Annotated in this window: 109 protein-coding genes, 5 tRNA genes and 1 riboswitch (1 of these 115 only partly in view); of the genes, 51 read left to right on the top strand and 63 right to left on the bottom strand. The window is 70.7% G+C overall.

Annotation, left to right across the window (positions count from 1 at the left end; translation table 11 throughout):
- From ACTWOL_RS13765 to glmS, 3 genes are all read left to right on the top strand, one after another.
- Positions 1-214 carry the end of a DUF4429 domain-containing protein gene (locus tag ACTWOL_RS13765; RefSeq protein ID WP_474296967.1) on the top strand. Its footprint begins 647 nt before the window's first position, so 214 of the gene's 861 nt are visible here — the last part of the coding sequence; its start codon lies off the left edge, out of view; it ends in the stop codon at positions 212-214.
- 113 nt (positions 215-327) lie between these two features.
- Positions 328-606: a hypothetical protein gene (locus ACTWOL_RS13770; protein WP_474296968.1), complete on the top strand. Its 279-nt coding sequence runs from the start codon at positions 328-330 to the stop codon at positions 604-606.
- Positions 607-665: 59 nt separating this feature from the next.
- Positions 666-2,483: a glutamine--fructose-6-phosphate transaminase (isomerizing) gene (gene glmS, locus ACTWOL_RS13775; RefSeq protein WP_474296969.1), complete on the top strand. Its 1,818-nt coding sequence runs from the start codon at positions 666-668 to the stop codon at positions 2,481-2,483.
- A 126-nt stretch (positions 2,484-2,609) separates the two neighbouring features.
- Here the strand turns inward: glmS and ACTWOL_RS13780 are convergent, their stop codons facing one another.
- The 3 genes from ACTWOL_RS13780 to ACTWOL_RS13790 form a co-directional block, all read right to left on the bottom strand.
- Positions 2,610-3,179 carry an acetate uptake transporter gene (locus ACTWOL_RS13780; RefSeq protein WP_474296970.1) on the bottom strand — a complete coding sequence of 190 codons (570 nt, stop codon included), beginning with the start codon at positions 3,177-3,179 and terminating at the stop codon, positions 2,610-2,612.
- Positions 3,180-3,345: 166 nt separating this feature from the next.
- Positions 3,346-3,867, bottom strand: a complete 522-nt coding sequence (locus ACTWOL_RS13785) for a universal stress protein (RefSeq protein WP_474296971.1) — start codon at positions 3,865-3,867, stop codon at positions 3,346-3,348.
- Positions 3,868-4,292: 425 nt separating this feature from the next.
- Positions 4,293-4,427 (bottom strand): hypothetical protein, encoded by a 135-nt coding sequence (locus tag ACTWOL_RS13790; RefSeq protein WP_474296972.1) that lies wholly within the window; start codon positions 4,425-4,427, stop codon positions 4,293-4,295.
- A gap of 412 nt (positions 4,428-4,839) precedes the next feature.
- On the opposite strand from ACTWOL_RS13790, the gene ACTWOL_RS13795 reads away from it, so the two are divergent.
- The 4 genes from ACTWOL_RS13795 to ACTWOL_RS13810 all read left to right on the top strand — a co-directional run bounded on the left by ACTWOL_RS13795 (position 4,840) and on the right by ACTWOL_RS13810 (position 7,269).
- A complete protein-coding gene (locus ACTWOL_RS13795; RefSeq protein ID WP_474296973.1) occupies positions 4,840-6,024 on the top strand; it encodes a helix-turn-helix domain-containing protein in 1,185 nt (394 codons plus the stop codon).
- 103 nt (positions 6,025-6,127) lie between these two features.
- Entirely contained in the window at positions 6,128-6,730 is a 603-nt protein-coding gene (orn, locus tag ACTWOL_RS13800; protein WP_474296974.1) for an oligoribonuclease, read from the top strand.
- A 137-nt stretch (positions 6,731-6,867) separates the two neighbouring features.
- A tRNA-His gene (locus ACTWOL_RS13805) sits at positions 6,868-6,940 on the top strand.
- 176 nt (positions 6,941-7,116) lie between these two features.
- A complete protein-coding gene (locus ACTWOL_RS13810) occupies positions 7,117-7,269 on the top strand; it encodes a hypothetical protein (protein WP_474296975.1) in 153 nt (50 codons plus the stop codon).
- Between the two features lie 56 nt (positions 7,270-7,325).
- Here the strand turns inward: ACTWOL_RS13810 and ACTWOL_RS13815 are convergent, their stop codons facing one another.
- Together ACTWOL_RS13815 and ACTWOL_RS13820 are read right to left on the bottom strand one after the other, a co-directional pair.
- Complete coding sequence (locus ACTWOL_RS13815; RefSeq protein ID WP_474296976.1) at positions 7,326-7,910, bottom strand: HD domain-containing protein; 585 nt, start codon at positions 7,908-7,910, stop codon at positions 7,326-7,328.
- A gap of 13 nt (positions 7,911-7,923) precedes the next feature.
- A complete protein-coding gene (locus ACTWOL_RS13820) occupies positions 7,924-9,036 on the bottom strand; it encodes a helix-turn-helix domain-containing protein (RefSeq protein WP_474296977.1) in 1,113 nt (370 codons plus the stop codon).
- 132 nt (positions 9,037-9,168) lie between these two features.
- On the opposite strand from ACTWOL_RS13820, the gene ACTWOL_RS13825 reads away from it, so the two are divergent.
- The 3 genes from ACTWOL_RS13825 to ACTWOL_RS13835 all read left to right on the top strand — a co-directional run bounded on the left by ACTWOL_RS13825 (position 9,169) and on the right by ACTWOL_RS13835 (position 11,630).
- Positions 9,169-9,387, top strand: a complete 219-nt coding sequence (locus tag ACTWOL_RS13825) for a hypothetical protein (RefSeq protein WP_474296978.1) — start codon at positions 9,169-9,171, stop codon at positions 9,385-9,387.
- 341 nt (positions 9,388-9,728) lie between these two features.
- Positions 9,729-10,832 carry a methyltransferase domain-containing protein gene (locus ACTWOL_RS13830; protein WP_474296979.1) on the top strand — a complete coding sequence of 368 codons (1,104 nt, stop codon included), beginning with the start codon at positions 9,729-9,731 and terminating at the stop codon, positions 10,830-10,832.
- Positions 10,833-11,216: 384 nt separating this feature from the next.
- Positions 11,217-11,630 carry a cytidine/deoxycytidylate deaminase family protein gene (locus ACTWOL_RS13835; protein WP_474296980.1) on the top strand — a complete coding sequence of 138 codons (414 nt, stop codon included), beginning with the start codon at positions 11,217-11,219 and terminating at the stop codon, positions 11,628-11,630.
- A gap of 155 nt (positions 11,631-11,785) precedes the next feature.
- On the opposite strand, the gene ACTWOL_RS13840 is transcribed toward ACTWOL_RS13835, so the two are convergent.
- On the bottom strand, positions 11,786-12,862 hold the full coding sequence (locus ACTWOL_RS13840; RefSeq protein WP_474296981.1) for a LacI family DNA-binding transcriptional regulator: 1,077 nt from the start codon (positions 12,860-12,862) through the stop codon (positions 11,786-11,788).
- A gap of 225 nt (positions 12,863-13,087) precedes the next feature.
- Between ACTWOL_RS13840 and ACTWOL_RS13845 the strand changes: the two genes are divergently transcribed.
- The 4 genes from ACTWOL_RS13845 (at position 13,088) to ACTWOL_RS13860 (ending at position 17,866) form a co-directional block, all read left to right on the top strand.
- Positions 13,088-14,401, top strand: coding sequence for an ABC transporter substrate-binding protein (locus ACTWOL_RS13845; RefSeq protein ID WP_474296982.1), 1,314 nt, complete (start codon positions 13,088-13,090; stop codon positions 14,399-14,401).
- On the top strand, positions 14,398-15,417 hold the full coding sequence (locus tag ACTWOL_RS13850; RefSeq protein ID WP_474296983.1) for a carbohydrate ABC transporter permease: 1,020 nt from the start codon (positions 14,398-14,400) through the stop codon (positions 15,415-15,417). The genes ACTWOL_RS13845 and ACTWOL_RS13850 overlap by 4 nt, the downstream gene beginning before the upstream one ends.
- A gap of 84 nt (positions 15,418-15,501) precedes the next feature.
- Positions 15,502-16,362, top strand: coding sequence for a carbohydrate ABC transporter permease (locus ACTWOL_RS13855; protein ID WP_474296984.1), 861 nt, complete (start codon positions 15,502-15,504; stop codon positions 16,360-16,362).
- 94 nt (positions 16,363-16,456) lie between these two features.
- Entirely contained in the window at positions 16,457-17,866 is a 1,410-nt protein-coding gene (locus ACTWOL_RS13860; RefSeq protein ID WP_474296985.1) for a GH1 family beta-glucosidase, read from the top strand.
- A gap of 254 nt (positions 17,867-18,120) precedes the next feature.
- On the opposite strand, the gene ACTWOL_RS13865 is transcribed toward ACTWOL_RS13860, so the two are convergent.
- Complete coding sequence (locus ACTWOL_RS13865) at positions 18,121-19,506, bottom strand: sensor histidine kinase (RefSeq protein ID WP_474296986.1); 1,386 nt, start codon at positions 19,504-19,506, stop codon at positions 18,121-18,123.
- A gap of 118 nt (positions 19,507-19,624) precedes the next feature.
- On the bottom strand, positions 19,625-20,314 hold the full coding sequence (locus ACTWOL_RS13870; protein ID WP_474296987.1) for a response regulator transcription factor: 690 nt from the start codon (positions 20,312-20,314) through the stop codon (positions 19,625-19,627).
- A 78-nt stretch (positions 20,315-20,392) separates the two neighbouring features.
- Between ACTWOL_RS13870 and ACTWOL_RS13875 the strand changes: the two genes are divergently transcribed.
- Positions 20,393-20,938, top strand: a complete 546-nt coding sequence (locus tag ACTWOL_RS13875) for a hypothetical protein (protein WP_474296988.1) — start codon at positions 20,393-20,395, stop codon at positions 20,936-20,938.
- Positions 20,939-21,092: 154 nt separating this feature from the next.
- Here ACTWOL_RS13875 and ACTWOL_RS13880 read toward each other — a convergent pair whose 3' ends face one another.
- Both ACTWOL_RS13880 and ACTWOL_RS13885 read right to left on the bottom strand, forming a co-directional pair.
- Positions 21,093-21,932 (bottom strand): spermidine synthase, encoded by an 840-nt coding sequence (locus ACTWOL_RS13880; protein ID WP_474296989.1) that lies wholly within the window; start codon positions 21,930-21,932, stop codon positions 21,093-21,095.
- 145 nt (positions 21,933-22,077) lie between these two features.
- Complete coding sequence (locus ACTWOL_RS13885) at positions 22,078-22,587, bottom strand: hypothetical protein (RefSeq protein WP_474296991.1); 510 nt, start codon at positions 22,585-22,587, stop codon at positions 22,078-22,080.
- A 257-nt stretch (positions 22,588-22,844) separates the two neighbouring features.
- Here ACTWOL_RS13885 and ACTWOL_RS13890 point away from each other — a divergent pair, with 257 nt between their 5' ends.
- Positions 22,845-24,290, top strand: a complete 1,446-nt coding sequence (locus ACTWOL_RS13890; protein ID WP_474296992.1) for a hypothetical protein — start codon at positions 22,845-22,847, stop codon at positions 24,288-24,290.
- 44 nt (positions 24,291-24,334) lie between these two features.
- Here ACTWOL_RS13890 and ACTWOL_RS13895 read toward each other — a convergent pair whose 3' ends face one another.
- Positions 24,335-24,931, bottom strand: coding sequence for a histidine phosphatase family protein (locus ACTWOL_RS13895; RefSeq protein ID WP_474296993.1), 597 nt, complete (start codon positions 24,929-24,931; stop codon positions 24,335-24,337).
- 283 nt (positions 24,932-25,214) lie between these two features.
- On the opposite strand from ACTWOL_RS13895, the gene ACTWOL_RS13900 reads away from it, so the two are divergent.
- The 7 genes from ACTWOL_RS13900 (at position 25,215) to ACTWOL_RS13930 (ending at position 31,524) form a co-directional block, all read left to right on the top strand.
- Positions 25,215-26,129: a phosphatase PAP2 family protein gene (locus ACTWOL_RS13900; RefSeq protein WP_474296994.1), complete on the top strand. Its 915-nt coding sequence runs from the start codon at positions 25,215-25,217 to the stop codon at positions 26,127-26,129.
- Positions 26,059-27,183 (top strand): hypothetical protein, encoded by a 1,125-nt coding sequence (locus ACTWOL_RS13905; RefSeq protein WP_474296995.1) that lies wholly within the window; start codon positions 26,059-26,061, stop codon positions 27,181-27,183. Before ACTWOL_RS13900 ends, ACTWOL_RS13905 begins: the two co-directional genes overlap by 71 nt.
- A complete protein-coding gene (locus tag ACTWOL_RS13910) occupies positions 27,174-28,763 on the top strand; it encodes a hypothetical protein (RefSeq protein ID WP_474296996.1) in 1,590 nt (529 codons plus the stop codon). Before ACTWOL_RS13905 ends, ACTWOL_RS13910 begins: the two co-directional genes overlap by 10 nt.
- The gene (locus ACTWOL_RS13915; protein WP_474296997.1) at positions 28,760-30,106 is read left to right on the top strand and encodes an AAA family ATPase; all 1,347 of its coding nucleotides are present in this window, start codon (positions 28,760-28,762) and stop codon (positions 30,104-30,106) included. The genes ACTWOL_RS13910 and ACTWOL_RS13915 overlap by 4 nt, the downstream gene beginning before the upstream one ends.
- 144 nt (positions 30,107-30,250) lie before the next feature.
- Positions 30,251-30,601 carry a hypothetical protein gene (locus ACTWOL_RS13920; RefSeq protein ID WP_474296998.1) on the top strand — a complete coding sequence of 117 codons (351 nt, stop codon included), beginning with the start codon at positions 30,251-30,253 and terminating at the stop codon, positions 30,599-30,601.
- A 190-nt stretch (positions 30,602-30,791) separates the two neighbouring features.
- A complete protein-coding gene (locus ACTWOL_RS13925; protein ID WP_474296999.1) occupies positions 30,792-31,460 on the top strand; it encodes a bifunctional DNA primase/polymerase in 669 nt (222 codons plus the stop codon).
- A tRNA-Lys gene (locus tag ACTWOL_RS13930) sits at positions 31,451-31,524 on the top strand. The genes ACTWOL_RS13925 and ACTWOL_RS13930 overlap by 10 nt, the downstream gene beginning before the upstream one ends.
- Positions 31,525-31,578: 54 nt before the next feature.
- On the opposite strand, the gene ACTWOL_RS13935 is transcribed toward ACTWOL_RS13930, so the two are convergent.
- The gene (locus ACTWOL_RS13935) at positions 31,579-32,844 is read right to left on the bottom strand and encodes a M6 family metalloprotease domain-containing protein (RefSeq protein ID WP_474297000.1); all 1,266 of its coding nucleotides are present in this window, start codon (positions 32,842-32,844) and stop codon (positions 31,579-31,581) included.
- 312 nt (positions 32,845-33,156) lie between these two features.
- On the opposite strand from ACTWOL_RS13935, the gene ACTWOL_RS13940 reads away from it, so the two are divergent.
- On the top strand, positions 33,157-35,193 hold the full coding sequence (locus ACTWOL_RS13940; RefSeq protein ID WP_474297001.1) for a putative bifunctional diguanylate cyclase/phosphodiesterase: 2,037 nt from the start codon (positions 33,157-33,159) through the stop codon (positions 35,191-35,193).
- A 54-nt stretch (positions 35,194-35,247) separates the two neighbouring features.
- Here the strand turns inward: ACTWOL_RS13940 and ACTWOL_RS13945 are convergent, their stop codons facing one another.
- The 3 genes from ACTWOL_RS13945 to ACTWOL_RS13955 form a co-directional block, all read right to left on the bottom strand.
- Positions 35,248-36,354 carry an LLM class flavin-dependent oxidoreductase gene (locus ACTWOL_RS13945; RefSeq protein ID WP_474297002.1) on the bottom strand — a complete coding sequence of 369 codons (1,107 nt, stop codon included), beginning with the start codon at positions 36,352-36,354 and terminating at the stop codon, positions 35,248-35,250.
- 125 nt (positions 36,355-36,479) lie between these two features.
- A complete protein-coding gene (locus ACTWOL_RS13950) occupies positions 36,480-37,232 on the bottom strand; it encodes a maleate cis-trans isomerase family protein (RefSeq protein WP_474297003.1) in 753 nt (250 codons plus the stop codon).
- Positions 37,229-38,071, bottom strand: coding sequence for a maleate cis-trans isomerase family protein (locus tag ACTWOL_RS13955; protein WP_474297004.1), 843 nt, complete (start codon positions 38,069-38,071; stop codon positions 37,229-37,231). Before ACTWOL_RS13955 ends, ACTWOL_RS13950 begins: the two co-directional genes overlap by 4 nt.
- A 97-nt stretch (positions 38,072-38,168) precedes the next feature.
- On the opposite strand from ACTWOL_RS13955, the gene ACTWOL_RS13960 reads away from it, so the two are divergent.
- Positions 38,169-39,122 (top strand): D-2-hydroxyacid dehydrogenase, encoded by a 954-nt coding sequence (locus ACTWOL_RS13960; RefSeq protein ID WP_474297005.1) that lies wholly within the window; start codon positions 38,169-38,171, stop codon positions 39,120-39,122.
- The gene (locus ACTWOL_RS13965; protein WP_474297006.1) at positions 39,112-40,545 is read left to right on the top strand and encodes an amidase; all 1,434 of its coding nucleotides are present in this window, start codon (positions 39,112-39,114) and stop codon (positions 40,543-40,545) included. Before ACTWOL_RS13960 ends, ACTWOL_RS13965 begins: the two co-directional genes overlap by 11 nt.
- A gap of 69 nt (positions 40,546-40,614) precedes the next feature.
- On the opposite strand, the gene ACTWOL_RS13970 is transcribed toward ACTWOL_RS13965, so the two are convergent.
- On the bottom strand, positions 40,615-41,115 hold the full coding sequence (locus tag ACTWOL_RS13970; RefSeq protein ID WP_474297007.1) for a DUF3830 family protein: 501 nt from the start codon (positions 41,113-41,115) through the stop codon (positions 40,615-40,617).
- Positions 41,116-41,157: 42 nt separating this feature from the next.
- Here ACTWOL_RS13970 and ehuB point away from each other — a divergent pair, with 42 nt between their 5' ends.
- From ehuB to ACTWOL_RS14000, 6 genes are all read left to right on the top strand, one after another.
- The gene (gene ehuB, locus ACTWOL_RS13975) at positions 41,158-42,042 is read left to right on the top strand and encodes an ectoine/hydroxyectoine ABC transporter substrate-binding protein EhuB (RefSeq protein ID WP_474297008.1); all 885 of its coding nucleotides are present in this window, start codon (positions 41,158-41,160) and stop codon (positions 42,040-42,042) included.
- Positions 42,039-42,698, top strand: coding sequence for an ectoine/hydroxyectoine ABC transporter permease subunit EhuC (gene ehuC / locus ACTWOL_RS13980; protein WP_474297009.1), 660 nt, complete (start codon positions 42,039-42,041; stop codon positions 42,696-42,698). The genes ehuB and ehuC overlap by 4 nt, the downstream gene beginning before the upstream one ends.
- Positions 42,695-43,345 carry an ectoine/hydroxyectoine ABC transporter permease subunit EhuD gene (gene ehuD / locus ACTWOL_RS13985; RefSeq protein WP_474297010.1) on the top strand — a complete coding sequence of 217 codons (651 nt, stop codon included), beginning with the start codon at positions 42,695-42,697 and terminating at the stop codon, positions 43,343-43,345. The genes ehuC and ehuD overlap by 4 nt, the downstream gene beginning before the upstream one ends.
- On the top strand, positions 43,335-44,096 hold the full coding sequence (gene ehuA / locus ACTWOL_RS13990) for an ectoine/hydroxyectoine ABC transporter ATP-binding protein EhuA (RefSeq protein ID WP_474297011.1): 762 nt from the start codon (positions 43,335-43,337) through the stop codon (positions 44,094-44,096). The genes ehuD and ehuA overlap by 11 nt, the downstream gene beginning before the upstream one ends.
- A gap of 167 nt (positions 44,097-44,263) precedes the next feature.
- Positions 44,264-45,022, top strand: a complete 759-nt coding sequence (locus ACTWOL_RS13995) for an IclR family transcriptional regulator (RefSeq protein ID WP_474297013.1) — start codon at positions 44,264-44,266, stop codon at positions 45,020-45,022.
- A 112-nt stretch (positions 45,023-45,134) separates the two neighbouring features.
- Positions 45,135-45,208 (top strand) — tRNA-Lys (locus tag ACTWOL_RS14000).
- A gap of 97 nt (positions 45,209-45,305) precedes the next feature.
- On the opposite strand, the gene ACTWOL_RS14005 is transcribed toward ACTWOL_RS14000, so the two are convergent.
- The 4 genes from ACTWOL_RS14005 to ACTWOL_RS14020 all read right to left on the bottom strand — a co-directional run bounded on the left by ACTWOL_RS14005 (position 45,306) and on the right by ACTWOL_RS14020 (position 51,118).
- Entirely contained in the window at positions 45,306-46,985 is a 1,680-nt protein-coding gene (locus ACTWOL_RS14005) for an AMP-binding protein (RefSeq protein ID WP_474297015.1), read from the bottom strand.
- Positions 46,986-47,011: 26 nt separating this feature from the next.
- Positions 47,012-47,599 (bottom strand): lytic polysaccharide monooxygenase auxiliary activity family 9 protein, encoded by a 588-nt coding sequence (locus ACTWOL_RS14010; protein ID WP_474297016.1) that lies wholly within the window; start codon positions 47,597-47,599, stop codon positions 47,012-47,014.
- A gap of 169 nt (positions 47,600-47,768) precedes the next feature.
- Complete coding sequence (locus tag ACTWOL_RS14015) at positions 47,769-49,721, bottom strand: SPFH domain-containing protein (protein ID WP_474301156.1); 1,953 nt, start codon at positions 49,719-49,721, stop codon at positions 47,769-47,771.
- A 50-nt stretch (positions 49,722-49,771) separates the two neighbouring features.
- A complete protein-coding gene (locus ACTWOL_RS14020) occupies positions 49,772-51,118 on the bottom strand; it encodes a peptidoglycan-binding protein (protein ID WP_474297017.1) in 1,347 nt (448 codons plus the stop codon).
- Between the two features lie 272 nt (positions 51,119-51,390).
- On the opposite strand from ACTWOL_RS14020, the gene ACTWOL_RS14025 reads away from it, so the two are divergent.
- From ACTWOL_RS14025 to glxA, 3 genes are all read left to right on the top strand, one after another.
- A tRNA-Lys gene (locus tag ACTWOL_RS14025) sits at positions 51,391-51,464 on the top strand.
- Between the two features lie 414 nt (positions 51,465-51,878).
- Positions 51,879-53,813, top strand: a complete 1,935-nt coding sequence (locus tag ACTWOL_RS14030; protein ID WP_474297018.1) for a glycosyltransferase family 2 protein — start codon at positions 51,879-51,881, stop codon at positions 53,811-53,813.
- Positions 53,810-55,762, top strand: coding sequence for a radical copper oxidase GlxA (gene glxA / locus ACTWOL_RS14035; RefSeq protein WP_474297019.1), 1,953 nt, complete (start codon positions 53,810-53,812; stop codon positions 55,760-55,762). Before ACTWOL_RS14030 ends, glxA begins: the two co-directional genes overlap by 4 nt.
- A 145-nt stretch (positions 55,763-55,907) precedes the next feature.
- Here glxA and ACTWOL_RS14040 read toward each other — a convergent pair whose 3' ends face one another.
- The 15 genes from ACTWOL_RS14040 to ACTWOL_RS14110 form a co-directional block, all read right to left on the bottom strand.
- The gene (locus tag ACTWOL_RS14040; RefSeq protein ID WP_474297020.1) at positions 55,908-56,915 is read right to left on the bottom strand and encodes a glycoside hydrolase family 6 protein; all 1,008 of its coding nucleotides are present in this window, start codon (positions 56,913-56,915) and stop codon (positions 55,908-55,910) included.
- An 86-nt stretch (positions 56,916-57,001) separates the two neighbouring features.
- Complete coding sequence (locus ACTWOL_RS14045; protein WP_474297021.1) at positions 57,002-57,685, bottom strand: class F sortase; 684 nt, start codon at positions 57,683-57,685, stop codon at positions 57,002-57,004.
- 5 nt (positions 57,686-57,690) lie between these two features.
- Entirely contained in the window at positions 57,691-58,557 is an 867-nt protein-coding gene (locus ACTWOL_RS14050; RefSeq protein ID WP_474297022.1) for a hypothetical protein, read from the bottom strand.
- Positions 58,558-58,923: 366 nt separating this feature from the next.
- Entirely contained in the window at positions 58,924-59,703 is a 780-nt protein-coding gene (locus ACTWOL_RS14055) for an HAD-IIA family hydrolase (RefSeq protein WP_474297023.1), read from the bottom strand.
- Between the two features lie 139 nt (positions 59,704-59,842).
- Complete coding sequence (locus ACTWOL_RS14060; RefSeq protein WP_474301157.1) at positions 59,843-60,940, bottom strand: alkaline phosphatase family protein; 1,098 nt, start codon at positions 60,938-60,940, stop codon at positions 59,843-59,845.
- Positions 60,941-60,961: 21 nt separating this feature from the next.
- Entirely contained in the window at positions 60,962-61,396 is a 435-nt protein-coding gene (locus tag ACTWOL_RS14065; RefSeq protein WP_474297024.1) for an alkaline phosphatase family protein, read from the bottom strand.
- Positions 61,397-61,547: 151 nt separating this feature from the next.
- Positions 61,548-62,600: a 2-aminoethylphosphonate ABC transporter substrate-binding protein gene (locus ACTWOL_RS14070; protein WP_474297025.1), complete on the bottom strand. Its 1,053-nt coding sequence runs from the start codon at positions 62,598-62,600 to the stop codon at positions 61,548-61,550.
- A 175-nt stretch (positions 62,601-62,775) separates the two neighbouring features.
- Positions 62,776-63,573: an ABC transporter permease gene (locus ACTWOL_RS14075; RefSeq protein ID WP_474297026.1), complete on the bottom strand. Its 798-nt coding sequence runs from the start codon at positions 63,571-63,573 to the stop codon at positions 62,776-62,778.
- Positions 63,560-64,474 carry a 2-aminoethylphosphonate ABC transporter permease subunit gene (locus tag ACTWOL_RS14080; protein WP_474297027.1) on the bottom strand — a complete coding sequence of 305 codons (915 nt, stop codon included), beginning with the start codon at positions 64,472-64,474 and terminating at the stop codon, positions 63,560-63,562. The genes ACTWOL_RS14075 and ACTWOL_RS14080 overlap by 14 nt, the downstream gene beginning before the upstream one ends.
- The gene (locus ACTWOL_RS14085) at positions 64,467-65,639 is read right to left on the bottom strand and encodes an ABC transporter ATP-binding protein (protein ID WP_474297028.1); all 1,173 of its coding nucleotides are present in this window, start codon (positions 65,637-65,639) and stop codon (positions 64,467-64,469) included. Before ACTWOL_RS14085 ends, ACTWOL_RS14080 begins: the two co-directional genes overlap by 8 nt.
- Positions 65,636-66,376: a phosphonatase-like hydrolase gene (locus ACTWOL_RS14090; RefSeq protein ID WP_474297029.1), complete on the bottom strand. Its 741-nt coding sequence runs from the start codon at positions 66,374-66,376 to the stop codon at positions 65,636-65,638. Before ACTWOL_RS14090 ends, ACTWOL_RS14085 begins: the two co-directional genes overlap by 4 nt.
- Positions 66,377-66,381: 5 nt before the next feature.
- Positions 66,382-67,518: a TIGR03364 family FAD-dependent oxidoreductase gene (locus ACTWOL_RS14095; protein ID WP_474297030.1), complete on the bottom strand. Its 1,137-nt coding sequence runs from the start codon at positions 67,516-67,518 to the stop codon at positions 66,382-66,384.
- Positions 67,519-67,741: 223 nt separating this feature from the next.
- Complete coding sequence (locus tag ACTWOL_RS14100) at positions 67,742-68,518, bottom strand: GntR family transcriptional regulator (RefSeq protein WP_474297031.1); 777 nt, start codon at positions 68,516-68,518, stop codon at positions 67,742-67,744.
- Between the two features lie 35 nt (positions 68,519-68,553).
- Entirely contained in the window at positions 68,554-69,465 is a 912-nt protein-coding gene (locus ACTWOL_RS14105) for a hypothetical protein (protein WP_474297032.1), read from the bottom strand.
- Positions 69,466-69,738: 273 nt separating this feature from the next.
- The gene (locus tag ACTWOL_RS14110) at positions 69,739-71,055 is read right to left on the bottom strand and encodes an ROK family transcriptional regulator (protein WP_474297033.1); all 1,317 of its coding nucleotides are present in this window, start codon (positions 71,053-71,055) and stop codon (positions 69,739-69,741) included.
- A gap of 55 nt (positions 71,056-71,110) precedes the next feature.
- Here ACTWOL_RS14110 and ACTWOL_RS14115 point away from each other — a divergent pair, with 55 nt between their 5' ends.
- A complete protein-coding gene (locus tag ACTWOL_RS14115) occupies positions 71,111-72,202 on the top strand; it encodes a Gfo/Idh/MocA family protein (RefSeq protein WP_474297034.1) in 1,092 nt (363 codons plus the stop codon).
- Positions 72,199-72,981, top strand: a complete 783-nt coding sequence (locus ACTWOL_RS14120) for a heme-degrading domain-containing protein (RefSeq protein WP_474297035.1) — start codon at positions 72,199-72,201, stop codon at positions 72,979-72,981. Before ACTWOL_RS14115 ends, ACTWOL_RS14120 begins: the two co-directional genes overlap by 4 nt.
- A gap of 203 nt (positions 72,982-73,184) precedes the next feature.
- Here the strand turns inward: ACTWOL_RS14120 and ACTWOL_RS14125 are convergent, their stop codons facing one another.
- The 5 genes from ACTWOL_RS14125 to ACTWOL_RS14145 form a co-directional block, all read right to left on the bottom strand.
- Complete coding sequence (locus ACTWOL_RS14125) at positions 73,185-74,345, bottom strand: FAD-dependent oxidoreductase (RefSeq protein ID WP_474297036.1); 1,161 nt, start codon at positions 74,343-74,345, stop codon at positions 73,185-73,187.
- A 105-nt stretch (positions 74,346-74,450) separates the two neighbouring features.
- Positions 74,451-75,311: a fumarylacetoacetate hydrolase family protein gene (locus ACTWOL_RS14130; RefSeq protein ID WP_474297037.1), complete on the bottom strand. Its 861-nt coding sequence runs from the start codon at positions 75,309-75,311 to the stop codon at positions 74,451-74,453.
- 124 nt (positions 75,312-75,435) lie between these two features.
- Positions 75,436-76,173 carry a YidC/Oxa1 family membrane protein insertase gene (locus tag ACTWOL_RS14135; protein WP_474297038.1) on the bottom strand — a complete coding sequence of 246 codons (738 nt, stop codon included), beginning with the start codon at positions 76,171-76,173 and terminating at the stop codon, positions 75,436-75,438.
- A 96-nt stretch (positions 76,174-76,269) separates the two neighbouring features.
- Positions 76,270-76,581, bottom strand: coding sequence for a DUF6412 domain-containing protein (locus ACTWOL_RS14140; protein WP_474297039.1), 312 nt, complete (start codon positions 76,579-76,581; stop codon positions 76,270-76,272).
- Positions 76,582-76,833: 252 nt separating this feature from the next.
- The gene (locus tag ACTWOL_RS14145; RefSeq protein ID WP_474297040.1) at positions 76,834-77,658 is read right to left on the bottom strand and encodes a class E sortase; all 825 of its coding nucleotides are present in this window, start codon (positions 77,656-77,658) and stop codon (positions 76,834-76,836) included.
- Between the two features lie 73 nt (positions 77,659-77,731).
- On the opposite strand from ACTWOL_RS14145, the gene ACTWOL_RS14150 reads away from it, so the two are divergent.
- The 3 genes from ACTWOL_RS14150 to ACTWOL_RS14160 all read left to right on the top strand — a co-directional run bounded on the left by ACTWOL_RS14150 (position 77,732) and on the right by ACTWOL_RS14160 (position 80,578).
- On the top strand, positions 77,732-78,748 hold the full coding sequence (locus ACTWOL_RS14150) for a tetratricopeptide repeat protein (RefSeq protein ID WP_474297042.1): 1,017 nt from the start codon (positions 77,732-77,734) through the stop codon (positions 78,746-78,748).
- A gap of 47 nt (positions 78,749-78,795) precedes the next feature.
- On the top strand, positions 78,796-80,217 hold the full coding sequence (locus ACTWOL_RS14155) for a phosphorothioated DNA-binding restriction endonuclease family protein (protein ID WP_474301158.1): 1,422 nt from the start codon (positions 78,796-78,798) through the stop codon (positions 80,215-80,217).
- A 70-nt stretch (positions 80,218-80,287) separates the two neighbouring features.
- Positions 80,288-80,578: an acylphosphatase gene (locus ACTWOL_RS14160; RefSeq protein ID WP_474297043.1), complete on the top strand. Its 291-nt coding sequence runs from the start codon at positions 80,288-80,290 to the stop codon at positions 80,576-80,578.
- A 97-nt stretch (positions 80,579-80,675) separates the two neighbouring features.
- Here ACTWOL_RS14160 and ACTWOL_RS14165 read toward each other — a convergent pair whose 3' ends face one another.
- Both ACTWOL_RS14165 and ACTWOL_RS14170 read right to left on the bottom strand, forming a co-directional pair.
- The gene (locus tag ACTWOL_RS14165) at positions 80,676-80,939 is read right to left on the bottom strand and encodes a DUF1876 domain-containing protein (protein ID WP_474297044.1); all 264 of its coding nucleotides are present in this window, start codon (positions 80,937-80,939) and stop codon (positions 80,676-80,678) included.
- Between the two features lie 57 nt (positions 80,940-80,996).
- Positions 80,997-81,440 carry an SRPBCC family protein gene (locus ACTWOL_RS14170; protein WP_474297045.1) on the bottom strand — a complete coding sequence of 148 codons (444 nt, stop codon included), beginning with the start codon at positions 81,438-81,440 and terminating at the stop codon, positions 80,997-80,999.
- A 398-nt stretch (positions 81,441-81,838) separates the two neighbouring features.
- Between ACTWOL_RS14170 and ACTWOL_RS14175 the strand changes: the two genes are divergently transcribed.
- Positions 81,839-82,639, top strand: a complete 801-nt coding sequence (locus ACTWOL_RS14175; RefSeq protein WP_474297046.1) for a CHRD domain-containing protein — start codon at positions 81,839-81,841, stop codon at positions 82,637-82,639.
- A 235-nt stretch (positions 82,640-82,874) separates the two neighbouring features.
- Positions 82,875-83,177: a hypothetical protein gene (locus ACTWOL_RS14180; RefSeq protein ID WP_474297047.1), complete on the top strand. Its 303-nt coding sequence runs from the start codon at positions 82,875-82,877 to the stop codon at positions 83,175-83,177.
- A gap of 141 nt (positions 83,178-83,318) precedes the next feature.
- Here the strand turns inward: ACTWOL_RS14180 and ACTWOL_RS14185 are convergent, their stop codons facing one another.
- The 5 genes from ACTWOL_RS14185 to ACTWOL_RS14205 all read right to left on the bottom strand — a co-directional run bounded on the left by ACTWOL_RS14185 (position 83,319) and on the right by ACTWOL_RS14205 (position 88,496).
- Positions 83,319-84,776 (bottom strand): DUF445 domain-containing protein, encoded by a 1,458-nt coding sequence (locus ACTWOL_RS14185; protein WP_474297048.1) that lies wholly within the window; start codon positions 84,774-84,776, stop codon positions 83,319-83,321.
- A gap of 224 nt (positions 84,777-85,000) precedes the next feature.
- Entirely contained in the window at positions 85,001-85,699 is a 699-nt protein-coding gene (locus ACTWOL_RS14190) for a DUF1707 SHOCT-like domain-containing protein (RefSeq protein ID WP_474297049.1), read from the bottom strand.
- Positions 85,700-85,813: 114 nt separating this feature from the next.
- Positions 85,814-86,893 carry an ABC transporter ATP-binding protein gene (locus ACTWOL_RS14195; RefSeq protein ID WP_474297050.1) on the bottom strand — a complete coding sequence of 360 codons (1,080 nt, stop codon included), beginning with the start codon at positions 86,891-86,893 and terminating at the stop codon, positions 85,814-85,816.
- A gap of 6 nt (positions 86,894-86,899) precedes the next feature.
- Positions 86,900-87,703, bottom strand: a complete 804-nt coding sequence (locus tag ACTWOL_RS14200) for an ABC transporter permease (RefSeq protein ID WP_474297051.1) — start codon at positions 87,701-87,703, stop codon at positions 86,900-86,902.
- Entirely contained in the window at positions 87,696-88,496 is an 801-nt protein-coding gene (locus ACTWOL_RS14205) for an ABC transporter permease (RefSeq protein ID WP_474297052.1), read from the bottom strand. The genes ACTWOL_RS14200 and ACTWOL_RS14205 overlap by 8 nt, the downstream gene beginning before the upstream one ends.
- A 251-nt stretch (positions 88,497-88,747) precedes the next feature.
- Between ACTWOL_RS14205 and ACTWOL_RS14210 the strand changes: the two genes are divergently transcribed.
- A complete protein-coding gene (locus ACTWOL_RS14210) occupies positions 88,748-91,225 on the top strand; it encodes a transglycosylase domain-containing protein (protein WP_474297053.1) in 2,478 nt (825 codons plus the stop codon).
- Positions 91,226-91,281: 56 nt separating this feature from the next.
- On the opposite strand, the gene ACTWOL_RS14215 is transcribed toward ACTWOL_RS14210, so the two are convergent.
- The 3 genes from ACTWOL_RS14215 to ACTWOL_RS14225 all read right to left on the bottom strand — a co-directional run bounded on the left by ACTWOL_RS14215 (position 91,282) and on the right by ACTWOL_RS14225 (position 92,597).
- Positions 91,282-91,602, bottom strand: coding sequence for a DMT family transporter (locus tag ACTWOL_RS14215; RefSeq protein WP_474297054.1), 321 nt, complete (start codon positions 91,600-91,602; stop codon positions 91,282-91,284).
- Positions 91,603-91,635: 33 nt separating this feature from the next.
- A riboswitch (guanidine-III (ykkC-III) riboswitch) is annotated at positions 91,636-91,698 on the bottom strand.
- Between the two features lie 184 nt (positions 91,699-91,882).
- A complete protein-coding gene (locus ACTWOL_RS14220; protein WP_474301159.1) occupies positions 91,883-92,185 on the bottom strand; it encodes a GroES family chaperonin in 303 nt (100 codons plus the stop codon).
- Between the two features lie 91 nt (positions 92,186-92,276).
- Complete coding sequence (locus ACTWOL_RS14225; RefSeq protein ID WP_474297055.1) at positions 92,277-92,597, bottom strand: DUF3618 domain-containing protein; 321 nt, start codon at positions 92,595-92,597, stop codon at positions 92,277-92,279.
- A 141-nt stretch (positions 92,598-92,738) separates the two neighbouring features.
- Here ACTWOL_RS14225 and bcp point away from each other — a divergent pair, with 141 nt between their 5' ends.
- The 3 genes from bcp to ACTWOL_RS14240 all read left to right on the top strand — a co-directional run bounded on the left by bcp (position 92,739) and on the right by ACTWOL_RS14240 (position 94,687).
- Positions 92,739-93,206: a thioredoxin-dependent thiol peroxidase gene (bcp, locus tag ACTWOL_RS14230; protein ID WP_474297056.1), complete on the top strand. Its 468-nt coding sequence runs from the start codon at positions 92,739-92,741 to the stop codon at positions 93,204-93,206.
- Positions 93,207-93,319: 113 nt separating this feature from the next.
- Complete coding sequence (locus tag ACTWOL_RS14235) at positions 93,320-94,573, top strand: HNH endonuclease (protein ID WP_474297057.1); 1,254 nt, start codon at positions 93,320-93,322, stop codon at positions 94,571-94,573.
- A gap of 30 nt (positions 94,574-94,603) precedes the next feature.
- Positions 94,604-94,687, top strand: a tRNA-Leu gene (locus ACTWOL_RS14240).
- A 59-nt stretch (positions 94,688-94,746) separates the two neighbouring features.
- Here the strand turns inward: ACTWOL_RS14240 and rdgB are convergent.
- The 4 genes from rdgB to ACTWOL_RS14260 form a co-directional block, all read right to left on the bottom strand.
- Complete coding sequence (rdgB, locus tag ACTWOL_RS14245) at positions 94,747-95,349, bottom strand: RdgB/HAM1 family non-canonical purine NTP pyrophosphatase (protein ID WP_474297058.1); 603 nt, start codon at positions 95,347-95,349, stop codon at positions 94,747-94,749.
- Positions 95,350-95,428: 79 nt separating this feature from the next.
- A complete protein-coding gene (locus ACTWOL_RS14250; RefSeq protein WP_474297059.1) occupies positions 95,429-95,806 on the bottom strand; it encodes a hypothetical protein in 378 nt (125 codons plus the stop codon).
- 95 nt (positions 95,807-95,901) lie between these two features.
- Positions 95,902-96,639 (bottom strand): ribonuclease PH, encoded by a 738-nt coding sequence (rph, locus tag ACTWOL_RS14255; RefSeq protein WP_474297060.1) that lies wholly within the window; start codon positions 96,637-96,639, stop codon positions 95,902-95,904.
- A gap of 76 nt (positions 96,640-96,715) precedes the next feature.
- Positions 96,716-96,949, bottom strand: a complete 234-nt coding sequence (locus ACTWOL_RS14260) for a PTS sugar transporter subunit IIB (protein WP_474297061.1) — start codon at positions 96,947-96,949, stop codon at positions 96,716-96,718.
- A 267-nt stretch (positions 96,950-97,216) separates the two neighbouring features.
- On the opposite strand from ACTWOL_RS14260, the gene ACTWOL_RS14265 reads away from it, so the two are divergent.
- Entirely contained in the window at positions 97,217-98,512 is a 1,296-nt protein-coding gene (locus tag ACTWOL_RS14265) for a PTS transporter subunit EIIC (RefSeq protein WP_474297062.1), read from the top strand.
- Positions 98,513-98,884: 372 nt separating this feature from the next.
- Positions 98,885-100,159, top strand: a complete 1,275-nt coding sequence (locus ACTWOL_RS14270) for a PTS transporter subunit EIIC (RefSeq protein ID WP_474297063.1) — start codon at positions 98,885-98,887, stop codon at positions 100,157-100,159.
- 138 nt (positions 100,160-100,297) lie between these two features.
- Here ACTWOL_RS14270 and ACTWOL_RS14275 read toward each other — a convergent pair whose 3' ends face one another.
- The 3 genes from ACTWOL_RS14275 to ACTWOL_RS14285 all read right to left on the bottom strand — a co-directional run bounded on the left by ACTWOL_RS14275 (position 100,298) and on the right by ACTWOL_RS14285 (position 103,313).
- The gene (locus ACTWOL_RS14275; RefSeq protein WP_474297064.1) at positions 100,298-100,714 is read right to left on the bottom strand and encodes a universal stress protein; all 417 of its coding nucleotides are present in this window, start codon (positions 100,712-100,714) and stop codon (positions 100,298-100,300) included.
- A gap of 1 nt (position 100,715) precedes the next feature.
- Positions 100,716-102,272 carry an APC family permease gene (locus tag ACTWOL_RS14280; protein ID WP_474297065.1) on the bottom strand — a complete coding sequence of 519 codons (1,557 nt, stop codon included), beginning with the start codon at positions 102,270-102,272 and terminating at the stop codon, positions 100,716-100,718.
- A 288-nt stretch (positions 102,273-102,560) separates the two neighbouring features.
- Positions 102,561-103,313, bottom strand: coding sequence for an MBL fold metallo-hydrolase (locus ACTWOL_RS14285; RefSeq protein WP_474297066.1), 753 nt, complete (start codon positions 103,311-103,313; stop codon positions 102,561-102,563).
- A 247-nt stretch (positions 103,314-103,560) separates the two neighbouring features.
- Between ACTWOL_RS14285 and ACTWOL_RS14290 the strand changes: the two genes are divergently transcribed.
- Positions 103,561-104,010 carry a type II toxin-antitoxin system PemK/MazF family toxin gene (locus ACTWOL_RS14290; protein ID WP_474297067.1) on the top strand — a complete coding sequence of 150 codons (450 nt, stop codon included), beginning with the start codon at positions 103,561-103,563 and terminating at the stop codon, positions 104,008-104,010.
- 16 nt (positions 104,011-104,026) lie between these two features.
- Here the strand turns inward: ACTWOL_RS14290 and ACTWOL_RS14295 are convergent, their stop codons facing one another.
- The 5 genes from ACTWOL_RS14295 to ACTWOL_RS14315 all read right to left on the bottom strand — a co-directional run bounded on the left by ACTWOL_RS14295 (position 104,027) and on the right by ACTWOL_RS14315 (position 106,759).
- Entirely contained in the window at positions 104,027-104,977 is a 951-nt protein-coding gene (locus tag ACTWOL_RS14295; protein WP_474297068.1) for a PLP-dependent cysteine synthase family protein, read from the bottom strand.
- Between the two features lie 6 nt (positions 104,978-104,983).
- Positions 104,984-105,262 carry a MoaD/ThiS family protein gene (locus ACTWOL_RS14300; protein WP_474297069.1) on the bottom strand — a complete coding sequence of 93 codons (279 nt, stop codon included), beginning with the start codon at positions 105,260-105,262 and terminating at the stop codon, positions 104,984-104,986.
- A 107-nt stretch (positions 105,263-105,369) separates the two neighbouring features.
- On the bottom strand, positions 105,370-105,495 hold the full coding sequence (locus ACTWOL_RS14305) for a putative leader peptide (protein ID WP_474297070.1): 126 nt from the start codon (positions 105,493-105,495) through the stop codon (positions 105,370-105,372).
- Between the two features lie 88 nt (positions 105,496-105,583).
- Positions 105,584-106,006 carry a M67 family metallopeptidase gene (locus tag ACTWOL_RS14310; RefSeq protein ID WP_474297071.1) on the bottom strand — a complete coding sequence of 141 codons (423 nt, stop codon included), beginning with the start codon at positions 106,004-106,006 and terminating at the stop codon, positions 105,584-105,586.
- A gap of 78 nt (positions 106,007-106,084) precedes the next feature.
- The gene (locus ACTWOL_RS14315) at positions 106,085-106,759 is read right to left on the bottom strand and encodes a TetR/AcrR family transcriptional regulator (protein ID WP_474297072.1); all 675 of its coding nucleotides are present in this window, start codon (positions 106,757-106,759) and stop codon (positions 106,085-106,087) included.
- A gap of 154 nt (positions 106,760-106,913) precedes the next feature.
- Between ACTWOL_RS14315 and ACTWOL_RS14320 the strand changes: the two genes are divergently transcribed.
- Positions 106,914-109,148 carry an MMPL family transporter gene (locus ACTWOL_RS14320; protein ID WP_474297073.1) on the top strand — a complete coding sequence of 745 codons (2,235 nt, stop codon included), beginning with the start codon at positions 106,914-106,916 and terminating at the stop codon, positions 109,146-109,148.
- Positions 109,145-109,828: an LmeA family phospholipid-binding protein gene (locus ACTWOL_RS14325; RefSeq protein WP_474297074.1), complete on the top strand. Its 684-nt coding sequence runs from the start codon at positions 109,145-109,147 to the stop codon at positions 109,826-109,828. Before ACTWOL_RS14320 ends, ACTWOL_RS14325 begins: the two co-directional genes overlap by 4 nt.
- Before the next feature lie 116 nt (positions 109,829-109,944).
- Here the strand turns inward: ACTWOL_RS14325 and ACTWOL_RS14330 are convergent, their stop codons facing one another.
- The gene (locus ACTWOL_RS14330; RefSeq protein ID WP_474297075.1) at positions 109,945-111,387 is read right to left on the bottom strand and encodes an amino acid permease; all 1,443 of its coding nucleotides are present in this window, start codon (positions 111,385-111,387) and stop codon (positions 109,945-109,947) included.
- Between the last annotated feature and the right edge of the window lie 249 nt (positions 111,388-111,636).

Raw genomic sequence — 111,636 nt, forward strand, 5'->3', positions numbered from 1 at the left:
GCTGATGGCACTGGTCGGAGCGGCCGTGCTCACCCGGCTGCGGCAGGTGCGGGCCGTACTGGAGACCTTGCCGCCCCAGGAGCCCGCGGCCGCCGGGGACGATCATGACGCGCTGCTCCGCAGACTGCGCGAGCTGGGTGACTTGCATCACGCCGGGATACTGACGGACGAGGAGTTCACGGCCGCCAAAACCGCCGTCCTCAAGCGCATGTAGGACGGCGGGTAAGACCAGGAGAGCTCCGCCTTGTAACCTTGGTCACCCAGGTTCCTGCCCGAAACCGGGCAGGAATCTTGCGTTCACGGGCGGTCGCCCTTCAGTATCTACGGGTGCTCGATCGCCGCCCGCCGTCCCATGAGGACCTCATCGACCATCTGGTGCGCAGCACCGCGCTCCAGCGCGGTGAAGCAGCCCGGGTGGTACTCGACGTGCTGGCGTTCTTCGACGAGACCACCGAGGAATTCGTCCGCCGCCGGCACCGCGAGCTGCAGTCCGGCGGGGCGGTGAACACGGAGATCTTCGACCGGATCGCAGCCGAGCTGCGGCACCGGGCCGTGGCACCGCCGGAGCTCTCGCTCCGGCAGCTACGGCGGATCGTCTACGGCTGACCGCCGGGCCGTCGTACGGCCGAGCACACACCCATCGAACCTGGAGGGGCAAACACTCTATGTGCGGAATCGTCGGTTACATCGGGAAGCGCGACGTCGCGCCGCTGCTGCTGGAGGGCCTTGCGCGGCTGGAGTACCGGGGCTACGACTCCGCGGGCATGGTGATCACCAGCCCCAAGACGGCCGGGCTGAAGATGGTCAAGGCCAAGGGCCGCGTCCGGGACCTCGAGGCCCGCGTCCCCAAGCGCTTCGCCGGCACCACCGGCATCGCGCACACCCGATGGGCCACGCACGGCGCCCCGAGCGACCACAACGCGCACCCGCACATGGACCCCGAGAACAAGGTCGCCGTCGTCCACAACGGCATCGTGGACAACGCGATGGAGCTGCGCGCCAAGCTCGAGGCCGACGGGGTCGTCTTCGCCTCCGAGACCGACACCGAGGTGCTCACCCACCTGATCGCCCGCTCCCAGGCCGATTCCCTGGAGGAGAAGGTCCGCGAGGCACTCAAGGTCGTCGAGGGCACCTACGGCATCGCCGTGATGCACGCCGACTTCAACGACCGCATCGTCGTCGCCCGCAACGGCTCCCCGGTCGTCCTGGGCATCGGCGAGAAGGAGATGTTCGTCGCCTCCGACGTCGCCGCGCTGGTCACCCACACCCGCCAGGTCGTCACCCTGAACGACGGCGAGATGGCCACCCTGAAGGCCGACGACTTCCGCACCTACACGACGTCGGGCACGCGGACCACCGCGACCCCCGAGACCGTCGAGTGGGAGGCCGCCTCGTACGACATGGGCGGCCACGACACGTACATGCACAAGGAGATCTCCGAGCAGCCCGACGCGGTGGACCGTGTGCTGCGCGGCCGCATCGACGACCGGTTCTCCACCGTGCACCTGGGCGGGCTCAACCTGGACGCCCGTGAGGCCCGTGGCATCCGCCGGGTGAAGATCCTCGGCTGCGGCACCTCGTACCACGCGGGTCTGATCGGCGCCGGTCTCATCGAGTCGCTGGCCCGTATCCCCGCCGACTCCGAGCCCGCATCCGAGTTCCGCTACCGCAACCCGGTCGTGGACCCGGACACGCTCTACATCGCCGTCTCCCAGTCCGGTGAGACCTATGACGTGCTGGCCGCGGTGCAGGAGCTCAAGCGCAAGGGCGCGCGCGTCCTGGGTGTGGTGAACGTGGTCGGCTCCGCGATCGCCCGCGAGACGGACGGCGGCGTCTACGTGCACGCCGGACCCGAGGTCTGCGTGGTCTCGACGAAGTGCTTCACCAACACGGTGGTCGCGTTCGCGCTGCTCGCACTGCACCTGGGCCGCATCCGCGACCTGTCGGTGGCCGACGGCAAGCGGATCATCGACGGCCTGCGCAAGCTGCCCGCCCAGATCGCGGAGATCCTCGAGACGGAGGACGAGATCAAGAAGCTGGCGGCCGAGTACGCCGACGCCAAGTCGATGATGTTCATCGGCCGCGTCCGCGGCTACCCGGTGGCGCTCGAGGCCTCCCTGAAGCTCAAGGAGATCTCCTACATCCACGCCGAGGCCTACCCGGCCTCCGAGCTGAAGCACGGCCCGCTGGCGCTCATCGAGCCCGCGCTGCCGACGGTCGCCATCGTCCCCGACGACGAGCTGCTGGAGAAGAACCGCGCCGCGCTCGAGGAGATCAAGGCCCGCAGCGGCAAGATCCTCGCGGTCGCCCACCAGGAGCAGGAGAAGGCCGACCACACGGTGATCGTGCCGAAGAACGAGGACGAGCTGGACCCGATCCTCATGGGCATCCCGCTCCAGCTGCTCGCCTACCACACCGCCCTGGCCCTCGGCCGGGACATCGACAAGCCGCGCAACCTGGCGAAGTCCGTCACGGTCGAGTAGTCCCCGATCCGGGTCCGGCGCAGGTCCTGCGACCGGCACGGCGATCCCCCCTGCGCACGCCACCAGTGCGCAGGGGGGATCGCTCTTTTCGTCGCCGGCGTCGCCCTCACACCGGCCGGTGGCCGCTCAGCCGGTGGCCGTCACACCCCGGCCGGCGGCACGTCCCGTGAACGTGGGCCAGTGCGCCAGCGACGCCGTGGCCCCGTACCAGGCCGCGAGACCGGCGACCGCTCCGGCCCAGCCACCGGCCTTGGCGAGGCCGTCGTTGCCCGTGAAGGAGGCGATGGCGAGCAGCAGCATCGAGACGCACAGCAGCCCGTACACGCCCTGGCCGAAGATCCCGCTGCCCGAGGAGGCCGCGGTGAGGGTGAGGGCCAGCAAGGCGAACAGCAGCAGGAAGAGTCCCGCGGCCTCCGCCGAGACCTGCGTACCGGCACCGGCGCCCCAGGTGAACCAGAAGGCGCCGAGTCCGGCGAAGGCCGTACCCGTACCGCCGTTGCCCGCGCGGAACTCGAGCAACCCGACGACGAACAGTGCGACCCCGCCCACCCAGGTCGCGAGCGATGCGGCATCCGATGCCGCGACATTGTCGATCACACCGGTGTTCCCGAGGCCGAAGGCCAGTAGGGTCAGGCCGAGTGCGAGGTGGCCGAGAGTGGTTGACGTGGCGCTTCCCGCGGAGACTTCGTTGTCCACGGCGGGCTCCCTTCATGCGCGCTTAGGTGCTGCATCCCAGCCACGGATATCTACCCTTCACAAGCGCACAATCCACCTGTACGGGTGAGTAGATCTGACGGTCGTCAAAAAGTTTCGAACGCGCTGCGACCTGGACGGACAGGGCCGTGAAGGGCAGGTGTGACGGCTACGGGATGACGATGACGGGCCGCTGGGCACGACGTGCGAGCCGGCCTGCGACGGAGCCGAAAATGCGGCCCACGATGCCGTGCGTCGAGCCGACGACGATGGCGTCCGCCGAATACTCCCGGCCGACCTCCTCGAGCTCGTTGCAGATGTCCCCGCCGCGCTCCACGAGGATCCACGGGACCTCGGAGAGGTAGTCGGCACAGGCGAGCTCGAGTCCGAGCACCTCGGTGCGGTGGTCCGGGACGTCCACGAAGACGGGCGGCTCACAGCCCGCCCAGACCGTCGTGGGCAGGCGGTTGGCGACATGAACGATGATCAGGCCCGAACCGGCGCGCCGTGCCATGCCGATGGCGTACGCCAGAGCCCGCTCGCTGGAGGTCGATCCGTCGAAGCCGACGACGACCCCGTGCCGGAAGGCGGGGTCGCAGGAATGGCGTGCCTCTTCCGCCGCCTGCAGATCCGACAGGGGGTCGGCTACCTGCTTGCGGTCCGCGGGTTCGGAGAATTCGTGACCGGCCATCGGTGTCTCGGCTTTTGGGTCCTCATGGGAGGGCGACGGTGGGCGGCGGAGCTGTGTCCGGGAATCATCTTCCCAACCCCATACCCCCAAGGGTACGGCGACACTCCTCCCCTGCCCAGAGGCGACGGCCCTACTCACAGCGTTCCACGGAGCATGCACGAGCACGCTCCGTATGGCAATGGCAGCTGCCTGATACAGGCTTCACCCGCGGTCCCTCCAACCTCGGCAGCCCCGACGGCCCCGCGAGCACCGTGCGCACCCGCGCACCGCCGTGACGGGAAGACACACGGAGAGGACACATGGCGAGGCTGTACCGCCGCGACGACGCCCCGGGTTTCCGGGCCCGGCCCGGCTGCGTACGACCGCCCGGAGCGACGCCCCGGCGAGGAGCCGGCATCGCGAGCGGGGGCCCGGCGACGGAACGTTCAGGCATCGGCGCCCGATTCGCGCACCCCGGACGGCTTCTGCTCGCCCCGGGTTCCGTGGCTGTTGTCACACTCGCCCGAACCACCGAGCACCGGGGCATCCCAGCGGGGGAGCACGGGGGCGGATGGCGGCATGAACGGAACGCTCCGGGCGACTTGACGAATTCGCAAGCACTTACCCGCATGTTTTCAGCCAACTTCACGTCTGCGGCTGATCCTTGCCTCAGCGACCCGCCAACCCCCTTGCCACCAGGCAAGAAAAGACCGCCGCGGCCGCTCGCACCCTACGGGGACGGGCCATGCATGTGAGGCGCACTTCCCTGCACGGCCCACGAGTGCAACGCTTCGTGATCGAATGCTTCGCGCCAAGTGCCCATGTCGACAATGTGCCGGATTCAGAACTTGTCACGCCGGTCGCGACAGGACGCAGTAGATTCGATCATGAGTATCGAAGACTGGGGGCCCGTGCAAAACCGAGGGGAAACGTGCAGGAGCGACACGCCCGACACGAACGGGGAGACGCGAACACCGAGGGGGGCTTAGCGCCATGAGTCAGGACTCCGCCGCGCCGGAGGTCGCACGGAAGCTTTCCGGGCGCCGCCGCCGGGAGGTTGTCGCGGTGCTGCTGTTCAGCGGCGGTCCCATCTTCGAGAGTTCCATCCCGCTCTCGGTGTTCGGAATCGACCGCCAGGATGCCGGAGTTCCCCGCTACCGGCTGCTCGTATGTGCCGGTGAGGAGGGCCCCCTGCGGACCACGGGGGGACTCGAACTCACCGCGCCGTACGGGCTGGAAGCCATCGGCAGGGCAGGCACCGTCGTCGTACCGGCCTGGCGCTCCATCACCTCTCCACCGCCTCCCGAGGCGCTGGAGGCACTGCGCCGTGCCCACGAGGAGGGCGCACGGATCGTGGGGCTGTGCACCGGGGCGTTCGTCCTCGCCGCCGCAGGGCTGCTGGACGGCCGGCCGGCCACGACCCACTGGATGTACGCACCGACGCTGGCCAAGCGCTATCCGTCGGTCCACGTCGATCCGCGTGAGCTCTTCGTCGACGACGGCGACGTGCTCACCTCCGCGGGTACAGCGGCCGGAATTGATCTCTGCCTCCACATCGTCCGCACGGACCACGGGGCCGAGGCCGCCGGAGCGCTGGCGCGCCGGCTGGTGGTGCCGCCGCGGCGCACCGGCGGGCAGGAGCGCTACCTCGACAGGTCTTTACCAGAGGAGATCGGCTCCGACCCGCTCGCCGAGGTCGTGGCCTGGGCCCTGGAACATCTCCACGAGCAGTTCGACGTGGAGACGCTGGCCGCGCGCGCGTACATGAGCAGGCGGACCTTCGACCGCAGGTTCCGCTCGCTCACCGGGAGCGCTCCCCTGCAGTGGCTGATCACCCAGCGGGTGCTGCAGGCGCAGCGGCTGCTGGAGACCTCCGACTACTCGGTCGACGAGGTCGCGGGCCGCTGCGGGTTCCGCTCGCCGGTGGCTCTGCGCGGGCACTTCCGGCGCCAGCTGGGCTCCTCGCCCGCGGCGTACCGGGCCGCCTACCGGGCCAGGCGTCCGCACGGCGAGCCCGGAACGGGTGAGCCGGCGGTCCAGGGCGGGGTGCCGCAGCCGCGGCGTGCCCCGGCCGGGCCGGGCACGGTCCCGGCGGGCGCGCCGGACGGCGGGAAGCCCGTCTCGGACGCGTACGCCTCCGGGCGTCCGGCGCTTCCGGGGCAGCGGAGCGCCACCTGAGGTATCGCAGAAGGCCGGCCGGCGGCCGGGGGCAGGTGGGGGCGCACAACCGGCGCCCCCGCGACAGCGACCCCCGACCGCCGGTCGGCCTAAGGTAGGACGCATGAACGATCGCATGGTGTGGATCGACTGCGAGATGACCGGGCTCTCGCTGACGGACGACGCACTCATCGAGGTGGCCGCGCTGGTCACCGACTCGGAACTGAACGTGCTCGGCGACGGCGTGGACATCGTGATCCGACCGCCGGACTCGGCGCTGGAAACGATGCCCGAAGTGGTGCGGCAGATGCACACCGCGTCCGGGCTGCTGGCCGAGCTCGCCGCCGGCACCACGCTCGCCGACGCCGAGGAGCAGGTCCTCGCCTACGTCCGCGAACACGTCAAGGAGCCCGGCAAGGCCCCGCTGTGCGGAAACTCGGTCGGCACGGACCGCGGCTTCCTGCTGCGCGACATGCCGAAGGTGGAGGAGTACCTCCACTACCGGATCGTCGACGTCTCCTCGGTGAAGGAGCTGGCCCGCCGCTGGTATCCGAGGGCGTACTTCAACAGTCCGGAGAAGAACGGCAACCACCGGGCCCTCGCCGACATCCGCGAGTCCATCGCCGAACTGCGCTACTACCGCGAGGCGATCTTCGTCCCGCAGCCCGGCCCGGACTCGGACACGGCGAAGTCGATCGCGGCGCGCCATGTGCTGCCTGCCCAGTAGGCCCACCGCGGCCGCCCGCATCCAGGCCGTACGGCCTGGATGCGGTCCCTCGCCAGGGGCGCCGTAAACATGTGCGCGAGCACCCTCCTCGACCCTGTACACTTTTTCTCGGCCGGTCGGGAAAACGACCGGTCATGGTGGGTGTAGCTCAGCTGGTAGAGCACCTGGTTGTGGTCCAGGATGCCGCGGGTTCGAGTCCCGTCACTCACCCTGAATGATCAAGGCCCGGCCTGGGAAAACAGGCCGGGCCTTCTTCATGCCGGAGACTTTGGCCACGCGACGGGAACACGGATCCCCGGAGCCCGGTCCTATCGCCGGCCCATGGTGAGCACCAGGAAGCGCAGGACGACGTACGGCTCCGCAGCCTGGTGAGGCCCGGGCGCTCCGTGCAGCGGGATGACCAGACGGACACAGCCATCGCCGACCATGCGGCTCGCCTCGACGTGCCGGAGAAGAGCCGGTGGCCGCTGCCGTCGTTGGCCGCGCTCGTGGCAGTCGCGGGCCTGATTCTGTCGCTGTACCAGCTGACCGCCCGCTGAAACGAGGACGCCCCCTGTCTGGTCCTCCGGGTTGGCAAGGGGCATTTCGGCGTGGTTCAGGTCGCAGGCTTCTCGCCCAGCGCGGCGCGCAGCCACTCCAGCGGCCCCTGGCTCAGCAGCTCGTCTGCCAGCCTCTGACCCGTCTCGGTGACGATGCGGCCGCGGCTGTTGTCGATCCACCGCTGAGCGCTCTCGTATCCCTGGGACCTGTACTCCAGGCCTTGCAGCATGCACTCCAGCTTGTCCGCGTCGCGCGCGCAGACCGCCTCGCGAGTCTCCTTGGATTCGTACTCCGCGACGAGATCGCGAACCATCGACGCCAGATGGCCCGGCATGCCGGACACCTGGTCCGCCGTCACAGCCTGCGGGTCGGCCCCGGTGGAGTACTTCTTGCCGAGGTGGTTCACGTCGCCGGTGCGGGTCTCCTGCGAGTCGTGCCACACCGCCAGGAAGGCAGCACGAGCCGGGTCTGCGCCTTCCAGTTTGGCGATGATCGACGCGATCAGCGAGGTGCGCCAGGCGTGCTCGGCGACGGATTCGGGGTCGCGTACCCCGGCCATCCACCAGCCCGTGCGGCGCGTGTGCTTGAGCGTGCCCGCCTCGTACAGAAAGTGCGCCACCGCGGACAGGTCGTCAGCCACAGCTGGTCTCCTCTCACGCCTCGGAAAGGCGGATCGCGTACCGGATGTTCTCGAGCTCGCGGCGAGCCCTCGCCGACAGCCCGCCGCTATCCAACATCACGGGGAGTCGATCACGTAAGGCGCGCCCGGCTCCGCTGGAGCGGAGGAGGTTCGGCCGGGAGGCGAGAAGAGTCCACATGGTGTGGACATTGAGATCGAAGAAGCCGTGCTCGGGGGTAAGGCCACGCACCAAGTGGTGGAGCAGCCTGTCGCCAGGCCAGTTGCGGGGGTCCTCGGTGGCGATGAAGTCGTCTGACAGCTGTACGTGGGTCGCTTCACCGATCCAGTACGCCCAGTAGTTGAGGTTTGCGACCTCGCTCGCGTCATCTCCGTCCAGGGTGCCGATGAAGTACGCCATGCGTTCACGGTCCCCTTGTCTCGCTGCTACTGCAGCCACGGAGCGGGCGTTCAGCCACTGCGTCAGCCAGTCGTCGGGCCGGTCTGTGCGCTGCTGGTGGGCAAGCCACTCGCCGGTATCCGGAGCGACGTCGTACCCGGCCAGATAGAGAGCCTGGCGGCGGAGCAGGAACTGGTGGGGACCACGAGCGGTCTCGGCGGTCCGCCGCATGCGGGAGAAGAACCGATGGCGATTGCCGGCCGGCAGCTCCGGGCCCTTTGGCACCGGGCCCCGGCGCGGCCGGGAGGGCTCGGGCAAGTCCCGCAGCGGGGTGGGGGTAACGCCGTTGAGGGGCCAGGTGAGGACTTCTACGACGTCGCGCTGCATCACCCACGCGCCGAGCGGATCCTCATCGGCCGGCGCCTCCTCGCCCAGTGCGCTCGCCAGCAGCACGTCGGCTTCCATTGCTCGCTCGAGGGCGAGGAGGAGAGTCGGCGCGGCGCCGAGCTGGAGTAACCGGTGACGGTGGACGAGCATCTGGCCCACGGGCACAGCGATAAGGGGCCGGCGCCCGGATTCCCACCCGGCGACCGTGTCCGCGGCGACCCTCATGCGCTCGGCGAGCGCCTCCTGGGTAAAGCCGAGCTGCTCGCGGACCAGGCGCAGGACGTAGCCGGAGATGACGCCGCCGCGATGGCGCACGGTGGTTCCCTGACTGCCGGTCGGGGTGGATCGGTTCCTGCTGCCCATTGCGCTCCCCTTGGCCCATCGGCAGCGGAGGGATACACGTACTCGCGGTCACTACTTCCGGAGCGCTCCGCTTTCTACCGTTGTAGTCAATCAGTGACAGCGAGCAACTCAGCGTAGTCGAAGGATCCCACCGTGAATGCCAATGTCCAGAGTTCGGCGCCAGCGCTCCCGCCGATCCGCGCTCTCACGCAGCGGCAACAGCGCGGGATGGACTGCGTGTTCTGCTGCGTCGTCCTCACCTCCCCGACGGCCGTCGACATCCCCGGCGAGCACTGGTTCCGCCGCCTGGACATGCGCACCCGCTGGTTCCCCCGCCGGTGCCGCAACTGCCCGAAGGGCGGCCGCTCGTGATCTGCGCGCAGTGCCAGCAGGGGATCCGACGCGACGAGGAGTACGAGACGCGGGACATCCATGCCGCGTCGGCCGCCGGCACCGTCGTGCACTTCCACGTCGTGTGCCCTGAGCAGCCACGTCGCTGAGACTCCCGCCCGCCGGACTGCGGCGGACCGTACGGGCGGGCACACTGCACTACGTCCGCCGAACCGTGAACGGCCCCACCACAACAGGAGGTCAGAGCATGAGCGACAGCGGCAAGCACGCCGGGCAGCCGAGTGACAAACCGTGGACGCCCCCGCCGAGCCCGCCGTCGCCCGACGGCAGCGGGCCGAGCAAGGTCACGGAGGACTGACGTCGTGACGACTGCCCGAATGGGCGGGCACGCCGCGCTCGTGCAGAGCCTGCACGAGCGCGGTCTGCTCGACCCCGACTGGCGCGCGGTGTGGGAGCGGGTGCCGCGCGAGCAGTTCATCCCGGCCCGCGCATGGCGGCAGGACCCCGACGGCTGCACGCTGCTCTCGCCACCTGATCGACTCGCGCTCATCCACTCCGACGCCCCGGTCGTGGTCCAGCTCGACGACGGCGGCGAGGACGGGCCCGGCATCGCGACGTCGTCCAACTCGCAGCCGAGCATGGTCGCCCGGTCGCTCGGGCTGCTCGGGCTCGCGGACGGTGCCCGCGTGCTGGAGATCGGCACCGCTACAGGGCACGTCGCGGCGCTGCTGTCCGAGCGCCTCGGCGACGCGAACGTGTTCAGTGTCGAGCTCGACCCCGCGCTCGCCGCGCACGCCGAGGCCACACTGCACGCGGCCGGGTACCGGCCCAACCTGCGCTGTGGAGACGGCGAGGCAGGGTGGCCCGATGCCGCCCCGTTCGACGCGATCCTTTCGACATGCGCCCTGCGCCACATCCCGGCCGCGTACGTCGACCAGGTGCGCCCCGGCGGCGTCATCGTCGCCCCGCTCGCCCGCGAGTTCTGGAGCGGCGCGCTCGTGCAGCTCACCGTGCAGCACGACGGCACCGCGACAGGCCGCTTCCATGGCGGCGCCTCGTACATGCCAATGCGCTCACACCGGGCCGCCGACGGCGTCCCGGTCGACGATGCGACCGCCCGGATCCGGCAGACCCGCCTTGGCGCGCCCGGTCTACTGCACCTCGCGTTCGCACTGTTCGCCGGTACCCGACTGCCGGGCGTCCGGCTTTGGCACAGCACGGGCCCGGCCGACGTACAGGTGTGGGCGCAGGCTCAGGACGGCTCGGCAACGACGGCGGTCGCTGGTGACGTGTGGGAGTACGGGCCACGTGATCTGTGGTCCGAGATCGAGCGGGCGCACCGCGACTACGTCGACCTCGGTTCACCGCCGTCCGAGGCGTTCGGGCTCACTGTGCGACCGGAGGGCGAGTACCTGTGGTTGCACACACCGGACAACGTCCTCGCACCGATGCTTGAGCCCCGGTAGGCGGTCCGGCTGCCCCGGCCGGCCTGTCGCCCCCGTCCCGCCGGCCGGGGCTCACCCCACGAGGTCCACGAGGTTGGGGGTGAGGTGCGAACATGAAACGGAGCCCACCCCTCCGCATACGGCCCTCACGGAATCACCTCCCCAGGCCGACCGCGAGGTGTCCGCGGCGCCCCCGCTTCGGCGGGGCGTTGTCATGCCCGCATGTTTCGGATAGAGCCTTTTCCACTCACCCGGTGCCTGACACGAGGGCCCAGGCCTCGCCGCGCACTACCTTGTGTGAGACCGCAGCGGATCTCCGGCCCGTCAGCACGAGCACCCACAACTCGCTTGCGTGCCCTCGCCGCTCAGGGAAACGTCGCCCGACACCCGACGGAAGCGGAGAAGATGACCACGCAGGCCCACCACGTCGACCACGAGCTCATCCAGGCCGCGGCTCATGTCGCCCGCACGCGTTGCCGGGGCGACAACCACACCATGGCGGCAGCGGCTCGCGCGGGGGACGGCAGGATCGTCACCGCGGTGAACGCCTATCACTTCACGGGTGGTGCCTGTGCCGAGCTGGTCCTCATCGGCACGGCAGCAGCTCAGGGGATCTACGAGCTGGACACCGTCGTCGCCGTGGGTGACCGTGACCCCGGGGTCGTTCCCCCGTGCGGCCGGTGCCGTCAGGTCCTCCTCGACTACTTCCCGGCGGTCAAGGTCATCGTCGGCGCGCACGACCGCGTCCGGACCGTCTCCATCGCCGAACTGCTGCCCGAGAGCTATGTCTGGGCCGACCACCGGGTCGACGCCGGGTAGACCCGCGGACGCCCGACAGGACAGCCAGGGGTGCGGTCGAGCACCCCGATGCAGCCGCTGCCCGTGACCGGGCGGGGCACGTGCAGCCGCTGCCCGTGACCCCGCCCGGCCCCGCCCGGATGTTGATCCGGAGCTCGGGCCGCGGCGAGGACCACTCACGAGGACTCGCGGACCACCAGCTCCGTCGGCAGGATCAGCTGGGGCCGCTCCCCCGTACCGCGGGCAGCGATCTGATCGAGGAGGAGTCCGGCCATGGCCCGGCCCATCTCCTCGATCGGCTGGCGCACGCTCGTCAGTGCCGGGTCCATGTGGCGCGCCACGGCGGAGTCGTCGAAGCCGACCAGGGCGACGTCCTCCGGGATGCGCCGGCCCGTCCCGCGCAGGACCTGCCGGGCACCTGCCGCCATCACATCGGATGCGGCGAACACCGCGTCCAGGGCCGGGCTGCGCTCCAGGAGGGCCGCCATGGCGCGTCGACCGCCCTCCTCGGTGAAGTCGGCGGGTTCGATCAGCTGCTCGTCGGGGGTGAGGCCCGCGGTGCGCAGAGCCTCGCGGTAGCCGTCGAGCCGGCACTGGGCGCCGTACACATCGAGACGGCCGGTGATGGTGGCGACGGTGCGGCGACCGCGGGAGAGCAGATGGTCGACGGCGGCCCGGGCACCGCCCGTGTTGTCGGAGTCGACGGCGGCCAGCGGCTCGTGCGCCGAACGGCGGCCGCTGATCACGGCCGGGATCGTGAGCTGTTCCAGCAGTTCGGGCAGCGGGTCGTCGGCGTGCACGGACACCAGCAGGACCCCGTCCACCCGGTCGGCCGCGAGGTACTGGGCGAGTCTGCGGCGCTGCGGCTCGGAGCCGGCGAACGTCAGCAGCAGCTGCATGTCGGTGTCCGCGAGGGCGGAGCCGACGCCGCGGACGATGTCGGAGAAGTACGGCTCGGCGAAGAAGCGGGCTTCCGGCTCGGGGACGACGAGGGCGATGGCGTCGGTGCGGTTGGCCGCGAGTGCCCGGGCGGCGCGGTTGGGCACATAGCCCAGCTCGGCGACCGCGGCCTCGACCGCGGCCCGGGTCGTGTCGCTGACCAGCGGGGAGCCGTTGATCACCCGGGAGACCGTGCCCCGGCCGACCCCGGCACGGGCGGCGACCTCCTCCAGGGTCGGCCTGCGCCCGCTCCGGCTCTGGGCTCCGGTGGCCGAAGCGCCGGGCCGGGCACCGGTATTCCGGCGTTCCACCATGTTCCACCTCCCTGTGGTCCGCTGGGCGTGAACATAGCCCGCCCGGTGCCTTGACACCCCTCCGGGGAGCCGCGACCCTTCAACACATCACTCATGGGAGCGCTCCCACTGTACCTGGCCCATTCAGGACCCGCACGTTCCCCGCCCGAGCCGCACGCTCCAACGAACGTTCGCAACACCCCAGTTGGCCGGGGGGTCGGCACGTCAGGGCACTAGGAGGACGCAATGCGCAAGGCCGTAATCCTCGCGGTCGCCGCGGCGCTCGGCGCCGGGCTGCTGGCAGGCTGTGCCGAGGACAGCGACGCCCCCGCCGGCACCGGCACGAAGGGCGGGGGCGACGCCGGGGGCAAGACCACGATCACGGTGGGGGTCTTCGGTGCCTTCGGGCTCAAGGAGGCCGGGCTCTACGACGAGTACATGAAGCTCCACAAGAACGTCGTCATCAAACAGACCTCGATCGAGCGCAACGAGAACTACTACCCGCAGCTGCTCACGCATCTGGGCACCGGCAGCGGGCTCGCCGACATCCAGGCCGTCGAGGTCAACAACATCGCCGAGGTCACCGCCACCCAGGCGGACAAGCTCGTCGACCTCGGCAAGGCACCGGGAGTCGCCAAGGACAGCTTCCTGCCCTGGAAATGGGCGCAGGCCACGGCCAAGGGCGGGAAGACGGTCGGTCTCGGCACCGACATCGGCCCGCAGGGCATCTGCTACCGCAAGGACCTGTTCGCCAAGGCCGGGCTGCCCACGGACCGCGAGGCCGTCGGCAAGCTGTGGGCGGGCGACTGGAACAAGTACCTGGCCGTGGGGAAGCAGTACCGGGCGAAGGCGCCCAAGGGCACCGCCTTCGTGGACTCCGCCTCCGGCGTAATGGCCGCGATCACCGGCAGCAGCTCCAAGCGCTTCTACGACGACAGCGGCACCGTCATCTACAAGACCAACCCCGCTGTGAAGGAAGCCTGGGACACGGCCGCCGCGTTCGCGACCGGGAAACTGACCGGAAGGCTCCAGCAGTTCACACCCGCCTGGGACCAGGGGTACGCCAACGGCTCGTTCGCAACCGTCTCCTGCCCGGCCTGGATGCTCGGCTACATCGTGGACAAGGCCGGAGCGGCGGGCAAGGGCAAATGGGACGTCGCCCCGGCCCCCAAGCCCAGCAACTGGGGCGGCTCGTTCCTGGTGGTTCCGGAGGCGGGGAAGAACAAGGAGGAGGCCGCGAAGCTCGCGGCCTGGCTCACCGCTCCCGAACAGCAGGCGAAGCTCTTCGAAAAGCGCGGCAGTTTCCCCAGCGCATCGGCCGCCTATGCGCTGCCGGCCGTGACCGGCGCCGCACACGCGTACTTCGGCGGAGCGCCGATCGGGCAGATCTTCTCCAAGGCGGCCGAAGGCATCCCCGTCACGGTGGTCGGCCCGAAGGACCTGGTCATCGCCCAGAACCTGGCGGACGTCGGCATGCTCCAGGTCGACCAGAAGGGCGCGTCCCCACAGGAAGGCTGGGACGCCGCGGTCAAAGCCATCGACAACGCGCTCGAGCAGTGAGCGGACCCCTGGCCGGTACGGCGGGTGACGCCCGCGCCACCGCGCCCTCCTCAGGGGAGGGGGGCGCGGCCGCGACCGGGGACACCCTGGATTCCGAGAGGCGCCGGGCACGGCGCAGTCGCCGGTACCGGCGGGACCTGCGGTGGAGTCCGTATGCCTTCGTCGCGCCGTTCTTCGTGTTCTTCGCGGCCTTCGGGCTCTTCCCGCTCCTCTACACCGGCTGGGCTTCGCTGCACCGGGTGGAGCTGACGGCTCCGGACGACATGGAGTGGGTGGGGCTGGCCAATTTCTCCCGTCTGCTGGAAGACGAGTTCTTCTGGAACGCGCTGGGGAACACCTTCACGATCGGGCTGATGTCGACGGTGCCCCAGCTGCTCATGGCGCTGGGCATCGCCCATCTGCTCCACTACCGGCTTCGCGGCTCGATGTTCTTCCGGGTCGCCGCGCTGACTCCGTACGCCACCTCGGTGGCCGCGGCGACGCTCGTCTTCGTGCTGCTCTTCGGGCGCGACTACGGAATGGTCAACTGGGCGCTCGGGCTGGCCGGGATCGACCCCGTGGACTGGCAGAACGGGGCGTGGACCTCGCAGATCGCGGTCTCGACGATCGTGATCTGGCGCTGGACCGGATACAACGCGCTGATCTATCTCGCGGCGATGCAGTCGATACCCGGTGATCTGTACGAGTCGGCCGCCCTCGACGGGGCCTCTCGCCGGCAGCAGTTCCTGCATATCACCGTCCCCTCGCTGCGGCCGACGATCCTGTTCACCTGTGTGGTGTCGACGATCGGCGCCACCCAGCTGTTCGGCGAGCCCCTGCTGTTCAACGGGAGCGCGGGCGCGACGGGCGGCGCGGACCACCAGTTCCAGACCCTCGGGCTCTATCTGTACGAGCAGGGCTGGGTGAATCTCCATCTCGGCCGGGCGTCGGCCATCGCCTGGACGATGTTCCTGATCCTGCTGCTGATCGGCGCGCTGAACGGGCTGCTCGTGCGCCGGCTCCGCAAGAGCGTCTAGGGGGCTGATGTGCTGACGACAGAACGGACGAGGTCCCTGGGGCGGCGAGCGGGCCGGCGCGGGGCAGGCCGAAGCAGGGCACGCATGGCAGGCCGGAGCGGGCCGGGGAGGAACGGGGCGGGCCGGCAGCTGCACGGTGGACGGATCACGTACGCCGTACTGATCGTGTTCACCGCGGGCTCGCTGTTTCCCCTGGTGTGGACGGCGGTCGCGGCGTCACGGACCAGCGGCCGGCTGGCGCAGACTCCTCCTCCCTTCTGGTTCGGGGGCAACCTCTTCCGGAATCTGGAAGTCGCCTGGACCGATGCCAACATGGGCACGGCACTGCTCAACACCACCGTCGTGGCGGGGACGGTCGCGACCGGCACGGTCCTCTTCTCCACCCTCGCCGGCTTCGCCTTCGCCAAGCTCCGCTTCCGCTTCAAGAACCTCCTTCTGCTGCTGGTGATCGGCACGATGATGGTGCCGCCGCAGCTCAGCGTCGTGCCGCTGTACATGCTCATCGCCGAGCTGTCGTGGGCCGACCGGCTCCAGTCCGTCATCCTCCCCACGCTCGTCAGTGCCTTCGGTGTCTTCTTCATGCGCCAGTACCTGAGCGAGGCACTGCCGACGGAGCTGATCGAGGCCGCCCGGGTGGACGGCGCGAGCAGCCTGCGACTGGTGTGGCACGTGGTCTTCCCGGCCGCGCGGCCCGCGATGGCGGTCCTCGGGATGCTGACGTTCGTCATGGCCTGGAACGACTTCTTCTGGCCGATCATCGCGCTGACCCAGCACGGCAGCCCCACCGTCCAGGTGGCCCTCACGGGGCTCGGCAGGGGCTATATCCCCGACCAGTCGGTGATCATGGCCGGTGCCCTGCTGGGCACGCTGCCGCTGCTCATTGCCTTCACGATCTTCGGCAAGCAGATCGTCGGCGGCATCATGCAGGGCGCGGTCAAGGGCTGACGCGGACCGCCGTCCGCGGCCCCCTCGCCCCTGGCGTCCTCACGACCTCGCCCTCTCATCCCCCGTTTCCCGCACACACGTTGGGAGCTCCTCCATGTCCGTCAGCTTTCCGCCCGGGTTTCTGTGGGGCACCGCCACGGCCGCCTACCAGATCGAGGGAGCCGTCACCGAGGACGGCCGCACCCCGTCGATCTGGGACACCTTCAGCCACACGCCGGGCAGGGTGGAAAACGGGGACACGGGCGACGTCGCCGCCGACCACTTCCACCGGCGCGCCGAGGACGTCCGGCTCATGGCCGGCCTCGGGATCAACTCCTACCGCTTCTCGGTCTCCTGGCCACGGGTGCAGCCCACCGGCCGAGGGCCCGCCGTCCAGCGCGGACTCGACTTCTACCGGGCGCTCGTCGACGATCTGCAGGAACACGGCATCACACCGGTGCTCACCCTCTACCACTGGGACCTGCCGCACGAGCTGGAGACGGCGGGCGGCTGGCCCGAGCGGGACACCGCGAGCCGCTTCGCCGACTACGCCCGTATCGTCGCCGATGCGCTGGGCGACCGCGTCGAGCGATGGACGACCCTCAACGAGCCCTGGTGCAGCGCCTTTCTGGGATACGGATCCGGTGTGCACGCCCCCGGCCGCACGGACCCGGTGGCCGCGCTGCGCGCCGCCCACCACCTCAACCTCGGCCACGGACTGGCCGCCCAGGCTCTGCGCGGCACGCTCCCGGCACGCGCCCAGCTCTCGGTGAGCCTCAACCCCAGTGCGGTCAGGGCCCGTACGCCGTCGGCGGCCGATCTGGACGCGCGACGCAGGATCGACGCGCTGGCCAACAGGATCTTCACAAGTCCGATGCTCCACGGCGCATATCCCGAGGACCTCCTCGCGGACACCGCCCACCTCACCGACTGGTCCTTCGTCCACGGTGACGATCTGGCCGTCATCGGGCACCCCCTCGACTCGCTCGGCATCAACTACTACTCACCCGCTGTTGTATCAGCGAGCACTGACAGTGACCGTCGGGCGAGGGAGCGCAACGACGGCCATGGCGCGGCCGAGCACTCCCCCTGGCCCGGGGCCGACTCCGTCGCCTTCCACCAACCGCCGGGCGACATCACCGAGATGGGCTGGTCGGTCGACCCGAGCGGGCTCTACGACCTGCTGATGCGCTACACCCGTGAAGTGCCGGGACTGCCCCTGGTGATCACCGAGAACGGCGCGGCCTTCGCCGACAAACCGTCCGCGGACGGCAGCGTCCACGACCCCGAGCGGATCCGCTATCTGCACGGCCATCTCCACGCCGTGCACCGGGCGATCACCGACGGCGCGGATGTCCGCGGCTACTTCCTCTGGTCACTGCTGGACAACTTCGAGTGGGCGTACGGCTACGGCAAGCGCTTCGGCGCCTTCCACGTCGACTACGAGACCCAGGCCCGCACCCCGAAGTCCAGCGCCCACTGGTACGGGCAGCTGGCCCGGACAGGGGTGCTACCGGACTGCTGACGACCGGCGACGGGGTGCGCTGGTGGGTCTAGGGGGCTTCTGACGGATCTCCGCGACGTCGCGACGCCCGGCACGCCCCCACGGCCTTACGGCGTGGGAGGTACCCCCACTCGCCGCACCGGCCGAAAGCCCAAGTACGTCCCGTACGAGGGCTTCCAGCCGGCATTCCCCCAAGCTCTTCGAGCAGGGTGTGCCCCCAGAGCAGCACCGGACGCCGCTCCTTCCTCCACGAAGATCCATCAGAAACCCCTAGCTCAGCCCCTGCGCTTGCGCCGGCCGGCCCTGCTGCCGAGCCGCCTCTGCGACGCACCGCGCGCCCCGCCGTCGAGACCGATCCAGATCCGGACCTCCGTACCACCGAGCACGGAGTGCCCGATACGGACATCGCCGCCGGTCGACTCCGCGACCCGCCGCACGATGTCCAGCCCCAGTCCCGTCGAACCGTCCCTGCCGGAGCTGTTGCCCCGTGCCAGCGCCGCCTCCGGGTCGGCGATGCCGTGCCCCGCGTCCGAGACCAGCACGATCACGGCGTCGTCCCCGTTGTGCACGTCGACCGAGAAGGCCGTGCCCTCCGGGGTGTGGCGGAAGACATTGCCGAGCAGGGCGTCGAGTGCGGCGGCCAGTTCGGGCCGTGCCACCGGGATGCGCACCGGGCGGTCCACACCGGCGAGCCGCACCTTGCGCCCCTCGTCCTCCGCGAGCGCCGACCAGAACTCCATGCGCTCGCGCACCACTTCGGAGACGTCGCAGCCGGCCCCCGGCCCCGTGGCCTGGGTCTGCGGCTTCGCCTCGCGCGCGGTACGGATGATCGTGTCGACCTCGCGCTCCAGCTGTGCCACCGCCGCACGGGTCTGCTCCGCGGCGGCCCCCTCACCGAGCGAGGCGGCGTTGAGCCGGAGCACCGTCAGCGGGGTGCGCAGCCGGTGCGAGAGGTCCGCGGCGAGCTCCCGTTCGTTGGCGAGGAGCTGTACCACCTGGTCCGCCATGGAGTTGAACGCGACGGCGGCGGACCGCAGCTCGGTGGGGCCCTCCTCCGGGACCCTGGCACCGAGCTTGCCCTCGCCGAGCTCGTGGGCGGCGCCCGCGAGGCGCTGCGCCGGCTGCACCATCCGTACGCCCAGCCGGTCCGCCACCGCGACCGAGCCGACGATCAGCGCCACACCGACCGCCGCGAGGACCAGCCAGGCGGTGGTCACGCCCTTGCCGACCTCCTCCTCGGGCACGAACACCTCGACGACGGCGATCTGTCCGGAGCTGAGCGCGGTCGGCTGGAGTAGCGCGGAGCCGTCGGGGACCTCCGCGGTGGAGGCCCGGCCCATCTGCTCGGTCGCGCTGATGTCCTGTACGACGGCCCGCCGGACGCCGATCTCCAGCTGCTGGTCGCCGGTCTCATCGGAGGCGGGGATGTGGAGGGCCATCCGCCCCGCCGCGCCGGCCTGGGTGGAGGCGACCGCGCGTTCCAGCTGGTCGCGGTCGGTGGTGATGGAAAGGGTGGGGCCGATGGCGGCGGCCTGCCGTTCGGCATTGGAGAAGGCCCGGTCCCGGGCCATCTCCTGGATGACGATTCCGAGCGGTATCGCGAACGCGATCACGACCATCGCCGTGACCGCCAGGGACACCTTGACGAGCGCCCATCTCATGTCTGTCGGTTCTCCCCCGGAGCGGCCGCACGGGCGGCGCTCCCGTCGTCGACCGCGCGGCACGGCGGTGCGGGAATCGTCGTGGTCCGCGGTGGCCGGGCGGCCGCGGGTACGGCGCTCACTGCGGCGGCTCCAGCTTCACTCCGACCCCCCGGAGGGTGTGCAGATAGCGGGGGCGGGCCGCGGTCTCCCCCAACTTCCGCCTCAGCCAGGACAGATGGACGTCGATGGTCTGGTCGTCGCCGTACGACTGCTGCCAGACCTCGGCGAGCAGTTCCCTGCGGGGTACGACCACACCGGGCCGTCCGGCCAGGAAGGCGAGCAGGTCGAACTCGCGGCGGGTGAGGTCGAGGCGGGTGCCGTCGAGTTCCGCCTGCCGGCGCAGCGGGTCGATCGACAGTCCGCCGACCTGGATGACCCTGCCGGGCGGGGCCTCGTCCGCGGTGGCCCGGGACCGTCTGAGCACGGCGGCCATCCTCGCCGACAGGTGCTCCACCGAGAACGGCTTGGTGAGGTAGTCGTCGGCACCGTCGTTGAGCAGCCGTACGATCTCCGTCTCGTCGTCCCGTGCGGTCGCGATGATGACGGGTACGTCGGTGATGCCGCGGAGCATCTTCAGCGCCTCCGCCCCGTCAAGATCGGGCAGCCCGAGGTCGAGAATGACCACGTCGAAACGGAAATGGGCCGCTTCGCGCAGCGCCTCCAAGGCCGTCCCGACGCTCCGTACGGTGTGGGAAGCCTCGGTCAAGTGCCTGATGAGGGCGGAGCGCACGAACTGGTCGTCCTCGACCACGAGCACACTTGCCATGGGCCGCACCGTACGCCATCCGGAGGAACCGGGTCCCCCTTGGGACAGGCGTGACGGGTGTGGTGCAGTATGGGCTCGATGCGGAGAGGACTCATACACGCCCTGGCGTGGTCGCTCGCCACGGGCGCAGCGGTCACGCTGTCGTGGTGGGGTGTCCACACGGTGATGGCGGGAACGGCCTACGACCGGCCCCGGGCGCTGCCGATCACGACGGACGGCCGGACCACACAGGCCGCACCACCACAGTCGTCCCCCGCGCCGCGTTCCCCCTTGCCCCCGGCGGCCTCCGGCGACGCGAAACCCGGCAACAGTCGTGCGCCGTCGGCGTCTTCGACCCCTGGGGGCAGTGGGGGCGGCGGAAAGCCCGCTCCGGCCAAGCCGCCGTACGCGGCGCCGCAACGGGGGAACGTGAAGAGCTACACGGTCGAGGGCGGCCGGGTCGCGTACGACATCGGACCCACCTCGGCGGAGCTGGTCTCGGCGACGCCGTCCGGCGGCTGGACGATGCAGATCTGGAAGCAGACGACCTACATCCGGGTGACGTTCTCTCAGAACGGCCGGGAGATCGACGTCTTCTGCACCTGGCACGACACCGCGCCCCGGGTGCAGATCGAGGAGCGCTGAGCCCTCACGCGGGCGGACGAGCGGCCCGGGCAGCGCATACCCCATGGCAGGACGAGCGGCCCTGGCACGGCGCTCCCGGAAGACCGGTGCCCGTGCCGAGGCCGGTGGCCTTGCCCGTGCCCGTGCCGACGGAAGACTCGGCGGAAGCCCGGTGTCAGCGGAAGGCCGAGGGCGGAGGGACGGGCGACGGCCGGGCATGGGCGTCGGTCACCACGGCCGCGCCCCCGGTGAAGTCGGTGAGCTCCTTTCCGTGTTCCACCCGCCCGGGGTGCGGATCCCCGGCGACCCGGCGGGTCAGCTCGGGGACGGGCAACGGCAGATCGGACGCGAACAGCACCGCGTTCCCGAAGCGACGGCCGCGGAGCACGGTCGGGTCGGCGGCGAGCGCGAGTTCGGGGAAGACGGAGGCGGCGGTCGCGATCTGGCCGCGCAGATGGGCGAGCGGCGGGCCGTCGGCGAGATTGGCCGCGTAGTGTCCGCCCGGTCTGAGCACCCGGCGCACCTCGGCGAGGAATTCCGCGGTGGTGAGATGGGCCGGGGTACGGGCGCCGCTGAAGACATCCGCGATCACGAGGTCGGCCCAGTCGTCGGGCACCTTGCCGAGACCGGCGCGTGCGTCGGCGGACCTGACCCGTATCCGGGCGTTCGGGTCGAGCGGAAGGCGCTCGCGGACCAGTTGGACGAGGGGTGCGTCAACTTCGACGACCTGCTGGGTGGAACGCGGACGGGTGGCGGCGACGTACCTCGCGAGGGTGAAGGCACCTCCACCGAGGTGGACGGCGCGCACCGGGCGGCCGGCAGGGGCGACGAGATCGATCACATGGCCGAGGCGGCGCTGGTACGCGAAGGTGAGCAGCGCGGGGTCGTCGAGATCGACGTGGGACTGCGGGGCCCCGTCTATCACCAGGGTCCAGCCGCGGGGCCGCTCACGGTCGGGTATCAGCTCGGCGAGCCCGCCGGCGACGACCTCGACGACGGTCTCCGTCGACGCCATGCGCCCACGCTGCTTCTTCCTTGCCACCTGACCATTATCGACGGGTGAGGGAGAGCGCGCCGAGGGGCGGGGAGCCGGCGGCGACGGCCCACTGCCGCTGCCCGCGCCGCAGCACACCGCTGCGCTTCGCGGCGCGTGGCACGCTTCAGATGCTGTCCGCGGCCTCGATCATGCGCGCGGCCTCGCCGAGGGCCTCGCGGAGCATCACGGGGTCGGTCATCGGCACCGTGTCGTCAGTGCCGGGAGGCAGCAGCCAGCCCGTGCCGGGCACGGGGGATTCCGTCTGGACGGCCTGCGCACCGGGCTCCGCCGGGATGCGCAGACCACGGCCCGATGTCTGCGTACAGGCGCTGCCGGGCATGTCCCAGCCGGCCGCTGTGCCCGGCGGCACCAGGAACCCCAGGGTGTCGCAACCGCCGTCGTGCAGCACCGGGCCGACGGCCGGAGAGCCGCCTCGGCGCAGGATGTCCACCGCCTCCAAGCCCTGCCGGGCCGGTACGGTCACCAGGTCGCACGGCACGGAGTGGTCACCACACCCGCCACGCCCCGCCGCGGCCGGGCCCGGTGCCGCGCTGTACTCCTCGCTGGGCAGGTGCTGAGCGCTCGTCGCGCTCGCCCGCGAGCCACCGCTGGTCTCCACGCCGACCTCCAACAAGGGAACCCCTCCTCGCCGAGTAGGGACACCGACCGCATCCCCGCGTGGTTCAACGCCTCCGCGCGTCAAGGGCTACGGCGGCACGCCGCCACAAAGGATGGCAGTTCATGGCGGATCGGGGGTGAGATATCCCGTTTGTAGGCAAACCCGGCATGCCCAGGCGGTGACAGCAGGTACCTTCTTGGCCCGCCGGAGCATGGAATTCTCTGTACCGGAAGAACCGGAGAAGGCGCCGGCAGTACAGGAGAGGGCTCGCCATGGCGTCGTCACGGGCAGTTCCCAACCTCACCTTCCGGCGGCTGCGCGGACAGCGGTCGCCGGGGGAGTTCGCCGCGCTCGTCCGCCGCGCGGCCCGGGAGATCGGCGAGCAGGTCGCTTGCGACGCCCGCTACATCGGGCGCGTGGAGGCCGGCGAGATCCGCTGTCCCAACTACGCGTACGAGCGGGTCTTTCTGCATATGTTCCCCGGTTCAACCCTGGCTGACCTGGGGTTCTCGGCCCGCGAGACGGTACGCGGACGGGCGGCGCGGTCCGCGGGCGGCGCCACATCGGACGCCGTGGTCGCCGCGGCCGGCGCCGGCAACTCCCTCTTCACGGGAGCCATCGGCAGCACCGGCGGTAACGGCGGCGCCGACAACACCAGCACCTACAGCAACGAGGAGAGCGACGTGCTGCGTCGCGCATTCATGACCGGCGGCACCGCCACCATGGCGACCGCCTCCCTGGGTCTCGGCTCCCTGCCGGGACTCGAAGGGCCCCGTGCCGGCACCCCCCGGCAGCGGATCGGCGAGTCCGAGGTGAGCGCCGTCGAGGAAGCCGTACGCCGGATCCGGCTCCTCGACGACCGCCACGGCGCCGAAGGGCTCTACCAGCGGGCCGCACAGCCGCTGCGCACCGCGTACGCGCTGCTCGACGCGGGCACCATCGCACGCGGCCAGGCCGCCGGACGGCTCGCGGCCGGTGCGGGCGAGCTGGCCATCTCGGTCGGCTGGCTGGCCCATGACTCGGGCCGTCTCGAGGACGCCCGCTCGCACTACGCGGAGGCCCTGGCCACGGCCCGGGTGGCGGACGACCCGGCCCTGGAGGCACACGCCTTCTGCAACACCTCGTTCCTGGCCAGGGACGCGGGACGGTACCGGGAGGCGGTACGGGCCGCCCAGGCGGGACAGCAGGCGGCGGGGCCGCTCGGCTCCTCCCGGCTCCTGGCACTGCTGAGCCTGCGCGAGGCGGGAGGCTGGGCGGGCCTCGGCGACCGCGGCGGCTGCGACCAGGCACTGTCCCGGGCCCATACGCTCTTCGGCCGGGGGCCCGCGGACACGGACCCGGAGTGGATGTCCTTCTTCGGCGAGCCCGAACTGCAGGCGCTGGAGGGGCAGTGCTGGTCGGCGCTCGGCGACTGGGCGCGCGCCGCACGTCACGCCCACCGCGCCACCGTGCTGCAGAAGCCCCACTTCACCCGCAACCTGGCGCTCTACCGGGCGCAGCTGGCCTTCGACCTCGCGCGCGCGGACGCCCCCGCCGAAGCCGCGGCGGCGGGCGGGCAGGTGCTCGACCTGCTGGACGAGGTGCACTCGTCCCGGATCCGCGCGATGCTCGCCGACACCGTACGGGTGCTCGTGCCACGGCGCCGCACCCCGGGAGTCACCGCGTTCCTGGACCGCCACGCGGAGACGGCGAGAACGGCGGTGGCCGTCAGGGGCTGAAGGCCCGGCCCGGCGCCTGGTGGGCGCCGGGCCGCCGGGCGGGCTCAGGTGCCCAGGTGCCCTGTGTCGTTCCAGCGGTCGATCGCCGGGGCGCCGTAGGCCCACCCCAGGGCGGACAGACTGGTCGGGTCGAGCTTGATACGGGCGGCGAAGGAGACGTCCTCGCCGATCCAGCGGGCACCCAGCACCCGCAGGATGTGGCCGTGCGCAAAGACCAGCACATCGCGGTCGGCCGAGCGCACGTACTCGATGATCCCGTCGGCGCGGGCGGAGAGCTGCGCCATCGTCTCCCCCTCGGGGACCCCGTCGCGCCAGATGAACCAGTCCGGGTCGACCGCGCGGATCTCGCTCTGCGTCATGCCCTCGTACGCGCCGTAGTCCCACTCCATCAGCGCGTCCCACGGCTGGGCCCGGTCCGCGAACCCGGCCAGCTCGCACGTCTCATAGGCACGCGAGAGCGGGCTGGTGCGGATCTCGGCGTCGGGGAGCCCGGACCAGGGAGCCTTGTGCAGCCGCTCCCCCAGCAGCTTCGCGCCCCGGCGCCCTTCGTCCAGGAGGGGGATGTCGGTCCGTCCCGTGTGCTTGCCGGACAAGGACCATTCCGTCTGCCCGTGACGGGCGAGAAATATGCGCGGTGCCATGACCCCATCATCGCCCAGCCGAACGATCACCGCCCACCTGAGCGTCCCCGGCCGAAGGCCCGGCAGACGCCGCGGGCTCCGGTGTCCGGAGTCCCTTCAGCGCCCCGGCATCCCCGCTGCTCCGCGAGCCGGCCTCCTCATCGCCGTCGAGCAACCCCCGCCCACCGTCGAGCAACCCCCGCCCACCCGCCCTGCGTCCGCTACTTCGTAACGTCGAACGCTTGCCCACAGCCACCCCAACACCAGTCCACGACCACCCCAACACCAGAGGGAGAGCGCCCGGATGGCGACGCCTCAGCACGCTCAGCCGAACGCTCGACCGCAATCGCGCGGGCTTCGCTGGTGGGCCGAACTGCCACTGGTGGTCGTGGTCTACGCGGCGTACTCGGCAGGACGTTTGCTGGCACGCGGCGACGAGACGGACGCCATCGGCCACGGACTCGGGATCCTGCATCTGGAGAAACGTCTCGGCATCGCTTTCGAGCATCCGCTCAACCGGCTCTTCACCGACACCCCCGCGCTCGGCATACCCGCCGACTTCGCCTACGCCTCCCTGCACTACCTGGTCACTCCGGCGATCCTGATCTGGCTGTTCCGCAGCCGGCCTGGGAGCTACCCGGCCGCACGCACCTGGCTGATGCTCTCCACGCTGCTCGGGCTGATCGGTTTCACGCTCATGCCGACCAGCCCGCCGCGGCTGCTCGACGCGGAGCACGGCTTCGTCGACACGATGGCGCAGTTCAGCTCGTACGGCTGGTGGGGCGGCGAGGCGAGCGCGCCCCGGGGGCTCGGCGGGATGACCAACCAGTTCGCGGCGATGCCGAGTCTGCACGTCGGCTGGGCGCTGTGGTGCGGCGTGATGCTCTGGCTGCACGGCCGGGGCCCGGTGACCAGGTCGCTCGCCGTCGCATATCCCGCGATCACCACCCTCGTGGTCATGGGCACCGCCAACCACTACTTCCTGGACGCGGTCGCGGGAGTGGCGACGATGGGCGCAGGACTGCTGCTCACCCGGCCCGCGATGCTGCTCGCGAACCGGGTGAAGGCCCGGTTCGGACGGGGCTCCCGGACGGTCGCCACCGGGACGAAGCCCACGATTGTCAGTGGCGGATGCGAGACTTCCGCGGGTGAGCACATCCCTGGACAGCGGACCCCCTCCGCAGGTGCCGGCGACAGCACTCCGGCAGCGACTCGCTGAGCTGCGCGGCGCCTCCGCGGCGCCGCATCCGCTCGACGCCCGCGCCCTCGCGGCCCTCGCCGCCAACCCCGGGTGCAAGCGGCGCGCGCTGCTGGACGGCGCCGGGGTGGACAAGGCCGCGCTGGCCCGCGCCCTGGGTTCGCCTGCCACCTTCGGGCAGTCGCAGTTCGCGTTCATGCGGGGCAACGCCTTCGAGGCGCGGGTCAAGGCCGACGGCGGCGCGGAGCTGCTGAAGCTGCTCGGCGTCGCCGACGCACAGCAGGCCGAGGTCCCCGATCTGGCTGCGGCGGGCCCCGAGGGGCGCACGGCGCGGACCGCGCTGGCGCTTCGCGAGGCCACGGAGGCGGGGGTGTGGACACTGCTCGACCACCCGATGCTGGCCCTGGACGTGGCAGGGTCCCCGGCGTATCTGGAGCCCGACGCGGTCGTGGTGCATCCCGACGGCCGGTGGACGGTCGTGGAGATCAAGTCGTTCCCGGTGGTCGACGGCTCGGCGGACGCGGCCAAGGTCGGGGCCGCGGCACGCCAGGCCGCGGTGTACGTGCTGGCGCTGGAGCGGACCGCGGCGCTGACCGGCGGCGCGCGGGTGGCGCACTCGGTGCTGCTGGTCTGTCCGAAGGACTTCTCCAACCTGCCGGTGGCCTCCGCGGTCGACGTGCGCAAGCAGCTGGCGGTGACGCGGCGGCAGTTGGCCAGGCTGACCCGGATCGACGCGATCGCGTCCGAGCTTCCGGAGGGTGTCAGCTTCGATGTGGAGAGCTGCTCGGCCGGTGAGCTGACCGCGTCGGTGGAGGCGGTGCCCTCCGCATACGCTCCCGACTGCCTGGCCGCCTGCGAGCTGGCCTTCCACTGCCGGGAGCGGGCGCGCACGGCGGGTGCGGTGGAGTCGCTGGGCCGTGCCGTGCGCGGTGAGCTGGGCGGGCTGACGGCCGTCGGCGATGTGCTGGCCGCCGCCCGCGGCGAGTCGGGGGATCCGCGGGACCCGGCGGTCGCGGCACTGCGCCGCGCGGCGGCGCTACGGGCAGAGGCGCTGGAGGTCGCGGGATGTCGCTGATCGGTACGCTCGCCCGGCTGGAGGCCGTCGAGAGCGGGAGGGCCCAGCGGCTGGCCACGGTGCGGCACCGGCATCTGTCGGCGCGGCCGCTGGTGTTCGTACCGCTGACGACCGCCGGCGAGGCGGGGGCGCCGCTCGGAGCCCTCGTGGGCACGGACCGGGACGCACCGCGGCTGCTGAGCGTGGCGCAGCCCCGCGACCGCGATCTGCGCTCCGCGTTCCTGGCCGAGCTGGCCGAATGCGTGCTCCCTCACCTCGACGGCTACGCGGACGACGTCGAGGCCGCCGAGCGCACGGAGACGGACCCGGAGACCGGCAAGCGGGTCAAGGTCGACGTCGAACTGTGCGCGGACGCCCCGCAGTTGATCGTGCCCAGCCGGCCCGGCATCGACTTCGTCCGGCTGCTCGGCAGGTCCATGCGGTTCCGGCGGACGGTCGAGCAGGATCCGGACACGCCGTATCCGGCGCCACCGCGCGTCCCGCTGCTCGGACGCTGGCTGACGCACTACGGGGAGCGGGCCCGGGTGCCCGGTTCGTCGCTGCTGCTGGCGATGACGGATCTGCTGGGCCGGCACTGGGCGACGGGGCAGTCCGCGCTCGAGGACCAGCACCTGGGCGCACTGCTGGCCTGGATAGCTCCGCCCGGGGACGAGTCGGGCGCCGGGGCGGCGCTGCGGGCGGAGTCCGCCCGGGACCGTGAGGGGCAGCTGGTGTGCCCTCCGGCCGGTCCCGCCACGGACCCGGCGTTCGACAACCGGCTGCTGGCGCCCGCGGTGGAGCGCTACGACCGGGCGCGCCAGGCACTGGCCGCCGCGGAGGACGGAGCGGCCGCGGACGAGTGGCTGGGCCGGCTTGCGGGGGCCGAGGGGGAGATCCGGGGGCTGTTGGAGAAGATCCTGCGGCCCACCTGGGACGCCGTGTGGCAGGGCATCGAGCTGCTGGGTGAGCTGCCCGAGGGGGCCCGGGTCGCCGACCGCTGGACCCGTGACCGCTGGTCGTTCACCGGTCATCGCGACCGGGTGCGGGCCGGTGAGCCGCCCCAGCCGCGCCGCGACGACGCGGTGACGGCGGCGCAGAAGCTCGCCGCGCGGGAGACGGCGCAGGCTCAGCTGGAGGCTCAGGAGGCACTTGACGATCCGCTGGTGCTGGCGGGGCGGCGGCTCGCGGGCGAGGCGTTCGTCGGTGAGATCACCGACGTCACGATGGCCTGGTCGGAGTCGAAGCGGCCTTCGCCACGGCCGCTGCTCACGCTGTGTACGGACGACGTGCCGCATCTGGGTGCGGGCGTGAAGGTGTACCGCTCCCTGGAGGGCAGGCCGCAGAGCGCCGAGTTCGTCCGGTACGAGGACGACGGCTCGGCCGTGCTGCGGCTGCTGGACCGGATGGGGCGTTCCCGGGACCCGGCCGAGGGATCGGTGCCCGAGAAGGGCGATCTGATCGCCTGGACGCTGTTCGAGCACGACCAGCGCGGCGGGCCGAAGCTGCCGGACCCGGAGGAGACCCCGTGGACGCACGGCGGTCCGCCGCGGTCCGACGCGGTGGACGGCCCCGACCTCGTGACCTCGGAGGATCTGCTGTGACCGGCACCGTGACCCCCCTGCTCGACCCCGGCACCGCCGCCGCCCGCGCCACCGACGCGATCCTGGCGGACACGCTGGACGGGGACGCACGGGGTGTCGTCGTGGATTCGCCGCCCGGCGCGGGCAAATCGACCCTCGTGGTGCGTGCGGCGCTCGAACTGGCCGCGGCCGGAAGGCCGTTGATGGTCGTCGCCCAGACGAACGCCCAGGTGGACGATCTGGTGCTGCGGCTCGCCGAGAAGGAGCCGGAGCTGCCGGTCGGCAGGCTGCACAGCAATGACCCCGCTCCGTACGACAAGGCCCTCGACGGCCTGGAGCACGTGCGCAAGTCGGCCAGGATCGGCGATCTCGCGGGCCTGGACGTGGTGATCTCGACGGCTGCGAAGTGGGCGCATGTGAAGGGCGTCGAGCCGTGGCGGCACGCGATCGTGGACGAGGCGTACCAGATGCGCTCCGACGCGCTGCTCGCCGTGGCGGGACTCTTCGAACGGGCGCTGTTCGTGGGCGACCCGGGGCAGCTGGACCCGTTCTCTGTGGTGGGCGCCGATCAGTGGGCGGGGCTCTCCTACGACCCTTCGGCGAGCGCGGTCTCCACACTGCTGGCGCACAATCCCGGGCTGCCGCAGCACCGGCTGCCCGTGTCGTGGCGTCTTCCGGCGTCGGCGGCTCCGCTGGTGTCCGGGGCGTTCTACCCGTACACGCCGTTCCGCAGCGGCACGGGGGCGGGCGACCGCCGGCTGTCCTTCGGCGTCGCGTCGGACGGGTCGGGGCCCGACCGGGTGCTGGACGAGGCGGCGGAGTCCGGATGGGGCCTGCTGGAGCTGCCCGCTCGGCACACCCCGCGCACCGACCCCGAGGCGGTGCGCGCGGTGGCCCTGGTGGTCCGGCGTCTCCTCGACCGCGGGGGCGTGTCGGTGTCGGAGCGGTCGCAGGACCCGGTGCCGCTGACGCAGGAGCGGATAGCGGTCGGTACGGCCCATCGCGACCAGGCGGCGGCCGTGCGGGGGGCGCTCGCGGAGCTCGGGGTGGACGGGGTGGCCGTGGACACGGCCAACCGGCTCCAGGGGCGGGAATTCGACGTCACGGTCGTACTGCACCCGCTGTCGGGCCGCCCCGACGCGACGGCGTTCCATCTGGAGACGGGCCGGCTGTGCGTGCTGGCGTCCCGGCACCGGCACGCCTGCGTCGTCGTGTGCCGCGCGGGGGTGGCGGAGCTGCTGGACGAGCACCCGTCGACGGATCCCGTGCAGCTGGGCGTGACCATGAAGTTTCCGGACGGCTGGGAGGCGAACCACGCGGTGCTGTCGCACCTGGCGGAGCACCGTGTGACCTGGTCGCCGTAGGTCCTGTCCGGGCCGGTGCGGACATGGTCCGGTCGCCGCGGGACCGCTCCGCGCAAGGGGCTGTTCCGGCCTCTTGCGCGGAGCGGGACAATGGTGGGTGGCCGGGACGGCGGGGTGGCCGGGATACACGAAGAGGAGACGGGTATGGCGGAGTCCTCGGAGCGGAGCGAGCGGCGGATGCGGCCTGCGCCGCTGATCTTCGAGCCTTCGGAGGCCGCCTCCGATCCGGAGCACTTCTTCGACCTGGAGTCGCTCGAGGACCCCCGGGAGCTGCTGACGCGCGCGACCGAGCTGACCCTCGCATTCCAGGCCGCGGCGGACCGCGCCCTGGAGTACCAGGCGGTCGCGGCGGCCCAGCTCGCCGACCCCCGCCGCTTCGACCGGCTGACGGCGGCGGACATCGCGGAGCGGGCCGAGTGGAGCGAGGACTACGCGAGGAAGATGGTCGAGTTCGGCCGCGATCTGCTCCGTGCGGCGGAGCCGGGGGCCCAGTAGACCCACACCCGGCCGCGTCCGGCCGCGAGCGAGCGCGGCCCGCGGCGGCATGGGCGACCGGCGGCACATGCGCGATGCGCGGTGAGTCGGCATATGCCGAGGGGGCAAGATACGCCTCCCCGCCCTGCCCCGTCCCGATTTCCCACCAATCACGGATATCGGGTTCGGGATGCCGGTAGATGTAAGCGCCATGAGCACATGGCTGCGAGACGAGATCCCCCTGTGCCCGGCCCTCGAGGGCGACGAGCGTCGGCGTGACATCTTCGCGCTGCTGCGCGACGACTCCGATACCCATCGCACCGCCCAGATCACCGAGCCGGGCGCCCAGTGGCTGGCGTCGGCCAGTGCCTATCCGCGCTCGACCCTGGCGCTGTGGGAGGCGGAGCCCGGTGCTCCCGCGGTCGTACCCTGCGGGGTGGTCTTCGACGTCGTGAACGTCCCGGCGATCTTCGGGCGCCGGATGCTCGAGCAGCTGTGGTCCCAGGGCCCGGGTACCGGGCCTGTGGCGCTCCACCGCGGAAGGATGCTTCTGTTCACCGCGCCGGGGACGGCGCAGCGATTACCGTCCCTGCTCGCCTGGGAGGAGTGCGGGGCATCCGTGCCGCCGCTGCTGTCCCATGGCACCGGGGACGAGATCACCATCCCGCCGCTCGTGCCGCCCTCCGCGGCCGCCGCGCCCGCCGGACCACGCTGGGTGGTCGCGCCGGACACCCGTCAGCCCTGGCTGCCGGGCGCCGAGGTCCTGCGCTGGGCATGCGTACGGGCCGTCCGCGCGGCCTCCGCCTCGACGGTCCGTATATCGATTTTTCCTCCCGCGGATCAGGATGCTAATGTCTACGACGTCAGCAGGCGCCGCTAGCTCAGTTGGTTAGAGCAGCTGACTCTTAATCAGCGGGTCCGGGGTTCGAGTCCCTGGCGGCGCACCGACGGGAAAGGCCCCTCGCTCAGGCGAGGGGCCTTTTCGTGTTCGCATCCGCTCACGACACCACGGGTGTGATCTTGACCGTCCACGCCCCCGAGGGTGTGCGGTCCACCACCTGCACACGCACCCGGTCCTTGGGCACCGTGAAGGTCTCCCCCACCCCCAGCGGTGCGTCCGCCAGCCCCGGGTAGACCGACTGGCCCCAGCACGCCTCCGTGTGCGGGTGGGCGTCGACCACCTCGACCGGCCCGCCGCCCGACGCCGCCTCGTTCCGTACGCGGTAGATCAGGACGCCCTCGGTGCAGGTGTCCCGGTCGTTGCCCGCGATGCCCCGGGCCTCGATCGCGAGCGCCGAGTTCTCACCGGTCCGTACGATCGCGAGCCGGGTCCCCAGCGAACCGCCCGGGACCGGCTCGGCGCCGATCGAGTCCAGGGTGACCATCCGGTCCGCCGCCCGCCTGCCCGCGACGCACCGCACCTCGCCCTCGTTCAGCCATCCGAGCTTCCACTTGTGCCAGCCGAAGAGGTCCGGGGCGAGCCCGAACTGGCTGCCCATCACATCCCAGTCCCCGACGTGCGTGTCCCAGTCGGCCTTGCCGTCCGAGGGCCGGTGGTAGAGGTCCGGGAGGTCGAAGACGTGCCCGGTCTCGTGGGCCAGCACATTGCGGTCGGGGGGATGCCGCTCGAAGACGGTCACCACGCGTCTGATGTCCGTACCGTCCGCGGACAGCGGATAGTCGAAGTTCACCACCTTGGTGGCATCGGAGTCGACGCCCGGAGCGTCCGGGTCGGCCACCAGATAGACGATGTCGTAGCGGGAGAAGTCGACCACCGGGTCGGCCACGGCGATGGCGTCCCGCAGATAGGCGGCGCGCCGGCGCGCGTCCCAGTCCCGCTTCATCCGGTACGCGGTGGAGGGCTGCGGCATCGTGATCCACTTCTGCAGCGGATGCGCGCGCAGATTGAACCGCCCGTAGGAGGCCCGCCGGAAGAAGTCGGAGGTCGCCGGGAAGTGGTCGGCGGCCAGTTCGGCCGGTCTGGCCCGCGGGGCCGCGTCCGGGAAGGAGAGGAAGACCATGACCGCGTCCAGGTCGCGATCGGGCCGGGGATAGGCGGAGTTCCAGGTGTCAAGACCGATGGAGTGGTGGGCGGAGGTACGCGGCAGGGCGCAGCTGTTCGCGGAGGTGTCGGCCACGGCGGGGCCGGCGACGAGAGAGGTGGCGGCGAGGGCCATGAGCGAGGTGAGGGCGGCGGCCGTGGCACGCAGACGGGGCCGATCCACCCCCTCGGGTGTCCCCGCGTGCGTCTGCTGACCCTCCACGTCGACCTCCGGCTGCGAATTACGGGACGCCCCACCCACCTTGTGATGGTTTTAGGTAATTCGCTCTTTCCGCTGGCCCGGCCGGGTGAGGAAGGGGCGACACCCCGAGGTCTCACAGAAAGTCACAACCGATCACGACAGCTACAACCACAGCCACAGCCGCGCAGAAACGATCGGTCTGGACCTTCGGGTGCGCTTGATCACGGCACACACGCTGGAACGGCTCCCGGCCAGCCTCTATGATCGGCACACTTTCCCGGCTTTCCGGCCTCGACCGGACCTGACCGACACGACGCACAGCGGGAGCGAGCGGTGAGCGGAAATCCCGAAGGGCCGAGTCCCGCGGCCGTCACGGCATCCGGGAGCACCTCACCTCCGGTCACGGAACGTCACGACACCGCGGCGGTGCACACCGCCCCGGGCCGTACCACCGCGGGAGCGCCCGGCCCCTGCACGCCGCAGGCATCCGCTCCGTCCGCACCCGCCCTGTCCGCACCGGGCTTCGCGCCGGCCGTCGCACCACCCGCCCGGACGCATACCGCCCCCGCCACGGCGCCCGCGGCGCCACCCGGACCGATCTCGGCACCCGGCTCCCCCGGCCCCTGTGCCGCCCCGACCCCCTCCACCGCCGAGCTCGCCGACTACCGAGCCGCCTTCAACACAGCCCAGATCGCCATGGCCCTCGTCGACCACGAGGGCCGTGTCGTCTCCGCCAACGCCGCGCTGGCCGCCCTGCTGGGCACCGAACCGGCCGCACTGCACGAGCAGTCCGCCGCCGACCTCGTCGACCTCACGGCCGACGCCCGTACCCGGCACGCATACCGCGAGGTGCTCCAGGGCCGCAGCTCCCGCTTCCGCTGCACTCGCAGACTCAAGCACCCCGACGGACGCTCGCTCTGGACGGAGGTCACGGTCACCCCCGTGCCGGACGGCCGCCGCGCCCTCGTCTGCGTGGCGGACATCAGTGAGCGGCGCGAGCTGCAGGCACGGCTGCGCCATCTCCAGATGCACGACCCGGTGACCCGGCTGCCCAACCGCACGCTGTTCTTCGAGCGGCTCTCCACCGCGCTGGAGACCTCGTCGTACGAGCACGACGGCACCGGCCGGATCGGTCTGTGCTACCTCGATCTCGACGGGTTCAAGGCCGTCAACGACACCCTCGGGCACCGCGTCGGGGACCGGCTGCTCGCGGCCGTCGCGGCCCGCCTCACCGAGTGCGCCGACAGCGACGGCTACACCCGCAGCGGAGGGCATCTGGTCGCACGCCTCGGCGGTGACGAGTTCGCCATCCTGGTCGAGGACTCGATGGGTACGGAGCATCTCGCGGACCTCGCGCGGTCCGTGCTGGTCTCGCTCCAGCAGCCGTTCGACCTGGTCGGACAGCGGCTGTCGGTGTCGGCGTCCATCGGGGTCGTGGAGCGGGCCGCCGAGGGAACCACGGCGACCGGGCTGATGCAGGACGCGGACACCACGCTGTACTGGGCGAAGGCGGACGGGAAAGCCCGCTGGACCTTCTTCGACCCGGAGCGCAACGCCTACCGGATGACCCGCCAGGCGCTGTCGTCGACCCTCCGTCCCGCCGTCGAGCGCGGCGAGTTCGCGCTCGAGTACCAACCCCTGGTGGGGATGGCGGACGGCGTGGTCCGGGGCGTCGAGGCGCTGGTGCGGTGGAACCACCCGCAGTTCGGCACGCTGGCGCCGAATCGGTTCATCGGAATTGCGGAAGAGGACGGCTCGATCGTCCAGCTCGGACGGTGGATCCTGCGCACCGCCTGCCGGCAGACGCGGCAGTGGCAGATCGACCACCCGGGGGCCAGGCCGCTGTTCGTCAGCGTCAATGTCGCGGTCCGCCAGGTATGGGACTCCGACCTGGTCGCCGATGTGGCGGAGATCCTGGCGGAGACGGGCCTCGCGCCGCACCTGCTGCAGCTGGAGCTGACCGAGTCGGCGGTGATGGGCTCGGCGGGCCGGCCCCTCCAGGCGCTTCAGGCGCTGAGCGACATGGGCGTGCGGATCGCGATCGACGACTTCGGGACGGGGTACTCGAACCTCGCCTATCTCAGCCGGCTTCCGGTGTCCGTGCTCAAGCTCGACGGATCGTTCGTCCGCGGGTTCCGCTACGACGACGGAAGCCACCCCAACCCTGCGGACGAGACGATCGTCGAGGCCATGGTGCAGCTCGCCCACCGGCTGGGGCTGACGGTCACCGCCGAGTGCGTGGAGACGGCGGGCCAGGCGGAGCGGCTGCGGCGCATCGGCTGCGACACGGGCCAGGGCTGGCTGTACTCGCGGGCGGTCGGTCCGGACCACATCGGCGGGATGATCGGGATCAGCCCGCAGGCGGTGTGACCCCGCCCGCCACCGCCTGACCCTTCCGCCGGTCGCGCCCCCAGCGTGGGGGACCTAAGCCACGGCCCGCCCCGGCATCCCGTACGCGTCCGCGATGAGTTCGTACGAGCGCAGTCGCGCCTGGCCGTCGTGGACGTTGGCCGTGATCATCAGCTCGTCGGCGCCGGTGCGCTTACGCAGGTCGTCCAGGCCCGTACGGACCTCGTCCGCCGTGCCGTGGACGACGTTCCCGAGCCAGGTGTCCACGAACTCGCGCTCCAGCGGGCTGAACGCGTACGCCCCGGCCTCCTCCGGGGTGGGGACCAGACCGGGCCGTCCGGTGCGCAGCCGGAGCATCGCCAGGGCGCCGGTCATCGCCTGGCGGCGGGCCTCGCGGGCGTCGTCGGAGGCGAGGGCGGAGACACCGATCAGAGCGTAGGGGGCGTCCAGGACCTCCGACGGGCGGAAGGACTCCCGGTAGAGGTCGAGCGCCGGAAGGGTGTTCTGTGCCGAGAAGTGGTGGGCGAAGGCGAAGGGCAGGCCGAGTGTGCCCGCCAGCCGGGCGCTGAACCCGGACGAGCCGAGGAGCCAGACGGGCGGACGGGCCGGGGACTGCATCCCACCGGGCGCGGTGCTCTGGACGGGGCCCGGGACCGCGTGGATCCGGGCGTAGGGATGGCCGTCCGGGAAGTCGTCGTCCAGGAACCGGATGAGTTCGACGAGCTGCTGCGGGAAGTCGTCGGCGCCCTCGCCCAGCCGGTCGGTGCGGCGCAGCGCGGCGGCGGTGGCGCCGTCGGTACCGGGTGCACGGCCCAGACCGAGATCGACACGGCCGGGTGCGAGGGCCTCCAGGGTGCCGAACTGTTCGGCGATCACCAGCGGGGCGTGGTTGGGCAGCATCACACCGCCCGAGCCGAGGCGGATGCGGTCGGTGTGCGCGGCGAGATGGGCGAGGATCACCGCGGGCGAGGAGGAGGCGACTCCGGGCATGGAGTGGTGCTCGGCGACCCAGTGGCGGTGGTAGCCGCGGCGCTCGGCGAGCTTGGCGATGTCCACGCTGGTGCGCAGGGCCTGGGTGGCGCTGCGGCCACTGCCGACGGTGACCAGATCCAGTACGGACAGGGGTACGGGGGCGTCGCCCTGGGCCGTTCCCCGGATCTCGTCGTTTGCGTCCACTGCCACCACGGGTGGGCCCTCCTGCGTCGTCCGCCGTCTTTCCGGGGCGACAACAGGAGGGACTCTCCGGTTATTCCCCGGGGCCCGCGCCCACTCCCGGGGAGCGGTTCCGCGAGATACGTGGCCGCCGTTCAGTCACCGCTGGGCTGCCACTCGGAACGGTCCCATTCCGGACGGACGAACAGGGCGCCCAGCCCGTCCGCCCACGCCCGCCGGTCGGCCAGCCGCAGCCCCTCCCACACCGTGACCTGATTCGCCGTGAGCACCGGCTTGCCCAGCTCGCGCTCCAGCTCTTCCAGATGGGCGGCCGTGTGCAGCGCGGTGTCCGGCAGCAGCACCGCCTCGGCCCGTGGGTCGTCCCCCGACCGGGCCAGTGCGAGGACCTGCTCACGCCCCCAGGTGCCGACCTCGGCGGCGGTGACGACGCCGCTCGCCTTGATCGCGGTGACCTCGAGACCGGCCGCCTTCAGGAAGTCCCCGAAGGCGGCGGTGATGTCGTCCGGGTAGGTCGCGGCGATCGCGACCCGTGTCACCCCGAGGGCCTGCGCCGCGTGCACGAAGGCAAACGACGTGCTCGAGGCCGGCAGCCCCGACGCCTGCGCCAGCTCCCGGATCTGCTCCTGTGCACCGTCCCGGCCGCGGATGAAGCTTCCGCTCGTGCACGCCCACATCAGCGACTCGGCCCCGGCCAGCCGCAGCTCGTCGACCCCGGCCGCCAGCCGCGCCGCCGAACCCATCTCCAGCAGCGCGTCCCTGCGGTGCGCGTCCTCGCCGATGTCGGTGTGGAACAGCGGCAGCCGGATGTCGCTGTCGAGCAGTACGGCGATGCGCGGATAGTCGTCCTCGGCGGAGTGTCCCGGATAGAGGAGTCCGACGGTCGTCATGTCCATCCTTCCTGCTGTTCCCCGTGCGGGGCGGACGGCGGTGCGGGCGGGGGTGGAGGGGGCGGTGGCGGTGGTGGTTCCTCGTGCGGCCCCTCGGTGGCCATCAGCAGGGCCTGGTACGGGCCGACCGCGTACGCCCCGATCCGGCGCAGCGCCGCCCACATCGTGACCTGGTTCGCGGAGATCACCGGTATGCGCAGTTCCGCCTCCAGCTGGGGTATCGCGTCGTACGTCGGCAGATTGGTGCAGCTGATGAAGAGCGCGTCCGCCGCGCCCGCGACGGCCTGCCGCGCCATGTCCACCACGGACCGGTACGGCACCTTCCAGATGTGCCGGGTCAGCCCCAGGAAGGCGCGGCCCGTGACCGCTACCCCAGCTTCGCCCAGATACTCCTCCAGCGCCCCGGTCACGGACTCCGTATAGGGGGTGACCAGGGCGATCCGCCGTGCGTCCAGTTCCTCGAGCGCTTCGAGGAGCGCTCCCGACGTGGTGAGCGAGGCGACGTCCCCGGCCCGGGTCATGGCCTCGCACATGGCCCGCTCCCCGGCCAGCCCGCCGACGAAACTGCCCGAGGTGCAGGCGTAGGCGACGACCTCCGGCTCTGACACGGACAGCGCCCTGACCGCGTTGGCGAGCGTCTCGTGCTCGCTGACCAGCCGGGCCAGATCGAGCGAGACCTCGACCGGGACGAACGGCGTACGGGTCAGACGCAGCGAGACGGCGTCCGGGATCCAGCGCCACAGTTCCCGGTCGAGCGCGAAGTCGAAGGGGGCGACCACGCCGATGCCACGCTGCGGAGCGGGACCGCCCAGAAACGAAACCTCGAGGGACACATCCATCACAGGCCCCCTATGACGTCTTGTTGACGACGTTAGGTTGGGGTGCGAGCGTGGGTCAATCCGTACATGTCAGACGTCCAGAAACGGTTTCCCCGCGATGTCCGTCCCGGTTCTCCTGGTACTGGAAGCTGACCCTCCGCCGCGCCTCGGCCGGCTCATCGGCCAGGCCGACATCCGCTATGCCGACGAGCGTTCCCTCGCCCGCGAACTGCCCGGCGCGGACGCGCTGCTGGTGTGGGACTTCACCTCCGACGCGGTTCGCCGCGCCTGGCCGGGGCCGGGCCGGCGCCCCGGCTGGGTGCACACGGCGAGCGCGGGCGTCGACCGGCTGCTGTGCCCCGAGTTCACCGCTTCGGACACCGTGCTCACCAACGCCCGGGGGATCTTCGAGGAACCCATCGCCGAATACGTGGCCGGTCTGGTGCTCGCCCTGGCCAAGGACCTCCCCCGCACCCTGGAGCTGCAGCGCCGGCGCCGCTGGCACCACCGTGAGGGTGTGCGGGTCGCGGACAGCAGGGCGGTCGTCGCCGGCGCCGGCCCCATCGGGCTGGCGATCGCACGCACCCTGCGCGCGCTCGGGGTGACCGTCGCCGTCACCGGTCGCACCGCGCGCCCGGGTGTCCACGGGGCCGGGGATCTGGACCGGCTCATCGCCCGCGCCGACTGGGTCGTGTGCGCGGCGCCGCTGACGGACGCGACACGGGGCATGTTCGACGCCCGGCGGTTCGGGCTGATGCAGCCGTCCGCCCGGTTCGTCAACGTCGGCCGCGGCGCACTGGTGGTGGAGGACGCACTGGTCGCCGCGCTCACGGAGCGGCGGATCGCCGGTGCGGCCCTCGATGTCTTCACGGACGAGCCGCTGGGGCCCGACGACCGGCTCTGGGAGGTGCCCGGCCTGATCGTCTCACCACATATGAGCGGGGACACGGTCGGCTGGCGCGACCGGCTCGGCGAGCAGTTCGTCGAGCTGTTCACCCTGTGGGCGGCCGGAAAGCCGCTGCCGAACGTGGTCGACAAGGAACGTGGGTACGTGCCCTCCCATGACACCTGAGCAGAGTGGTCCGACCGTACTGACCGAACTGACCGCCCATCAGCTCATCGGCGGATACGAGCGGGGCGACTTCTCCCCCGTGGACGTCACCCGCGCCGTGCTGGCCCGGATCGATTCGGTGCAGCCGTCGGTGAACGCGTTCGTCCGGACCGACGCCGAAGGAGCCCTCGCCCAAGCCGAGGCGGCCACCGTACGGCGCCGCAGGGGGGAGCCGCTCGGTCCGCTCGACGGAGTGCCCGTGACCGTCAAGGACCTGCTGCTCCAGGCGGGCGCGCCGACCCTGCGCGGATCCCGGACGGTACGGCCCGGCGCCTCTGCCTGGGACGAGGACTCCCCGGCCGTGGCCGGACTGCGGAAGGCCGGCGCCGTGCTCGTCGCGAAGACCACCACGCCCGAGTTCGGCTGGAAAGGTGTCACCGACTCCCCCTTGAGCGGGGTCACCCGCAATCCGTACGACCTGTCGAGGACCTCGGGCGGCTCCAGCGGCGGCAGCGCCGCGGCCGTGGCCCTGGGCGCCGCACCGCTGTCGGTCGGAACGGACGGCGGTGGTTCCGTGCGCATCCCGGCGTCCTTCTGCGGCATCTTCGGGCTGAAGCCCACCTACGGCAGGATTCCGCTGTATCCGGCGAGCCCGTTCGGCACCCTGGCGCACGCCGGGCCGATGGCGCGTGACGCCGCCGACGCGGCCCTGCTGCTGGATGTGCTGAGCGGGCAGGACTGGCGGGACTGGTCCCAGTCGGCGCCCGCGCCCGCGACCGCCGGCGGGCTCGGCGCGGGCGCCGAGGGCGTGAAGGGGCTGCGCGTCGCCTTCTCGCCGTCCCTCGGAGGGCAGGTCGCGGTCAGGCCCGAGGTGGCGTCGGCCGTCCGTTCGGCCGTAGCGCGGCTGGCCGGGCTCGGCGCGTACATCGAGGAGGCCGACCCGGATCTCGCCGATCCCGTGGAAGCCTTCCACACCCTGTGGTTCAGCGGAGCGGCCCGGATCGTCCAGCATCTCGACGCGGGGCAGAGGGAGTTGCTCGATCCGGGTCTGCGGGAGATCTGCGCGGACGGCGCCCGGGCCTCGGCGCTGGACTATCTCGCAGCGGTGGACGTGCGGATGGACCTGGGCCGGCGCATGGGCCGTTTCCACACCTCGTACGACCTGCTCGTCACGCCCACGCTGCCGGTCACGGCCTTCGAGGCGGGCGTGGAGGTGCCCGGCGGCTCGCGGCACCGGCGCTGGACGGGGTGGACCCCGTTCACCTACCCCTTCAATCTCACCCAGCAGCCCGCCGCGACCGTGCCCTGCGGGGTGGACGGGGACGGGCTCCCGATCGGGGTCCAGCTGGTCGGGGCCCGCCACCAGGACGCGCTCGTGCTGCGCGCCGCGCACGCCCTTTACGTGTCGGGCGCGGCGGCGATCCCGCCGCCGCCCGCCCTCTGACGGCTGCCGCCGCGGGCACGTCCCCCGCGGGGAACATGCCCGGGTCGGGCTCCTCGCAGCCGACGCTCCTCACAGCCGCCGGAAGTTCAGCGTCTCCCCCAGCGCACCCGCCCGCCACAGGTCCTGGCAGGCCTCGGCCATCCGGTCCAGACCGTCGACCACCGTGCCCCACACGATGCCCGGCACCCAGCCCGTGTCGCCGTTGAGCAGCAGGTTGTTGCGCTCGTAGAAGAGCGCGAGGTCCACGGTCACCGGCCGGGAGAGGTCCCGGTCGTAGCCGTAGGCCGCCGTACTCAGCTCCGTACCGCTGAAGGTGAAGTAGCAGAGGTCTCCCGGGATGGGGGTCACGGTCGGGTTCTCGAGCGGGGGTTCACGGTCGGCGAAGGCGGAGAAGAGGGCGTAGATCTCGTTGCGCGCGTACTTCGCGTGGTACACGTCGCTGCCGAGCGGCAGTGCGTCCCACACGGCCTGACAGGTCAGGGGCGCGCGGTCGTCGAGGAGGCGGGCCGTGCAGTGCACGCCCCGCCGGGCGAGGAACACGTCGATGAAGCGGTCGGATCGATCGGCCATTGACCACGCATACCCCGTCCCGGGTCGGGTAGCCGCGCGCCCATGGCTCCTCACACGGCTGAACACACCAGACGAGCGATACGTCGGCGCACCGTGCTGCTGGGTACGGCGGGTGCCCTCGGCGCCGCGGGGGCGGCGGGCTGTGCCCGGGTGCCCGAGGGCGACGGGCTCGCCCGGCTCAGATCCCAGGGCACGGTGCGCCTCGGCATCGCGGGCGAGGTGCCGTACGGCTACATCGACAAGGACGGCGAGTTCACGGGCGAGGCGCCGGAGCTCGCGAAGGCCGTCTTCCAGCGTCTCGGGGTGCCCCGTGTCCAGCCGGTCGCCACCGATTTCGCCTCGCTGATACCCGGCCTCAATTCGCAGCAGTTCGACGTCGTCTCGGCAGGGATGTACATCAACAAGGAACGCTGCGCACAGGTCGTCTTCTCGGATCCCGAATACCAGATGCTGGACGCATTCATCGTGCGCAAAGGGAATCCGATGAATCTGCACAATTACGACGATGTCGTGCGGACCACGGCGAAGTTCGCCACCGGTACCGGTTATGCGGAACTCGACTACGCGGTCGCGGCCGGCTGTCCCGAAAAGGACATCGTCATCCTCCAGGACCAGGTGGCCGGGCTGAACGCCGTCGAGTCCGGACGTGTCGACGTGTTCGCCGGCACCGCCCTCACCACCCGCGAGGTCGTGAAGGGCAGCGCCAGGGCCGAGGCGACCGAGCCGTTCGCCGCGGTCGTGGACGGCAAGAAGAAGATCGACGGCGGGGGCTTCGCCTTCCGGCCGACCGACACCGCGCTGCGGGACGCCTTCAACGCCGAGATCCACCGGATGAAGAAGAGCGGTGAGCTCTTCCGCATCCTGCGCCGGTTCGGCTTCACCGAGAGCGAGATGACGAAGCTCACGGCGAAGGAGCTGTGCCGATGACCGCCGGACTGTGGCAGAACTGGGTGCTCCCGGGGATCTGGATCACGATCCAGCTCACCGTCTACAGCGCCGCACTGGCCGCGGCCGTCGCGTTCGGTGTCGGCATCGCCAGGACCCATCGCTCGCGCGCGGTCCGCTTCCTCGCCGCCTTCTACACGGAGGTGTTCCGCGGAACGTCGGCGCTGATCCTGATGTTCTGGCTGTTCTTCGTGCTTCCGCCGCTGCTGGGCTGGCAGTTGGTCCCCCTGTGGGCGGCGGTGCTCGCGCTCGGCCTCTCCTACGGCGCGTACGGCGCCGAGATCGTGCGTGGCGCCCTCAACTCGGTGGCGCCCGCCCAGCGCGAGGCCGGGATCGCGCTCAGCTTCACGCCCTGGCAGCGGATGCGGCTGGTCCTGCTGCCGCAGGCCGTGCCCGAGATGATCCCGTCGTTCTGCAATCTGCTCGTCGAGCTGCTCAAGGGGACGGCCCTGGTGTCGCTCCTCGGCGTGGGCGATGTGTCGTTCGCGGCGTATCTGGTGCGCCTCGCCACGCAGGAGAGCGCACAGATCTACACGATCACGCTGGTGATCTACTTCGTGCTCGCCGTCGTCATCACCCGCTCCATGAAGGCGCTGGAGCGCAGGACCAAGGCCAATGTGGGGGTGACGGTCAAGTGACCTGGGACTGGTCCGCTGTCGCGGACTTCATGCCGCGCTTCTGGGACGGTGTGCTCCTCACGCTCCAGGTGCTGGTGCTGGGCTCGGTGCTGTCCTTCACGCTCGGACTCGTCTGGGCGCTCGCGCTGCGGTCGGACCTGCGCCTGGTGCGCTGGCCGGTGGGACTGCTCACCGAGTTCATCCGCAGCACCCCGCTGCTGGTGCAGCTCTTCTTCCTCTTCTTCGTGCTGCCCGAGTGGGGTGTGCAGTTCTCCGCCCTCGCCACCGGCACGATCGCGATCGGGCTGCACTACTCGACGTACACCGCGAAGGTCTACGGCGCCGGCATCGACGCCGTACCGGCCGGACAGTGGGAGGCCGCCACGGCGCTGAGCCTGCCGCCCCACCGGACCTGGTTCGCGGTGATCCTGCCGCAGGCGGTGCGCCGCATCGTGCCCGCGCTGGGCAACTACGTGATCGCGATGCTCAAGGACACGCCGATCCTCGCCGGGATCGGCGTGCTGGAGATGCTCCAGCAGTCGCGCCTGGAGAGCGCCGCGACCTTCCAGTACACGGAGCCGCTGACCGTCGTCGGCATCGCGTTCATCGTCATCGCCTACCCGGCTTCCCTGCTCGTACGGACCCTGGAGCGCCGCCTTGCCCGCTGACACCGACACCCGGACCGAAGAACTCATCCGCTTCACCAACGTCACCAAGCGCTTCGGCGACAACACCGTCCTGGACGACCTCTGTTTCTCGGTGCGCCCGGGCAGGCACGTCACCCTGATCGGGCCGTCCGGCTCGGGCAAGACGACGATCCTGCGGCTGCTGATGACGCTGGAGAAGCCGGACGAGGGCACGATCGACGTCAACGGCGGCCGGCTCTACCCGGCCGACGAGAAGCAGCGGCGCGAGGTGCGCAAGAAGATCGGCATGGTCTTCCAGCAGTTCAACCTGTTCCCCAACATGAGCGTGCTGCGGAACATCACCGAGGCGCCGGTGCGCGTGCTGGGACTGTCCAAGGACGAGGCGGAGGAGCGCGCCCGCGGGCTGCTCGATCTCGTGGGACTCGCCGATCGCCTGGACGCCAGACCGACGCAGCTGTCCGGGGGCCAGCAGCAGCGGGTGGCGATAGCCCGCGCGCTGGCGATGCGGCCCCAGGTGCTGCTGCTGGACGAGGTCACGTCGGCGCTCGATCCCGAGCTGGTGGCCGGGGTGCTGGACGTACTCAGGGACATCGCCCGCTCGACCGACATCACCATGCTCTGTGTGACCCACGAGATGAACTTCGCCCGGGACATCTCCGACGAGGTGCTGATGTTCGACTCGGGGAAGGTCATCGAATCGGGAACGCCGGAGAAAATCTTCTCCGATCCGGAGCAGGACCGTACCCGGGAGTTCCTCGGTGCGGTGCTCTGACCTTTCACCCTTCGAATAAGTATTGACTCTGGCATATGCCACTGTCGTGCGCCCCTGGATATACCCCCGGGGCGCACGACAATTCTCGCCAACAGCCGCCCCACAGATGGTTCTTGGCGGCTATCGTGGTACGGAAGCTTGCGGTCACAACCTGGTAGGGGGAAACCGTGGCGCTGAAGCCGGAGCCGACCGCGCCGTTCCACTCGGTGCAATACGCCCTGCGCGTACTGGAGACGATCTCCAGGCACGGCAGCGGGGTAACCGATGTCCAGATCGCGCGCGAGACCGGTCTGCCCACCGGGCATCTGGCCTCCATGCTCCTGATGCTGCGGCGCGAGGGCTATGTCGAGCAGGTCGGGGACGGCGCCTATGTGATCGGCGACTCGCTCGTCCTGCTGGGCTCGGGCGCCACCCGGCAGGAGGCCCTGGAGCGCAAGCTGCAGGAGACGCTCACCGAGCTGCGCGACTCGGTCGGCGCCGCGGTCTACATCAGCAGGTACATCGACGGCGAGGTCAAGATCACGCAGTACGCCGACGGCCCGCGCACGCCCAAGGTCAACGAGTACGTCGACTTCCGCTCGGCGGCCCACGCCAGCGCGGTCGGCAAGTGCCTGCTCACCCAGCTCGACCAGAACGGCCGCCGCGACCATCTCTCGCGGCACCGGATCGCGCGGCTGACCTCGCGGACGATCACCAATGAGAAGGTCCTCTTCTCCAAGCTGGACGCGCAGCCGCCCACGGTCCCGGTGCTGGATCTGCAGGAGTACGCGGTGGGCACGGTCTGCGCGGCGGTGCCGCTGACCGCCGGGTCGTCCGTGGGCTGTCTGGCCCTCTCCCTCCCGATCGAGCACGCGCACCGGCTGCGTGCGGCGGCGGACACACTGAACCGCCGGGCGGCACCGGTGGTCCTTTCACTGACCCTCTGAGCACCGCCGGAGGGTGATCGCGGGCCACCGGGCGGCTGGTCACGAGTACCTCAGCGGACCAGGTAGTATTACTTCTGTCGTCAGCCGCCGAGAGCGGCTGGAACGGCAACCCGCGCCGCTAGCTCAGTTGGTTAGAGCAGCTGACTCTTAATCAGCGGGTCCGGGGTTCGAGTCCCTGGCGGCGCACCTCTCACAAGGCCCCTCGTTCGAGCGAGGGGCCTTGTGGTTTTCCGCCGGGCACCGGCACCCGAAGGCATGAGCTGCGTCACTTCCCTGCCCGCTCTCAGCGCTCGAGCAGCTCGATACGGTCGTGCTCCTCGTACGTGCGCTGCAGGATCGCCTTGTCCTCCTGGGTCAGCGGACGGTAGTGGGCCTCGCCCGCCGGGCGCCACCAGACCGGATCCGCGCAGCGGAACGTCTCATGCCGCAGCGCGACCCGGTGGATCTTGTTGGTCGCCGTGACCGGGAGCCGGGGCACCACGCGCACAAAGCGCGGCGTCATCTTGGTCCCCAGATCGGGCTGGGCATCGAGGAAGGCGTCGAACGCCGCCGGGTCGAAGCTGACGCCGTGACTCAGGGCGAGGGCGGCCATGACCTGGTCACCCGAGACGGGGTCCGGGACGGCATAGACCGCGGCGCCCGCCACGGCGTCCCAGCGGCCGAGGATGTTCTCGATCGTCGCGGCGGCGAGGTTCTCGCCGTCCACCCGGAGCCGGTCGTCGGTGCGGCCCGCGAAGTACAGGAAACCTTCGGCGTCGCGGAAGAAGAGGTCACCGGTCCAGTACCAGCCACGCCTCACGCGTGCCGCGTCCGCCTCCGGGTTGCGCCAGTAGCCCTCGAAGGGGCTCGGGCCCCGGTTGACCAGTTCTCCGATCGCCCGGTCTCCGTTGAGCAGCCGGCCGTCCGGGGAGAAGCGCGCGGCTTCGCACTCCTCGCCCGACGGATCGAGCACGGCCAGATCGCCGCCGGGCGCGGGGCGCCCGATGGCCGCGCGCGGAGTGCCGGGGGTGCGCTGGACGGCCGCGCCGCCCTCGGACGAGCCGTATCCCTCGACGAGCCGCACACCGAAGCGCCGCTCGAAACGGTCCGCGTCCACGGCCCCCGCCTCGGTGCCGAAGCCGATCCGCAGCCGGTGGTCCCTGTCGTCGTCCCGCTCGGGCACGGCCAGGAGATAGTGCACGGCCCGCCCGACATAGGTGAAGTACGTGGCGCCGTACGCCCGTACGTCCGGCAGGAAGCCGGAGGCGGAGAAACGCCGGCGCAGCGCGACCTGCGCGCCGGCCACCAGCGCGGGCGCCCAGTCGGCGATCACCGCGTTGCCGTGGAACATCGGCATACAGACGTAGTGGACGTCGTCGGGACTCACCCGGAAGTGCGCCACGAGCGACGCACCGGCCGCCGCGAGTCGCCCCTGGCTGCAGATCGCCGCTTTGGGAGCACCGGTCGAGCCGGAGGTGAAGCAGAGCAGCAGCCGGCTCTCCGGCCGCACCGCGCGGACCGTCGCCTCGTCCGGCTTCGCCCCCTCATAGGGCCTGAGGAGTGCGGCGTAAGCGTCGGTGTCCGTCACCAGCACCCGTACGCCGGGAAGTGGGAGACCGTCCAGCAGGGGCAGATGCGCGCGCTCGGTGACCAGCACCCGGCACTCGGTGTGCAGGATGTCGCGGGCCAGTTCGCCGCCCCGGCGGGTGGTGTTGATGCCGGCGACGGCGGCCCCGGCGAGGGCCGCCGCGCTGATCCAGAGCGGGAACTCCGGAGTGTTGTCGAGCAGGATCCCGAGGTGCGGCTCACAGCCCCGGGGCAGCAGCTCCGCGAGCAGCGCGGCACGCGCGGCCGCGCCGGAGGCGATCTGGTGGTGGCTGAGGACGACGTCCTCGAACCGCAGCCCCACCCGGTGGTCACCCCACTGGCGCGCTATGAGGTCCGCAACGGTCGCTCTGCCTCCGGTGCCACGGGAGCTCGCCATGGCGCCGTACGGTAGCTGACAGGACGTCAGAACTGAACGTCCGAGCAGGCATAGAAGGCGTTCGGGGTGTCATTGATCGTCCACACCGCCAGGATCAGATGGCGGCCGGACTTGGACGGCAGTGTGCCCGTGTGACTGAGCGTGAACGGCGGGCGCTGGCCGTTGTAGGGGATGGTCAGGAAGGGCTGTGGATCGAGAGCGGCCCGGGTGAGCGGCCGACTGGGGTTCCAGCCGTTTCTGGTGATGTAGTACCTGAAGTCGGTGGTGGAGTGCGGGGCGGTGAACTGCCACCGGAAGGTGAAGTTCTGCCCCGAGGACGCCCTGGTCGCGGGCCAGGCGCCACCGCGCGGGTCGTCGAGCTGCGCGAAGCGGCTGTTGCCGCCGGCGCAGATCGTCCCGTCGGCCGGACCGGCCAAGGGGAAGCCCTTGGGGCCCTCGACGCTCTGGGGCTCCCACTGGATTTCACCGCAGTTCGCCACCGTGCCGTTGGCGCAGAGCTTCTGGCGGCTGAGGGGGGAGTCGGTGTAACCGTGGCTGCTGGCGCTGCCGGTGGCGAGCATCGTGCCGCCCGCCACCGCAAGCCCGAGCAAGGCCGCGCCTATTCGTCTTCGCATGCTGTCGCTCCTGGAGAACGTGGGGGAGTTCTGTGAGCCGTGCGCGCGCCGTGCCCTGTCGCACTCGGGTGCTTGTGCGGTCGTGCACGTTCCGGTCTAGACCAAGTCCCAGATTATGGTCGCCTGTTAAACATGTCCAGACCAATCGCGACCCCCGGTTCCGCGCCTCTCACGCCCCGTCGTTCCCGCCGGGGCGACCCGTGCAGAAGGCCATGGTCAGATCCCGCACCAGGGCCTTGCGCTCGTAGTCGTCGAGCTCCACCAGTCCGCGTACGGTGAGCCGTTGCACCGTCTTGTCGACCGCGTCCACCACCGAGTTGAGCAGGGTGTCCCGGTGCTCGGCCTCGATCGCGGCGATCTGGCGGCGGCGCACCGCGGCCGCGACCTCGGGGGCGTACTCCACGCGCGTCGGCTGCGCCGAGAAGACCTCGATGCCGACCGGGGCGCACTCCGCCATCAGCTCCCTGGTGAGCGCGTCGCCCACGTCTTCGGTGTTGCGCAGCGTGGGGGTGTCCTCGTCCTGACGGGCGGCTGCCCCGCCGACCGCCGGGGAGATGTCGGCGGGGAACCGGGAGAACACCCGCGCCGTCGCCGCCTCGACCTGCTCCCGCAGATACGCCTCGTGGTCCGCCACGGACAGCGCGGCACGCGCCGTGTCCTCGATCCGCCACACGACCAGCACGACGGCCTTCAGCGCGCTGCCGTCCGCGTCGACGACGGGCATCGGCTCACTGCGCCAGTGGCGCAGGCGTACGTCGACGCGCCGCCTGAGCAGGAGCGGGCTCACCCACATGAGTCCGCACCGGCGGACGCTGCCGCGGTACTCACCGAACAGGGTGAGGACCCAGGCGTGGCCCGCACGTCCGCGGCCGAGGCCGCCGAGCGTGAACACCGCGATCGCCACGCAGACTCCGAGCACGATCCACTCACCGAAGCCGATGCCCCGGTAGGGGTGCGCGCCCAGCCCGAACAGATGGGTGACCCGGTCGGGGAAGGCACCGGCCCGGTACAGCAGGTTCGCGGCCACGGCGAGCACACCGGACCCGATGAACAGCCCCATCCAGCCCGGCAGAACGGGCCCCGGCCGCTCGCGCAGCCGGGCGTCGACCGGCGGCACGGACCGGCGGCCCGGCTTGGCGGCGGTGGCCCGGTCCTGTTCTCCGGTACGGCCGGAAGGGACGACGGGCATGGCGACGGTGTCCGGACCGCCGTCGTCCTCGGTGTCGACGGGCCGGGTCTGCGCCTCCCCGTCCCGGAAGAGCAGATGCAGGGGCAGTTCGGCCGTCTCCGATCCGAGCCGGCCCGCTCGACGCTCTCCCCCCGCGGTCAGGTTGTCGGGCGCCTGCTGTGCGGCGGTCAGGGTGTCGAGTGCCTGCTGTGCGGCGGGCAGGGCTCCGGCAGCGCCGCCGTCGTCGGCGTGCTCGCTCCGGCCGCCGGGTGGGGCTTCCGAGGGGCCGGGCAGGGTCCCGACGCCCAGGGACGCGCCGGCGACCTCGCCCCCTGTTCCGCGCCCGGCCATGCCGAGGTCACCGTGCCCGCCGAGGGCCCCGGATTCCGGGCCGGCCAGGCCGAGGTCATCATGCCTGGCCATGCCGAGGTCACCGTGCCCGGCCCTGCCGAGGTCTCCGTGCCCGCCGAGGGCCCCGGTGTCCGGGCCGGCCAGGCCGCCGCCGGGTGCGGTGAACGGGTCGAACCGTTCGGCAACGGCCACTGCCGCCATGGCCTCACCGCAGGCCGGGCCCGCCAGGCCGTCGGCGGACGTGCCGGTCGAGGCGTGGGCGCAGCGGGAGACACCGTTCGCGGGTGGCAGGCCCTGGGAGCGTTCCGCGATCAGGTCCGCGGGCTGCGGTACATGGCCGCCTCCCGGGTGGCGTACGTCCAAGCCCCCTGCGAGCCGGTCGCCCGACACCGCGTCGGGCCGTCGCGGCGGCAGCGCTTCGATGGTTCCGGCGACGCCGTGGCCCGGGTCCGGGCCTGAGACGGACGCGGGCCGTGCCTGTGCCGCCAGGGTGTCGTGTGGGGTGGTGGCGTAGACATCGGCCCTGGTCGGGACCGAGAGCGCCGACAGACGCGGGAGTCGTGGCGGCAAGGGAGCCGCGGGGTCTTCGGGGTAGGGGGTCATGGTGGTCACCGGGGCCGCTCCTCGGGATTGGCGTGGTCTGCGGCGGCGGATCAGGAGAAGAGCCGTCGCCAGGTCTCGGGGCCGGGGTAGCCGTCCGCTGCGCCGTCGCGCCAGCCTTGTGCGCGCTGGAACGCCTCGACGTTGCGGCGGTCCGCCTCGGTCCATTGCTGGCCGGGCCCCGTCGATGTGTAGTGCTTGCCGAAGCCCCGCTGCGCCAGTCGGCGGCCGAGCTTCTCGACATGTGCGTTCGTCCGGCCGGGGGCGAAGTGCCCCAGGCCGGGGTAGCCGGGAACGATTGGCCGCGCCTTCGGGGCGGCCTGACCGGCGGCGCGCGGCACGGCCCGGCCGGACTTGCCGTCGTCGGCGGCACCACGCGGCGCGGCACGGGCAGCCTTACCGCGGTCGGCACCGCGCGGCGCGGCTTCGCCGCCACCGGCGTGCGGGATGTCCTTTCCGGTGCCGTTCACCAGGAGGCTCCAGGTTCCGGGACCCGGCAGGCCGTCCGCTTGTGCGCCGGTCCAGCCCTGGGCACGCTGGAACGCCCGTGTCGCCCGCCGGTCCGCCTCGCTCCAGGCCGACCCGGGATTCCGGCGGTAGAACGCCTTGGCGCCCCGCTCCCTGAGCAGACTGCCGAGCCGGGCCACGTGCTGGTTGTCCCTGCCCGGCCCGAAGAGCCCGATGCCCGGGTAGACCACAGGCGGGACCGACGGGACGGACGGAAGAGACGGGACGGACTGAGGCAGCGCCGAAGCGGGCGTGGCCACACCCGTGAGCCCTTTGTAGCGGTATGCCACATAAAGACTGGAGTTGCTCCAGTACGCCATCGGGGTGGGCTGCTTGCGGGTGTGCGGCTTCGCCTGCTCGTAGGCGAGGTAGTGGGTGTGCGTGTAGTCGGTCCATCCGCCGAAGATCGTGACGTGCGAACCCTTGGCGGGGTCGGCAGGGTTGTGGAACAGCAGGATGTCGCCCGGTTGCAGGTCCTTGCGGTCCAGCCGGACCCCGAACTTCGCGAGACTCCCGGTCCACTCGTTGCCCGTGAGGTTCCAGGCCATCGAGACAAAGCCCGAACAGTCCTGCCGGTAACCGTCCGACCAGAATCCGGTCATCGAGTACGGCACCTTGGCGTCCACCCAGAGCTTGGCCCGGTTGATGATGTCCGCGCGGGTCGTCGTGCGCAGGTCCGCCACCGGCACGGAGACCGCACCGGGTGCCGGGCCGCCGTGCAGCGGACCCTGGCCGCCCTGCGGGGTGTCCGCGCCGGGGTCCTGTACCTGCGCCGGCCCTGGGGACACCGGCCCCGCGGCCACCGCGAGCGCGCCTGTTCCCCCGCCGCCACCGCCCAGCACCACACCCGCCGCGGCGGCCAGGACCAGCACATACCGGGCACCGTGCACCACCGGTCGGCTCCCCACGGCTACCCCGCATGTGCGTGCGCGGGCCCGCGCACGCCGCGCCTGCGTACATCCCGCACAGGCGCAGTCTGCAGCCGGCTCGAACTCCTCGAACGCCGGAACGGTCATTACGGTGCCCCTCCGCACTGTCTTAACTGTTCTGATAGATCGTATTTTGACGGATCAAAGGGAAAAAACGACCATCCGACAGGCCGAGAGCGACAAGGAAATGGTCCGGAGCACACCTGGATGTCGGGTAGAGTTCTCCAGGTCAGCAAGCGCCGCTAGCTCAGTTGGTTAGAGCAGCTGACTCTTAATCAGCGGGTCCGGGGTTCGAGTCCCTGGCGGCGCACGCAACACCGGAGCCCCCTCACCGACGTGAGGGGGCTCCGGTGGTTCCGTACATCCGGCCACCCTCGGCGCGCCTCCCCCAAATCGGCTCTATGACCGGGTACGGGGACCGCCTTGCGATCAAGGCCTGGGTCGTAGAACCTGTCCTGGAACCGATGGCTCCAATGGGGCCACCGGGTCGAGAAGTTGGGGCGGTTTACGGGGGATGCCCCGGTTGCGCCGACGGCGGGGAAGGGGACCCCGTTCGCGAAGCAGTGCCCGCGCCGGGCATCATGCAACCGGAAGGCCACGTTTCCATGTCTACGGGACAGTGGCCTGACCATTGACGCGTCCGGACGGTTGGTCGAGGGGGACCGCGACCCGGACCGAGAGAACGAACGATCACGCAGCCAGCAGGCGTGCGGGGGGATGAATCATGACGTCGACGCCGAACGGCGCCCGGCAGCAGGACAACGACCCTTCCCAGACCACGCAGCTTCGGGTTCCCCCGACGCTGCGAACGTCCGGGACCCGGCTGCGCCCCAGGAAGGCGCTGCCGCGGTACGACTACGAGCACTACAGCCGGCTCGCGGGCCCCCTCACACAGCCCGACCCGTCGAAGCCGTACCGGGTGCAGTACCGGTCCCTGATCTCACAGGAGCCGCACCGCATACGCGCCGCGATGCTCCTCGGCGCCGCCCCCCTCGTCTCGCTCGGCCTGTTCGCCTGGCTGATGCAGCCTCAGCACTGGACCGAGCGGGACCCGAACCTCAAGAACGACCTGCTGCTGTGGCTCGACGTCGTCATGCTGGTCTCGATCGGCCTGATCGAGCTCTTCCGCACGATGAACGTCCTGTCGAACGCGCACGCGACGCTCGTCGCGCGTGACCCCGTCCCCGTCGTGCCGGAGTCCGGCACCAGGGTCGCCTTCCTCACCTCCTTCGTGCCGGGCAAGGAGCCCCTGGAGATGGTGACGAAGACCCTCGAGGCGGCGGTGAAGATCCGCCACCGCGGGCTGATGCACGTCTGGCTGCTCGACGAGGGCAACGACCCCGAGGTCAAGAAGGTCTGCGAACGCCTCGGCGTGCACCACTTCTCCCGCAAGGGCATAGCCAAGTGGAACCAGCCCACCGGCGCCCACCGGGCCAAGACCAAGCACGGCAACTACAACGCCTGGCTCGAAGCCCACGGCGACAAGTACGACTACTTCGCGTCGGTCGACACCGACCACGTCCCACTGCCGAACTATCTGGAGCGGATGCTCGGATACTTCCGCGACCCGGACGTCGGCTTCGTCATCGGCCCCCAGGTCTACGGCAACTACGACACCTTCGTCACCAAGGCCGCCGAGTCCCAGCAGTTCCTCTTCCACGCGCTGATCCAGCGCGCGGGCAACCGCTACGGCGCCCCCATGTTCGTCGGCACCTCCAACGCCGTCCGGATCAGGGCGATCAAGCAGATCGGCGGTCTGTACGACTCGATCACCGAGGACATGGCGACGGGCTTCGAGATGCACCGCGCCCGCAACCCCGAGAGCGGCAACAAGTGGCGTTCGGTCTACACCCCGGACGTGCTCGCCGTCGGCGAGGGGCCGTCCGCCTGGACCGACTTCTTCACCCAGCAGCTGCGCTGGTCACGAGGCACCTACGAGACGATCCTCAAGCAGTACTGGAGGGGCTTCGGGACACTGCCGCCCGGCAAGCTCTTCAACTACACGATGATGATCATCTTCTACCCGATGTCCGCCCTCAACTGGATTCTGGCGGCGCTCAGCTGCGCCCTGTTCCTCGGTATGGGCGCCTCGGGTGTGCAGATCGACCCGCTGATCTGGATGATGCTGTACGGCAACGCCTCGGCGCTGCAGATCGGCCTCTACATCTGGAACCGCCGCCACAACGTCTCGCCGCACGAGCCCGAGGGCTCCGGCGGTCTCGCCGGCATGGTGATGTCCGCGCTGTCCGCGCCGATCTACGCCCGCTCCCTGATGGACGCCGTGCTGCGCCGCAAGAGCAAGTTCGTCGTGACCCCCAAGGGCGACTCGTCCAGCCCGGACACCCTCTTCGGCACCTTCCGGATCCATCTGTTCTTCATCCTGGTCTTCGGCGGTTCGCTGGCCTCTTCGTTCTACTTCGGCCATGACCACCCCGCGATGATCACCTGGGCCTCGCTGGCCCTGCTGATCACGGCGGCGCCCATCTTCGCCTGGCGGTACCAGATGCGCCAGGAGAAGAAGAACCGCAGGAGGCGGAAGAACCGGCGAGGCGACGGGGCGCCCGACACGGACCCGCAGATCGCCCACGAGCCGCAGGCGAAGCCCGGTTGGGCCCCCGATCAGACCATGCAGATCGCCCTTGGGGGACGTAAGAAATGAGCACCCTTCCCGTCCGGCCGAACCACCGCAAGAACCGGGCCCGGCGGATCCTGATAGGCGTGGGCGTCGTGGCCGTGGTCGCCGGGTTCAACGGCCCCGCCCTGTACCGCTACGGATCGGCGCAGTACCACGAGTACAAGATCAACAAGCCGGAGTACAAGGCCGCCAACGGCCACTGGGACTTCCTCGACGTTCCCTCCGAGTACCGGATCAACTCGATCCACGCCGCCCTGCTCCACACCGGCAAGGTGCTGCTGATCGCCGGTTCCGGCAACAACCAGAAGAACTTCGACGCGAAGAAGTTCGAGTCGGTGCTCTGGAATCCGGCGGACAACTCCTTCAAGAAGATCCCCACGCCCAAGGACATGTTCTGCGCCGGGCACACCCAGCTGCCCGATGGGAAGCTGCTGGTCGCGGGCGGCACCAAGCGGTACGAGAAGCTCCAGGGCGATGTCTCCAAGGCCGGCGGCCTGATGATCGTCCACAACGAGGACCCCGACAAGCCGATCACCCTGCCCGCCGGAACCAAGTTCACCGGCAAGGCCAACGGCAAGACCTTCGTCTCCAAGGACCCGGTGCTGGTCCAGCGCGCGAAGAAGGTCTTCGACAAGGCGACCGGCAAGTTCCTGCGCACCGAGGCGGGGCTCGGCCGGATCTACGTCGAGGCCGAGGAGTCCGGGAAGTCGCACGAGACCGGCACCGAGGACAACTACCGGGTGCACGGGCTCACCGGCTCCGACAGCCGTAACGTCTACGGCATCGCACAGAAGCTGGCCCTCGACAAGAAGGACTTCCAGGGCATCAAGGAGGCCTACGAGTTCGACCCGGTCGCCGAGAAGTACATCACGGTCGACCCGATGAACGAGGCTCGCTGGTACCCGACGCTGACCACGCTCAAGGACGGCAAGGTGCTGTCCCTGTCCGGCCTCGACGAGATCGGGCAGATCGTGCCCGGCAAGGACGAGATCTACAACCCGAAGACCAAGAAGTGGAAGTACACCGGCTTCGAACGGCGCTTCCCGACCTACCCGGCGATCTTCCTGATGGACAACGGGAAGCTCTTCTACTCCGGTTCGAACGCCGGCTACGGACCGGCCGACATCGGCCGTGACCCGGGCATCTGGGACCTGGACACCAACAAGTTCCAGAAGATCCCGGGCATGAGCGACCCCGACAAGCTCGAGACCTCCGCCACGGTGATGCTGCCGCCCGCCCAGGACCAGAAGTTCATGGTCATCGGCGGTGGCGGCGTCGGCGAGTCCGAGAAGTCGAGCAAGAACTCCCGGCTGGTCGACCTCAAGGACCCGAAGCCCAGCTTCAAGGACGGCGCCACCCTGGACAAGGGCACGCGCTACCCGAGCGCCTCGCTGCTCCCGGACGACAGCGTGCTCGTCACCGGCGGCTCCGAGGACTACCGCGGACGCGGCGGCTCCAACATCCTCGAGGCACGGACGTACGACCCGAAGAGCGGCGACTACCAGCGCGTGGCCGACCCGCGGGTGGGACGCAACTACCACTCCGGCTCGGTGCTGCTGCCCGACGGCCGGTTGATGATCTTCGGCTCCGACTCGCTGTTCGCCGACGACGCCAACACCAAGCCGGGCGTCTTCGAGCAGCGGATCGAGATCTACACCCCGCCGTATCTCTACCGGGACTCCCGCCCGGCGATCAGCGGCGGCCCCAAGAGCATCAAGCGCGGCGCGTCCGGCACCTTCAAGAGCCCGCAGGCGTCGAAGCTCACGACCGCGAAGCTGATGCGCCCGAGCGCGGTCACCCACGTCACCGACGTCGACCAGCGTTCCATCGCGCTGAAGATGACGAAGACGGCGGACGGATTCGAGGTCACCGTGCCGAAGAACCGATCCCTCGTACCGTCCGGCTGGTACATGCTCTTCGTGACGGACGCCAAGGGCACGCCGTCCGAAGCCGTCTGGGTCGAGGTTCCCTAAGAGGTCGTGGCCGGCCGGGTACCGGCATCAGTAAGGGGGTTGCTCCCGCAGTGTCTGCGGGAGCAACCCCCTTACTCGTCCTGCGGGCTCGTCCTGTGGCCGGGCAGGGGCCGGCGGGCGAAGTCCTCAGACCCCGCCCGCTCGCCTACTTGGTGTTGCGGGCCAGTTCGAGGGCGTAGCGTGGGTGCCAGTCTCCGGCTTTGGGTCCGCCTTTGCAGTCGCCGTCTGATTCTCCCGGTCGTTTGATCCAGAGGTAGGCGGTGACGAGGGGGTCGCCGGTTTTGGTGGTGGGTGGTTCGCCGAGTGCGCGGCCTGGGGGGTTGCACCAGTTTTCTTTGGGGTCGCCTTGGGTGTAGGGGCCGTTGCCGTTGCGGCTGGTGTCGATGACGAAGGGTTTGTTTCCGACTTTCGCGGAGAGTTTCCTGCCGAAGTCCTTGCTGGCCGCGGTGGTCTGGAAGTTGGAGACGTTGACGGCGAAGCCGTCGGCTTGGGCGATGCCTGCCCACTGGAGGGGTTCGAACAGGGAGTCCGGGTGTGACCAGCCGGCGTTGCCCGCGTCGAGGTACACCTGGGTGGCGGGTTGCTTCTTGAGGCGGGCGATGGCGCCCTTCAGCAGGTCGTAGCGCTCTTCGTGGTACTGGTCCGGGGTGCAGCCGTCCACGAGGTGCAGCAGTGCGTCGGGTTCCAGGATCACCGTGGCGCGCCGGTCGCCGATGCCTTTGGCGACCTTGTCGACCCATGTACGGTAGGCGTTCCCGTCGGCGGCGCCGCCCTTGGAGTACTGGCCGCAGTCGCGGTGCGGGATGTTGTAGAGCACCAGCAGGGCGTCACGGTCGGCCTTCTGCGCCGCTTCCGTAAGCCCCTTGGCCTCCGCCTCGGGCTTGTCGGGGCCGATCCACTCGCCCACCGGCTGCCCGGCGATCTTCTGGATCAGCGCGGCCTTCTTCTGGTCGCCGCCTTCGCGGTACGCGGCGACCTGCCGCGCCGCCTTGCCGTCGGGATTGACCCAGAACGGATCCGTGCCCTTGGGCTGCTGGGCAACCGGCGGCCGGTCGTCCCCACCGTCGTCGGAGGACGAACACCCCGACAGCAGCAGCGCGACTCCCACGACGGCCGCCCCCCAGCGGACCCGCCCGGCGAAACTGCCGTACATCCACTCCCCCTTGGTGCATGGTGCATAGTGGCCAGACCACACATCCGGCGCCCCGCTCCCGGACAAGACCGGCAGAACGCATCCTGTCAGATCCCGCGGGCGTCCGTCAGATAGGCCGACACCACCACGTTTGCCGTATAGGACTGTGTTGAACGGTCGAAAGTTCCCCCGCAGGTGATCAACCTCAGTTCCGCCCTGCCGGGCTGCCTTGCCCCGTACACCTTCCGGGCGTCGAACCGGTCCCGGCTGACGACCTGGACGTCGTCGATGGTGAACTCGGCGACCGAGCCGTCGGTCCGGGTGACCCTGATCTTCTGGCCGGGGCGGGCCGCGCTGAGCCCGTAGAAGACCGCCGGTTCGGTCGCGGTGTCGACATGGCCGACGAACAGCGCCGCACCCGCGGCCCCCGGTTCGGTGCCGGACCCGAACCAGCCCACCGTCTGCGCCATGGCGTACGGCGGCGGTTCGACCGCGCCCGACGCGTCCAGACCACGGGTCACGACCGGGGCCCTGACCCCGATCGAAGGGATCTCCACCTTGCTGGGTCCGGCCGGGCGCAGCGGATCGTGGGCGGGGGGCAGCGGTACGCCGAGGGGCCGGCCGACCGCGGCCACATCTCCGGTCCTGGGGGCAGAGCTGCCGCCGGGCCCGTCCGCCACGCCTCGCCCCCACAGCCACAGACCGAGGAGCAGCACCGCCCAGGCCACGCCCGTCAGCAACCGGCCGCTTCCCGCGGGGGGTGTGGGGGAAGCGTCACCGCCCGATGGCACGGCCGTCAGTCCTTGTCCGTGGCGTCCACGCGGCGGCGCCGTGCACTGCGGAAGGCGACGGCGATCGCCGCGACGGCGGCAAGGACCAGCCCGACCACGGTGTGCGGGGTACCCGGCCCCTGCCGGCCGGTGTGCCGGGAGCCGTCGGCGGCGAAGGACGTGGCGGTTCCGCCGCCGCCTGCGCGTACGGGCGCGTACGGGGTGTTCTCCGGATCCGGGTCCCCGCCCTCGTCCGCGTCCCCGTCGTCCCGGCCGTCGAGATCGATCTCCACGTCGTCCTGGTTCTTGTCGCGGCCCTGGTTCTTGTCGCGGCCCTGGCCCTTGTCCCGGTCACCGCCGTCGTCGCGCTTCTTGTCGCGGTCGGTGCCGCCGTCGTCGCGCTTCTTGTCCCGGTCGGTGCCCTCGTCGCGCTTCTTGTCGCGCTCTTGGTCGCGGCTCTTCTCCTGCTCCCAGGTCTTGTTCTGGTTCCAGCTCTGCTTCGGCTTGGGGCTCTGGTCCCCGTCCCCCTCCTCCCGGGCGGTGCGGGCCGTGCCGGCCGCGCCCTGTTCCCGGCTGCCGCAGAGGGTTCCGGTGACGAGCGTGCCGGAGCCTGCGCCTGCTGCGGCGCTCGTGTCTCCGAGCAGTGGGCCCTTCGGGCCACCGACCCCGGACAGCTCGGCGTCCAAGACGTACACCTCAGGTGCGGCGGCGGCCGCCCGGTCCTCGCAGTCACCGGTACGCGCCGGTGCGTCGGCCGCGGGCCGGACGGCGTGGCCGGGAGGGGCCGTCACCGGCCCGCCGTCCGCCGCGTACACGGTTCCGGCTGCGGGCGCCAGCAACAGGAGACCGCCGGCCGCCCCTACGACACGGAGAGCAATGGAAACAGAACGCATTGTGAACCTCCTGGTATCAGTAGATTCACGCGCTTCGCCCGTTTCCGCATCTCCAGGGAACCCGGATGGGTCAATCCCGGGGGCGGAAAGGAGGCCGTTCGGGGGCAGGCCCGCGCGGCCCGCCATGCGCACCGGAGGGGTGCATCGGCGGGTCCACAGCCGCCTAGGTCCTGTCCGGGCGATCTTTGAGGATTGGCCCGCGGCGTCAGATGCGGTGCATCGCAAGGCGAAGGATCGTCCTCGTACTGGGCGTACTCGGACGACTCCGACAACGCAGCGTGGGGGTACCTCCCAGCGGTAGCTGGGGGAGGGCCGCAGCTGTCGTCGCGGGCCCGAGAAGATCGCCCGGACAGGACCTAGCTCGGGTCAGATCCTGTCGATGAGGTCCGCGATCGAGTCGACGACCTTGGACGGCCGGAACGGGTAGCGGTCGATGTCCGCCGCGGTCATCACACCCGTCAGCACCAGGAACGTCTGCATGCCCGCCTCCAGGCCGGCCAGCACATCGGTGTCCATCCGGTCACCGATCATGGCGCTGGTCTCGGAATGCGCACCGATGGCGTTGAGCCCGGTCCGCATCATCAGGGGATTCGGCTTGCCCGCGAAGTACGGCTCCTTGCCGGTGGCCTTGGTGATCAGCGCGGCGACCGAACCGGTCGCGGGCAGCGGCCCCTCGAGACTCGGACCGGTCGCGTCCGGATTGGTCCCGATGAAGCGCGCTCCTTCGTTGATCAGCCTGATCGCCTTCGTCAGCGCCGTGAAGCTGTAGGTGCGGGTCTCACCGAGGACCACGTAGTCCGGGTCCTGGTCGGTGAGGATGTACCCGATGTCGTGCAGGGCCGTGGTCATCCCTGCCTCGCCTATGACATAGGCGCTGCCACCCGGACGCTGGTCGTCCAGGAACTGCGCGGTGGCCAGTGCCGACGTCCAGATGTTCTCGGCGGGCACGTGCAGACCCATCCGTGACAGCCGGGCGTGCAGGTCACGCGGGGTGTAGATGGAGTTGTTCGTGAGCACCAGGAAGGGCCTGCCGGTCTCCTGGAGCTTCTTGAGGAAGGCGTCTGCCCCGGGAATGGGCACGCCCTCGTGGATGAGGACACCGTCCATGTCGGTGAGCCAGGATTCGATCGGCTTGCGCTCTGCCATGAAGCGGACTCCTGCCGTACGCGCGCAGTGCGAGGTGCGGGGTGCTGTCGGGGGCGCCGTCACGACGATGTACCGGCGCCCCCAGCCTAGGCGGTGTCCTCCGGATCGGTCCCCGCTCCGGAAGCAATGCTTTCCGCGGTCAGGAAGCCGTGACCTTCACCCCGTCGATCACCCAGTACCAGTTGTTGTGGCCGGTGTAGCGGAAGCGGAAGCTCACGCTGGAGGCACCGGCCGGGACCGGGACGGACAGCGACTGCGGTTGTGACACCACGTCCGAGGTGTAGCTCTTGACGACCGCGGGGGTGCCGCCGTTGAACGAGGCCAGGATCCGGGCGCTCTGGCTGCCCTCCTGGCGGTAGAGCGTGGTGAAGTCGAGCCGCACCGTGGTCTTGCCGCTCACGTCGTACGCCGGGCTGACCAGTGTGGAGTCGTACACGCCCGAGTTCGCCTTGTCGTCCCACTCGTCGGAGTCGGCGACCGCGAAGACGCCGCGCGCACGGACGTTGAGCTCCCGCCACTGGTCACGCTGTGTACGGGACCAGAACTCGTTGGTGGCGAAGGACCAGCCGTGCCATTCGGCCACCCCGCCCGTGCCCATGGCGTTGTCGATGACCGACCAGCCGCTGGGCGCGGTGCGGGTGAAACCGAGGACGCCGGCCGGGATGCCGGTCTCGTCCACCCGTGTGCCCAGCGAGGACTGCAGCGTGTCGAACGGGTCGGCGGAGCGGTCCTGGACGGGCCTGCCGTCCAGCCCCCAGGCCGGGTCGGGGGTGACGCCGAGCTGCTTGAAGACGGTCGCGGCGACATCGACGAGCCGGGTGTCGATGGGGCGGGCGCCCGCGGCGATACCGGGGCCCTGGGCGAGGACGAAGGTCCGCCGCTCCTCGATGGAGCTGCCGCCGTGGCCGCCGGCGTCCATGTGGCCGTGGTCGGTGGCGACGATGACGGTCCAGCGCTCGGTGGCGTAGGACGGGCGGGCCTTGATCGCGGCGAGGAGCCGGCCCACGTAGGAGTCCTGGACGGAGATGGCCTCGAGGTACTTCTGGCCGGTGCCCTGGCCGTGCGCGACCTCGTCGGTCTCGCCGAAGTAGACGAAGAGGACGTCCGGGTTCTGGTTCCGCAGAATCGATTCGGTCTCGGTGGCGATGGTGGCGTCGTGGACCGCGTAGCCGCCCGCGTCACCGTCCAGGACCAGCTTGGCGTCGGCGCCGGGGGTGACCGTGCCCTGGGTGTCCAGCGGCTTCCAGTCGACGGCGGCCTAGGTGGACAGCTCCGGCCGCACCTGGGCGAGACGGGCGAGGAAGCCGGGGTACCTGCCGTAGTTCTTGCCGATGAAGGTGTTGTCCCGCACGCCGTGCTTGTCGGGCCAGACACCGGTGGAGATGGTCGACCAGCCGGGCCCGGAGGAGGTCGCGGCCATCGGGCTGGAGTAGAGCAGGGACATACCGTATGTGCCGTTCGCCATCATCGACTTGAGGTGCGGCGCGTCGGCCGCGTCGATCCGGTCGTGGCGCAGGCCGTCCATACCGATCACCAGCACCTTGTCCTTGCTGGTGCCGTTCGGAAGGGTCGGGGCCGCGGCATGGGCGGTGGGGGCGGCCGCGAGGGATACGGCGGTCGCGGTGGCGGCGACCGCTGCGGTGGCGGCGCCTGCGGCGAGCACGGTACGGCGGGGAATGCCGGAAGTCGGCATCGGGGGTCCTCCGTCGGGGAGTGGTGGCCTGTCGATGGGGTCGCGCCCAGCCCAACGCCCCTGTCGAAGCAGGGGCGTTGGTCCGTACCCGTTATGATTCCGCGACAATTCGTCGGCCACCAGGGCCCGGGAGTGAACTCTTGGCTTCGAGTCAGCTGCCGGTGGCGGTCTTCCACGAACCGATGTACTTCTGCAGGTTCATGTCGATGTCCTTCCAGTTCGGCTCGAAGACCTGGACGCCGTCGAGGATCTTCGCCAGCTCGATGGCGTTGGCGTCGGTGGCCTTGACGTCGCTGCGTGAGGAGAAACCGCCGCCGATCTCGCTGACCTGCTTCTGCGCCTTCTCGCTCAGCAGGTAGTCGAGCAGCTTCTTGCCGTTCTCGGCGTGCGGGGCCTTGTTCACCAGACCGGCGGCGTACGGGAGCGCGAACGTGGTCGGCTTGCCGCCGTCCTTCGCCGGGAACCAGATGCCGAGGTTCGGCATCGACCGCGACTGGGCGAAGTTCATCTGGACATCGCCGTTGGCGACGAGGATCTCGCCCTTGTCGACCTTGGGAGCGAGCTTGGAGGTGGAGGAGGACGGGCCGACGTTGTTTGCCTGGAGCTGCTTCAGATAGGCCATCGCCTTCTCTTCGCCGCCGAAGTCGTGCATGGCCTTGATCACGACGGCGGTGCCGTCGCCCGCGACACCGGGGGTCGAGTACTGGAGCTTGTCCTTGAACTTGTCGTCGAGCAGCTCCTCCCAGGTCTTCGGGGCCTCGGTCAGCTCCTTCTTGTTGTAGACGAAGCCGAAGAAGTTGTTGACGACCGAAGTCCACTTGCCGTCACCGGACTTGTCGGCGCCGTTCACCTTGTCGGAGCCGGCCGGCTCGTACGTCTGGAGCAGGTCCTTGGAGTCGGCCTGCTGGATGAACGGCGGGAGGGTGACGAGCACATCGGCCTGCGTGTTGTTCTTCTCGCGGGCCGCACGCTGCACCATCTCGCCGGAGCCGCCCTCGACGTACTCGACCTTGATCCCGGTCTCCTTCTCGAAGTCCTTGAAGGCCCGGTCGTACCAGCCGTCACCGTTCTCCCCCTTGAGGCCGTCCGCGCTGTAGACGGTGACGACCTTCTCGTCCGAGGAGTCGCCTCCGCAGGCCGTGAGGGTGGAGACGAGGGTGAGGCTGCCGGTGACGGCGGCGATCGTGCTGATGCTGCGACGCATGACGACGGAAACTCCTTGCGGAATGAGGGCGGATACCCGGGGGTGGAGCGGACGGACCGCGGCGAGTCGGACGACCGGTGGAGCGGAGGGCCGGTCGATCCGCTGGTGCGGGGGGGGTGCAGGTGGTACGGGAAAGCGCAGGGTGCGTGATCAGCCGGTCGGGTGCAGACGGCGATCAGCGATAGGAGGCCTTGGTGCGGATACGGGATACGGCGAGCAGGACGAGCAGTGTCGTGGCCATGAGGACCACGGCGACGGCGGAACCGGTGAACAGCGAGCCGCGGTCGGTCGCCGTGAAGATCAGCACCGGCAGCGGCACCCAGTCCGGCGGGTAGAGCATCATCGTGGCGCTCAACTCGCCCATGGACAGGGCGAAGCAGAGTCCGGCGGCCGCGTTCAGCGACGGCAGCAGCAGAGGCAGCTTCACCCTCCACAGGACGTACGAGGGACGGGCGCCGAGGCTGGCCGCCGCCTGCTCGTACATCGGGTCGAGACGTACGATCGCGGCCGAAACCGACTGGTAGGCAAACGCCGTGACAAGAACGGTGTGCGCCAGGATCACGATCCAGCGGGTGCCGTTGAGGAGCATCGGCGGCTGTGAGAACGCGACCAGCACGGCCAGCCCGACCACCACGGACGGTACGGCCACCGGCAGCATGAACAGCGCGTCGAGGAAGCGGCGTCCGCGCTTCCTCAGCGCGGCGGCGGCCAGGGCCGCCCAGGTGCCGGTGGTGAGCGCCAGCAGGCTCGCGGCGACCGCGGTGACCAGGCTGGTGGTGAGCGCCTGGAGGGATTCGCCGCGCACGGCGGAGGCGTAGTGCTCGGTGGTCGGGCCCGAAGGGAACGCCCCGGACCAGTTCGTCGACAGCGACGCCGCGGCGATCACCAGCAGCGGCAGGGCGAAGAGCGGCAGAAAAAGGGCGAAGAACAGGGCCCAGGTGGCCCATTTGCCCGTACGGCTATGCACCAGCACGCTTGCTCACCACCCGGTAGAGGCCGTAGAGGCCCACGGAGATCACGACGTTGACGACGGCGACCACGCACGCGGCCGCGTAGTCGGATTCGAGGATCGCCTTGCCGTAGACGAGCATCGGGAGCGTGGTGACGCCCTTGGCACCGGTGAAGAGCACGATGCCGAACTCGTTGAGGCACATGACCAGTACGAGGCTTCCGCCGGCCGCCAGCGCGGGGAGCGCCTCGGGCAGGATCACCTGCCGGACGATCCTGGCCGGCCGTGCGCCGAGGGAGGACGCCACCTCCAGTTGGGCGGTGTCCAGCTGGGAGAACGCGGCCAGCAGCGGGCGCATCACGAAGGGCGTGAAGTACGTGATCTCGGCGAGCAGCACGCCCCAGGGCGTGGTGAGGAAGTGGAACGGGCCGTCCGGCGCGCCCGTGACGTCCGTCCACAGCCCGTTGGCCATGCCCACGGTGCCGTAGACGAACAGCAGGGCGAGGGTGATCAGGAAGGACGGGAAGGAGAGGAACACGTCGATGAACTTCGCCACCGCCTTCCCACCGGGGAACGGCACGAAGGCGATGATCAGCGCGAGCGTGAACCCGAGCACCAGACAACCGGCGGTCGATCCCACCGCCAGCCACACGGTGGTGGTCAGTGCGTCGCGGAACGCCTCGGAGGCGAAGACGCCGGCGTAGACCCCGGGGGTGAGGGATTCCCGGACGACCAGGGCCAGCGGGTAGAGGAACACCAGCCCGAGGACGGCGACGGGCGGCAGCGCCCACAGGAGTGCCGTGAGTCCCCGTCCCGCTCCGGCGGCGGTCTTCGCACCGGGCGGGGCGCCGAGGGCGAGGGGCACCGCGACCGCACCGGGTGCGGAGTCCCGCAGTGCCGTGAGGCGTTCACCCGGACTAGCCATCGGTGACCCCCGCACCGAGCAGCACCGCGTCCTCGGGCGCGAAGTGCAGCGTGACCGTGTCCCCGAGGACCGGGGACTCGCGCAGCTCCCGGAGGTCCGCCTTGAGACGGTGGCCGTCGACGTCCACGTACAGCCGGTGCGTGGATCCGCGCCACTGGACCTCGGCGATGCGGCCGCGCAGTGCATTGGGCCCTTCACCGAGGCCGACGAGGTGCGGCCGGACGCACAGGGTCGCGTTCGCACCCGGTGCCACGTCGCCGGTCGGCACCTTCAGTTCCGCGCCCGCGAACGACACCGTGTCCGAACCGACCGTCACCGGCAGCAGATTGGCGTTGCCGACGAACGACGCGGTGAACTCGGTGCGCGGCCGCCGGTACAGGTCCTGCGGAGTGCCGCAGTCCTGGAGCCTTGCCTGGTCCATGACCGCGATGCGGTCGGCCAGGGTGAGTGCCTCGACCTGGTCATGGGTGACGTACAGGATGGAGACGTCCGGCAACTCGCGGTGCAGCCTGGCCAGTTCCGCCAGCATTCCGGAGCGCAGCTGGGCGTCGAGCGCGGACAGCGGCTCGTCGAGCAGAAGTACCTGCGGCCGGATCGCCAGCGCGCGGGCGATCGCGACGCGCTGCTGCTGTCCGCCGGAGAGCTCGCGCGGATAGCGCTTGGCGTAGGCGGCCATGCCGGTCATCTCCAGCGCTTCGGCGACCCGTCCGGGTATCTCGCTCTTCGGCGCCTTCTGGGCCTTCAGTCCGAACGCCACGTTGTCCTGGACCCGGAGATGCGGGAAGAGGGCGTACTGCTGGACGACCATGCCGATGCCCCGCCGGTGCGGGGGGAGCGCGGTGACATCGCGGTCACCGATGAACACCCGCCCGGAGACGGGCCGTACGAACCCGGCTACCGCGCGCAGGGCGGTGGTCTTGCCGGAGCCGGAAGGCCCGAGCAGGGCCATGACCTCGCCCGGCTCGACGGTCAGATCGAGCGAGTCGAGGACGGTGGTGCCGCCGTAGGCGACGCTGACGCGGTCGAACCGGATGCCGCTGCGGGTGCCGGTTCTGCCGGTGCCGTGGGCGCTGTTGGTGCTCGTGGTGCTGGTACTTGCGGTGCTGGTACTTGTGGTGCTTTTGGTGCCGCTGGTGGTGTCCGTGGGGACACGAGTGCGGCTCATATGTCCTCCTCCCTGAGAAGGCCGGGCAGTTCGGTCACGGAACGGAGCACATGGGTGGCCCCGGCCCCGGAGAGCCCTGTGGCGTCATGGGCGCCGGTGAGCACACCAGCCACCACACGCGCCCCAGAACGCACACCGCACATCATGTCGTAGGAGGTGTCACCCGCGACCGCGATCTGCTGAACCCCGTCGGCGGCACCCGTCCGCAGGAAGGCGGCCAGCACCATGTCCGGGTACGGGCGGCCACGGCCGCCTGCGTCCGCCGGGCAGAGCGTGAGCGGGACCAGGCCCTGCCAGCCGAGCGCGTCGAGGATCGCGTCCTGGGTGACCCGGGCGAAGCCGGTGGTGAGGACGACGGTCCTGCCCTGCTCCCGGAGCTCTTCGATGGCGGCACGGGCACCGGGGATCTCGGCGATACGGCCCCCGTCGACCAGTTCGCCGTACGCCTCCTCGAAGGCCTTGTTCGCCGCCTGGGCCCTGGCCTCGTCGCCGAAGAGATGGCGGAAGACGGAGATCTTGGACTCGCCCATGGTGGCGCGGACGTAGTCGAGCTTCCCGGCGTGGTCGGGCGTGCCGGGCTCGACACCGAGGCGCTGCGCGGCGGCGGAGAACGCCTGCTCCACGAGACCACCGTCGGCGACGGTGGTGCCGGCCATGTCGAGGACGACGAGGCGGATCCCCCCGGTCCCGGCGGCTCCGGCAGCGCCGGCCGTCCCGGCGGTGTTGTGCGTGGTCATGTGGTTCACCAGCCCAGTTCGTTCGCGGTTGTCTCGGCGATGGCGGGCGAACAGGTCATCCCGCGCCCGCCCGGTCCTGTCACCAGCCATACGCCGTCCCGCACCTGCTGGCGGTGGACGACGCGGGTGGTGTCGGTGCACTGCGCGTACACCCCTGCCCAGCGCCGGCGGATCGCCGGCAGCGGCCTGCCGAGGAAGCCCTCGATGACCTCGGTGAGGTGCTCGTAGGGGTCCTCCACGGTGTCGAAGGCGAAGGGGTGCTCGTATTCGTGGGTGTCGCCGATGGTCAGGCCGCCGTCGAGACGCTGCACCATCAGCAGCTGCATCTTGTGCGCGGCGGCGGTGGGCTGCTGCGCCTGACCGGCGTTCAGCACGTCGAGGGCCCCGGACCGGTACGCCGGGTAGTAGCGGAAGGAATCGGCGTCGGCGATGGAGGTGGTGAGCGCCTCGCCGAGCGGGGCGGTCTGCGCCATCTGGAGGCGGACACGCCGCACGGGCAGGTCGGGGACCAGTTCACGCACGAGGCCGCCCAGCCAGGCGCCCGTGCACAGGACGACGGCGTCGCCGCTGTGCACAACACCGTGGTCGTCACGGACGGATGTGCGCCCGTGCGCGTTCTGCTCGACGACCTCACGGACCTCGCGACCGGGCAGGAAGGTGTAGCGGCCGGACGCCAGCAGGGCCTGGCGCAGAGCGAGTTGCGCGACGCGCGGTTCCACCGCCGCGTCGCGCTCGCAGTACAGGGCGGCGTCGAACGCGCCGCGCAGGGCGGGGTTGACGACGCGTGCTTCGTCGGCGGTGACCAGCTTGTAGCCGCGGGCGGCGGCGTCCGGGCGTGCGACGGCCGCTTCGGCGACGGCGAGTTCGAGGTCGCCGCGGACCGGGGTCAGCGACCCGATGCCCCGGAAGCCGAGCCCGGGGACCCGGGCGCCGACGCTCTCCCACAGCTCCCGCGCCCGCAGCGCGGTCTCCAGCTCTTCGCCCCCGGCCCGGCCACTGATCCAGATCTGGCCGAAGTTGCGCAGGCTGGCTCCTCGGGCCTCGGCCTCCCTCTCGATATGGACGACCTCGTGGCCGCGTTCCACTGCATGCCAGGCGTGCATGGTTCCCACCACGCCGGCTCCTACGACGATGACTCGCATGGCCGCAACGCTCCTCGCGGTGGGTGTCATTCCGGCAACGAGGCGATGAACGGGCCATCAAGCTTGGACTAGACCCGTTATGCATTCGCTACCAAACGGGGGTGCCGTGGGGCTCCGCGCGAGATCGTGAGCCGCTGAGGCGTGCGGAGAACCAGCCGCCGAGATGTACGGAGAATCAGCCGTCGATGTGTGCGGACAACCAGCCGTCGATGTGTGCGGAGAATCAGCCGCTGAGGTGTGCGGAGAAGCTGAAGCGGTCACCCCGGTAGAGCGCGCGCACACGCTCCAGCGGCCGCTTGGCCGTGTCCCGCGAGACTCGGTGGATCAGCAGCATCGGCAGCGCGGGCGGAGTACCGATGAGCAGCGCCTCCCGCGGCGTCGCCAGCACCGTCTCGATCCGTTCGTCCGCGTCGCCGAACTCGATTCCCAGCCGGTCGCGGAGATAGGCGTAGAACGAGGAGTCGGGGTCGAACTCGGTGTCGAGCCCGGGTACACGGGTCGCGGAGACATAGGTGCTCTCCAGACCCACGCGCTCCTCGTCGGCGAGCAGGACGCGCTCCATGTGCCAGACCGGCTCACCCCGGGTCAGTCCGGTCTCCTCGGCGAGCCGCGCCGGGCAGGGGAAACGGTCGAGGGATACGAGGTTACGGCCGGGCGTACGGCCCTGGCGCCGCACACCCTCGGTGTAGCTCGCGAGCGACAGCGGCTGCTCGAGCTTGGGGCCCGCGACGACGGTGCCCCGGCCCTGGCGCCGCAGCCGCCCCTCGAGGAGCAGCTCGCGCAGCGCCTGGCGCACGGTCTCGCGGGAGACTTCGAACCGTATGGCGAGATCGCGCTCGGTGGGCAGCAGCCCGCCTTCGCCCAGCTCGTCTATCAGTGCCGTCACACGCGCCTTCACGGCGTAGTACTTGGGGACGCGTCCGTGCTCCGGGACGCCGGCGCGGACCGGTGCCCCGGGGGCCTGATCGTTCGGGTAGTTCGTGTCGTTCGGGTGGTCCACCGGGGGATGGTCCCAGACTCCGGTGAACGGCAGGGTCAGCGGCGCCCGGAGCGGAGCAGGTGGGCACCGGCGATGAGCATGATCCCGGCGGCGATGAGCGCGCAGACGGCGGCCCGGACACCGACGTCGTACGTGGTGCCGGTCTGGGCGAGCTCCTCGGCCTCGGGCGGGACCGCGAAGGGATCCTCACCGGGCTCGGACGGCCTCCCGTAGGGCTGCTGCTCCTCGGACGCGAGCAGCGCGAAGCGGTAGTCCGCCGACTCGCCCACCCAGTCTCCGTCGGCGCCGCGGCGCTGGACGACGGCCGCATTGGCGACGACGGAGTCGGCGAGCGTGTCCACGGCGGGGAAGGACAGACGCACGGGGACGGTGACGCTGCCGCGGCCCGGGACGGCGAAGCCGCCGAACTCGTCCGCGGACGGTGACGTCCCCGCGCTGCGCGTGCCGCCGAACGCTCCGACGGCCTCGCCCTGGTCGGTCGGCACGAAGGTGACGGGCCACCAGGTCCCGTGCGCCTTGTCGAGGAACTCCATCCGGATCCGGGCCGGGGTCAGCACATGGTCCCGGCCCGTGAGGACGACGACCGGATGGATGTTCACGCAGGGGTGGGTGGTGGTGTTGGTCATCACGACCGAGAACTCACCGTAACCGGCACCGGCTCGGTACGACGCCGGGCCGCCCTCGATCCGGGTGCCGAGAGGGAAGACGGAGGCGCTTACGTTGCCGCAGAACGGTTGGGGCGCGGGGGCGGGGGTGGCGGCCGGCACGGGAAACACAGGGCCGCGCACGCCAGGAGCCGGAGAGCTGGGCGCCATGAGGGTGGGTGCCGCTGCGGGCGGGAGCCCGAGTGAGGGCGCCGCGAATGCGGCCGGCGCCTGCACGAGCATGACGGCCGGGACGGCCGCGGCCGTGGCCGCTCCGGCGGCGAGGGCGCGCCACAGTCGCATGGGGAACCCTTCGCTCCGGGGGCTTGCTCCGGACCAGACGCTGCCATGTGCGAGCCGGTTGCCACGGGACCACCACGCCCCGCTGGTCGGACAGTCACACCATTACGCCCACTCGGCCCAGGGTTCGTGTCGGGTGTACGACTCTCGGAGCCTCTCTGAGCCCGGCCGCGCTGTCGGCCGGTGCGGCGAGTGGGGGTACCTCCCACGCCCACGCCCCAAGGCAGTGGGGGCGTGCCGGGCGCCGAGACGCCGCGGAGATCCGTCAGAAGCCCCCTAGCCGGGGTAGGACACGTAGGCCACTTCGGCCCGGCCGAAGACGGGCGCGAGGACCAGCTGGGCCGCGCCCTCGGCGACCCGGTAGGCGCCGCCGCCCGCGGGTGCCACCAGCACCCGGCTGCGTGAGTCGAGAGCAGAGCGCACGCCCCGTACGAACTCGCCTTCGGCCGCGGCGACGACCCGGCCGCCGAGCAGCACCTGCTCGATGTCGAGCAGCTGCGCCAGATTGGCCACGCCGATACCGAGCACCCGCGCGGCCTCGGCGATGTCACCGCGCTCGGCGGCCGACAGACACATCACCTCGATACAGCCGCGCTTGCCACAGGGGCACAGGGGCCCGTCGAAGTGGACGACCTGATGTCCGAACTCGCCCGCCCCGGTCCGCGCTCCCCGGTGCAGCGCGCCCGCGAGGACGAGGCCCGCGCCGATTCCGGTACCGAGGTGCAGATAAGCGAAATCGCCGACCTCTCCGCGCAGCAGGAGTCCGAGGGCGGCGGCGTTGGTGTCCTTGTCCAGCACGACCGCCAGGCCCAGCCGGTTGGCCAGCTCGTCCCGCAGCCGGTAGCCGTCCCACTCCGGGTAGCCGGTGACGCGCAGGGGCACCCCGGTGCGGTGGTCGAGCGGCCCGGGCATGGCGACTCCGACGCCGAGCACGCGGGTAGCGGGCCCCTCGGCGGAAGGCCCTTCGGCGGAACCCTCGGCAGACGGCGCGGCGGGGTCCCCGGTAAACCGCTCGGCCGAGCCCGCTTCCTCTGCGGCCTGCCCCGTGCCACCGTCCCCCGCTGCGGACAGCGGCCGCCCGGTGGGCACCGGCATCCTGGCGGGCGAATCCGCCAGCAGCGCCCTGACCTGGTCGGCCACACGCTCCGTGACGACATCCGGGCCGGCGCCGAGATCGGCCGTAACCGCCCGGGACGCCACCTGGGTGCCGGCCAGATCGAGCAGCACGGCGGTCAGCTCGTCCCGGTCTATCTGCACTCCGACCGCGTACGCGGCCGACGGGACCAGCCGCAGGACCGTGCGCGGCTTGCCCCCGGTCGAGGCGCGCCGTCCGGCCTCCGTGACCAGTTCCTCGTCCCGGAGCCTGGCCGTGATCTTGCTGACGGCCTGCGGGGTCAGGCCGGTGCGCTCGGCGAGCTCCAGCCGGCTGATGCCGTCCTCGCCCGCGGTGCGCAGCAGATCGAGCACCAGCGCCGCGTTGTGGTTGCGCAGCAGTGGCAGGTTTACGCCCGGGCCGACGCCCCAGCCGCCCGCCGCGGCAGCACCGGCGCTCTCTCCGGATGCTCCGATCGCTCTGGCCCAGTTCACCCTCACCCTTCCATTGTGCCCCCCGCTTGCAGTTTGGCAACAGCGTTGCTTAAGTGGTGGTGTGACTCGTTCAGCCTCTTCCCCCCTCCGGGTCGGCCTCGTCGGCTACGGCCTCGCAGGCTCCGTCTTCCACGCCCCGCTGATCGCGTCGACCGAAGGCCTGGTCCTGGACACGGTCGTGACATCGAGCGAGGAGCGCCGTGAGCAGGCGCGGTCCGAGTTCCCGGGGGTGCGTTTCGCCGACGCTCCCGAAGAGCTGTGGCCGCGCGCGGACGAACTCGATCTGATCGTGATCGCGTCCCCCAACAAGACCCATGTGCCGGTGGCCACCGCCGCCCTCGAGGCCGGTCTTCCGGTCGTCGTGGACAAGCCGATCGCGGGCACGGCCGCCGAGGCACGGGCGCTCGGCGCCCTCGCCGCGCAGCGCGGACTGCTGCTCACGGTCTTCCAGAACCGCCGCTGGGACAACGACTTCCGCACTGTGCGCAGGCTCGTCGAGGGCGGTGAACTCGGCGACATCCAGCGCTTCGAATCACGCTTCGAACGCTGGCGGCCGCAGCTCAAGGGCGGCTGGCGCGAGTCGGGGGACCCCGAGGAGTTCGGCGGGCTGCTGTACGACCTGGGCAGCCATGTCGTCGACCAGGCGCTCGTTCTCTTCGGCCCGGCGGTACAGGTGTACGCGGAGTCCGACGTGCGCCGTCCGGGCGCGCAGACCGACGACGACACCTTCATCGCCGTCACCCATGCGAACGGGGTGCGTTCGCACCTGTACGTGAGTGCCACCACCGCCCAGCTCGGCCCGCGCTTCCGGGTGCTCGGCTCGGCGGCGGGCTACGTCAAGTACGGGCTCGACCCGCAGGAGGCGGCCCTGCGTGACGGCGAGCGACCGTTCCGCGGGGGCGCCGGCTGGGGTGTGGAACCGGAGCAGATGTGGGGCAGGATCGGTTCGGGCGAGTCCCCGCTCACCGGCGGAGGGCGGCCCGTCGAGACCCTCCCCGGCGACTACCCGGCTTTCTACGCCGCGGTCGCCGAGGCTCTGCGCACCGGCACCCCGCCCCCGGTCACCGCCGGAGAGGCCGCCGCCACCCTGGACGTCCTGGAAGCGGCGCGCCGCTCCGCCCGTGAGGGCATCGCCGTGGAGCTCGGCGCATGAACGACACCCCGGACTCTCCCGTGCTCCCTGGCACTCCCGGCTCGTCCACCGCTCCCGCCGTACCCGCCGTACCCGCCGTACCCGCTACAACAGGCGCGTACGTCGTACCGGCCGGTGTGCGCACCGCCGGCTCCCAGGGCACCCGGACCAGCCCGGACCGCCGGGACACCGGAAGCGCGGGAAGCGCGGGAAGCGCGGGAAGCGCGGGAAGCGCGGGAAGCGCGGGAAGCGCGGGAAGCGCGGGAAGCGCGGGAAGCGCGGGAAGCGTCGGCAACGCGGGACCGGCGTCGGACGCCGCTCGCGCCCCGGGACTCCCCGGCGCACCGGACATCGACGTACTCGAAGCCCAGGAACGGCAGCTGACGCTCCGCCGCTTCACCCACGACGAGGCCTGGCTGCTCGGCGGCATTCTGGTCGAGCTCGCCCGGGAGCGCCGGGCACCCGTCACGATCGACATCCGCCGCGGGACGCAGCAGCTTTTCCACTGCGCCCTACCGGGCACGTCCGCCGACAACGACGCCTGGATCGACCGGAAGCGGCGCGTCGTGGAGCGCTACGGCGAGAGCTCGCTCCTGGTGGGAAGCCGCTTCCGGGCCAAGGGCACCACGTTCGAGGTGTCGTCCCGTCTCGACCCGGACCGGTACGCGGCCCACGGCGGCTCGTTCCCCGTCCACGTCGACGGTGCGGGCGTCATCGGTACGGTCACGGTCTCCGGTCTCCCCCAGGCCGAGGACCACGCGATGGTGGTCGAGGCTCTGACCCGCCTCATCGCCACCTGACGCCGCGAAGGGGGTGAATCCCCCGCACCCCCTTCGCGGCCCCCTTCCGGCCCCGGGCTCGGGGGCCGGACTCAGGGCCTGGCGCTCGGGCATCGAAATCGGGCCCCGGCCGGGACAGGACTCCGGGCAGGGCGGGACTCCGGGCAGGGCGGGTTCAGGACCCGAGGTCGGGGCCGGGGGCTCCCGGCCGGGCGGGGTCAGGATCAGGCCGCCGGGCGCGGTCCTGCGACCGCCTCGGCGAGCATGCGGCGCCCGGCCCGGGTGGTGAGGACACCGCGCAGGGCCGTGTCCCGTACGGTGCGTGCGGGCGCCGAACGCAGCGTCCACGCACGGGTGGCGATGTCGGTGCGGGCGAGCACACCCAGGGCGTCGGCGCGACGCGCACGGCGCCAGGCCGCGAGCCCTTCGGCCGCCGGGCCACCGCGGGCGGTCGCACCGGGCAGTACGGCGGCCAGGGATACCGCGTCCCGCAGGCCGAGGTTGAGGCCCTGCCCGCCGACCGGACTGCACACATGCGCGGCATCGCCGATCAGCAGCACCCGCCTGCTCCCGTGGCCCGCGGCGAGACGCCGATGGGTGCGGAAGGTACTCGTCCAGCGGCATTCGCGGACCGTTGCCGTCCATCCCCGGGCCGCCGCCTCGGCGGCGAGCATCGCCAAGCCGTCCGGGCCGCTCGGCGCGGGGCCGTACGGCAGGTGCAGCACGACCCTGGCCCAGCCGTCGAGATGCATCGGCAGCACCACGAGCAGGCCGCGCGGCCCGCCGACCATGTGCACGCGCGCCGGGTCCAGCGAGGGATCCTCGACCCGCAGATCGGCGAGCTGCCACAGGCCCGCGTAGGTCCGCCCGCGAAACGCCGTACCGGCCAGGGCGCGCAGCGTGCTCGACGCACCGTCGGCCGCCACCACCCAGCGCACACGCAGCGGTTCGAGGGTGTCCGATCCCACGGTGACTCCGCCGGCGTGCTCCTCGGCCGACCGGACGGCGGCCGAGCGGTGCACCCGCACGCCCTCGCGCTCGGCCTCCGCGGCGAGCAGCCCCTCGGTCGCGCACTGCGGGACGGTCAGGATGTACGGGTACGGGGAGCGCAGCCGTGCCAGGTCGAAGCCGCCGAGCCTGCGGCCCTGCGACCACATCTCCACCGTGTCCACGCGTCGCCCCAGCGGGTGCAGCGACTCGGCCAGCCCGCTCGGAGCCAGGGCCTCCAGGGTCCGCGCGTGCAGGTCCGTCGCCCTGGACTCCGTCACCGGACCGGGACGGCGTTCCAGCACCACCACACCCAGCCCCGCCCGTGCGAGCAGCAGCGCGGCACTCAGTCCGACCGGCCCCGCCCCCACCACCGCCACATCCGCGTCGAACGCCATGGTCCGGCACTCTAACGGCGCGGCCTGCGGGGCGTGGGGCCGAGGGCCCGGTACTCGTCCGGCCATGCGTTCCTGACCACTCGTCGGGTGAATCCAGACCGCTGGTCAGGCGTTGGCGAGGCGCTGCCGCTGGCGCCCGAGACCCTCGATCTCCAGCTCCACGACGTCCCCGGCCCGCAGGAACGGCTTGGGCTCGGGCTGCCCGAGCGCCACGCCCGCGGGCGTGCCGGTGTTGATCACGTCTCCCGGGTACAGGGTCATGAACCGGCTGACGTATCGCACCACTTCGGCCACCGGGAAGATCTGATCGGCCGTGGAACCGTGCTGCTTCAGCTCACCGTTGACCCACAGGCTCAGCGTCAGCGCCTGCGGATCGGGCACTTCGTCCCGGGTGACGAGCCAGGGCCCCAGCGGGTTGAACGTCTCGCAGTTCTTCCCCTTGTCCCATGTGCCACCGCGCTCTATCTGGAACTCGCGCTCCGACACATCGTGCGCGACCACGTAGCCCGCGATGTGTGCGAGGGCTTCCTCGGCCGTCTCCAGACAGCGGGCGGTACGTCCGATGACGACCGCCAGCTCCACCTCCCAGTCCGTCTTCACACTGCCGCGCGGCACAAGCACGGTGTCGTCCGGTCCCACCACCGTGTCGGCTGCCTTGAGGAAGACGACCGGCTCGGCCGGCGCCTCGGCACCGGTCTCGGCCGCGTGGTCGTGGTAGTTCAGCCCGATGCACACGACCTTGCCGATGCCGGCGAGCGGCGGGCCTATGCGTACTCCGGCCGCCTCGAGCGCAGGCAGCTCCCCTGCCTCGCCGGCCGCCCTGATCCGGTCCAGGGCGGCGTCGTCGGCGAGCAGCTCTCCGTTGATGTCCGCCACCAGGCCGGACAGATCCCTGAGCGTTACCCCGTCCTGGTCGAGCAACGCGGGGCGCTCCGCCCCCGCCGGACCGACACGCAGCAGCTTCATGGTCTTCTCCCTGTGGTCGAGGTGATCAAAACAGCCCCGGCCGATGGAGTGCGGCCATCGGAGGTTCGGCTGATCCTCCAAGAGCTCCGGTCAGCGGGCAAGACCCCGTTCAGGGATCGGACCGCTACCTCGCGGCGGCCAATGCGCCCGCGACGGGCATGTCCCGGTAAAGGACCACCCTTTCCACCGCGCTCCAGACCGTGCTGGTGACCACATACAGCGCCGCCGCGAGCGGCACCACGGCCACCGTGATCAGCGTGGCGAAGGAGAGAAGCGGCATCACCTTGGTCACCACCCCCATGCCCGGCACTTCCTGCTGGTCCGCCGTGGCAGTCGCGGCGAACTGCCGTCGTGTGCGCACATAGGTGAACGTGGCCACCGCACCGACGATCACGAACAGTGCCGCGTACACCAGTCCCGCACCTGCGAACACCCCGCCGTCCGCGAGCATCTCCGTCCACCGCCCACCGAGCGGAGCACCGAAGAGCTCCCCGCCCAGGCTGTCCCCGGCGAAGACCTGGTAGAGCAGGAAGAACGCCGGCGCCTGCATCAGGCTGGGCAACAGCCCCGACAGCGGCGACACCTTCTCCTTGGCGTGCAACTCCAGAATCGCCTGCTGGAGCCGCTCCGGATTCCTCCCGTACTTCCTGCGCAGCCCCGCGATCTGCGGCGCAAGCCGCGCCCGGGCCTTCTGCCCCCGCGCAGCAGCCCGCGAGAGGGGAAGGACCGCAAGCCGTACGAGCGCTGTGAACAGGATGATCGCGGCTGCCGTGGCAGCCCCCTGGAACACGGGCTCGACAAGGCCGGCGAGTTGCTCGACCAACGAGGCGAAAGCGGACGTAAGGGAAGTGAAAACGGACATGGAGGCCCTCCGGGTCCCGTCGTGCCAGAAACGAATGACATGCCGGCATGACGGCCCACGAAGGGATACCGAGGATGAACGAGAGGTCAGCTGCCCCTACGCGGCCGTCGTGTACGGACGGCCAGGGGCTCGGGGCCTGGTGCGGCCCGAAGCGTCGGGATCACGCTGCGACAGAAAGGCCGTGCGCTGCTCACGGTCTCTGAGCGCCGTGCGTATTCGCGTCGGCTGAACGCGCGGTACCGACCGCGAGAGAACCACCGAACAGATCACGAGGGCGGCACCGACGGCGGCCGTGGCGGCGAGCGCGACGGCGACGGACAGCCCGATCCCCTCGGAGAGGAACACCTCGACGAGGATGAAGAGCAGCACCACGAGCGGCTGCAGCGTCCGCCACGGTCGTCCGGTCATGCCCGCCTCCTCTCCCACCTCGTCGGCTCTTCCGGGTCGCCGACTCGCCAATGCCCCGGTTCTCCGTAGTCTCCGGTTCTCCGTAGCGGCGATGCGGCCCCTCACTTGTTATACACGCGCAAAATCGACCGCGGGTTGCCCTGTGGACAACCCCGATCTCCGCCGTTCCGTACACACTCGCCGGGCACTCGCCGGGAGCCGTTGACTTGCGGCCCCTCCCCCGGTCGACACCCCGGCCACAGACGACAACCCTTAGCGCGGTCGCACCGAGGCGAGCTTCCCCCACACCACGAGCCGGTACGTCGAGGTGTACTCGGGTGTGCAGGTGGTCAGCGTCAGGTAGTGGCCCGGCTCGGCGTACCCGTATCCCGGCTTCACCCCGCTGCGCGGCACGGCTGCGATCACCCCGCCGTCCCGTGCGGAGGTCTGCGGCAGCCGCTGGTCGACCCGGTAGGTGAAGACGGCATCGCGCGTCTCGACCGCGACGGTGTCGCCCGCCCGCAGCCGGTTGATGTAGCGGAACGGCTCTCCGTGGGTGTTGCGGTGCCCGGCCACGGCGAAGTTCCCGGGCTGCCCCGGCTGGGCGGTCCCGGGGTAGTGCCCGACGTATCCCTTGTCCAGCACGCCGCGCTTCGCCGTGCCCTGGGCGACGGGAGCGACGAGACCGATCCGCGGGATGCGGAGGACGGCGTAGGCCTGGTCCCAGCGGGGAGCGCTCCGGCCCCGAGGGGTCCGGTCGGCCGGGCCGTCGCCGCCTCGGGACGCGTCCCCGGGAACCGCGGCGGCATCCGCCTCCTCACCGGCGGCCGTATCCGGCACGGGTTCTGCGGGATCGGTCCGGCTCCATTCCCGTTCCAGAGCCCGCACCTGGCGCTGCGCACCCTCCCTGGCCTGCTGGTTGGTCCACCACAACTGGTGTGCGACGAGCAGCAGGACCACGAGGCCGAAGGTCACCGCGGTCTCGGCCAGCGCCCACAGCCCCACGGCGAGCGTCACCCGGCCGCGCCGGGCGGTCCGCCGCCCCTGGACGACCACGGGCACCCGCTCAGGCGCCCGCACCGGCATCCGTTCCCGCACGGCGCGCACGATAGGGGCTGCACCTCCAACTCACCAGGGCCGTGAAGGCCCGTACGGCAGTACGGTGTGCTGCATGCGCCCCGACATCCCTGCCGACCACACCGCCGAAGCCGAGCGTCTGCTGCGCACCGCGGAGCAGTACCCGGAGGACCGTGAACCGCTGCTGCTCCAGGCCGCGGCCCATCTGGAGCTGTCGGGCGACCGCGCCCGCGCGACCGGCCTGTACGACAGCCTGCTCACGGACGGCCCGGACAGCCCCCATCTGATCAAGGCGCTGCAGGCGGCCAACCTGTGGGAGTACGGCCATGAGGCCGAGGCCCGGGCGCTCATCGAGGGCATCCGCGTGGCCGCTCCCGCCGACGCCGCTCCCTGGGAGATCGTGGCCGAGACACTGGAGGCCCACGACGAACTCGACGCTGCCCACGACACCTTCACCACGGCCGTCGCCCGTCTCGTCACGCAGGACGACGAGATCCCCTACGCCTCCCAGTCCCTGCTTACCGGCCGCCACCGTGTCCGGCGCCTCCTGGCCCTCCCCCACGACGACTGGGACGTCCTCGCGGACCGGCTGCACACGGCGGCCGTCCCCCTCGACGAGTTGCACGACCCGAAGCGCCTGTGGGCCCTCGGCTCATCCGACCCCACCGAACTCCGCGCCGAAATCGCCCGTCTGCGCACCGAGCTGGGCACCTACCGGGCCGCTCTCTCCCGCCCCTTCCCGGTCGCCGTACTCCACTGGCCGACGGGGGAACTCGCCGAACTCCTCACCGCGTACCCGTCCTTGACCACGGAGTACCCGAACCACGAGACCCACCTCACCGCCATCGAGTCGGCCCTGCGCGACCTCTCCTCCACAGGAACCGGCAACCTGGGCATCGTCACGGGCACGGTCCCCTCGTACGAGGCCTTCGCCGCCTCCGAGGCCACCTCACCGGCAGACCCCAACCTGCTCCCCCAGTACGCGACGACCCTGGCGGCCCGGGGGCGGGCGGTGCCGTGGCCTCCGTCGAGGGGTGCGGACTGCTGGTGCGGGACGGGGGCTGCGTATAGGGAATGCCACGGCGCCACGAACGGTGAGGCCACGGTTTAGGTCCTGTCCGGGCGCTGAGAGACCACAACGTGGAGGAGATATCAACTGTGCCAACAGGCGCTACCACCAGTACCACTGGTTACCTGAATGCGTTGCAGTCTCTTCAGGTCGATCGGTCTTCTGGGCATCCCGCTCGGCATCAACCCATCCTCCTCCTGTGGGCGATAGGACGAGCCCACCGGCGCAGGCAACGCCTGCTGTCGTGGCAGGAGTCACGGGACGCCCTTCGCGCCTTGCTCCAGGCATATGGGAGACCGGAGTCAACGCCCGCCCCCGAGTACCCCTTTGTCGCGCTTCACCGGTCACCGCTGTGGGAGCTCGAGGATGTGCGGGGTGAGGTTCCTAGGGCACGGGGCTCGGCACTCCGCCACTGGCTTGATGATCAGAACCCCAGCGGCGGACTCGAACCACAGCTCTATGACTTGCTCAATAGGGATACGAATTTTCGCGATCAGGCAGCATCAAGACTGATCCAGACTTATCTCCCCGATGTCCGTTGGGAGGACCTCCTCATAGACGTCGGGCTACAAGACGAGCGATTTGACGGGTACGGCCATCCTCCGTGCATCCCCGTTGGCACCACGTTCCCCCATCGCAAGGCCCTTGCAGCGGGTAACGTGCATGCACCGCGTCAGGCTGGTATATGGGGCAAGCAGAACGAGGATGCTAAGTCCATCGTTGTCTCGGGGGGATATCCCGATGATGAGGACTTGGGAGACGTCATCATCTACACCGGTCAAGGTGGCCAAACCGAGGGACGTCACACGCACGACCAGACCCTCACTCGCGGCAACGCTTCCCTCGTGAACAGCATTGCGTCAGGCACCCCTGTGCGCGTCATCCGAGGATCCGGCGACCATTCACCGCACGCCCCGGCCAAAGGGCTCCGATACGACGGCCTCTACCGGGTCGAAAGCCACTGGTCCGAGACGGGCGTCGATGGTCATCTCGTGTGGCGCTACCGCCTTCAGGCCACTGACAACGCTACGACCGGCCCATACACTCATCCGCAAGAAACCGCTGAAAGCCTCCCCCTACCAGCAGGGGTGGGTCAACCAGGACGCCGCCGGACGCTGACGCAGAGGATCGTACGTAGCACGAGGATCGCCAATGCGGTGAAGAACATCCATCAGCACTCATGCCAGATATGTGGGATACGCATCGAGACACCGGTGGGTTCTTATGCGGAGGCAGCCCACATAAGGCCCCTTGGGCGTCCTCACTTCGGACCGGATGAGCCCGAGAATATTCTCTGCCTGTGCCCGAATCACCATGTGGCCTTCGACTTCGGCATGCTCACCATAGAGGCTGACGGAAGCATCACAGAGCATGGAACAGGCTCAGACGCTGCTTATGAAACACTCCACACGGTGCCTGGGCACACGGTCAGCGGAGAGCACCTCGAATACCACCGTGATCATCATGCTCGAGCTCTTCACCGCGAGAACGCCCAGCCGTCAGGGGCGTGACACGGGCGCTGTTGCCGTCGCGGGGTGAGTCTCGCCCTCGTCGGGCCGGCCGGCTCGTACGATCCGGGGCATGGTGCGAAAGCGAGTGATCGTGTCGGGGCTGGTCCAAGGGGTGTTCTACCGGGACACCTGTCGACGGGTCGCCCGTGAGTACGGGGTGTCCGGGTGGGTGCGGAATCTGTCCAACGGGCACGTGGAGGCGGTGTTCGAGGGGGACGCGGACGCTGTGGAGACCCTGGTGCGGTGGGCTTGGCAGGGGCCTCCCTCGGCGAAGGTCGACGGGGTAGCCGTGTCCGAAGAGGAGCCCGAGGGGCTCAGCGGGTTCGAGGTGCGGGTGACGGCGCCGAGGCCGGGGGGCTGAAGGCCACCCCTGCACGTGCCCCCGCCGCTACGCGGGCCGGGCGGAGACACAGGTCAAGGGCCGGGGCTGAGCGTCCCGGCCCTTCTCCCGTGGTGCCTCACATGGCGATGTCGGCCGGCCGGTGGGTGTGGCCCTCCACATCCGCCGCCGCCCGGTCCACGAGCTCGTGGGCCAGCTTCGAGCAGGCACGGGCGGCTGCCAGCTCTTCGCCGATCTTCGTGTCCGGGGTGTCCCCCGGGCTTCGCCTGGCGATTCCCAGGCCCTGGACGCCGGGGGCGTCGGGGCCACTGAGGGAGGCCATGCAGGCGGTACGGGTGCCGTCTTCCTCGAACGACAAGTCGATGTTCCAGTGCTGCGTCATGACGGATCACCTTCGCCGTACGGTTCCGTCAGCCCCGGGGCCCGGGGCCTGAAGGCGTTACTTGGCGGGGTGTGCCAGCTCCACCAGGTCCTTGAACTGGTGGAGGTCCTCCCGGACGGTCCGTTCGATGGCGGACGACTGGGCAAACCCCTTGGGACCCCCGAAGGCGTCATGTGCCTCGCCGGGGTCGTACTCCATGCGCACCTGCACCCGGGTGTGGGTCGCATCCAGCGGGAGGAGCGAGACGGAGCCGCTCAGATGCGGGGCGTCCGTGGTCCTCCAGGTCATCGTCTCCCTGGGTCGGAGATCCTCGGTGGCGGCGTCGATCTCGCGGGTGTTGCCCCGTGCCGCCGCCAGATCCATGTGTATGCCCGACGCGCCCTCGCGCCGGGCTTCGCGGACTCCTCCGACGAAGCGTGGATAGTCCTCGACCTGGTGCAGGTGGTCCCAGACCACGTCACCGGGTGCCGTGATGTCGATCTGTTCCTCGAGAGTGGGCATAGCGGTCTCCCCTGTCTCTTTATCCAGGGTGCGTTCCGGGACGCGTCACCGCAACGGCGGACACCGCGGCAATCGTGTATGCCGCCGCGCCGCGCAAGCCGTGTGCGCGTTGGGCGTACGGGAACGTGTCCTGGGCGCAGCGAGCTCCGTTGTGACGCGTAACGGCGATGCCGGGGGGATCAACGGGAGGACTGAGAACAGTGCAGAGGCGTCTTCTTGCCGTGGTTTGCGCGGCAGTGGTGGTGGGTGTTGCGGGTGTTGCTCCGGCGACCGCGCATGAAGGGCACGAAGGGCAGGAAAGGCACGAAGCGCATGACCACGGTCGCAGCGGCCGGGGCGGTGCGACCGATCAGGACGGCGCCGGCGCGGTCGGCCCGGCCCTGTTCACCAGGCCCGCCGTGGGCATCCCCATGAGTTTCGCGGCGACGCTCACCGGTGCACGCAAGGTCCCGCAGCGGGGTGGCACCGCCGTGAACGGCTCCGACCGTACGGCGGTCGCCGTGGTCACGGTCATGGCCGACCGGGTCGTCTTCGCGCTCCGGTGGAAGGGCTTCGTACCGAAGCTCGCTCACCTCCACGAGGGCACCGCGGGCAAGAACCGCCCCGCCGACGTGCCGCTGTTCAGCGGCACGATGCCCGACTCCGTTCGTGCGGCCGCCGGGCAGGTCGCGCTGACCGACGCCGGTCTCGCCCGGCGTATCCGGGCCAACCCCTCCGCCTTCTCCGTCGATCTCCACGGTGCGCAGCTGCCTGGCGGGGCCGTACGGGGCCGGCTCACACGGCTGGGGCAGAGCGTCGATCCGCTGGAGACCGGCAAGGCCGGCACCCTGCGGGCGCTCGCCAACGGTGGTCAGGAGGTCTCGAAGGGCGACAGTTCGAAGGTCGGGGACCCGGACGGGCAGGCGATGGCCGCACTGCGCCCGCAGGGGACGGCGGTCGACTACGCATACGTCTGGTTCAACATCCGGCGCCCCTCGAAGGGCCACCTCCACCAGGGACGTCCGGGCCGGAACGGCGATGTCGTCTTCGACTTCTTCAACCGGCCGGTGCCGGACGGGATCTTCGCGGTCTCCGGGCGGCTCGAGGGACTGAACCGGGCCGTGGTGAAGCGGGTCCACGACCACCCTCAGGACTACTACGCCAACATCCACACGGCGGAGTTCCCGGACGGGGCCGTACGCGGACAGCTCTTCCGCTGACACCGGCGGCGCGCGCCACCGCCGGCGCCGTTCACGGAACAGGCGCCGTTCACGGGGCCGGCCCCGGGACCCCGTGCCGCCCGGGACCCGCGCCACACCCGGCCCCGGCATCCGGTACCGAATCCGACCCCGACCCGGGATCCGGCGCCGGGCCCGCCCGTCCCCTCGACTAGGCTCCCAGCGCAGTCGAACCCCCAGAACACCCGAGGAAACACCCGACGAAGGGCGGCACACCATGGCCAGGATCCCGTCAGCGGCAGTCGCGGCGAGCGGCCTCATCGGGGGCTACGGAATCGCCCGCTGGACCGGGAAGCGTCCGCTCGGCGGGGTCGCGCTCGCCGCAGCGGGGGCCGCTGCCGCCCGTCAGTGGCAGCAGGAGGCCGGAGGCAAGGCCGCGGTCGGGCTGGGCGCGGCCTACGTCGCCGCCTTCGCCGGTTCGCACCCGCTGGCGAAGAAGCTGGGCGCATGGCCCTCCGTGGTCACCGTGGCCGGCGCGATGGCCCTCGCCTCATGGGCCGTCACGCGAGCGGCGCGCTGACCCCGGACACCCGGGGCTTCGGCGGGCCGGTCGCCGCGCGCGAGAATTCCCGAACTCGCTTTGAACAGGCGGACGTTCCCCCGCGTACATAGAGGCAACTCCCCCCTTGGAGCTGGGCGTGTGACCGGACGACCCCTCCGGTCACGCGCCCAGCGCATGTGCGACCGTGTAGATGGCCAGACCCGCCAGCGCACCCACCACCGTGCCGTTGATCCGGATGAACTGCAGGTCGCGTCCGATGTGGGCCTCGATCTTGCGGGAGGTGTGCTCGGCATCCCAGCTCGCGACCGTATCGCTGATCAGCGAGGTGATCTCGGAGCGGTACGTCGTCACGACATAGACCGCGGCCTCCTCGACCCATCCCTCCAGCTTCCGCTGCAGCCGGCCGTCCGTCGCCAGCCGCGCGCCGAAGGACATGAGCGAGGCGCGGGCACGCAGCCGGAGTTCGCTGCGTTCGTCGCCCGCGGCAGAGATGATCATGGTGCGTACGGAGGCCCAGGCCGAGGCGATGACGTCCTGCACCTCGGAGCGCGCCAGGAAATCCGACTTCATCCGCTCCACGCGGGCCCGGGTGTCCGTGTCCGCCTGGAGATCGGCGGCGAAGTCGGCGAGGAAGCGGTCGATCGCCCCCCGCGCGGGGTGCCCGGGAGAGTCGCGCATCTCGGTGACGAAGCGCAGCAGCTCCTTGTAGACGCGCTCACCGACCCTGCGGTCGACGAAACGCGGGGTCCAGCCGGGGGCTCCGCCCTGGACGGCGTCCATGACCGAGTCACCGTGGAGGACGAGCCAGTCGTGGGCGCGGGCGCAGATCAGGTCGACGCCGCGGTGATGGGCACCATCGGCGACGATCTTGTCCAGGGTCTTTCCAAGGCCCGGAGCGATCTCGGCGGCCTCCGCACGGCGGGTGATCGCTTCTCCGACGACCGCCTGGACATCGGAGTCGCGCAGGACGGCGAGAGCGCCGCGCAGCGCCGTGGACAGCTCGGACGTGACGCGGTCGGCGTGGGCGGGCTCGGCGAGCCAGGCGCCGAACCGGCCGCCGAGCTGGAGGGAGCGCAGCCGGGCCCGTACGACCTCGGCCGACAGGAAGTTCTCCCCGACGAACGAGCCGAGCGAGGCGCCGAGCTGGTCCTTCTTGGTGGGGATGATCGCGGTGTGCGGGATGGGGATACCGAGCGGGTGCTTGAACAGCGCGGTGACCGCGAACCAGTCGGCCAGCGCACCGACCATGCCCGCTTCGGCCGCCGCCGCCACATAGCCGGGCCAGCCCTCGATGCCCGAGTTCTTCGCCCAGGTCGCCAGCACGAAGATCAGCGCGACGAGAAGGAGCAGCCCGGTCGCGGTGAGTTTCATCCTGCGTACGCCGCGGCGCTTCTCCTCGTCGGCGGCGGTGTACGCGAACGAGGCGAACGCTGCGGCACGGGTGCCCGCGGGCCGGGATGCCCGTACCGGCGCCGAAGACCGGCTCCGGCCGGTCCCGCCCGCGCCGGAGCGCGTGCCCGTACGCGTGCCGGAGGCCGGCGGCTCCCCGGCCGCGTGGACTCCCGCGGGTGCGCCGGTGCCCGCGCCGCCGCTGCCCGCGCCCCCTGGCGTGCCCACACCCCCCGGTGTGTCCGGCTCAACGCCTTCAGTCCGTTTCATCCGCTCCACCCGTCCGCGTGCGTATCGTCCCTTCCCTACCTGACCTACTCCCGGGGCGCATGTCGAGTTCCCGCGGCGGACCGTACGTAACCCTGAACGGCCGACCGACATCGACGGAGGGAAGAGCGGGACGGGATGGGACCCGACGGGACGGGACGGGAGCGGGACGGGGATCCGGGCGGCTACTCCAGTTCGCCGGAAGCACTGCCTCCCTCGCGCTTCTCCAGACGCGCGCGGCGGCGAGCCTCCTTCAGCCGCAGCTTGTCGGCCTTGCGGAGCTTGCGCTCGACGCCGACACCGCCCATCAGGGCGAAGCCGGTGATCGTCACCCGGGGCGAGTCCGGCGCGATCTCGGCGCCTGCTGAGCCGCCCTCGCCGAATCCGCCCATGAAGCCGAAGCCGCTGACGTCGACGTGCAGGTCGGGCGGCACGATGATCTGGATCCCGCCCATGATCGTGAAGCAGCGGATCACGACCTCCCGGTCCTCGAAGGACGCCTCGCGAAGATCGATCTCGCCGCCCGCCTGCAGGGCGACGGCGGTGAAGTGACGGCCGATGGTCCAGGTCCCCTTACGCCCGAAGCCGCCCCAGAAAGCGAACGCTCCCCGGGAAGTCGCGGGCTTGCCGATGCGCTGCGGCCACACCGCGTCGCCGCCCGCCGGGGCCGCCACCACCGGAGCGGAGGAGGGACCGCCCGGGGCGGGGAGGTCCCGTACCAGCGGCACCAGCTCCCCGTGGGTCCGCGCCTTGTACGCCGCGTCCAGCCGCTCCTCGAACTCGTCCATGTCCAGCCGACCCTCGGCAACGGCCTCGCGCAGGCGCTCGGCGATACGTTCCCGCTCGGCATCGGAGGCACGCATCTCCGGAAGATCGCTCGTCATACGAGAAGCGTAATCACGCGAGGGTGCTCGAACAGGCCCTTGAGCACAGGCCGTGTACCCCTGCCCCGCACCGGAGCGCCTTCCAGTACCACCGCCCGGCACCCGCAGTGGCCGTCAGTGTGCCGTCCCGCCCGACGGAACGGCCCGAGTGCCCTGTCCGGCCCCCGCACCGGCCGAGGCCCCGCGCCCGTCACCGTCCCCGTGTCCGTACACCATCTTCGCGATCACGGACTCGATGTCGGGCTCCCGTACGGACAGGTCCTTCAGCGGATAGTCCGCCGCGATCGCCGCCACGATCGGGGCCGCCGACTCCGACGCCGGGAACGACAGCCACTGCCGCGGGCCCTCGACCTTCACCGGGCGGGCCCCTGCCACCTCGATCGGCGGCAGCTCCCGCTCCAGGTCCACCACCAGCGTGCGCTCGCCGCCGCCGTCGTCGTGCAGCCCGGTCAGATCCCCGTCGTACACCAGCCTGCCGTGGTCGATGACCATCACCCGCCTGCACAGCTGCTCGATGTCGGTCAGATCGTGCGTGGTGAGCAGCACCGTCGTGGCCCGTTCCGCGTTCAGGTCCCGCAGGAACTGCCGGACCTTCGCCTTGGACATGACGTCGAGGCCGATGGTCGGCTCGTCGAGGTAGAGCACCTCCGGGTCGTGCAGCAGCGCCGCCGCGATGTCGCCGCGCATCCGCTGCCCGAGGGACAGCTGCCGTACGGGCACGTTCAGGAGGTCGCCCAGGTCGAGCAGCTCCACGCACCGGTCGAGGTTCTCGCGATAGCGGGTGTCCGGAATCCGGTACATCCGGTGGACGAGGAGGTAGGAGTCGATCAGCGGCAGGTCCCACCAGAGCGTGGTGCGCTGACCGAAGACGACTCCGATCCGGCGTGCGAGCCGGCTGCGCTGCCGTGAGGGATCGATACCGGCGACCCGCAGCCTCCCGCCGCTGGGCGTCAGAATGCCCGTCAGCATCTTGATGGTGGTCGACTTCCCCGCGCCATTGGGGCCGATATAGCCGACCATCTCGCCGCGCGACACCCGGAAGGTGATGCCGTCGACGGCCCGGACCTGCGTCCGCTCCCGGCGCAGCCGCCCGGTTCTGCGTCGGACGTCGAAGACCTTCTCGACGTCCTCCAGCTCGATGAGGCCGCCGTCCTCGGCGCGACCGCCGTCGACGAGACCGTGCGTGGACTTCATGGCACATCAGCTCCCGGTACTGCGGTAGGAACGAAGACCCGCCCGCCACGCCACCCCTGCGAGCGCACAGCACACCGCCGCGACGAGGGGCGGTGTGAACGCCAGCCAGTGCGGCAGGTCCAGCGGATAGGGCCGCCCGAGGACATAGAGGCCGGGCAGCCAGTTGACGAAGGCGAGCGGGACGACGAAGGTCACGCCCCGTACGAGGTCCTTGGCGAACAGCGTCGGCGGGTACTGGAGCAGGGTGTTGCCGCCGTAGGTGAGCGAGTTCTGCACCTCGGCGGCGTCCTGGGCGGCGAACTGGAACGCCCCGCCGGCGACGAAGACCGCCGAGAAGATCGCCGTGCCGCTCAGCACCATCAGCGGCACCACGAGGACCTTCAGCGGAGTCCAGGCGATGTCCAGGGTGACGAGTGCGTAGCCCAGCACCAGCAGCCCCTGGAGGACCCGGCCGAGGCGGCGCAGCGCGAAGCGGTCTGCGGCGACCTGGGCGAGGACCGGCGCAGGCCGCACCAGGAAGGTGTCCAGGGTGCCGTCACGCACCCGCCGGCCGAGCCGGTCCAGCGAACCCATCAGGAGATCCGTGAGGCCGAAGGCCGTCCCGGCGGCCCCGTACAGGAAGGCGATCTCGGGCAGGGAGTAGCCGCCGAGCGTGTCCACGTGCGTGAACATCAGCAGGATCACGACGAAGTCGAAGGCGGTCGCCGCGAAGTTCCCGAACACCGTCATGGCGAACGACGCGCGGTACGTCATCGTCGAGCGGATCCACATCACGGCGATCAGCGCATAGGTCCGCAGCCCGTCAGCCACCCTGGACCACCACCCTCCGGGTCGCGGCCGACTGCACGAGCCGGCCGGCCGCGAGCAGCGCCACCGCCCATCCGGCCTGGAAGGCGTACGCCTCGACGAGCCCCCAGCCGGAGTACTTGCCCAGGAAGACGTCCGCCGGGATCTGGAGCAGCGCGGACCAGGGCAGGGCCAGCGCCACTTCTCCCAGCACACCGGGGAAGAGGGTGAGGGGGAGCAGCATTCCGGAGAAGAACATCCCGGCGAGCCAGACGATCTGGAGCACACCCGTGCCGTCCATCAGCCAGAAGGCGGACAGCGCCACGAGATAGCGGACGGCGAAGCTCACGACGACGCCGAGCGTCACGGACAGCAGGAACGCCGGCCAGACCAGCGGCGAACCGGGCAGCGCCAGATCGAAGGCGAGCGCTCCGACCGCCATCGGGACGACGCCGCGGCCGAGCAGATGGAAGGCGGCCCGCCCCAGGTCGCCCGCAAGCCACCACAGTTGGAGGTCGGCCGGGCGGTAGAGGTCGATGGCGATGTCGCCGGTGCGGATCCGCTCCACGAGCTCGGTCTCGAAGCCACCGCCGAGCATGGCGCAGGTCATCAGAAGGGCCTGGCCCAACCACACATAGGTGAGCGCCTGGGGGAGGTCGTAGCCGCCGAGGTGAGGGCGTTCGTCCCACAGGGCGGTGTAGGTGTACGCCACGATGAAGCCGAAGGCCGTGTTGGTGAACACCCCTGCGGCGGTGGCCACTCGGTACGTCGCATAGCGCCGGAACCCACCGGCCACCACGACTCCGTAGAGCCGCATTCGCACCTCCTCTGCCCGCCGGTCTCCCGGTCGGGGTCGCCGGAGCCAAAACGCCAGACTCTAGGGCCTTTGGGATGTGCCACGCGACCGTATTCCGGTCCGGGGTCCGGGGGTCGGCAGGGCGGGAAGGGCAGTATGGGCACACCGGGCAATTCACCCGATACACCCGATGTACCCGATAGACCCGTTAGATCCGATAGACCCGATAGACCAGCGTTCGCGACCAACGGGGCCGAGGAGTCTCCACCGACATGAGCGACGAGCAGGCAAGGCAGCGAGTCCTGGACCCCTGGGACCGCACGACCGCCGGGGCCCCGCCCTTCGGCACGGGCGGCCACAGCGGTCACGGCTCGGGCGCGGGCGGGAGCGGGAGCGGTACGAGCGGGAGCGGCGGCGGTGCGGGCGGGGGCGGTACGCCAGGAGACGGTCCGGGAGGCGGAAGCGGCTCCCGCCGGCCCGCCCGTACCGGAACGCGCCGCCTCGTCCCCACCTGGCGCACGGTGTTCGGAGCCTTCCTGATCACCGCGCTCCTCCTCGTGGGCGGCTTCATCGCCGGCTATCTGCTCGTGCACATCCCGCCCGCCAACGCCCTGGCCGTCGCCCAGTCCAATGTGTACTTCTACGCGGACGGCACCACCCAGATCGTCCGCGACGGGGAGATCAACCGGGAGAACGTGGAACTCGGGCAGGTGCCGCGGGCCGTCCAGCACGCCGTGCTCGCCGCCGAGGACCGGGACTTCCACACCGAACGGGCCGTCGACCCGCAGGCGATGATCCGCGCCGGCTGGAACACCCTGACGGGCAAGGGCAGGCAGTCCGGTTCCACGATCACCCAGCAGTACGTCAAGAACTACTACCTGGGCCAGGAACAGACCGTCACCCGCAAGGTGAAGGAATTCTTCATCGCGATCAAACTGGACCGCGAAGAGAGCAAGAGCCACATCCTCAAGGGCTACCTCAACACCAGCTACTTCGGGCGCAACGCCTACGGCATCCAGGCCGCCGCACTGGCGTACTACGGCAAGGACGTGTCCGAACTGGACACCGCCGAGGGCGCCTATCTCGCCTCGCTCCTCAACGCGCCCAGCGCATACGACGTGACGACCCACCCCGAGAACAGGCCGGCCGCCCTCGCCCGCTGGAACTACGTGCTCGACGGCATGGTGAAGGAGCAGTGGCTCGGCCCGGCCGAGCGTGACGCCATGGCCTTCCCCATGCCCCAGACGGCCCGCCCCGCGACCGGCCTGTCCGGACAGCGCGGCTATATCGTCCAGGCCGTCGAGGACTACCTCACCGGCCGCGGCATCATCGACGACAACACCCTGGCCCACGGCGGCTACCGGATCGTCACCACCCTCCAGAAACCCAAACAGGACGCCCTCGTCAAGGCGGTCGACGACCACGTCATGTCGCGGCGTGAGCGCAGCCGGGCCGCCGACCGCAATGTGCGCGTCGGCGGCGCGGCCATCGATCCGGCCACCGGCAAGGTCGTCGCGATGTACGGCGGGATCGACTACACCCGGCAGTTCGTCAACAACGCCACCCGGCGCGACTACCAGGTCGGGTCCACCTTCAAGCCATTCGTGTTCACCGCCGCCGTCGAGAACGGCTCCCGCACCGAGGACGGCCGCCGGATCGCCCCCGGCACCCTCTACGACGGCACCGACCGGCGCGAGGTCCGTGGGCCCGACGGACCGATCGGCTACGCCCCCGAGAACGAGGACAACCGCTCGTACGGCCCCATGACGATCAGTGCCGCGACGGACTCCTCGGTGAACTCGGTGTACGCGCAACTGGCACAGGACGTCGGTCCCGCCCGGGTCAGAAGCACCGCCGTCGCCCTCGGCATCCCCTCCCCGACCCCGGATCTGACGTCCTATCCGTCCATCGCACTCGGCGTGGCCACCCCGAGCGTCCTCGAGATGGCGGAGGCCTACGCGACCCTCGCCAACCACGGCAGACACGGCACGCACACCCTCGTCGAGAGCATCACGAGGGGCGGCGAGGAGATCGAACTCCCCGAGACGGAGAGCGAACAAGCTGTCAGCAGGGAAGCCGCCGACAGCACGACGCTGATGCTGCGGAGCGTGGTGGAGGAGGGCACGGGCGCCGCGGCGCAGGCCGCGGGGCGCCCGGCGGCCGGGAAGACGGGCACGGCGGAGGACGACAAGGCCGCCTGGTTCGCGGGCTACACCCCCGAGCTCACGACGGTCGTCGCCGTCATGGGCCAGGACCCGGTCACGGCGGTCCAGAAGCCGCTCTACGGAGCACTCGGGTACGCCCGGATCAGCGGCGGCGGCCCGCCGGCCCGGATCTGGGCTCAGTTCACCGCGGCGGCACTGAAGGGCCGGCCGGTCACCGACTTCGACCTGGTGCTCGACGAGGACTCGGAGAACGAGCTGCCCGGCGAGGCACCGTGGCCGCGGGACGACGAACCGGCCGGACGCGAAGACGGCGAGGAGGACGAGGACGAGCCCGGCGACGAGGGCGCCCTCGTGGCACCGCCCGCCGGCCGCCGTACGGACGCCCCGGCCGCGGGCGCGACACCGCATCCACCGGTCGGCGGCCCGGGCACGAGGGGCACGGCTCCCGGTGGGTCCCTGCCGGGCGGATCGCGGACGAACGGGCCCGCCTACGGCGGAGGAAGGGACCCGGGCCGGGGCGGCGCGACCCAGGGGCGCACCGATGACCCCTGGGTGGATCTGGGTGGTTTCCCGCGGAACCGGTGACGCGGGCCGCAGGACGACCGCCCGGAGCCCGGACCACGCTCATCCCCCGCGAGCGCTCAGTGGCCCGAGGTTGCCTTCAGGCCCACCACGGCCACCAGGAGCAGCACCACGAAGAAGATCCGGGCGGCGGTCGCCGGCTCGTTCAGCACCGTCATGCCCACCACCGCCGCACCGGCCGCGCCGATACCGACCCACACCCCGTACGCCGTGCCGATCGGCAGCGATCTGGCGGAGTAGGACAGCAGCAGCATGCTGGCGACGATCCCGGCGCCGGTGAGGACACTGGGCCACAGCCGGGTGAATCCGTCGGTGAACTTCATGCCGACCGACCAGCCGACCTCGAGCAGACCGGCGACGACGAGCAGAACCCAGGCCATGACAGGCACCTCCGGGACACGGGCGTGAAAGGGGGTGCGTCGTCTTCGCCTTACCCGGTACGGCGCGTCTCGTCGGGTTCCGACCACCGTACCAAAGGGCAGAGAAGAGGCCTGGTGACCGAGGTCACCAGGCCTTCCCGACTCCGAAGTCACAGGGGCGCGGCGGGTACCTGCCCTTCTCACGCGCTCGCGTCCGAGGAGCGCTGTGGGCGCTGTGGGCGCGGTGGGCGCGGTGGGCGCCGCGAGGAGCGCGGTGGGCGCCGCCGCTATGGCTTCCGCGTTACAGGTACAGCCCGGTCGTGTCCTCGCCGCCCTCGAACCGGTCGGCGGCGACCGCGTGCAGATCGCGCTCACGCATCAGGATGTACGCGACTCCGCGCACCTCCACCTCGGCCCGGTCCTCCGGGTCGTACAGCACCCGGTCCCCCGACTCCACCGTGCGGACGTTCTGCCCGACCGCGACCACTTCGGCCCAGGCGAGCCGGCGGCCGACCGCGGCGGTCGCCGGAATCAGAATGCCGCCCCCTGATCGCCGCTCGCCCTCCGGGGCGTCGGACCGGACCAGAACCCGGTCGTGCAGCATCTTGATCGGCAGCTTGTCGTGCGTGTTCTCGCTCACGAGCACGAACCTACCTGCCCGGCCCCGCCCCGCACCCCGTCGGGGTCACGGCCCCTCACGCCTTACGCTTCCTGGCCGACAGCGCCAGCAGACCGACGACCCCGACGACGGCGAGCGCCACCGGCACCACGCGCTCCAGCCGCGGTGCGCCGTCCTCGTGCACGAAGCGGTCCTTCACATCCGTGAGCAGCCGGTTCGCGGCGATGAAGGCGCGGCCCGCGGTCTGGTCGACCGTCGCGGCGACCTTGGCCTTCGCATTCCCGACGATCGTCTTCGGGTGCGCCCGCACGCCGATCTCGTCGAGCGTCTCGGCAAGCCGCTCACGCCGGCGGACGATGTCCGCCTCGATCTGCGCAGGGGTCCTGGAATCCGACACTGCGCCGCCTCCGTCGTCGTATCCGTGTGTCTTCGTCAACTGCTACGTCATCGACAGTCTGTCAGCTCGACGGACGCCGCACCCCACGGCACCCCTATTACGCTCGGTCCCGTACGCCCGTAACCCTGAGGAGAACCGAGAATGAGCGAGCGACTCCAGCCCGGCGACACCGCCCCGGACTTCACCCTTCCCGATGCGGACGGCAACGAGATCTCGCTCGCCGCCCACAAGGGCCGCAAGGTCATCGTCTACTTCTACCCCGCGGCCCTGACCCCCGGCTGCACCAAGCAGGCCTGTGACTTCACCGACAACCTGGATCTCCTCGCGAGTGCCGGTTACGACGTCATCGGCGTCTCGCCGGACAAGCCGGAGAAGCTCGCGAAGTTCCGCGACAAGGAGAGCCTGAAGGTGACGCTGGTCGGCGACCCGTCGAAGGCCGTCATGGAGGCTTACGGCGCCTTCGGCGAGAAGAAGCTCTACGGCAAGACGGTGACCGGTGTGATCCGCTCGACGATCGTCGTGGACGAAGACGGCAAGGTCGAGCGCGCGCTCTACAACGTCAAGGCCACCGGCCATGTAGCCAAGATCATCAAGGACCTGGGGATCTGAGTCCTCGCGGTCGGTCGGATGGTCACGCCCCCGCCCACGAGGGCGTGACCATCCGATAACCGTTCGTTACTCCGTGCGAGGCCACGAACGCGCGGCCGGAACGGAGGCGGACGATGCCGGTCAGTCCGTACACGCGTGAACGCCTGGCGGAGGCGGCGCGGTCGTCGAGGTCGCTGTCCGAGGCGCTGACGAGGCTGGGGGTCGATCCCAAGGGGGCATCGCGGGAGTATCTCCGCAAGCGGATGAAACGGCTGGGCATCGACACCTCGCACTTCGAGCGGGATGCCGGCCGCTGGACGCGGGAGATCCTGGAATCCGCAGTCGCCGCCTCGACGAGCATGGCCGGGGTGCTCCGCCGGCTCGGCATCGACGCCGTCGGCGGCCACCACACCCACATCAGCCGCAGAGTCCGCGCACTGCGCATCGACACCTCGCACTTCACCGCGATCCGGCGAACCGAGAACACGCGGGAGAACCACCGTCGCCGGTCGGCCGGGGAGATCCTGGTGGAGATCGACACGCACGCCGGGCGCACCCCCAACAAGCGTCTGAAGCGAGCGCTGCGCGAGATCGGCATCAGCGAGCGCTGCGCGCTGTGCGGGACCGAACCGAGCTGGCGAGGTCGACCACTCCCTCTCGAAGTCGACCACATCGACGGCAACTGGCGTGACAACCGCGGCGAGAACCTGCGCCTCCTCTGCCCCAACTGCCACTCGACCACGGACACGTACCGTGGTCGCGGCAAAGGGCGCGGGGTCGCCACCGCACCGCTCGTCCCGCCTCAGCCGCGCAGCGCGATGAGCGGGAGCAGACCGTACTCGCCAGAGGCCACGCCCGCCGGTGTCTCATGCGGCGCGGGCCGCAGCGGCCGCCTCCGGCCGCCGACGGAGGAACTGAGGCTGGCCGTCGCGCAGTCGGAGACCATCGCCGCCACCCTCCGCCGCCTCGGCCGACCCGACAGCGGCGGACAGCGGGCCCTGCTGCGCCGGTGGATCGCCACGGACGGTATCGACACGAGCCACTTTCTGAGCCAGGCGCATCAGCGGGGCAGACCGGGACCGACCCCGGCCCGGCCTGCCGAGGACGTCCTGGTGAAGCACGAGGGCGCGCGTCGCACCGGCACCGTGACACTGCGGCAGGCACTCCGAGTCGTCGGCGTTCCGGAGCGATGCGCCGGATGCGGCACCGGACCTTGGTGGCATGGAAGGCCGATGACGCTGGAGGTCGACCACCTCAACGGCGACTGGAGCGACGACCGCGCCGAGAACCTGCGTCTCCTCTGCCCGAACTGCCACGCGGTCACCACGACCTGGTGCCGGGGAGGCACGCGGCAGGATGTCACCCGGCGCCCGCCCGATCTGCCGTAGCCCCCGTCGCGGTACCATGACTCGCGGCTAGCGGCCGTGGTGGAACTGGCAGTCACGCTGGGTTTAGGTCTCAGTGGGGTAACACCCGTGAGGGTTCGAGTCCCTCCGGCCGCACAGCGAGTCGAATGCCCGGCGCACGACCGCGCGCCGGGCATTCGTCGTGTTTCTCCCCCTCAGCCCAGCAGTTCCCGCACCACCGGCACCAGCCCCCTGAACGCCTTCCCCCGGTGGCTGATCGCGTTCTTCTCCTGCGGCGTCAGCTGGGCGCAGGTCACGTCGTGGCCCTCCGGCTGGAGGATCGGGTCGTAGCCGAATCCGTTGGTGCCGACCGGGTCGTGGCGCAGTACGCCCCTCAGGCGTCCTTCGACCACGCGCTCGGTGCCGTCCGGCAGGGCGAGTGCGGCGGCGCAGGCGAAGTGGGCCCCGCGGTGTTCGTCGGCGATGTCCGACAGCTGGGCGAGCAGCAGGTTGAGGTTGGCGGTGTCGTCGCCGTGGGTGCCTGACCAGCGTGCGGAGAAGATGCCGGGGGCGCCGCCGAGGACGTCGACGCAGAGACCGGAGTCGTCGGCGACGGCGGGGAGTCCGGTGGCGCGGGCGAGGGCATGGGCCTTCAGCAGCGCGTTCTCGGCGAAGGTGACGCCGGTTTCCTTGACGTCGGGGATGTCGGGGTAGGCGTCCGCGCCGACGAGGTCGTGGGTGAGACCGGCGTCGGCGAGGATCGCGCGGAGTTCGGTGATCTTCCCGGCGTTGCGGGTGGCGAGGATCAGGCGGGTCATGCGCCCAGTATCTCCGGACGCCTGCGCGGGCCCCAGGGGTACCTGTCCCCGGGGGCACCGGCGCGGGCGGCCGTGGCGATCAGGGGGTGCAGACCTTGCCGAGTTCGGCTGCGGCGTCCGTGACGGGGCCGATGTCCGGGGTGTTGTCGCCGTTCTTGACGGCGGTGCGGACGTTGTCGACTCCGTTCTTGAGGCTGTCGACCGCCTTGGCCAGATCGGCGTTGTCGGTCGTGTCCTTGAGGTTGCCCAGCTCTTGGTCGATGTCGTTGATGGCCTCGTTCAGCTGGGTGGGGTCGTTGCCGGCGTTCGACACCGCCCGCGAGAGCTTGTCGACGCTGGTGGCTATCGCATCGGCTGTCTTCACACAGCCCACGGCCTTGTCGACTGCACTGCAGCCGACGGCTCCGGTGAGCGCGACGGCGGTGACGACGGCGAGTGCGATGCGGCGGCTGCGCATGGGACGTGTTCCTCCCCTGAGTGTGGCGGGCGTACGGTTCGGCCCGTACGCCCGTGCCGTGAACGACGCCTGAGACGGCGCACTTGGTTGCCTCTTTACCCTTCGAGGCCGCGGGCCAGTGCCTCGGTCTGGAGGGCGGCGAGATCGGCGCAGCCGCCGGTGGCCAGGTCCAGGAGGGCGTTGAGCTCCTTGCGGTCGAACGGTTCGGCCTCGGCGGTGCCCTGGACTTCGACGAAGCGGCCGTCGCCGGTGCAGACGACGTTCATGTCGGTCTCGGCGCGTACGTCTTCCTCGTAGCAGAGGTCGAGGAGGGGGGTGCCGTCGACGATACCGACGGAGACGGCGGCGACGGTGCCGGTCAGGGGCTGCTTGCCGGGCTTGACGAGCTTCTTGTGCCGGGCCCAGGTGACGGCGTCGGCGAGGGCGACGTAGGCGCCGGTGATGGCGGCGGTGCGGGTGCCGCCGTCGGCCTGGAGGACGTCGCAGTCGAGGACGATGGTGTTCTCGCCGAGGGCTTTGTAGTCGATGACGGCGCGCAGGGAGCGGCCGATGAGCCGGGAGATCTCATGGGTCCGGCCGCCGATCTTGCCGCGTACGGATTCGCGGTCGCCGCGGGTGTTCGTGGAGCGCGGCAGCATCGAGTACTCGGCGGTGACCCAGCCTTCGCCGCTGCCCTTGCGCCACCGCGGGACGCCTTCCGTCACGGAGGCGGTGCAGAAGACGCGGGTGTCGCCGAAGGAGATGAGTACCGAGCCCTCGGCGTGCTTGCTCCATCCGCGTTCGATGGTGACGGGTCGGAGCTGTTCGGGGGTGCGGCCGTCGATACGAGACATGGTGCTGAGCCTAGCCGTATGCGTTGAGGGGGCCCGCTCCGGTGCGGAGGGGCCCCTCACGGGTGAGCCTGGAGGCTCACATCATGTCCTCGATCTCCGCGGCGATGGGGTCGGCGTCGGTGCCGATGACGACCTGTACGGCGGTGCCCATCTTGACGACGCCATGGGCTCCCGCGGCTTTGAGTGCCGCCTCGTCGACCAGGCTGGGGTCGCTGACTTCGGTGCGGAGGCGGGTGATGCAGCCTTCCACCTCTTCGATGTTGTCGAGTCCGCCGAGCCCGGCGACGATCTTCTCAGCCTTGCTGGCCATGTGCTTCTCCCTGTGTTCGAGAGGCCCGTACAGAGCGCTCAGCGGTGCCCGTCCCAGCGTCGGTCCGTTTCGTCAAGGTAACGCACGGTTGGCCCATCTTCATGGGCGGGTCATCGCCTCGCATCTGATGATGACGATCACCGGTACGTGTTCCGGGAGCGGACCCGGTTCGGACCGCTGGGACCGGATCGGACCCGGATCATACGACGACTGGTCTACACCAGTCTGCGTCTACTGCCAAACCGGTCGAGCACCGGGAGGACGAGGATGAGCGCCGAGAGTGTGAGCGCACCGCGGCAGACACCGTGGAACCAGCTGTTCCAGGGGCTGCAGAAGATGGGCCGCAGCCTCCAGCTCCCCATCGCCGTACTGCCGGCGGCGGGAATCCTCAACCGGCTCGGGCAGCCCGATGTGTTCGGCGACGAGGGCCTGGGCTGGAACACGGTCGCCAAGGTGATGGACGGCGCGGGCGGGGCATTGCTGGACTCGGGCCTCGGCCTGCCGATGCTGTTCTGCGTGGGCGTCGCGATCGGCATGGCGAAGAAGTCCGACGGCTCGACGGCTCTCGCGGCAGTGGCGGGCTTCCTCGTCTACTACGGCGTGCTGCAGCAGTTTCCGAACGAGTGCGTCGCTTCGGCCACACCGGTGGACACCGGCTGCCAGGCCCTCGACGGGACGGTGACGGCCTTCACGTACCAGAATCCCGGGGTCTTCGGCGGTATCGCGATGGGCCTGATGACCGCCTACTTCTGGCAGCGCTACCACCGCACCAGGCTGGTGGAGTGGCTCGGCTTCTTCAACGGCCGCCGGCTCGTCCCGATCATCATGTCCTTCGTCGCGATCGTGTTCGCGGCCCTGTGTCTGTGGGTGTGGCCGACGGTCGGCGGGTGGCTCGAGAGCTTCAGTGACTGGCTGTACGGCCTGGGCGCCTGGGGTGCGGGGCTGTTCGGTGTGGCGAACAGGGCGCTGCTGGTGATCGGGCTGCACCAGTTCCTCAATGTGCCGCTGTGGTTCCAGTTCGGCAGCTACACGACGCCCGGCGGGAAGGTGGTGCACGGCGACATCAATATGTTCATGGCCGGCGATCCGAGTGCCGGCCTCTTCACCACGGGCTTCTTCCCGGTCATGATGTTCGCCCTGCCGGCGGCCGCGCTCGCCATCACGCACTGCGCGAGGCCGCACCGCCGCGCGGAGGTGGGCGGGCTGATGATGTCGGCGGCGCTCACCTCGTTCGTTACCGGCATCACCGAACCGCTCGAGTACGCCTTCATGTTCGTCGCACCGCTGCTGTACGCGCTCCATGCCGTGCTGACCGGTGTGTCCATGGCGGTGACCTGGGATCTTGGCGTCAAGGACGGCTTCACCTTCTCGGCCGGGCTGATCGACTATCTGCTCAACTGGAACCTGGCGACGAAGCCGTGGCTGATCATTCCGATCGGTCTGGGCTTCGCCGCGGTGTACTACGCGGTCTTCCGTTTCGTGATCACGAAGTTCGACATCATGACGCCGGGGCGTGAGCCCGATGAGATCGGCGACGAGATGGAGCGCGAGATCATCAAGTAGGCGGACACCGGCAGGGCAGCTCCCCGCACGGCGCATCCCGCGCACCACCTTCCACACTCCGCCTCCCACGCACCACCTCCGCGCGCCGGCGAGGGCCGGAGCCTGAGGATCATCCGCGCATGCCCTCCGACTGCGGCCATGGAGATCAACTCACCAGGAATTTGTCACCCTTGGCGCCCTTTGCGCCGGACCGATTTCCGTCATGGAAATTGGCAGGTTCCTTATCCCTTCTTCACGTGCTACAACAGGTCCACACCACTCAGTGGTGTAGACCACGCGGTCCAGACCATCGGCCGCGTTTTCCCCTGAGACGCCGCCGTCCCGTCCCCCTTCCCCCGGTCCAGGGCGGCGCCTTGCCCAATGGAGGAAGTTGTGACCACGGCCACCGCCGCGACAGCGCCACCAGCGAAGAAGTGGGGCTCCGGCATTTTCCAGGGACTGCAGAAGGTCGGCCGAAGCCTTCAGCTCCCCATCGCCGTCCTGCCCGCGGCGGGCATTCTGCTGCGCCTCGGCCAGCCGGACGTGTTCGGCGCCGACGGCCTCGGCTGGGACAAGGTCGCCTCGGTGTTCGCCACCGCCGGCGACGCGGTCTTCGCCAATCTGCCCCTGCTCTTCTGCATAGGCGTGGCCATCGGCTTCGCCAAGAAGTCGGACGGCTCCACCGCACTCGCGGCCCTCGTCGGCTTCCTCGTCTACAAGAACGTGCTCACCGCGTTCCCGGTGACCGAAGCCGTGGTCAACACCACCCAGAACAAGGGTGTCGACGTCGCCGCGACCTACAACAACCCGGGTGTGCTCGGCGGCATCATCATGGGTCTGCTCTCCGCGGTCCTCTGGCAGCGCTACCACCGGACCAGGCTGGTGGACTGGCTCGGCTTCTTCAACGGCCGCCGGCTCGTCCCGATCATCATGGCCTTCGTCGGCGTGGTCATGGGTGTGTTCTTCGGGCTGGTCTGGGAGCCGATCGGCGAGGTCATCTCCGACTTCGGCACCTGGATGACGGGCCTCGGCGCCGCGGGCTCCGGCGTCTTCGGGCTCATCAACCGCGCGCTGATACCCATCGGCATGCACCAGTTCGTGAACACGGTCGCCTGGTTCCAGATCGGTGACTTCACCAACGCGGCCGGCGAGGTCGTCCACGGTGACCTGAACCGCTTCTTCGCCGGTGACCCCAGTGCCGGAATGTTCATGACCGGCTTCTTCCCGATCATGATGTTCGGACTCCCGGCGGCGGCGCTGGCGATGGCGCACACGGCACGCCCCGAACGCCGCAAGGCCGTCACGGGCATGATGCTCTCGCTCGCGCTGACCTCGTTCGTCACCGGTGTGACCGAGCCGATCGAGTTCTCGTTCATGTTCATCGCGCCGCTGCTGTACGCACTCCATGCCGTACTGACCGCCGTCTCCATGGCCGTCACCTGGGTGCTCGGGGTCCATGCGGGCTTCACTTTCTCGGCCGGTCTGATCGACTTCGGACTCGGCCTGAACAAGGCGACGAACCCCTGGCTGATCATCCCGATCGGCCTGGCGTTCGGGGCGCTCTACTACGTGGTCTTCCGCTTCGCGATCGTCAAGTTCAACCTGCCCACACCGGGCCGCGAAACCGACGAGGAACTGGCGGAGCTGGAGAAGGCCGAGGCCAAGTAAGGGGCACCCCCAGGCCCCACGTCACGCGCGGCCCGCCGCGCGGGCCCCGTCCCCCGTGCCGTCCACCGGTCGCGGAGGGGCGGGGCCTTCGCCGTTCCACCGGGCCGGGCCGGCCGGCAGCCGCGGTACCGAGCCGGCTCAGTCGGCGGCCGGCACGCACAGCACCGGGATCTTCGACAGATGCAGCAGCTTGTGCGGCACCGAGCCGAGCAGGGCGCCGCGCATCGGGCTCTCGCCGTAACTGCCGACGACGATGACCCGCGCCTCATGGCGGTCGGCCGCGTCCAGGAGTGCCTGCGCCGGACTCTCGTCGAGCATCTCGACGACCGTCGTCACACCCGCCGCATCGGCGGCGTCGACGGCGTGGCCGAGCGCGACCCGGCCGACCTGGCGCAAGGCCTCCGCATGGGCCCCGTACTCCTCGCCCATGGCCCCCGGTGCGGCGGCACCGTAGACGAGCACGAGCGGCTCGCCGAACGCCGCCGACACCTCGATCGCGACACCCAGTGCGCGGATGGCGCCGGGTGACTCGTCGTATCCCAGGACGACCGGCATCTCAGGACTCCCCGTGTGCGCCGGGCGGTTTGCGGTGGTGCTCCATGGCGCGCACCACCGCGGGATCGGCCACGCTGCAGCGTTCGCGCCAGAACTGCGGTGCCCTCAGCCGCCGGGCGATCATGATGACCAGCCCAATGATCACGATGCCGATCCCGATGACGAGCGGCGGACCGAGCCCGAACCACGAGACACCGCTGTAGGAGTTCGCCGGATTCGCCATGTCGATGACGGACTCCACGAGCAGCCAGGCCAGCAGCACGGCGCCGACCACGGGGCCCACGCCGATGAACAGGAGGTTGCGGACGTTCTCGGTGAGATGACGCCGGTAGTACACCGCGCAGGCGATGCCCGTGAGTGCGTAGTAGAAGGCGATCAGCAGCGAGAGTGCGGTGAGGGAGTCGAACAGGGCGTTCTCGCTGATCTGGCCGAGGACGAGGTACCAGGCGATGGCGACGAAGGCGACGGCCCAGGTGCTGACGTGGGGGGTGCGGAAGCGCGGGTGGATCCGCGCGAGGGCGGCCGGAAGCGCGCCCCGTCTGGCCATCGAGAGTCCGGTGCGCGACGAGGGGATGATCGTCGTCTGTGTGGAGGCCAGTGCGGAGGTGCACACCGCGAGGAGCACGATCCAGTCCCAGCCGCCCAGGACCTTTCCGGCCAGCAGGGCGAAGATGAACTCCTCTTCGGACGCGTTCTCCGCCAGGTACGCCGGTCCGGCGAAGGCCACCACGGCGAGCGTGACCGACAGATAGGTGACGAGCAGGATGATCGTCGACCACACCCCGGCCCGGCCCGGGGCGCTGGCGGAGTCCTTGACCTCTTCGGTCAGATTGACCGCCGACTCCCAGCCCCAGTACATGAACACGCCCAGCAGCAGTCCGGCGGTCAGCGCCCCGCCGCCCGCGCCGAACGGATTGAGCCACTCGATCTGCGGTTCGACCGGGCCGAGCGGACTCGATCCGGCGTAGACGCGGTAGATGGCGACGCCGGCGAAGACGAGCAGCGAGACGACCTGGGCGAGGATGAGCACGTTCTGCACGTGAGCCGACGCCTCGGTGCCGATGACGCAGATGGTCGTCATCACCAGGATGACGATCACCGTGAGCACCTGCCGGACGACGGTGTTCTGCGCCCAGCTGTCGAGGCCGACGGTGAGCAGCCCGAATCCGACCGCGACATCGGCGAGCGATCCCACGACCAGGACGCCGGTCATCATGATGGCCCAGCCGCCGATCCACCCCGCCCAGGGGCCCATGGCCCGGGTGACCCAGGAGAACGTCGTGCCGCAGTCCTGGTCGACCCGGTTGAGGTAGAAGAAGGCCGATGCGATCAGCAGCATCGGCACGAACGACGCCAGCACCACGCCAGGGGCGTAGATGCCGACGAGGGCGACGACCGCGCCGATGACCGCCGCCAGGGAGTAGGCGGGTGACGTGGAGTTGATGCCGATGACAAGCGCGTCGAGGAAACCGATCGCGTTGTGCTTCAGCTCTCCCGGCGCGTCTTTGGTGTGCGAGCTGGGTGGCGGAGGGCGGGTACCCGCGACGTCATCGGCCATGTCTCCTCGCAGATCAGGACGATGTGTCAGTTTTGTGTGAGTTTATCCAGAGATGCCGCCGACGGCCTTGCGGGCTACGCCGACCGGGGCACCCGCGCCGGACCCGGCAGCTCCGGAGAGGTTCCTAGTGCTGTGACCGGATAGGTTCACCGGCTCGCGGCGCCCTGCACGGCGTCTCGCTGCGTTGTCGAATCACCCGAGTACATCCAGTACAAGGGCGACCCTCCGCCTTGCGATACACCGCACAGAACGCCGCGAGCTTCCCGGCAAACCTATCCGGCCACGGCACTAGACCTCGTAGACGGCGCCGGGGACCGCGAGCTCCGCCGGGCCCTCGTAGACGGCGCGTGCGTCCGCCAGGTTCTGCCCGCCGTCCGTCCACGGCGGGATGTGGGTCAGCACGAGCCTGCCCGCTCCGGCGCGCGCGGCGTGGGCGCCGGCTTCACGGCCGTTGAGGTGGAGGTCGGGGATGTCTTCCTTGCCGTGGGTGAAGGCCGCCTCGCAGAGGAAGAGATCGGTTCCGGTGGCGAGATCCACGAGGGCGTCGCAGACACCGGTGTCACCCGAGTAGGTGAGCGATCTGCCGCCGTGTTCCAGCCGGATGCCGAAGGTCTCCACGGGGTGGGCGACCTTCTCCGCGCGCACCGCGAAGGGGCCGATCTCGAAGGCGCCGGACTTCAGGGTGTGAAAGTCGAAGACCTCGCTCATCGACTTGTCCGAAGGGGTGTCCGCGTAGGCGGTGGTGAGGCGCTGCTCCGCGCCCTCCGGCGCGTACACCGGGAGGGCCTCGCAGCGCCCGCCGTCGTGGCGGTAGTAGCGGGCCACGAAGTATCCGCACATGTCGATGCAGTGGTCCGCGTGCAGATGGCTGAGGAAGATGGCGTCGAGGTCGTAGAGACCGATGTGGCGCTGCAGCTCGCCGAGGGCCCCGTTGCCCATGTCGAGAAGCAGCCGGAAGCCGTCGGCCTCGACCAGGTAGCTCGAGCAGGCCGATTCCGCGGAAGGGAACGACCCCGAGCAGCCGACGACGGTGAGCTTCATGGAGCTGGAACCTCCGGGGGCGGGCGTCCGTGGACGGGGGCTGGCTGACGGGGTGCGCGCGGGAGCTGGCGGGGGGAGCGCGGGGAGGCCGTACGGTTCGTCGAGCGTAAGGCGCGAAAGAGGCGAGCGCTCCTTCGCGGCTACCCGTTGTGGGGGAACTCACCTGTCCTGTCACCGGATAGGGCGAAGAGCGCGGGGTGTGCGGACGGGGCGGGCGATCCGGTGTACGCGCCGGTACCGTCTCCGTATGGACACGTCCTGGTGGCTCGCGCTCGGCGCGGTGGTGGTGATCGCGCTGTCGGCGGCGGTGGCCCGGGTACGGCCCGGCGGGCGGCTGAGGCCTCCCGGCAGGCCCGGGGAGCGCGCGGCGCCGGCCGGGGCGCAGCGCCGTCCCCAGCCCGGCGAGATCTGGTGGGCGGACGTGCCCTACGAGGACGGCCCCGGTTCCAAGGACCGGCCGTGCCTGGTCCTGCATGTGCACGGCGGTGCGGCGCGCGTCGCGAAGATCACCAGCAAGTACCACGACGCGCGCCCGGGGGTGATCCCGTTGCCGCCGGGAGCGGTGGGCGATGCCCAGGGCCGTCCCAGCTTTCTCGAGACGGACGAGCTGCGGGAGGTGCGGGTCCGTGACTTCCGCCGGCGGGTGGGGGTGATGGACCCGCTCCTGTGGGACCAGGTCCGCCGGATGTCGCCCTGACACCGCCACCACCCGCTCAGGCCCAGAGCTGTCCCTGCAGCGCCTCGATCGCGGCCTCGGTGGTCGGGGCCGTGTAGACGCCGGTGGAGAGGTACTTCCAGCCGCCGTCGGCGACGACGAAGACGATGTCCGCCGACTCCCCCGCCTTCAGGGCCTTCTTGCCGACCCCGATCGCGGCGTGCAGCGCCGCGCCGGTGGACACCCCCGCGAAGATGCCCTCCTGCTGGAGCAGCTCACGGGTGCGGGTGACGGCGTCGGCCGAGCCGACCGAGAAGCGCGTGGTGAGGACGGAGGCGTCGTACAGCTCCGGTACGAAGCCCTCGTCCAGGTTGCGCAGGCCGTAGACCAGGTCGTCGTAGCGCGGTTCGGCAGCGACGATCTTGACGTCCGGTTTGTGCTCGCGCAGATAGCGGCCCACGCCCATGAGGGTGCCGGTGGTGCCGAGACCTGCCACGAAGTGGGTGACGGACGGCAGGTCGGCGAGGATCTCCGGACCCGTGGTGGCGTAGTGCGCGCCCGCGTTGTCCGGATTGCCGTACTGGTAGAGCATCACCCAGGACGGGTTCTGCCCGGCCAGTTCCTTGGCGACGCGGACCGCCGTGTTGGAGCCGCCGGCGGCCGGGCTGGGGATGATCTCGGCGCCCCACATGGCGAGCAGCTGGCGGCGCTCCTCGCTGGTGTTCTCGGGCATCACACAGACGATGCGGTAGCCCTTGAGCCTGGCCGCCATCGCGAGGGAGATCCCGGTGTTGCCGCTGGTCGGCTCGAGGATGGTGCAACCCGGTGTCAGCCGCCCGTCCTTCTCCGCCTGCTCGATCATATGGAGCGCAGGGCGGTCCTTGACCGAGCCGGTCGGATTGCGGTCCTCCAGCTTGGCCCAGATGCGGACGTCCTCCGAGGGGGACAGCCGGGGCAGCCGTACCAGCGGGGTGTTGCCGACGGCGGCGAGCGGCGAGTCGTAGCGCATCGGGAATCAGGCCATACCGCCGGCCACGGCCGGCAGGATCGTCACGCTGTCGCCGTCGGCCAGCTTGGTGTCGATGCCGTCCAGGAAGCGCACGTCCTCGTCGTTGAGGTAGACGTTCACGAAGCGGCGCAACTGGCCGCCCTCCACGACGCGCTCCTGGATTCCGCTGTGCCGGGTGTCGAGGTCGGCGAAGAGCTCGGCGAGGGTCGTCCCGCTGCCCTCGACGGCCTTGGCGCCGTCGGTGTAGGTGCGGAGGATGGTCGGGATGCGGACCTCGATGGCCATGGCGTGGGCTCCTGTCGGGAGGGACATAGGGCGTTGCGGGACGGGGCGCGCGGCTCGGCCCCCGCGCAGGGGCTGGTGCAGACTGGCTGGTGCGCTCGGGCCGTGGCTCAGGCCGTACGGCGGTCCGCGCAGCGCGTACAGATGGCGCTGGCGAGACGGCACAGGTCGACGTGCAGCCGCGCCACGAGCAGCGGCGTGCCCGGCGTCTTGTCGCTCACGTCGTTCGAAACCATGCGGTCATCGTAACGATTCCCGATCCTGCCTCTGACATGTGATCCCACATGATGGACCGGATCTGTTCGCCTGCCGGACAGTCGCGGCTCAGTACGCCTCGACGACCTTGACGTCCTCTTCGGTGACCTCTCCGTCGACGATGCGGAAGGACCGGAACTGGAAGGGTCCGGCCCCGTCCGCGTCGGCCGTGGAAACCAGGACGTAGTGCGCGCCGGGCTCGTTGGCGTACGAGATGTCGGTCCGCGACGGGTAGGCCTCGGTCGCGGTGTGGGAGTGGTAGATGATCACCGGCTCCTCGTCCCGGTCGTCCATCTCCCGGTACAGCTTGAGCAGATCCGTCGAGTCGAACTCGTAGAAGGTGGGTGAGCGCGCGGCGTTGAGCATCGGGATGAAGCGCTCGGGCCGACCCTCGCCGACGGGTCCCGCGACCACGCCGCACGCCTCGTCGGGGTGGTCCTCGCGGGAGTGAGCGACGATCCGGTCGTACAGGGCCTGGGTGATGGTCAGCATGCTGACGAGAATAGGCGCAGGCTCCTCGGATCCGAGATCCGGGGACCAGTGCGTGAGATCACGTGCGGACCGGTGCGCTCACGTCCGGTTTGCGGGGTCGTGGCCGCCCTCCGGCCGGTCGGTCGCGGCGAGCAGCGCGTGCACCGTCACCTCCATCGCGCGACGGGCGGCCTCCGGCTCGAGACCGCCCCCGCGCCAGTGGTGCCAGGCACCCCATGAGGTCACCGCGTCCAGCCCGTTGAACAGATCCCCGCGGCGCTCGTCCGGCAGGGCGTCGAGCTCTTCGGCGAAGACCTCGGCCAGCCGTCTGCGGGCGAAGTCCATCATCTCCCGGGTGGCTTCGTCGACGCGTTCCGAGAGCTGCTCCTTGCGCATCAGGGTCAGCCGCGCCGGGGTGATCCACTCCAGGATGCGCGCACGCTGTTCGACGAGCGCCGCGACCCGCTCCTCACGCGATCCCTCGGTCGGCAGCGGCTTGATCTGCGCCGCCAGCTGATCCAGTCGGCGCGCGATGGCGGTGTCCTGGAGCTGGGCCATGTCGGCGAAGTGGTGGAACACCAGACGCCGGGAGACCCCGGCACGCTCGGCCACCCGGTCCGCAGGGAACTGCGTGTGCCCCTCGTCGAGCAGGGAGAGCATCGCGTCGGCGATCTTCTCGCGGGTCTGCCGCCCGCGCTCGGTGCGACCGTCCTGGGCCCGTTCGCGCGGTGCCTGGCGCCCGCCATCCGGCGTGCTTCGAAGCGACTGCTCCATCCCGGTCCTCCCATCCGTGCGTTGACATTGTTGCACTCCTGATGCAACCGTGCCGATGACACCTTGATTGCACGCGTAGTGCAATAACTTCACCGGAAGTTCCCGGGCGGGCGCCGTATGCGCCCGCCGCCGCACGAGAGGGACGGCTTTCCTGATGCTCCTGTCCGTAGGGCGCTGGTGCGCCCGCAAACCCAAGCGGACCGTGGCCGCCTGGCTGCTCCTGCTCATCGCCCTGGCCACCGCCGTGGGCGCGTTCGGCCGGGTCACCACCGAGGCCGTGACCATCCCGGGCAGTGACAGCCAGGCGGCCCGCGACGCCGCCGAGGTCTTCTCCGACGCGGCGTCCGGCCGACAGCCCGTGGTCCTGTACGCCGCTCCGGGCTCCCCGGCCCTCAGCGCCACCGCGCAGCGCAAGGCCATCGAGGAGTCCGCCCGGGCCATCGAGGACGTGGATCACGTCGTCGCCGTCACCACCCCCTTCGAGCAGAAGGGGCGCGGCGCCCTCAGCGCCGACGGCCACACCGGTCAGCTCTTCGTCGAACTCGACGTCACCGGCCGGGACATCACGGCCGAGACCACCCGGCACATCACGGACGCCGCCGCACCCGCCACCGCCGCGGGGATCGAGGTGACCGCGGGCGGCGACCTCGCCGCCGCCGCGGACCGGGGCGACACCGGCCACAGCGAGATCATCGGACTCGCGGCAGCCTTCGTCATCCTGGCCGTCGGCTTCGGCAGCGCGGTCGCCGCCGGTGTCCCGCTGCTGAACGGCGCGATCGGGCTGGCCATCTCCCTCTCGGCGATCGGCCTGGTGGGCCATCTCATGGACATGCCGTCCACGGGCACGACCATCGCGGCGATGATCGGCCTCGGCGTGGGCATCGACTACACGCTCTTCTGCCTGACCCGGTTCCGTGAACTCCGGGCGGCCGGTGCCGGGATCGAGGAGGCGGCGGCTCGCACGACGGCCGGCTCCGGCAAGGCCGTGGCCTTCGCCGGCTGTGCGGTCATCGCCGCGCTGGCCGGGCTCGCACTGGGCGGTCTGCCGCTGCTGCACGCGCTGGCGCTCGCCCCGGGCATCGCCGTCCTGGTCGCCATGGGAGTCACGCTCACCCTGCTGCCCGCCGTCCTGTCGCTGCTCGGGCGCTGCCTCACCCCGAAGGCACGCCCGGGCGCCGCGCCCGCCGGTGACGCGGACCCCGACGGCACCCCGGACCGCCCGCGCGGCTGGGGCCGTATCGCCGGGTACGTGGCCGCGCGGCCGTGGCGCTGTCTGCTCGCCGGGATCGCCCTGACCGGGGTGCTGGCCGCCCCGGCCGCGCAGTTGACGTTCGGCCAGCTGGACGCGGGCGACAAGCCCTCCGGCACGTCGAGCCGTATCGCCTACGACCGGACGGCCGACGCCTTCGGCCCCGGTACGAACGGCCCCCTCCAGGTGGTGACCGTCCTGCCCACCCGTGCGTCCGGCCCGACCGACAGCCGGATCACCGGCATGACCACCGCGCTCCGCGCCGCCGAGGGCGTCGCGGCCGTCGGCCCCGCGCAGCTGGACCCCACCGGCACCCATGCCCGCTGGCAGGTCACCCCCACCACCGCGCCCGGCGACCCGGCCACCGCCGACCTCGTCCACCGGCTGCGGGACGAGACGCTGCCCGAGGCCACCAAGGGCACCGGGCAGGTGACCCATGTGGGGGGCGCCGCGGCGGGGCAGGCCGATCTGAACGAGCGTCTGGCCCGGCGGATGCCGGTCGTCGTCGCCTTCGTCCTGGCCGTGGCCGCGCTGCTGCTGCTCGCCGCCTTCCGCTCCCCGGTCGTGGCGGTGAAGGCCGCGCTGATGAACCTGATCTCGGTCGCCGCCTCCTACGGTGTGCTCACCGCGCTCTTCCAGTGGGGCTGGGGTGCGTCCTGGATCGGACTCGAGGGGGCCGTGCCGATCCCGGGATATGTGCCGCTGCTGATGTTCGCCGTGCTGTTCGGCCTCTCCATGGACTATGAGGTGTTCCTGCTCAGCGCGGTGCGGGCGGCCTATCTGCGCGAGGGAGACACCCGCCGGGCCGTGATCACCGGCCTCACGGGAACCGGACGGATCATCACATCGGCCGCACTGATCATGGTCAGTGTCTTCCTCAGCTATCTGCTCTCCGAGGACCCGGTGGTGAAGATGTTCGGCATCGGACTGGCCACGGCCGTCGCCCTGGACGCCACCGTCGTCCGCGGCGTGCTCGTCCCGTCCACGATGGTCCTGCTGGGACGCGCCAACTGGTGGCTGCCCGGCTGGCTCGACCGGCTGCTGCCCCACATGGCCATCGAGGACGACGGACACGACCCGTCGCCGGAGTCTCCCTCGCCCGATGACGTCTCCCTCGCACACACCGGAAGCGCCTCGTGAAGCCGTTTCGCGCCTTCAGGCGCCGGAAGTTGCTGTGGACCTCGGTCGCGATGAGCGTGGCGGTCGCCGCTCTGCCCGTCGCCGACCGGATCGCCGCCGCGGTCGCCGAGGAGCGGATCGCGGACCGGATCGCCGGGCGGCAGAGCGGTGTCGTCGGCACCCCGCAGGTGAGCATCGACGGTTTCCCGTTCCTGCTGAGCGCGGCTGAGGGGACGTTCTCCAGGGTGGCGGTACGGGCCGACGCGATCACCACGGAAGGGCGGCCCGTGCGGGCGTCGGTGGAGCTGCGCGACGTCAGCGAGAAGGCCGGTGCGTACACGGCCGAGCGGGCCGACGCACGGTTCACGGCACCCTTCGACTCCCTCGGCGCGGACCTCGGCGAGGGCACCTCGCTGTCCGCGGACCACGGACGGCTGCGCATCGACCGCGAGGTGTTCGGGCTTCCGCTGACCATTCAGGCCGAGCTGCGGCTGGCCGGGCGGACCATCACCATGGTGCCGGTCGCCGCGTCGTTCGCGGGACGCCCGGTCGACCCGTCGGGGCCCCGGATCAGCGAGGCGTTCGCGGGCCGCGCACGCACCCTGCCGGATCTGCCCGTGGGGCTCACCCCGACCGGCGTATCGGTGTCCGACGACGGGGTGGTGGTGCACGCCCGCGCGGACGACGTCCGGCTGACGTAGTGCCGCAACCCGCACGAGTGACGCGACCGGCGCGGCCGGCCCCGGAACGCGCGTCGGGTCATGCCGGGCGGTGAAAGCCCGGCATGACCCGATGACGGCGGCGGAAGGCGGAACCGCTACTTCGCGGCGTCCGCGTACTCGCGGGTGCGGTCGCCGATCTGCGGGTTGCGGCCCTTCAGCACGATCCAGCCGATGGCCAGGGCGACACCCCAGACGGCCCCCACGACCAGGGAGATGCGGCCGTCCTTGTCGTAGCCGATCATGCCGGTCACACCGATCAGGAAGAGCAGCGCGATCCAGCTGCCCACGGAGCCTCCGGGGGCCGGGAAGGACGAGGCCGGCAGGCTGCCCCTCACGACGGCGCGCCGGTAGCGGATGTGGCTGACGAGGATCGTCATCCAGGTCCAGATGCCGGCCGCGGTGGCCACCGAGACGACGTAGCCGAACGCCTTCTCCGGGACGAGGTAGTTGAGGACCACACCGATGCCCATGAGGGCCACGGAGACGGTGATGCCGACGGCCGGGGTCCTGCGGGCGTTGAGCCGGCCGAAGGCCTGCGGGGCCTCGCCGTTGGAGGCAAGGTCGCGCAGCATCCGGCCGGTGGAGTACATGCCGGAGTTGCAGGACGACAGTGCCGCGGTGAGCACCACGAAGTTGACGATACCGGCGGCGAGCGGGATGCCGATCTTGTCGAAGGCGTGGACGAACGGGCTCTGACCGGCGTGGAACTCGGTCCACTTCACGACGGAGAGGATCACGACGAGCGCACCGACGTAGAAGATGATGATGCGCCAGGGCAGCGTGTTGATCGCCTTGGGCAGGGTCTTCTCCGGGTCCTCGGACTCGCCCGCGGTGACGCCGACGAGCTCGACGGCGAGGTAGGCGAACATGACGCCCTGCAGGGTCATCAGGCTGGAACCGATGCCGTTCGGGAAGATGCCGTGGTGCGACCAGAGGTTGGAGACGGTGGCGGTGTCACCGGCGTCGGAGAAGCCCAGGGTGAGCACACCGAGACCGATCACGATCATGCCGATGATCGCGGTCACCTTGACCATCGAGAACCAGAACTCGACCTCGCCGAAGATCTTCACCGAGATCAGGTTGACGGCGAAGAGCACCACCAGGAAGACCAGGGCACTGACCCATTGCGGGATGCTCGGGAACCAGAAGTGCACATAGATGGCGGCCGCTGTCAGCTCCGCCATACCGGTGACGACCCACATGAGCCAGTAGGTCCAGCCGGTGACGAACCCGAAGAACGGGCCGAGGAACTCGCGGGCGTACTCCGCGAAGGAGCCCGAGACGGGCCGGTAGAGCAGCAGCTCGCCGAGCGCTCGCATGATGAAGAAGATGATGGCGCCGGCCAGGGCGTACATCAGGATGATGCTCGGACCGGCCTTTTCGATGTTGGCCCCGGCCCCCATGAAGAGGCCCACACCGATGGCTCCGCCGATGGCGATCATCTGGACCTGCCGGCTGCCGAGCCCGCGCTCGTAGCCTTCCTGCGAGGTGCCCCCGGCTGCGTCGCCGGTGTGCTTGTCGACCTGCAACGAGGTCATGATGCTGCGCCTTTCTCCATGCTGATCCGCGCAGCGCCTTGTGACGTGCCGCGGACCAGGTCGTGATCCCCCCGGATGCAATGGAGTACGGCCGGCGGTCTGCCGGCCGAAGCGCCCCGGGTACATGGGTGGCGTCCCCAGGCGGTCGTGAAGATCTATCACGCCGGGAGGGGTGATCATTCCCGCGAATTGTGGCGCACGCCACAGGAAGAACCGGACATAGGTGCCGCGTGATCCCAAAGATGGGTG

This window comes from Micromonospora sp. IBHARD003 (assembly GCF_056106285.1).

Coding starts and splice junctions, on each gene's coding strand:
- glmS (WP_474296969.1), top strand. CDS start 666: ATGTGCGGAATCGTCGGTTACATCGGGAAGCGCGACGTCGCGCCGCTG.
- ACTWOL_RS13785 (WP_474296971.1), bottom strand. CDS start 3,867: ATGGCCGGTCACGAATTCTCCGAACCCGCGGACCGCAAGCAGGTAGCC.
- ACTWOL_RS13790 (WP_474296972.1), bottom strand. CDS start 4,427: ATGCCGCCATCCGCCCCCGTGCTCCCCCGCTGGGATGCCCCGGTGCTC.
- ACTWOL_RS13795 (WP_474296973.1), top strand. CDS start 4,840: ATGAGTCAGGACTCCGCCGCGCCGGAGGTCGCACGGAAGCTTTCCGGG.
- orn (WP_474296974.1), top strand. CDS start 6,128: ATGAACGATCGCATGGTGTGGATCGACTGCGAGATGACCGGGCTCTCG.
- ACTWOL_RS13820 (WP_474296977.1), bottom strand. CDS start 9,036: ATGGGCAGCAGGAACCGATCCACCCCGACCGGCAGTCAGGGAACCACC.
- ACTWOL_RS13835 (WP_474296980.1), top strand. CDS start 11,217: ATGACCACGCAGGCCCACCACGTCGACCACGAGCTCATCCAGGCCGCG.
- ACTWOL_RS13840 (WP_474296981.1), bottom strand. CDS start 12,862: ATGGTGGAACGCCGGAATACCGGTGCCCGGCCCGGCGCTTCGGCCACC.
- ACTWOL_RS13845 (WP_474296982.1), top strand. CDS start 13,088: ATGCGCAAGGCCGTAATCCTCGCGGTCGCCGCGGCGCTCGGCGCCGGG.
- ACTWOL_RS13855 (WP_474296984.1), top strand. CDS start 15,502: ATGGCAGGCCGGAGCGGGCCGGGGAGGAACGGGGCGGGCCGGCAGCTG.
- ACTWOL_RS13860 (WP_474296985.1), top strand. CDS start 16,457: ATGTCCGTCAGCTTTCCGCCCGGGTTTCTGTGGGGCACCGCCACGGCC.
- ACTWOL_RS13865 (WP_474296986.1), bottom strand. CDS start 19,506: ATGAGATGGGCGCTCGTCAAGGTGTCCCTGGCGGTCACGGCGATGGTC.
- ACTWOL_RS13870 (WP_474296987.1), bottom strand. CDS start 20,314: ATGGCAAGTGTGCTCGTGGTCGAGGACGACCAGTTCGTGCGCTCCGCC.
- ACTWOL_RS13875 (WP_474296988.1), top strand. CDS start 20,393: ATGCGGAGAGGACTCATACACGCCCTGGCGTGGTCGCTCGCCACGGGC.
- ACTWOL_RS13880 (WP_474296989.1), bottom strand. CDS start 21,932: ATGGCGTCGACGGAGACCGTCGTCGAGGTCGTCGCCGGCGGGCTCGCC.
- ACTWOL_RS13890 (WP_474296992.1), top strand. CDS start 22,845: ATGGCGTCGTCACGGGCAGTTCCCAACCTCACCTTCCGGCGGCTGCGC.
- ACTWOL_RS13895 (WP_474296993.1), bottom strand. CDS start 24,931: ATGGCACCGCGCATATTTCTCGCCCGTCACGGGCAGACGGAATGGTCC.
- ACTWOL_RS13900 (WP_474296994.1), top strand. CDS start 25,215: ATGGCGACGCCTCAGCACGCTCAGCCGAACGCTCGACCGCAATCGCGC.
- ACTWOL_RS13910 (WP_474296996.1), top strand. CDS start 27,174: ATGTCGCTGATCGGTACGCTCGCCCGGCTGGAGGCCGTCGAGAGCGGG.
- ACTWOL_RS13920 (WP_474296998.1), top strand. CDS start 30,251: ATGGCGGAGTCCTCGGAGCGGAGCGAGCGGCGGATGCGGCCTGCGCCG.
- ACTWOL_RS13925 (WP_474296999.1), top strand. CDS start 30,792: ATGAGCACATGGCTGCGAGACGAGATCCCCCTGTGCCCGGCCCTCGAG.
- ACTWOL_RS13950 (WP_474297003.1), bottom strand. CDS start 37,232: ATGACGACCGTCGGACTCCTCTATCCGGGACACTCCGCCGAGGACGAC.
- ACTWOL_RS13955 (WP_474297004.1), bottom strand. CDS start 38,071: ATGGATGTGTCCCTCGAGGTTTCGTTTCTGGGCGGTCCCGCTCCGCAG.
- ACTWOL_RS13960 (WP_474297005.1), top strand. CDS start 38,169: ATGTCCGTCCCGGTTCTCCTGGTACTGGAAGCTGACCCTCCGCCGCGC.
- ACTWOL_RS13965 (WP_474297006.1), top strand. CDS start 39,112: ATGACACCTGAGCAGAGTGGTCCGACCGTACTGACCGAACTGACCGCC.
- ACTWOL_RS13970 (WP_474297007.1), bottom strand. CDS start 41,115: ATGGCCGATCGATCCGACCGCTTCATCGACGTGTTCCTCGCCCGGCGG.
- ehuB (WP_474297008.1), top strand. CDS start 41,158: ATGGCTCCTCACACGGCTGAACACACCAGACGAGCGATACGTCGGCGC.
- ehuC (WP_474297009.1), top strand. CDS start 42,039: ATGACCGCCGGACTGTGGCAGAACTGGGTGCTCCCGGGGATCTGGATC.
- ACTWOL_RS14005 (WP_474297015.1), bottom strand. CDS start 46,985: ATGGCGAGCTCCCGTGGCACCGGAGGCAGAGCGACCGTTGCGGACCTC.
- ACTWOL_RS14010 (WP_474297016.1), bottom strand. CDS start 47,599: ATGCGAAGACGAATAGGCGCGGCCTTGCTCGGGCTTGCGGTGGCGGGC.
- ACTWOL_RS14015 (WP_474301156.1), bottom strand. CDS start 49,721: ATGACCCCCTACCCCGAAGACCCCGCGGCTCCCTTGCCGCCACGACTC.
- ACTWOL_RS14030 (WP_474297018.1), top strand. CDS start 51,879: ATGACGTCGACGCCGAACGGCGCCCGGCAGCAGGACAACGACCCTTCC.
- glxA (WP_474297019.1), top strand. CDS start 53,810: ATGAGCACCCTTCCCGTCCGGCCGAACCACCGCAAGAACCGGGCCCGG.
- ACTWOL_RS14040 (WP_474297020.1), bottom strand. CDS start 56,915: ATGTACGGCAGTTTCGCCGGGCGGGTCCGCTGGGGGGCGGCCGTCGTG.
- ACTWOL_RS14050 (WP_474297022.1), bottom strand. CDS start 58,557: ATGCGTTCTGTTTCCATTGCTCTCCGTGTCGTAGGGGCGGCCGGCGGT.
- ACTWOL_RS14055 (WP_474297023.1), bottom strand. CDS start 59,703: ATGGCAGAGCGCAAGCCGATCGAATCCTGGCTCACCGACATGGACGGT.
- ACTWOL_RS14065 (WP_474297024.1), bottom strand. CDS start 61,396: ATGCCGACTTCCGGCATTCCCCGCCGTACCGTGCTCGCCGCAGGCGCC.
- ACTWOL_RS14070 (WP_474297025.1), bottom strand. CDS start 62,600: ATGCGTCGCAGCATCAGCACGATCGCCGCCGTCACCGGCAGCCTCACC.
- ACTWOL_RS14080 (WP_474297027.1), bottom strand. CDS start 64,474: ATGGCTAGTCCGGGTGAACGCCTCACGGCACTGCGGGACTCCGCACCC.
- ACTWOL_RS14085 (WP_474297028.1), bottom strand. CDS start 65,639: ATGAGCCGCACTCGTGTCCCCACGGACACCACCAGCGGCACCAAAAGC.
- ACTWOL_RS14090 (WP_474297029.1), bottom strand. CDS start 66,376: ATGACCACGCACAACACCGCCGGGACGGCCGGCGCTGCCGGAGCCGCC.
- ACTWOL_RS14095 (WP_474297030.1), bottom strand. CDS start 67,518: ATGCGAGTCATCGTCGTAGGAGCCGGCGTGGTGGGAACCATGCACGCC.
- ACTWOL_RS14105 (WP_474297032.1), bottom strand. CDS start 69,465: ATGCGACTGTGGCGCGCCCTCGCCGCCGGAGCGGCCACGGCCGCGGCC.
- ACTWOL_RS14120 (WP_474297035.1), top strand. CDS start 72,199: ATGAACGACACCCCGGACTCTCCCGTGCTCCCTGGCACTCCCGGCTCG.
- ACTWOL_RS14125 (WP_474297036.1), bottom strand. CDS start 74,345: ATGGCGTTCGACGCGGATGTGGCGGTGGTGGGGGCGGGGCCGGTCGGA.
- ACTWOL_RS14130 (WP_474297037.1), bottom strand. CDS start 75,311: ATGAAGCTGCTGCGTGTCGGTCCGGCGGGGGCGGAGCGCCCCGCGTTG.
- ACTWOL_RS14135 (WP_474297038.1), bottom strand. CDS start 76,173: ATGTCCGTTTTCACTTCCCTTACGTCCGCTTTCGCCTCGTTGGTCGAG.
- ACTWOL_RS14140 (WP_474297039.1), bottom strand. CDS start 76,581: ATGACCGGACGACCGTGGCGGACGCTGCAGCCGCTCGTGGTGCTGCTC.
- ACTWOL_RS14150 (WP_474297042.1), top strand. CDS start 77,732: ATGCGCCCCGACATCCCTGCCGACCACACCGCCGAAGCCGAGCGTCTG.
- ACTWOL_RS14160 (WP_474297043.1), top strand. CDS start 80,288: ATGGTGCGAAAGCGAGTGATCGTGTCGGGGCTGGTCCAAGGGGTGTTC.
- ACTWOL_RS14165 (WP_474297044.1), bottom strand. CDS start 80,939: ATGACGCAGCACTGGAACATCGACTTGTCGTTCGAGGAAGACGGCACC.
- ACTWOL_RS14170 (WP_474297045.1), bottom strand. CDS start 81,440: ATGCCCACTCTCGAGGAACAGATCGACATCACGGCACCCGGTGACGTG.
- ACTWOL_RS14180 (WP_474297047.1), top strand. CDS start 82,875: ATGGCCAGGATCCCGTCAGCGGCAGTCGCGGCGAGCGGCCTCATCGGG.
- ACTWOL_RS14190 (WP_474297049.1), bottom strand. CDS start 85,699: ATGACGAGCGATCTTCCGGAGATGCGTGCCTCCGATGCCGAGCGGGAA.
- ACTWOL_RS14195 (WP_474297050.1), bottom strand. CDS start 86,893: ATGAAGTCCACGCACGGTCTCGTCGACGGCGGTCGCGCCGAGGACGGC.
- ACTWOL_RS14205 (WP_474297052.1), bottom strand. CDS start 88,496: ATGCGGCTCTACGGAGTCGTGGTGGCCGGTGGGTTCCGGCGCTATGCG.
- ACTWOL_RS14210 (WP_474297053.1), top strand. CDS start 88,748: ATGAGCGACGAGCAGGCAAGGCAGCGAGTCCTGGACCCCTGGGACCGC.
- ACTWOL_RS14215 (WP_474297054.1), bottom strand. CDS start 91,602: ATGGCCTGGGTTCTGCTCGTCGTCGCCGGTCTGCTCGAGGTCGGCTGG.
- ACTWOL_RS14220 (WP_474301159.1), bottom strand. CDS start 92,185: ATGCTGCACGACCGGGTTCTGGTCCGGTCCGACGCCCCGGAGGGCGAG.
- bcp (WP_474297056.1), top strand. CDS start 92,739: ATGAGCGAGCGACTCCAGCCCGGCGACACCGCCCCGGACTTCACCCTT.
- ACTWOL_RS14235 (WP_474297057.1), top strand. CDS start 93,320: ATGCCGGTCAGTCCGTACACGCGTGAACGCCTGGCGGAGGCGGCGCGG.
- rdgB (WP_474297058.1), bottom strand. CDS start 95,349: ATGACCCGCCTGATCCTCGCCACCCGCAACGCCGGGAAGATCACCGAA.
- ACTWOL_RS14250 (WP_474297059.1), bottom strand. CDS start 95,806: ATGCGCAGCCGCCGCATCGCACTCGCCGTCGTCACCGCCGTCGCGCTC.
- rph (WP_474297060.1), bottom strand. CDS start 96,639: ATGTCTCGTATCGACGGCCGCACCCCCGAACAGCTCCGACCCGTCACC.
- ACTWOL_RS14260 (WP_474297061.1), bottom strand. CDS start 96,949: ATGGCCAGCAAGGCTGAGAAGATCGTCGCCGGGCTCGGCGGACTCGAC.
- ACTWOL_RS14265 (WP_474297062.1), top strand. CDS start 97,217: ATGAGCGCCGAGAGTGTGAGCGCACCGCGGCAGACACCGTGGAACCAG.
- ACTWOL_RS14275 (WP_474297064.1), bottom strand. CDS start 100,714: ATGCCGGTCGTCCTGGGATACGACGAGTCACCCGGCGCCATCCGCGCA.
- ACTWOL_RS14280 (WP_474297065.1), bottom strand. CDS start 102,272: ATGGCCGATGACGTCGCGGGTACCCGCCCTCCGCCACCCAGCTCGCAC.
- ACTWOL_RS14285 (WP_474297066.1), bottom strand. CDS start 103,313: ATGAAGCTCACCGTCGTCGGCTGCTCGGGGTCGTTCCCTTCCGCGGAA.
- ACTWOL_RS14290 (WP_474297067.1), top strand. CDS start 103,561: ATGGACACGTCCTGGTGGCTCGCGCTCGGCGCGGTGGTGGTGATCGCG.
- ACTWOL_RS14295 (WP_474297068.1), bottom strand. CDS start 104,977: ATGCGCTACGACTCGCCGCTCGCCGCCGTCGGCAACACCCCGCTGGTA.
- ACTWOL_RS14300 (WP_474297069.1), bottom strand. CDS start 105,262: ATGGCCATCGAGGTCCGCATCCCGACCATCCTCCGCACCTACACCGAC.
- ACTWOL_RS14305 (WP_474297070.1), bottom strand. CDS start 105,495: ATGGTTTCGAACGACGTGAGCGACAAGACGCCGGGCACGCCGCTGCTC.
- ACTWOL_RS14310 (WP_474297071.1), bottom strand. CDS start 106,006: ATGCTGACCATCACCCAGGCCCTGTACGACCGGATCGTCGCTCACTCC.
- ACTWOL_RS14315 (WP_474297072.1), bottom strand. CDS start 106,759: ATGGAGCAGTCGCTTCGAAGCACGCCGGATGGCGGGCGCCAGGCACCG.
- ACTWOL_RS14320 (WP_474297073.1), top strand. CDS start 106,914: ATGCTCCTGTCCGTAGGGCGCTGGTGCGCCCGCAAACCCAAGCGGACC.
- ACTWOL_RS14330 (WP_474297075.1), bottom strand. CDS start 111,387: ATGACCTCGTTGCAGGTCGACAAGCACACCGGCGACGCAGCCGGGGGC.